The sequence below is a fragment of the Bifidobacterium sp. ESL0764 genome, assembly GCF_029395515.1.
Lineage (GTDB): Bacteria > Actinomycetota > Actinomycetes > Actinomycetales > Bifidobacteriaceae > Bifidobacterium.
Genome location: NZ_CP113919.1, coordinates 2133843 through 2249185, shown reverse-complemented (window position 1 = coordinate 2249185; position 115343 = coordinate 2133843). Strand labels below are relative to the sequence as shown.

At 59.1% G+C, this 115343-nt stretch carries 64 protein-coding genes, 1 tRNA gene and 1 pseudogene (2 of these 66 cut by a window edge); 42 read left to right on the top strand and 24 right to left on the bottom strand.

What is annotated here, in order from left to right:
- The 11 genes and pseudogenes from pknB to OZX71_RS08570 all read right to left on the bottom strand — a co-directional run.
- Window positions 1–1548: the 5' portion of a Stk1 family PASTA domain-containing Ser/Thr kinase gene (gene pknB / locus OZX71_RS08620; protein WP_277160031.1), read on the bottom strand. It extends 498 nt beyond the left edge of the window; the window shows 1548 of its 2046 coding nt (coding positions 1–1548); it begins with the start codon at window positions 1546–1548; its stop codon lies off the left edge, out of view.
- Between the two features lie 398 nt (window positions 1549–1946).
- Window positions 1947–2846, bottom strand: a pseudogene (locus OZX71_RS08615) (serine/threonine-protein kinase); the annotation flags it as partial.
- Window positions 2843–4312: a penicillin-binding protein 2 gene (locus OZX71_RS08610; RefSeq protein WP_277160030.1), complete on the bottom strand. Its 1470-nt coding sequence runs from the start codon at window positions 4310–4312 to the stop codon at window positions 2843–2845. The pseudogene OZX71_RS08615 and the gene OZX71_RS08610, both read right to left, overlap by 4 nt.
- Entirely contained in the window at window positions 4309–5862 is a 1554-nt protein-coding gene (locus OZX71_RS08605; RefSeq protein ID WP_277160029.1) for an FtsW/RodA/SpoVE family cell cycle protein, read from the bottom strand. Before OZX71_RS08605 ends, OZX71_RS08610 begins: the two co-directional genes overlap by 4 nt.
- A complete protein-coding gene (locus OZX71_RS08600) occupies window positions 5859–7673 on the bottom strand; it encodes a PP2C family serine/threonine-protein phosphatase (RefSeq protein WP_277160698.1) in 1815 nt (604 codons plus the stop codon). The genes OZX71_RS08605 and OZX71_RS08600 overlap by 4 nt, the downstream gene beginning before the upstream one ends.
- Window positions 7674–7835: 162 nt before the next feature.
- Window positions 7836–8399, bottom strand: coding sequence for an FHA domain-containing protein (locus OZX71_RS08595; protein WP_277145992.1), 564 nt, complete (start codon window positions 8397–8399; stop codon window positions 7836–7838).
- 25 nt (window positions 8400–8424) lie between these two features.
- On the bottom strand, window positions 8425–9126 hold the full coding sequence (locus OZX71_RS08590) for a DUF3662 and FHA domain-containing protein (protein ID WP_277145993.1): 702 nt from the start codon (window positions 9124–9126) through the stop codon (window positions 8425–8427).
- A 787-nt stretch (window positions 9127–9913) separates the two neighbouring features.
- The gene (locus OZX71_RS08585) at window positions 9914–12418 is read right to left on the bottom strand and encodes a PASTA domain-containing protein (protein ID WP_277160028.1); all 2505 of its coding nucleotides are present in this window, start codon (window positions 12416–12418) and stop codon (window positions 9914–9916) included.
- Window positions 12419–12530: 112 nt separating this feature from the next.
- A complete protein-coding gene (locus OZX71_RS08580) occupies window positions 12531–15017 on the bottom strand; it encodes a PASTA domain-containing protein (protein ID WP_277160027.1) in 2487 nt (828 codons plus the stop codon).
- A gap of 114 nt (window positions 15018–15131) precedes the next feature.
- Window positions 15132–17627 (bottom strand): zinc-ribbon domain-containing protein, encoded by a 2496-nt coding sequence (locus OZX71_RS08575; protein ID WP_277160026.1) that lies wholly within the window; start codon window positions 17625–17627, stop codon window positions 15132–15134.
- A 121-nt stretch (window positions 17628–17748) separates the two neighbouring features.
- The gene (locus OZX71_RS08570) at window positions 17749–19539 is read right to left on the bottom strand and encodes a PASTA domain-containing protein (protein ID WP_277160025.1); all 1791 of its coding nucleotides are present in this window, start codon (window positions 19537–19539) and stop codon (window positions 17749–17751) included.
- Between the two features lie 107 nt (window positions 19540–19646).
- Between OZX71_RS08570 and OZX71_RS08565 the strand changes: the two genes are divergently transcribed.
- Window positions 19647–22247, top strand: coding sequence for an alpha/beta fold hydrolase (locus tag OZX71_RS08565; RefSeq protein ID WP_277160024.1), 2601 nt, complete (start codon window positions 19647–19649; stop codon window positions 22245–22247).
- 23 nt (window positions 22248–22270) lie between these two features.
- Here the strand turns inward: OZX71_RS08565 and OZX71_RS08560 are convergent, their stop codons facing one another.
- Window positions 22271–23434 carry an ATP-binding protein gene (locus OZX71_RS08560; RefSeq protein WP_277160023.1) on the bottom strand — a complete coding sequence of 388 codons (1164 nt, stop codon included), beginning with the start codon at window positions 23432–23434 and terminating at the stop codon, window positions 22271–22273.
- A 298-nt stretch (window positions 23435–23732) separates the two neighbouring features.
- Here OZX71_RS08560 and OZX71_RS08555 point away from each other — a divergent pair, with 298 nt between their 5' ends.
- From OZX71_RS08555 to OZX71_RS08540, 4 genes are all read left to right on the top strand, one after another.
- Window positions 23733–25076 carry an alpha/beta hydrolase gene (locus tag OZX71_RS08555; protein ID WP_277160022.1) on the top strand — a complete coding sequence of 448 codons (1344 nt, stop codon included), beginning with the start codon at window positions 23733–23735 and terminating at the stop codon, window positions 25074–25076.
- 583 nt (window positions 25077–25659) lie between these two features.
- A complete protein-coding gene (locus OZX71_RS08550) occupies window positions 25660–26451 on the top strand; it encodes a CTP synthase (RefSeq protein ID WP_277160021.1) in 792 nt (263 codons plus the stop codon).
- Window positions 26452–26904: 453 nt separating this feature from the next.
- On the top strand, window positions 26905–28116 hold the full coding sequence (locus OZX71_RS08545) for an aminotransferase class I/II-fold pyridoxal phosphate-dependent enzyme (protein ID WP_277160020.1): 1212 nt from the start codon (window positions 26905–26907) through the stop codon (window positions 28114–28116).
- A 189-nt stretch (window positions 28117–28305) separates the two neighbouring features.
- Window positions 28306–28749 (top strand): DUF3995 domain-containing protein, encoded by a 444-nt coding sequence (locus OZX71_RS08540; protein ID WP_277146003.1) that lies wholly within the window; start codon window positions 28306–28308, stop codon window positions 28747–28749.
- A gap of 201 nt (window positions 28750–28950) precedes the next feature.
- Here OZX71_RS08540 and OZX71_RS08535 read toward each other — a convergent pair whose 3' ends face one another.
- Window positions 28951–29964 (bottom strand): 2-dehydropantoate 2-reductase, encoded by a 1014-nt coding sequence (locus OZX71_RS08535; RefSeq protein ID WP_277160019.1) that lies wholly within the window; start codon window positions 29962–29964, stop codon window positions 28951–28953.
- A 493-nt stretch (window positions 29965–30457) separates the two neighbouring features.
- Between OZX71_RS08535 and OZX71_RS08530 the strand changes: the two genes are divergently transcribed.
- The 3 genes from OZX71_RS08530 (at window position 30458) to OZX71_RS08520 (ending at window position 31775) form a co-directional block, all read left to right on the top strand.
- Window positions 30458–31033 carry a TIGR00730 family Rossman fold protein gene (locus OZX71_RS08530; protein WP_277160018.1) on the top strand — a complete coding sequence of 192 codons (576 nt, stop codon included), beginning with the start codon at window positions 30458–30460 and terminating at the stop codon, window positions 31031–31033.
- 98 nt (window positions 31034–31131) lie between these two features.
- Entirely contained in the window at window positions 31132–31437 is a 306-nt protein-coding gene (locus OZX71_RS08525) for a type II toxin-antitoxin system Phd/YefM family antitoxin (RefSeq protein ID WP_277146006.1), read from the top strand.
- A gap of 2 nt (window positions 31438–31439) precedes the next feature.
- On the top strand, window positions 31440–31775 hold the full coding sequence (locus OZX71_RS08520; RefSeq protein ID WP_277146007.1) for a type II toxin-antitoxin system RelE/ParE family toxin: 336 nt from the start codon (window positions 31440–31442) through the stop codon (window positions 31773–31775).
- Between the two features lie 106 nt (window positions 31776–31881).
- Here OZX71_RS08520 and OZX71_RS08515 read toward each other — a convergent pair.
- From OZX71_RS08515 to tgt, 3 genes are all read right to left on the bottom strand, one after another.
- A tRNA-Leu gene (locus OZX71_RS08515) sits at window positions 31882–31967 on the bottom strand.
- A gap of 315 nt (window positions 31968–32282) precedes the next feature.
- A complete protein-coding gene (locus OZX71_RS08510) occupies window positions 32283–33350 on the bottom strand; it encodes a nitroreductase family protein (protein WP_277160017.1) in 1068 nt (355 codons plus the stop codon).
- A gap of 785 nt (window positions 33351–34135) precedes the next feature.
- Window positions 34136–35635 carry a tRNA guanosine(34) transglycosylase Tgt gene (tgt, locus tag OZX71_RS08505; RefSeq protein ID WP_277160015.1) on the bottom strand — a complete coding sequence of 500 codons (1500 nt, stop codon included), beginning with the start codon at window positions 35633–35635 and terminating at the stop codon, window positions 34136–34138.
- Window positions 35636–36246: 611 nt separating this feature from the next.
- Here tgt and OZX71_RS08500 point away from each other — a divergent pair.
- From OZX71_RS08500 to OZX71_RS08485, 4 genes are all read left to right on the top strand, one after another.
- Window positions 36247–38139, top strand: a complete 1893-nt coding sequence (locus tag OZX71_RS08500) for a SpaA isopeptide-forming pilin-related protein (protein ID WP_277160014.1) — start codon at window positions 36247–36249, stop codon at window positions 38137–38139.
- Window positions 38140–38264: 125 nt separating this feature from the next.
- Window positions 38265–39308, top strand: coding sequence for a class C sortase (locus tag OZX71_RS08495; RefSeq protein ID WP_277160013.1), 1044 nt, complete (start codon window positions 38265–38267; stop codon window positions 39306–39308).
- 42 nt (window positions 39309–39350) lie between these two features.
- A complete protein-coding gene (locus OZX71_RS08490; RefSeq protein WP_277160012.1) occupies window positions 39351–43382 on the top strand; it encodes a hypothetical protein in 4032 nt (1343 codons plus the stop codon).
- Window positions 43383–43746: 364 nt separating this feature from the next.
- A complete protein-coding gene (locus tag OZX71_RS08485; RefSeq protein ID WP_277160011.1) occupies window positions 43747–43920 on the top strand; it encodes a hypothetical protein in 174 nt (57 codons plus the stop codon).
- 47 nt (window positions 43921–43967) lie between these two features.
- Here the strand turns inward: OZX71_RS08485 and OZX71_RS08480 are convergent, their stop codons facing one another.
- Window positions 43968–46736, bottom strand: a complete 2769-nt coding sequence (locus tag OZX71_RS08480) for an InlB B-repeat-containing protein (RefSeq protein WP_277160010.1) — start codon at window positions 46734–46736, stop codon at window positions 43968–43970.
- Window positions 46737–47261: 525 nt separating this feature from the next.
- Here OZX71_RS08480 and OZX71_RS08475 point away from each other — a divergent pair.
- Window positions 47262–49274: a trypsin-like peptidase domain-containing protein gene (locus OZX71_RS08475; protein WP_277160009.1), complete on the top strand. Its 2013-nt coding sequence runs from the start codon at window positions 47262–47264 to the stop codon at window positions 49272–49274.
- A 215-nt stretch (window positions 49275–49489) separates the two neighbouring features.
- Here the strand turns inward: OZX71_RS08475 and OZX71_RS08470 are convergent, their stop codons facing one another.
- Window positions 49490–52297 (bottom strand): hypothetical protein, encoded by a 2808-nt coding sequence (locus OZX71_RS08470; protein WP_277160008.1) that lies wholly within the window; start codon window positions 52295–52297, stop codon window positions 49490–49492.
- 715 nt (window positions 52298–53012) lie between these two features.
- Here OZX71_RS08470 and OZX71_RS08465 point away from each other — a divergent pair.
- Together OZX71_RS08465 and OZX71_RS08460 are read left to right on the top strand one after the other, a co-directional pair.
- Window positions 53013–54992, top strand: a complete 1980-nt coding sequence (locus tag OZX71_RS08465; RefSeq protein WP_277160007.1) for a hypothetical protein — start codon at window positions 53013–53015, stop codon at window positions 54990–54992.
- A gap of 14 nt (window positions 54993–55006) precedes the next feature.
- Window positions 55007–56236 carry a class C sortase gene (locus OZX71_RS08460; protein WP_277160006.1) on the top strand — a complete coding sequence of 410 codons (1230 nt, stop codon included), beginning with the start codon at window positions 55007–55009 and terminating at the stop codon, window positions 56234–56236.
- A 91-nt stretch (window positions 56237–56327) separates the two neighbouring features.
- Here the strand turns inward: OZX71_RS08460 and OZX71_RS08455 are convergent, their stop codons facing one another.
- Window positions 56328–56480, bottom strand: coding sequence for a hypothetical protein (locus tag OZX71_RS08455; protein WP_277146019.1), 153 nt, complete (start codon window positions 56478–56480; stop codon window positions 56328–56330).
- 1579 nt (window positions 56481–58059) lie between these two features.
- On the opposite strand from OZX71_RS08455, the gene OZX71_RS08450 reads away from it, so the two are divergent.
- The 4 genes from OZX71_RS08450 (at window position 58060) to OZX71_RS08435 (ending at window position 65440) form a co-directional block, all read left to right on the top strand.
- Entirely contained in the window at window positions 58060–60231 is a 2172-nt protein-coding gene (locus OZX71_RS08450; protein WP_348519539.1) for an HAD-IC family P-type ATPase, read from the top strand.
- A 357-nt stretch (window positions 60232–60588) separates the two neighbouring features.
- Window positions 60589–61890 (top strand): adenylosuccinate synthase, encoded by a 1302-nt coding sequence (locus tag OZX71_RS08445; protein ID WP_277146021.1) that lies wholly within the window; start codon window positions 60589–60591, stop codon window positions 61888–61890.
- A 209-nt stretch (window positions 61891–62099) separates the two neighbouring features.
- Window positions 62100–63629, top strand: coding sequence for a ClC family H(+)/Cl(-) exchange transporter (locus OZX71_RS08440; protein ID WP_277160004.1), 1530 nt, complete (start codon window positions 62100–62102; stop codon window positions 63627–63629).
- A gap of 137 nt (window positions 63630–63766) precedes the next feature.
- Window positions 63767–65440, top strand: a complete 1674-nt coding sequence (locus OZX71_RS08435; protein ID WP_277160003.1) for a hypothetical protein — start codon at window positions 63767–63769, stop codon at window positions 65438–65440.
- Window positions 65441–65645: 205 nt separating this feature from the next.
- On the opposite strand, the gene OZX71_RS08430 is transcribed toward OZX71_RS08435, so the two are convergent.
- Complete coding sequence (locus tag OZX71_RS08430; protein WP_277160002.1) at window positions 65646–67157, bottom strand: DASS family sodium-coupled anion symporter; 1512 nt, start codon at window positions 67155–67157, stop codon at window positions 65646–65648.
- Window positions 67158–67262: 105 nt separating this feature from the next.
- Entirely contained in the window at window positions 67263–67628 is a 366-nt protein-coding gene (locus tag OZX71_RS08425) for a PaaI family thioesterase (protein WP_277160001.1), read from the bottom strand.
- Between the two features lie 199 nt (window positions 67629–67827).
- On the opposite strand from OZX71_RS08425, the gene menB reads away from it, so the two are divergent.
- The 7 genes from menB (at window position 67828) to OZX71_RS08390 (ending at window position 78954) form a co-directional block, all read left to right on the top strand.
- The gene (gene menB / locus OZX71_RS08420; protein WP_277160000.1) at window positions 67828–68652 is read left to right on the top strand and encodes a 1,4-dihydroxy-2-naphthoyl-CoA synthase; all 825 of its coding nucleotides are present in this window, start codon (window positions 67828–67830) and stop codon (window positions 68650–68652) included.
- Between the two features lie 184 nt (window positions 68653–68836).
- Window positions 68837–70912: an AMP-binding protein gene (locus OZX71_RS08415; RefSeq protein WP_277159999.1), complete on the top strand. Its 2076-nt coding sequence runs from the start codon at window positions 68837–68839 to the stop codon at window positions 70910–70912.
- A gap of 44 nt (window positions 70913–70956) precedes the next feature.
- The gene (locus tag OZX71_RS08410) at window positions 70957–71307 is read left to right on the top strand and encodes a hypothetical protein (RefSeq protein ID WP_277159998.1); all 351 of its coding nucleotides are present in this window, start codon (window positions 70957–70959) and stop codon (window positions 71305–71307) included.
- Window positions 71308–72113: 806 nt separating this feature from the next.
- Complete coding sequence (locus OZX71_RS08405) at window positions 72114–73412, top strand: MFS transporter (protein ID WP_277147507.1); 1299 nt, start codon at window positions 72114–72116, stop codon at window positions 73410–73412.
- 281 nt (window positions 73413–73693) lie between these two features.
- Window positions 73694–74749 carry a ketol-acid reductoisomerase gene (gene ilvC / locus OZX71_RS08400; protein ID WP_277146029.1) on the top strand — a complete coding sequence of 352 codons (1056 nt, stop codon included), beginning with the start codon at window positions 73694–73696 and terminating at the stop codon, window positions 74747–74749.
- Window positions 74750–75536: 787 nt separating this feature from the next.
- A complete protein-coding gene (locus tag OZX71_RS08395) occupies window positions 75537–75911 on the top strand; it encodes a hypothetical protein (RefSeq protein ID WP_277146030.1) in 375 nt (124 codons plus the stop codon).
- A 499-nt stretch (window positions 75912–76410) separates the two neighbouring features.
- Window positions 76411–78954, top strand: a complete 2544-nt coding sequence (locus OZX71_RS08390) for a BspA family leucine-rich repeat surface protein (protein ID WP_277159997.1) — start codon at window positions 76411–76413, stop codon at window positions 78952–78954.
- Window positions 78955–79085: 131 nt separating this feature from the next.
- On the opposite strand, the gene OZX71_RS08385 is transcribed toward OZX71_RS08390, so the two are convergent.
- Together OZX71_RS08385 and OZX71_RS08380 are read right to left on the bottom strand one after the other, a co-directional pair.
- Window positions 79086–80276, bottom strand: coding sequence for an ATP-binding protein (locus tag OZX71_RS08385; protein ID WP_277159996.1), 1191 nt, complete (start codon window positions 80274–80276; stop codon window positions 79086–79088).
- 224 nt (window positions 80277–80500) lie between these two features.
- On the bottom strand, window positions 80501–82177 hold the full coding sequence (locus tag OZX71_RS08380; protein WP_277159995.1) for an amino acid permease: 1677 nt from the start codon (window positions 82175–82177) through the stop codon (window positions 80501–80503).
- A gap of 578 nt (window positions 82178–82755) precedes the next feature.
- Here OZX71_RS08380 and OZX71_RS08375 point away from each other — a divergent pair.
- From OZX71_RS08375 to OZX71_RS08350, 6 genes are all read left to right on the top strand, one after another.
- Window positions 82756–84333: an amino acid permease gene (locus tag OZX71_RS08375; RefSeq protein WP_277160697.1), complete on the top strand. Its 1578-nt coding sequence runs from the start codon at window positions 82756–82758 to the stop codon at window positions 84331–84333.
- A 388-nt stretch (window positions 84334–84721) separates the two neighbouring features.
- The gene (locus OZX71_RS08370) at window positions 84722–84925 is read left to right on the top strand and encodes a hypothetical protein (protein ID WP_277146035.1); all 204 of its coding nucleotides are present in this window, start codon (window positions 84722–84724) and stop codon (window positions 84923–84925) included.
- A gap of 927 nt (window positions 84926–85852) precedes the next feature.
- Window positions 85853–86413: a MarR family transcriptional regulator gene (locus OZX71_RS08365; RefSeq protein WP_277147511.1), complete on the top strand. Its 561-nt coding sequence runs from the start codon at window positions 85853–85855 to the stop codon at window positions 86411–86413.
- 325 nt (window positions 86414–86738) lie between these two features.
- Window positions 86739–88598, top strand: a complete 1860-nt coding sequence (locus OZX71_RS08360) for an ABC transporter ATP-binding protein (RefSeq protein ID WP_277159994.1) — start codon at window positions 86739–86741, stop codon at window positions 88596–88598.
- A 237-nt stretch (window positions 88599–88835) separates the two neighbouring features.
- Window positions 88836–90671, top strand: a complete 1836-nt coding sequence (locus tag OZX71_RS08355; protein WP_277159993.1) for an ABC transporter ATP-binding protein — start codon at window positions 88836–88838, stop codon at window positions 90669–90671.
- Between the two features lie 158 nt (window positions 90672–90829).
- Window positions 90830–91018 (top strand): hypothetical protein, encoded by a 189-nt coding sequence (locus OZX71_RS08350; RefSeq protein ID WP_277159992.1) that lies wholly within the window; start codon window positions 90830–90832, stop codon window positions 91016–91018.
- A 48-nt stretch (window positions 91019–91066) separates the two neighbouring features.
- On the opposite strand, the gene OZX71_RS08345 is transcribed toward OZX71_RS08350, so the two are convergent.
- On the bottom strand, window positions 91067–92338 hold the full coding sequence (locus OZX71_RS08345; protein WP_277159991.1) for a DUF4143 domain-containing protein: 1272 nt from the start codon (window positions 92336–92338) through the stop codon (window positions 91067–91069).
- Between the two features lie 358 nt (window positions 92339–92696).
- Here OZX71_RS08345 and OZX71_RS08340 point away from each other — a divergent pair, with 358 nt between their 5' ends.
- The 10 genes from OZX71_RS08340 to OZX71_RS08295 form a co-directional block, all read left to right on the top strand.
- Window positions 92697–92834, top strand: a complete 138-nt coding sequence (locus tag OZX71_RS08340; protein ID WP_277159990.1) for a hypothetical protein — start codon at window positions 92697–92699, stop codon at window positions 92832–92834.
- A 784-nt stretch (window positions 92835–93618) separates the two neighbouring features.
- Window positions 93619–96891 carry a hypothetical protein gene (locus tag OZX71_RS08335; RefSeq protein ID WP_277159989.1) on the top strand — a complete coding sequence of 1091 codons (3273 nt, stop codon included), beginning with the start codon at window positions 93619–93621 and terminating at the stop codon, window positions 96889–96891.
- Between the two features lie 145 nt (window positions 96892–97036).
- A complete protein-coding gene (locus OZX71_RS08330; protein ID WP_277159988.1) occupies window positions 97037–99094 on the top strand; it encodes an isopeptide-forming domain-containing fimbrial protein in 2058 nt (685 codons plus the stop codon).
- A gap of 145 nt (window positions 99095–99239) precedes the next feature.
- Entirely contained in the window at window positions 99240–100310 is a 1071-nt protein-coding gene (locus OZX71_RS08325; protein WP_277146042.1) for a class C sortase, read from the top strand.
- 511 nt (window positions 100311–100821) lie between these two features.
- Complete coding sequence (locus OZX71_RS08320) at window positions 100822–103833, top strand: hypothetical protein (protein ID WP_277159987.1); 3012 nt, start codon at window positions 100822–100824, stop codon at window positions 103831–103833.
- A 635-nt stretch (window positions 103834–104468) separates the two neighbouring features.
- Entirely contained in the window at window positions 104469–107582 is a 3114-nt protein-coding gene (locus OZX71_RS08315; protein WP_277159986.1) for a hypothetical protein, read from the top strand.
- Between the two features lie 153 nt (window positions 107583–107735).
- Window positions 107736–109766 (top strand): isopeptide-forming domain-containing fimbrial protein, encoded by a 2031-nt coding sequence (locus OZX71_RS08310; protein ID WP_277159985.1) that lies wholly within the window; start codon window positions 107736–107738, stop codon window positions 109764–109766.
- 368 nt (window positions 109767–110134) lie between these two features.
- A complete protein-coding gene (locus OZX71_RS08305; protein WP_277159984.1) occupies window positions 110135–111139 on the top strand; it encodes a class C sortase in 1005 nt (334 codons plus the stop codon).
- A 358-nt stretch (window positions 111140–111497) separates the two neighbouring features.
- Window positions 111498–114614, top strand: a complete 3117-nt coding sequence (locus tag OZX71_RS08300; RefSeq protein ID WP_277159983.1) for a hypothetical protein — start codon at window positions 111498–111500, stop codon at window positions 114612–114614.
- Between the two features lie 141 nt (window positions 114615–114755).
- A protein-coding gene (locus OZX71_RS08295) for an isopeptide-forming domain-containing fimbrial protein (RefSeq protein ID WP_277159982.1) crosses the window boundary here: on the top strand, window positions 114756–115343 show its 5' end (the start). It continues 1332 nt past the right edge of the window; only the first 588 of its 1920 coding nucleotides appear in the window; it begins with the start codon at window positions 114756–114758; the stop codon falls past the right edge of the window.

Sequence of the window (115343 nt, the reverse complement as noted above, 5' to 3'; positions counted from 1 at the left end):
CGGGTCGGTGCGGGTGACCATACCCTGCGCCACGTCCGCGCTGTCTTCGGTCTGGGTGGCCGGAGACACCTTGAAACCGGCCTTCGTAAGTATGGACTTGGCGGCATTCACCGATTTGCCCTTGACGTCAGGCACCTGGCCCGACTGCGGTCCGGCCGAGAACCAGACCTTGACGGTCGACCCTTTGGGGGCCTTGGCCTTGCCCGCAGGATTCTGCTTGGTGAATGTGCCCTTGGGCTCGTTCGAATCGGTATCCTGCTCGACCTTCATCTTCAGCCCCACTTCGTCGAGCTGTTCTTCGGCCCGGGCCTGGGTGGTGGTGGAATTGAAGGCGGGGACGGTGACCATTTCCGCCTTCTTCATGTGGGTGACGCCGTAGACGATGCCCACGATGGCGAGAATGGCGACGACGGCGCCGATCACCGAGCCGATGATGATTTTCTTCTTCTTTTTCGCCTTGGCCTCGGCGGCCTTTTCGGCACGCGACTTGAGCGCGGTGCCGGTGCCCGGAGCCAACTGCGTGGCCGCGGGGGCACCGTACGTGCCGGTCAACGGGTCAAAGGCCTGCGTCGCCGTGGTTTCGACCGGGTTCATCGCCTCGGTGGCCGCGGTCTGCTCGGCCTGCTTGCGCTCCTTCATATTGGCGAGGTCGGTGAGCGGGTTGAACGCCGCCGCCACCGGGATGCCGCCGTTCATATAGGTGAGGATATCGTTGCGGAACTCGGCGGCCGTCGCGTAACGGTTCTGCCGGTCCTTGGCCATCGCCTTGGCGCAGATCTGGTCCCACATCTTGGGCAGTCCGGGCACGATGGCGCTGGGCGGGGTGGCGACCTCCGAGACGTGCTGGTAGGCGATGGCCACCGCCGAATCGCCGGTGAAGGGCGCGCGGCCGGTGAGCATTTCGTAGAGCACGCAGCCGGCGGAATAGAGGTCGGAGCGCATATCGACGGTCTCGCCGCGGGCCTGCTCGGGGGAGAGGTACTGCGCGGTGCCGACCACGCCTTGCGACTGGGTCATCGTGGCCACGGAGTCGTCGAGCGCGCGGGCGATACCGAAGTCCATGACTTTGACCATGCCCTGCTCGCTGATCATGATGTTGCCGGGCTTGATGTCGCGGTGGATGATGCCCATCCGGTGCGAATAGTCGAGCGCGTTGAGCACCCCCAGCATCACCTGTTCGGCGTCGCGCTGGCTCAGCGGCCCGTTCGCCTTGATGATGTCGCGCAGGGTCTGGCCTTTGACGTACTCCATGACGATGTAGGGCACGCGCTCGGTGTTGCCGTCTTCGGTGGTGATGGCCTCTTCGCCGGAATCGTAGATGTTGACGATGTTGACGTTGTTCATCTGCGCGACGGAGTGCGCCTCGCGGGCGAAACGACGTAGGAAGATATCGTCGTTGGCAAGGTCGGAGCGCATGATTTTCACTGCGACGACGCGCCCCAGACGGGTGTCTTGGGCAATGTGGACCTCGGCCATGCCGCCGCGTCCGATTAATTGTCCCAGCTGATAACGGCCATTTGCCAGTGACGTTGGCATATTGGTGCTCATTGCTGCTCCTTCCGGTTTTCGGTGTTTGCTGCCTCGCCGGCATCTTCAGGTTTCAAGGTATCCGGTATTTTGAAGTCCTGTATGGCGTGGACGGTTGCTGTCATGGTATTCAATTCCTCTTGCACCGAGGGGGAGAAACGTGAGTCGACGTTGCCGTTGCCTTCGTCCTCGACGTTGCCGTTGTTGTCGACGTTGCCTTCGTCCTCGACGTTGCCCTCGTTCTCGGATTCATCCGGTATAGGCCCGATTTCGGCGGCTTTGGCGGCGACGACACGGGATTCGCCGGTATCGTCGGACCGCTCTTCGGCCTTTCCGACGTCGGGGCCCGCTTTCGCGACTGTCACATTGCGGCTCGGCGCTACGGCAGGGCTGCCTGCCACCGTTCCGTCGGGAGAATACGGGGCGCTGACCACGCGCCGCGCGATGCGCCCGTCGCGGGAGACCATCGTGGTCTCGCTGAACGACGCCTCCTGATCGAAAAGCCGGCGTTCGATATGCGAAAGCGTGCGGGAGACCACCAGCGCATCCTTCGGCCGGTCGAGCGGGTCCTTGGCAAGCATCGACATCACGAATTGAGCGAGTTGCAGGTCGACAGTGTCGGGCAGTGGCGGAACGGCGTCGTTGACGTGTGCGGCGGCGATATCGACCGGAGTGGCGCCGGTGAACGGGCGTTGCCCGCATAGGCCTTCGTACGCCACGACTCCCAGCGAATAGATGTCGGACTGCGGGGTGGCCTTCTTGCCCTGCGCCTGCTCCGGCGAAATGTATTGCGCTGTGCCGACGACCATGCCGTCCTGCGTGATCTGCGCCTGATTGGTGGAATAGGAGACGCCGAAATCGGTGATCTTGACCTGATCGTCCTTGGAGACCATGATATTGGCGGGTTTCACATCGCGATGGATGACACCGTGGGAATGCGCGACGTAGAGCCCGCGGGCGACCTGCACCAGAATCGGCAGCAATTCCAGCGGATCCATCGCGCCCTTTTCGTGGTACAGATCGGCCAGGGACTCGCTGTCGACGTACTCCATGATCAGGAAGCCGATGCCGTCATGCTCATAGTAATCGAACAACGCGGCGATATTCGGGTGGGCCAGATCGGCGGAATTGTGCGCTTCGATGCGCAGCCTGCGCCTTTTGGCCTCCACGTCGGTCAGGTCTCCGCGCAACGCCTTGATGGCGACCACGCGTCCGAGCTGGATGTCGTAACCCTTCCAGACCTCGCCCATCCCGCCTTGCGCGAGCCGGCGGTCAAGGCGGTACCGGTTGTGAATCAGTTGACCTTCAACGAGCTTCATTTGCCCAGTGCCTCCCTCATTAACGCCTTCATGATCGGTCCGGCCGCGTCGCCGCCTGCCATATCTGTATTATGAACGACCACGGCGACCGCGATCTTGGGATCGTCCGCCGGCGCGAAGCCGATGATCCAGCCGTCGTTGCTCTGGTTGCCGACGCCGATCTGGGCGGTGCCTGTTTTCGCGGCGACCGAGACCCCGGGGATCGCCAGATTCGGGTCCTCCTTGGTGATGACGGCCTTCATCATTTCAGTGAGCTTGCCCGCCGTATCCTTGCTCATCGGCTGGCTCATCACGCTGGGGCTGGTCCGCGAGATCACGCTGAGGTCGCTGGAACGCACGCGGTCGACCAGGGTCGGGCGCATCAGCGTTCCACCGTTGGCGACGGCCGAGGCGATCAACGCGTTCTGCAACGGCGTCTCCTGGGTGTCTCCCTGCCCGATCGATGCCAGCGCGAGACGATCCGGGGCCGGGTTGTCCGGGAATTTCGAGGCGATGGCCTGCATGGGGTCACCAGTGGAATTCGAACCGTCGATCGGAATCGAAGAGCCGAAGCCGAACTTCTTGGCCGTGTCCTGGATGGCCTGCGCACCCAACGCATTGCCGAGCTGGGCGAACGCGGTGTTCGAGGAATAGGCGAAGGCGTCTTCCATTGACAGCTTGCCTTCTGCGCCGCCGTTGCCCGAAATCGTGGCGTTGGTCAGCTGGGTGTTGGTGTCGGGCAGCGTATAGCTGGCACCGGCCGGAATCGAGGTGTCCGGCTGGTATTTGCCACTTTCCAGCGCTGCCGTGGCCACGATGGTCTTGAAGCTGGATCCGGGCGGGTAAAGTTCGGAAATCGCGCGGTTGAGCATCGGGTTCGTCTGGTCTCCGGTGAGGCGCGAATAATCCTCATTGACCTTTGTGGTGTCGTGGCTGGCCAGCACGTTCGGGTCGTAACTTGGTGTCGAGACCATGGCCAGAATGCGGCCGGTCTTCGGGTCGAGGGCCACCACGGAGCCGCTCTGCCCGCCCATTTGATCGTAGGCCAGGGTCTGCAGTTTCGGGTCGATGGAGGTTTCGATGGAAGCGCCCTTGTTGGCCGAGCCGGTGAACAGCGACTTGAACTGCTGCCAGAAGAGCTGGTTGGATTCGCCGGTCAACAGTTTGTTGCGGGAATCTTCGAGGCCGCGGTCGGCACGCTGGCTGATGGAGAAGTAGCCGGTCACCGGCGCGTAGAGCGGGCCGTTGGAGTATGAGCGCTGGTAGGCGAACGGATCGTTGACCGGGTCGGACTTGGCCATCACCGTGCCGTCGGAAGCGAGTATCGAGCCGCGTGGGGCGTTGAACTCGTGGTAGAGCCCACGCTGGTTACGTGGGTCGTTGTTGAGCTTGTTGGCATTGACAGCCGTGATCATGGTGCTCGAAAGCCCCAAAACCGCGAAAAGGACGACGACGGCGGTGAACAGCTGGCGGAGGTATTTGTTCATAGCTGGCCTCCTGCCTGCGGGTCCGAGGCCGCGGAGCGGGGTACGGGGGACGACGGCGATGACACAGCCACGGGGAAACTCGAGGTGGCGGGTTCGGCGTCGTCCGAGCCCGAGTCCGAACGGGAACGCGGGTCCGAACGAGTGCGCGAGCGGGAGTGGGAATGCCTGGCTTCACGGCTCTTTTTCTGCGCGTTGCGCTCGTTGAGCACTTCCATCGCTTCGTATTGCATGGTGTTGGAAAGCTCGCCTTCGGGCTCCGGCTTGTTGGCTTCGTTGGATATGACGATCAGCAGCGCCGCAAGGATATAGTTCGCCACCAGCGACGAACCGCCGGCGGCCATATAGGGCATGGTCAGGCCGGTCATCGGTATGACCAGGGTGAGGCCGCCGACCACGGTGAACACCTGGAAGGCCATCGTGAACACGAGGCCGGAAGCGAGCAGCTTGCCGAAACCGTCCTTGATTTTCATGGCCGTGAGCAGGCCGGAGGTGATGATGATCAGATAGAGCATCAGAATCGCCATCAGGCCGGTCAGGCCGAGTTCCTCGCCGAGGGAAGAATAGATGAAATCGGAATTGCCGAGCGGGGTCAGGCCCGGGTGGCCCTGCCCGATGCCGGTGCCGAGCAGGCCTCCGGAGGCGAGGCCGAAGATGCCGGTGACCAGCTGGTAGGAGCTGCCGTATTTGCGGTTGTAGACCGCGGCATCGAAGGGATGCAGCCAGCCGTCGACGCGATAGCCGACGTGTGCGAAGAACTTGACCGAGAACACCGCCGCGACCACGAACGCGATGCCGCCGATGATCAGCCAGCTGCCGCGGCCGGTCGCGACGTAAAGCATCGAAACGAACATGGCGAAGAACATCAGCGAGGTGCCGAGGTCGTGCTGCACAACGAGCACGCCGATGGAGGCGAACCAGATGAGGATGAGCGGGCCCATGTCGCGCACGCGGGGAAGCTGCAGGCCTGCCACTTTCCTGCCGCCGACGGCCAGCTGGTCGCGGTGGTTGAACAGGTAGGCCGCGAAGAAGAAGGCGAGGAACAGCTTGGCGAACTCGCCGGGCTGCAGGGTGTGCGAGCCGAAGCCGATCCAGATTCGGGCACCGCCGATTTCCTTGCCGAGGCCCGGAATCATGGGGGAGAGCAGGAGCACCAGGCCGACGACCATGCTTACATAGGAAAAGCGGCGTAATACGCGGTAATCTCGCAGCGCGATGATGAAAATGCACGTCAGCACCAGCGCGACACACGCCCAAATCAGCTGGCGGTAGGCTACGGACGTGTTCTTGGCGTAATCGATGCGCGCGATCATCATCGTGCCGATCGCCGTCAGCAACATCACGCAGGGCAGGATCTGCTGGCTCGCGTAAGGCTGGAATTTCAGCAGCAGCGCCCACAGCACAATGAACAGTGCCGCCACCGCCACAAGGGCCGTGACGAGGTTGGCGGGGAAACCGTTGTAAACGCGCGCGAAAAGCTGGAAAAAGGCGATGCCGCTGATCGCGATGGCGAACAGCAGCAGGGCGATCTGACGCAAACGGGTGGCGATCATGCGCTCGCCGCCTCTGCGCTGGCGGTTGTGGGTGTCGTCGTTAGCGAGACGCCGTCTACAGTAGGGGAGACGTCCGCCGGTTGCGCGGCGTCGGCTTCGGCGTCATCCGGTTTGTCGCTGTTGGGATGAGTCATAACCGGGGCTACGGGTTCCCACGGCAACGGCGGATTCTTCTTCTTCGAGGTCTGGAGGGTTTTGGCCTCTTTCCTGATCATGGTGACGTGGCTTCTCGCCTCGGCGAGCGTGTCGACGGCGATGCCCTCATCCAACGCGTCGTTCCAGGATTGAGGCAGGTTGTTCAGTTTGATGTCAGTGGATTCGACTTTGTGCGAAAGGGGCAGACTGAACAGATTGGTGTTGACGCCTTGGTAAATGGCAACGGTGCCGTCACTCGTCCCCACGTAATACTTGGTTTGGCTCCAGCGGTATGCGCCGAATCCCACGCCGAGCAAAGCGCCCAGCGCGATGACGAAAGCGAGGATAACCGCTATACGGCCTCTGTTGTGCTTTTTCCTCTCTTCCCTGCGTTCGCGCAGGTGTTCGCGGCGGATGGCGCGGGCGACCTCCGGATCGTTGGGGTCGGCGGAAACACGGCCGTCCTTCTTCTTGACCACCGGAATCTCGCCGGTATCCATGTTGGCCTTGTTGTCGTTCTCGTCACGCACGGACGAGGGCTGGGCGACGTGGACGATATTCGCGTTGTCGTTGTTATCGTCGCTGTTGCTATCGTCGTCGGCATCATCCGACATGTCGGCCGGAACGGGAGGTTGGGAGTCAGGGGGGTATTGGCCGGGATTGGCGTCATCATCGCTATCGCTGTTGTTATTGTCGCTGTACCCGCCATGGGTCAAGGCTGCGGCCCGCTGAGCCGGGGACTGCTTGCCCAGCCGCAGGACCGGTGAAGAGCAGACCGGCTCCTTGATGATGTCGGCGATGGCTTCGAGGTTGGAGCCCGCGGCGCCGCCGACGACCGGGGTCTGGTGGGGAAGGTCGAAGGAATCGGCGTCGAGCGCGAGGGTCGCGTCGGCGATGACGGCCGTGACGTTGTCGGTGCTTCCGGCCTTCAGCGCCATCGCGACCAGCTGCTGGGCGCATTCCTCTTCGTCGGAAACCGTCGCGAGCATTTGCTCGAGGGTGTCGTCTTCCAGCACGCCGGAAAGGCCGTCGGAGCACAGCAGCCAGCGGTCGGTCGGTTTTGCGGTCAAAATCGCGATGTCGGGGTGCGGATCGATGTCGAAATCGCCCAGCACGCGCATGACCACATTGCGCTGCGGGTGGTTGCGTGCTTCGGCTTCGCTGATGCGGCCGGTGTCGATCAAGTGCTGGACGTAGCTGTGGTCCTGCGTCATGCGGCGGATCTTGCCGTCACGGAGCAGGTAGGCGCGTGAATCGCCGATATGGGTGATGACCCAATGGCCCGAGACGAGGGCAACGGCTGTCACCGTGGTGCCCATGCCCGCCAACGTGCGCTCGCGCTTGGCCTTGCCCACGATGGCGTCGTGGGCCGCCATCACGCTGGTTTCCATCATCGAGGCGATGGAGGCCACGTTGCTTTTGGCGTCGCTTTGCTCGATGTGCGCCAAGGATCGGATGGCGATGGTGGAAGCGGTGTCGCCGCCTGCGTGCCCGCCCATACCGTCGCAGATGGCGATGAGGTGCTCACCGGCGAACGACGAATCCTGGTTGTTGCTACGTACGGTGCCGACGTCGGAAACCGTTGTGGAATAGAGGAAAAGCTGCTCGCTGTCGGAAGTGCCGGGACGGTTGGATGGGCCGGGATGGCTTGTGGCCGAGGGCGTCACTTGGGGCATCTTGCCCGTTTTCCCATCCTGATCGATGGCGATGCGTTGGGTGTTCGGCGTGCCTTCGCCGTTACTTTCGTAGGTTTTCGCCCCGGTTTCGGTTACCGGGATCGAAGGCGGCATGGTGGAATCGGAAGGATTGGAAAGATTCGAGGTATCTGACATTGGCGATCACCTCAACTCGAACGTTGTGGCGCCGATGCGTACGGGCACGCGCGCGGGCAGGACCACGGGCGAGGTGATGCGGCGGTGGTTGACGATGGTGCCGTTCGTGCTGCCGAGGTCTTCGATGGCCCAGGAACCGGAAGCCGGGTCCGCGTAGACCCGCGCATGTTGGGAGGAGACGAATTCGTCGTCCAGAACCACGGTGTTGGAGCTGGAACGGCCGAGGGTGATGGTGCCCTTGCTCAACGGAACGGACGAGCCGGCGAGCGGTCCGTCGATAATGGTCAGAAGCGTTGGTCTGGCATTGACGCCGGAACCGCCGGCCATACCCATCTGCATGCCGGGGTTGCCGCGGTGCGACGTGGCTACGGGGGCGTTGGCCATGGCCGGCATCGGGTTGGATTCGGCGGCCTTGCGCGCGCGGCGAGCGCTTTTGCGGTGCGACCACGATTTGTGCGGACTCAGCGTCTCAACGTCGCGTTTCAGCGAGCGCACGGCAAGCCATACGAATACCCAGAGCAGGGCGAGGAAGCCATACTTGAGAATCGCAAAGGTAAGTTCGGTAATCATAGAGGATATGCCTAGCGTCTGGCCGTTATTCCTGATCCTGCTGTGAAGCCCAATAGAGGATGCGGGTGTGGCCGATGGTGATGGTGTTGCCGTCGAGCAGGGTTGCCGCCGGCACCTGATGCCCTTCCACGTAGGTTCCGTTGGTGGAACCCAAATCGCGGGCGATGGTGCCGTTCGGGGTGATGTCGATTTCGAGGTGGTTGCGCGAGATTCCCGGATCGTCGATGACGATGTCGCAGCCGGAACCGCGGCCGACGATGGTCTTCTCTTTGGTCAGGAGGTATTGGTTGCCGTTGATCTCGAGCATCGGGCTGTCTTGCGACTGGTTCTCGGTGGTCACCGGAACGGCGTTGCCTTGCACGGACTCGCTGGTGAGCTTGAAGTTGCCCTTGCTCAGATCGAGGTCTTCTTCGAAGATGACCACGACAGGGCCGACGAAAGCGTAGTGCTGGCTTTTGGCGTACTGCGTGAGATTGTCTGCAAGCTCGTTGGCGAGCGTCTCGCTGCCCCACTGTTCGATGCGGTCGAAATCGGGTGTGCTCAGCTTGAAGCGGTATTCGTTCGGGGCGACGGTGCGGTCGCGCCCGACCGGCATGGCCTCGGCGTCGATCTCGCGTTCGAGAGCGCTGGAGAGGTCGACCGGCTGAAGGTCTTTCGAGCCGAATTTCGAGAAGACACCGTTCACGGCTCCCTCAACGCTTTTCTCAAAACGATCAAAAACGCTCATCGTAGCCCCTTTCTTATCAGCCACTATCTTACGCGAGGCCGCAAACGAGTTGCAATTTTCGGCCTAATCCGTGCAATTTCTTCATTGTGGGGGAAAGTAATTTGCTGGGATAGCCACGCACCAAACGTAAAGCGGGAGTCGGATTTCGCCGGCTCCCGCTTGAATCATCGAGCTACTCGAAGCTTTTGTCTTGAAGCCAGACACTTACCGATATTGTCAAGTTCCAAATCGGTATGAAGAAAATCATGCCGAAACCGCCACCGACACCTCTTGTGTCCGGCCCTGAGATATCAAGACAATGTCATTATCTATCAGCAACGGGAGGTTTGTCAAACCTGTTTCGCTGTCTTGTCGTTGAAAACACAGGAGCAAGAAAGTCGATTCTTGATTCTCGCAAAGACCGTTTTCGTCTTGCTCGAATGCGACAACTGATATGATTTTAACTGTACATTGGCGTACCTGAGAATTCGTCGATGCGCATGAATCATTGGCTATTCGAAGGGAGGTGAGCAATGCTTGCCCCTGGTGATCCTCGCGGTCACCACGGTTTCTGGTCACAGCTGTTCAACGTGCTGCTCTGTCTTGCGCAGAGAATGCCGATAAACAGGGTGTTTGCCGCATTCGTGATCATGATAACCGTAGTCGGCATCGGCTTCGCGACGATGTTACTGCTGACGTTGAGGGTTCTTTAGGATTCTTGTCAGTTGTGGACGTGAGCTAGATTGCCCGTCTTGCGTTTTGTTCGGCATAAATGAGATGCAAGACGGGCTTGACCCAAGAGGCGGCCCTATTCCTGCAGGTGGTAGACGGCATCGTCGGCGGGGGCAGAGTTCATGTGGTAGCCGATGAAATCGAGATAGGGACGGTCGGTTTTGGCCGCGGTCGCCGGGCCGTCGCCGTGGTCGAAACCGGGACTTGGCGACGGATCGTCTTTCGTGTACCAGAACGAGGTGTCTGCGTTTTTGAAGACGTAGATTACGTAGACCGGTTTTTGGATTTCGGCTTCGGATGCACCGCTGTCATAACAAAGCTGCATGCCCGTCCCGGCAGGGCATTTGTAGTCGCTGTCTGGGCCGTTGAACGTCAGATATGGCGAATTGCTCCAGTTCTGACGCGAGTCCTCGCCCCAGGCCTCCTTGGCCCCTGCCAGATGAATTTTGGTATCGTGATAATTTTTCATTCCGGTGAGGTTGCCGTCCTTGTCCAGCTGGAGGCACTCATTGGCATTGTTGCAGTATTTGCCTGCGATAAGCGATAGGTCGCCGTTCACCACGTCTTTGGTGATCTGGTCCGGGGTCGCGTTTTTGGCGTTGGGCTTCGGATCAGCCTTGTTGCCGCCCTTCGAAATCGTGAATTCGGGCAGCGAACTCCAGTCCGGCTGCGTTTCGTCGACGAGGTAGTAAGCGGTTTCGTCGCTGGGCGCGGGTTTGGTCGGCACCATCTTGCCGGGTTTGTCGGGCACGAACGGGTTAGTGGTTTTCAGGTTCGGCACATTGACCTTGGTGGTCTTGTAAAGGCTCTTGTCGCGGCGGATGAAGAACGGACGCGAGGTGTCGACGGGCTTCTGTTTCTTGGCTTTGGCGACGTAGGCCTTGTCGAAGTAACCGGAATCGACCACGCCCTTGACGTCCGAGCCGACGGGGAAGAAGACGTAATGGAGCTTCATTTCGTAGCTGGCTCCGGACATCGGCGAATCGAGGCTGCCGTAGTCCGGACCGGTTGACTGCCCGTTGACGCAGATACCCATAGGATCCCAACGGGCGATGCTGCCTGTTCCGCAGGTGATTTGGTCGATACTCTGGTCCATCAGTTCGAAGGCACCCTTGTTCTTGTAGAAGAGGTCGGCCTGTTTCGAAGGGTCGCCGGTGCTTCTCGACGCGCAACCCGGATCGCCGCCGTGCATGCAGAAATTGAGAGCGGTGCCGTATTTCCCGGGCAGCTCGGAGCTGGAAACGCTGGTATTGAGCAACGGAGTTCCTCCATCGCCCGGATTTTCGAGTGTGACTGTCTGGTCGAGATTGATGCAGGAACCGGCTTTGGTGCAATAGGTGCCGCCTACGGGCGCGTAGAACGCGTTGGCCACGTCGTCGTTGATGCTGCCTGGCCCGAAACGCACCGCGTCGTCCATGCCGCTGGCGTCGATGCCGTAGAAGAGGAAGAGATCGCCGCCGTTCGTCGCGCTGCCTGGTTTGGGCTGGGAATCGACGATCTTGCCAATCATCTTCTTGCTGGAGAAACGGGGAACGAGCGTGACATTGAAGCCTTTGCCGGCGTACTGCTGCTTGGCCTGGTCCTTGTTTTGGCCCACGACGCTGTAATCGACGCCGTCGCCTGAAGTCGCGACGCCGACGTTGATGCCGGTTTTGGCGTCGGTGACCGCCTGGCCGTCTGAAGGATAAGTGGTGAGAACGGTGCCCTCCTTGGTCTTGCTCGTGTCGGTTATCACTTTGTAATAATGTACCGGAACGCCCATTGATCCGAGGTTGTTGGTCACGTTTTGCACAGGTTGGCCGCTGGTGCCTTTGGGCACGCCGGGGCCGCCGGAAGCCAGGATGGTGATGGGCTGGCTGCTGGTGCTGTAACGTTTGTGTGCATCGATGCCGCGGTATTTGAGGAAGCTGCCCTTTGGCTTTGCCGAGAACGTTTTCTCTTTGACGGTTTTGAACCCGCGTTTGTGCAGCGATTTTTCGACGTCGGCGGCGGTGAATTCGTGGGTTTTCTTGGATTTGACTACTCCGAGCTCGGCGGGTGAGGGTACGGTTTTGCCGCCCCACATCTGCGCCTTGTAAGTGCCGAAGCCGACGATGGTGGCCACGAGCGCCACGACGACGATGGCTGCGATGGCGATGATCAGGGTCTTTTTGGTGTGCTTGCGGACCGCGGTTGCTGTGCCTGGGTCCGCGAAACCGGATGCTGGCTGGGTTTGTTGTGTTGGCTGCGCTGGCTGGGCTGGTTGTGCTGACGGCTGTGTTGGCTGAGCCGGAGCCGGAGTCGTGGCCATTGCAGGTGCTGGGCGTTGCGTCGTCTGCCGGTTGTCGGCGGGCATGCTGGCGTTCCTGTCGTTGGTAGGGGCGCTCGCGTTCGCGTTGCCGGGCAGTGGGATGGAAGGCATGGTGTTGTCGGCTGCCGGCTGGCTGATTTTGTTGGCGTAGTTGCCAGATGTGGTGTTGACTGCGGTCCCGTTGCTGCCGTTACCTGTCGTTCCGTGCGTCGCAGGCTGTGCGGTGCCACATGCCGTGCAGAACTGTGCGTTATCGTCGAGCTTATTGCCGCAATTCGTGCAGAATCTCATGATTGTTCTTCCTTGTTCGTCTTCTCTACTGCGGGGCTGCCGGTGGCAACGCGAAAATGAGTTGCCGGGAAACGTTCCCGTGTCACTGATTGGTCAGCTGGGCTGTTTCGCCTTATTTTGTCAGGTAGTAGACATCGTGATCTCGTGGTGAATCATTCATGTGATAGCTCAAGAATGAGAGGTAGGGCTTGTCTTTGGCCGGAGGCTGGTCCGGGTCGTCCCCAACTGCGAATCCGGGACTGGGATACGAGTTGTTGCCGTTATACCAGAATGAGGTATCCACGTTCTTGAATACATACATCATATAAATCGGCTTTTGGATATCGGCTTCGATCGCGCCGCTGTTGTAGCAGAGTTCCTCCCCGGTTCCCGCGGGGCATTTGTAGTCGCTGTCGGGGCCGATGAGGCTCAGATACGGTGAATTGGGAACGGAGTTGCGCGCGTCATCACCCCACTCCTCCTTTGGGCCGGCTAGGTGCAGTTGGCTGCTTGATTGGTCTTTCCAGTCCGACGGGATTCCTGTTACCGTCCCCTTCTTGTCCAGTTGCAGGCAACTGCCATCAGTCTTGCAATACTTTCCGGCTATCGGTGAGAAATCGCCCTTGCCTACGGCCGCGGTGATCTCATCGGGGGTGGCGTCCTTCGCCGGTTTGGTTTTCGTCTTTTGATTGGGCTTATGACCGGATTTTTTGTCGCTTTTGCTCGCCTTGGTGATGGTGAATTCCGGCAGCTTGCTCCAGTCGAGCTGGGGCTGGTCGACGAGGTAGTAGGCCGTCTCGTCGCTGGGTGCCGGCTTCACCGGTTCGAGCGCCGCCTTGTCGGGGTCGCGCGGGAAGAAGGACGGGGTGAAGGGATTGGGGTCGTTCAAGCTGGAGATGCTCACGCTGGTCTTTTTGTACAGCGATTTGTCGCGGCGGATGAAGAACGGCCGCGAAGTATCCACGGACTTCTGCTTCTTGGCCTTGGCGACCGATCCCTTGTCGAAGTAGCCGGAACCGACCACCTTCTTTACGTCGGAACCCACGGGGAAGTAGGTGTAGAGCAGTCCCATCTCGTAGCTTGCGCCGGTCATGTCCGGGAGGTTGTCGGTATCGACCGAGGCGTTCGGATTGCCGTTGACACAGACCGCGGGGCCGGAACCGGTGTTGGTTTCGTCGGTGTCTCCGCATTTGTAGCCGTAGGCCTCGTTGTACGGCAGCAGCTGGAACGCACCGGCCCCGTTGCCGTAGAGGATGCCTTTTTTGGGCTGGCAGTTGGGCTGTTGCATGGCTGCGCAGAAGAGGAGTGTGTTGTTGTTTTTGATGGAGACGGCCGAGGTGTCTTTGGGGTCTTCGGAGCTGGAGACGGTGGGCACGCCATTGGGCATATCGCTGTTATCCTCGTCGAGGTTGATACACTTGCCGTCTTTGGTGCAATAGGTGCCGGCCACCGGCGCGGCCGAGCCGACGGCTTCCTCCCTGACTGAGGGAGATGCGTGCTGCACCCAGTCCGAATCCGGGCCATAGACGCTGGTCATGCTCACGGCGTCCTTCATGCCGCTGGCGTCGATGCCGTAGTAGAGGGTCAGGTCGCCGCCGCTCGCGACGGAGCCTGGCTTGGGGTTGGAATCCACGATTTTGCCGAGCATCTTCTTGCTGGAGAACCGGGCTTTGAGCGTGACGTTGAAGCCGGCGCTCGCATACTGGCTCTTGGCTTTGTCCTTGGTCATGCCGAGGACGTCGTAGCCGATGCCGCCATCGCGTTTGGCCACGCCGACCTCGATGCCGGTTTTGGTATCGCGCACCGGCTGTCCGTCGGCGGGGTAGGAGGCGATGACCGTGCCCTCCTTCGGGCCGTGCTCGGAGACGACGATGCTGTAATAGTGCACCGAGACGCCCATCGATTCGAGGTTTTCGGTCACGTTCTGCACGGGTTGGCCGCTGGTGCCTTTGGGCACGCCGGGGCCATTGGAGGCGAGGATGGTGACGGGATTGTTGCCGGTGCTGTAGCGCTTGCCGGATTGGATGCCGCGGTAGTTGATGAAGCTGCCTTTGGGCTTGGCCGAGAACGTTTCGGTGACGGTGGTCTTGAAGCCTTTGGCGTGCAGGGATTTCTCGACGTCGGCGGCGGTGAACTCGTGGGTTTTCTTGGACTTGGCGATGCCGAGATCGGCCGGCGCCGGCACGGTTTTGCCGCCCCAGAGTTCGGCCTTGTAGGTGCCGAAGCCGGCGCCCGTGACGACGAGGATGGCCGCCACGATGGCAGCGATGATGATAATCAGGCGCTTTTTGGTGTGTTGGCGGACCGTGGTTGTTGTCGCGCTCGCCGCTCCTGCGATGGCAGTGCCTGCTGGAGCAGAAGTAGGGGTTGGCACAGGAGCTGTGGCCGGTGCCGGAACGGGAGCCGATGGCGTGCCGTTCACGCCGCTGCCGGGCAAAGGAATGGCCGGTGTGATGCCGCTGGCTGACGGGGTTCTGCCGGCAAAAGTGCCGCTGTTGTTTGCGAGCTCGTTGCCGCCGTTGTTTGCCGTGTCGTGCGTTGCGGGCTGGGCGGTGCCGCACGCCGTGCAGAATTGTGCGTTGTCATCGAGCTTGTTGCCGCAGTTGGTACAGAACCTCATTACCATCTTTCCCTCATGTCGATATTCTCTAAAAATATGATACGACCGACTTGCACCACGAAACCCGGCGGCGGGAAAGTTCGCGGCGCAAGTGGGTCTCGGCTTCGTCTGCCGTCATTGCTGCAGGTAGTAGACGGTGTCCTTCCTAGGCGGGTCCAACATGGAGGAGCTGTGGCTGTTCATGAAGAAGATGTATGGCATGGTGGTGGGTGCAGGCTTGCTTTTGTCGCCCTCGGCGTCCAGGAAGCCCGGGTTGTTCTCGCCGCTGTTGCCGTGTTGATACCAGCTTGAGGTGTCCGCGCCCTTGAAGACGTAGATCAGGTCGGTGGGCGTCGAGGTCATTTCGGGAATCGTGACGTCCGCGCACTGGTCGAGGCCCTTGCCGCCCTGGCAGCCGTATTCGCTGTCCGGGCCGCGCAGGTTGAGGTACGGCGTGCTGGATTTGGGCTTGTACGGGGTCCTCGTGCTGGCGACGTTTTCGGCGAGGGCGAGATGGCTGCCGTTGTGGACGGACAGCTCGTCCGCGCCGCTGATGCCGGTCAGGATTCCGGTGCGGCTGATGTGCACGCATTCCTTGGCGGTGTTGCAGTAATCGCCCGCGATTGGTCCGAAGTCGTTGTTTTCCAGCGCTTCGATGATCTGGTCCGGAGTGGAGTCCTTGGTGAGCAGACGGGGCTTATAGCCCTTGTTCGGCTTCTTGGCGGAGGAACCGGACTTGCCGGCAGCTTGCTTCTTGGGCGCCTTCGTGATGTCGAAATCGGGCAACGCGTCCCAATCCAGCGGGTCGTCGATCAGATAGTAGGCGGTCTCGTCGCTCGGGGCGGGCTTCATCGGCACGAGGGTGCCGTTGTCCTTTTTGTACATTTCGGGGATGAAGGGGTTTGGCGTGCGCATGTCGGGCACGTTGACGCTGGTGGTCTTGTAAAGGCTTTTGTCACGGCTGATCAGGAACGGCCGCGAGGTGTCCACTGCCTTCTGCTTCTTGGCCTTGGCCGTGGCGTCCTTGTCGAAGTAGCCGGAATCGACCACGCTCTTGACTTTCGAGCCGACCGGGAAGTAGACGTAGAGAGGGCCCATCTCGTAGGTGGCACCGCTCATCGAGGAGTCCGAGCCGTCGTACGGCACGACCTGGCCGGCCACGCAGCGCGAGCTTCTGGAGGTGCGGCCTACGTCATCGTGGTCGCCGCATTTGATCTGGTTCATGGCTGTTGCGCTCATCAGTTCGAAGGCGCCCAGGTGGCGGTAGTAGAGCTCGCCGTGCTCGCCGTATTCATTGCCCAGCGAACAGGCCGGGTCGCCGCCGGCGTGGCAGAAGGCGAGGTGGTCGTAAGGGTTTGCGATTTCAGAACTGGATACGGTGACGTATGGTTGATAGAGATCGCTGCCAACTGTGGTTTTGAGAGTGAGGCACTTGCCGGCGTTGGTGCAGTATTTGCCGCCGACGGGCGCGTTCAAGGACCAGAGGTCGATGACCTTGCCGTCGATCTTGCCGTATTCGTCCTTGACCGCATCGTCCAGTCCGCTGGCGTCGATGCCGTAGAAGAGGAGGAGGCCGCCGCCTTCCGAGGCCGTGCCCGGCTTGGGATAGGTGTCGACGATCTTGCCGACCATCTTCTTGCTGGAGAACCTGGGCATCAGCGTGACCAGCCAGGTCGGGGCCGTGTATTCCTTCTGTGCCTTGTCCTTGTCCATGCCGAGGACGTCGTAGCTGATGCCGTGGCCGATGGTGGCGACGCCGACGTCGATGCCATGGCTGACGTCGGTCACGGGTTTGCCGTCGGCCGGGTATGTGGCCACGACCGTGCCTTCCTTGTGCCGGCTCGCCCGAGCTATCACTTTATGATAATGGACCGGAACGCCCATGGATTTGAGGCTGTCGGCGACGTCCTGCACCGGTTTGCCTTTGGTGCCTTTGGGCACGCCCGGGCCGGCGGATACGGTGAGGATGACCGGGTTGCGTTTCACGTTGTAGCGCTTGCCCACTGTGACGTTGCGGTATTTGAGGAAAGTGCCCTTGGGCTTGGGCGAGAAGACCTGTTCGGTGACGGTTTTGAAGCCGCGCTCGTGCAGCGAGTATTCCACGTCGGCGGCGGTGAATTCGTGGGTTTTCGCGGATTTCTTCACGCCCAGATCGGCTATGCCGGGAATGGTCTTGCCGCCCCAGATTTCGGCTTTGTAGGTGCCGAAGCCGACGCCCGTGACCACCAGCACGACGGCGACGATGGCCGCGATGATGATGGTCAGCTTCTTTTTGGCCTGCGCCTTGGCGGCCGTCGTCACGGCGGCCGTTGCTGTTGCTGTTGCGGCGGGTGAGGCGGTGCCTGAGGCGACAGTCGAGGTAGACGGCGAAGTGTGCGGCAGCGGCACCTGGCCTCCGGCGGGTGCAGTGGGTGCAGGAACCGGTTGTGTGGAACCGGGGAGGGGCGGGATTGCGTTGTCTGCGGCCGCAGTGCTACCTGCAGTGCCCTTGCCGCTCGTGTTGGTATTACCGGCGGCGTTGCTCGTGGAACCAGCGCCTGCGGATTGCGCGGTGGGCGCCGGGGTGCCGCACTGCCCGCAGAACTCCTCGTCGTCGGCGAGCCGTTGCCCGCAATTGGTGCAGAATCTCATGTCCTGTCTCTCTTCGTGTTCGCCATTGCTCTCGTAATGGCTCTTTTGGCTTTTCTCTGTGGTTTATCGTCTATGCCATTGCGTCATACCGTGTCATATCGCCGTCCGACTCGCGTCTCCGCTACTTGCCGAGGTCGGGCAGCGAATCCCAGTCGAGCTGCGGCTGTTCGACGAGGTAGTAGGCCGTCTCGTCGCTGGGCGCGGGTTTGACCGGTTCGAGGGAGCTCTCCGCTCCTCCGTACGTAGGCAGGAAGGGATTGGGGGTGTCTATTTTACTGATGCTCACGCTGGTCTTTTTGTACAGTGACCTGTCGCGCCGGATGAAGAACGGGCGCGAGGTGTCTGGGGTCTTCTGCTTTTTGGCCTTGGCTACATAAGCCTTGTCGAAATAGCCGGAATCCATCACTTTGGACACGTCGGAACCCACCGGGAAATAGATATATAGCGGGCCCATCTGATGGGTGGCGCCGGTCGGATGATCCGCATATTCCTGGTTGTATTCCTCGGGTATCTGCCCGTTGTGGCAGGAGCTGCCCGCATCGCCCTCGACGAAGGTGCTGCCGCAGAAGAAGCCCGTCGAGTAGTTATAGGGCGCCAGCTCGAAGGCGCCCGAACCCTGCTTGTAGAGCGGCTTCTTGGTTTCGTTCATGTCGTAGCAGAAAGGTTGTTGGATGGCCCCGCAGAACAGCAGGCCGTGGCCGTAGTCATTCGTGTCCTTGAGGGGGTATTCGGAGCTGACGGTCGCAGGCATCGACGTATGGTCGCTTATGTCCGTGAAGTCGATGCACTCGCCGCCGTTGGTGCAGTAGCGGCCCTGAACCGGCGCCGCCGCACCTACGGGGTCGTCCTGCGAGCCATACAGGTCGTCGGACATGACGTTCTTGCCCTTTACCGCTTCGTCGAAGCCGCTGGCGTCAATACCGTAATACAATATGAGATTGCCGCCGTTCGCCTCGCTGCCGGGCCTGGGGTAAGAGTCGACGATTTTGCCGAGCATCTTCTTGCTGGAGAACCGGGCCCTCAAGGTGACGTTGAAACCGGCGCCTGCGTACTGCTGCTGGGCCTGGTCCTTGCCCATACCCACGACGTCGTAGCCCACCCCTTTGCCGGTTGTGGCGACACCGACCTCGATGCCGGTCTTGCCGTCGGTGACCGGCTGGCCGGGCGCGGGGTAGGAGGCGACGACGGTGCCTGGCTTGGTGCCTTGGCCGCCGACGATCACCTTGTGGTAATGGACGGGGACCTTCATCGAGTCGAGGGATTTCCGGACCTGTTGCACCGGTTTGCCCTGGGTGCCGCCGGGCACGCCCGGGCCGCCGGAAGCGACGAGGGTGATCGTGTCTTTGTGGGTGCTGTAGCGCTTGCCCGCCTCGACGTGGCGATAGCTGATGAAGCTGCCTTTGGGTTTGCCGGAGAATGCGTGCTTGGTGACCGTTTTGAAGCCGCGCTGGTGCAGCGAATATTCCACGTCGGCGGCCGAGAATTCGTGGGTGCCGGAGGCTTTCTGAAGGCCGAGGTCAGCCGGCGACGGCACAGTTTTGCCGCCCCAGAGCTGGGCCTTGTAAGTGCCGAAGCCCGCGCCGGCGATGACCAGCGCTGCGGCCACGATGGCGGCGATGAGGATGGTGAGGCGCTTCTTGCTGTTTGCCCCGGCCGCTGTGGTGATTGTTGAGGTTGCGGCTGTGGCTGCGGTTGCAGCAGTAGTTTGTCCGGTTCCCGAAGCCGCGTTGCTTTGCGGTTGTGGCGTATTGTGCGGCATCGGCGGTAGGGATGCCGCGGCAGAGGGTTGAGGCGCATTGCCATGCGGGGGTACAGCGCTGTTTGCGCTTGCCGAAGGAGCTGGGGCTCCGCAGTGCGTGCAGAATTTTTTGTCGTCGTCGAGCCGATGCCCGCATTGGTTGCAAAACTTCATCGTTCTCTCTTTTCTCTGCTTCTTGCGTCACTGCTCTTATATATATGGTACGACACAACGGGCCAAAATGTCGCCCTCGGTCAGCGCGGGTTCCCTATACTGGAACCATGACTTTACATACGGCTGAAAATAGTGACGATTTGAACACGCAAGCGAAGGCGATTGCACAGTTTCCGGGGCGCAGGGCGCGTTCGCTGCGGTTTACGGGCGGGGCTCCTCGGGCCGCGTCGGTGATCGGTGACGGGTCGCGGGCGCTGTTTCTGCGCTCGGATGGGGCGGAGGATCTGGTCACCTCGCTTTGGATGAGCGTGATTGACGCTGACGGCTCGCATCGCGAGGTGCTGCTGGCCGATCCGCGCGAACTGCTGGCCGACGCCGACAACGAGGACGTGCCGGCCGAGGAGAAAGCGCGGCGCGAGCGTGCGCGCGAAGGCGGGCAGGGCATTGTTTCGTATTCCGTGGATAGCGCGGGGCGGCGCGCGGCCTTCACCATCAACGGGCAGCTGTTCGTCAGCGAGATCGACGAGGATGGCGACGGCGCTCGCACGCGGCAGATCGCGATTGGCGGCGGGGATGCCGATGATGGCGTCGATGATGGTGTGGATTCTGAAAATGACGATAGCTCAACTGCTGCCGAGAATCAGGAAACCGCATCGCCGGACAGCAAGTGGCTGCCGGTGCTGAACCCGCGGATTTCGCCGGACGGAAGGCATATCGCCTACACGACTGGTTCGCGTCTGGTGATGGTGGATATCGCCGATTGGGACGATGCCGGGCTCGACGGCGCCGATAGTGCTGATGGCAACGGGAATGGCGCTATACATCATGCTCATACTTCGCATCCGCGCACTTGCGCGGCCGAGGCGCAGGAAGCCCGTACGGCTGGCGATGTCAACGAAACCAACGCTTCCGGCGACCGGTTCAGCACGGTGTGGAGCGTCGGCAACGACCCGAGCGGAACGCTGAAAATCGGGCTGGCCGAATTCGTGGCCGGCGAGGAGATGGACCGTTACGACGGCTTCTGGTGGGCGCCGGATTCGCGCGGCTTGCTCTTCGAAATGTATGACAGCTCGCCCGAGCCGATGTGGTATATCAGCGATCCGGCCCATCCCGACAAGCCTGCGGCCGGCCGGCGTTACGCGCGTGCGCTCACCCTGAACGCCATCACGCGGCTGATGCTGGCTCATCTCGAGTTCGACGACGAGCGTGGCGGACGTTACGCGGGCAGCGACGTGCAGAACGTTTCGTGGAGCCGCGAGGATTACGAATATGTGGCAGCGGTGAGCTGGAAGGCCGGCCGCGAGCCGCTCGTGCTGGTGCAGAACCGTCGGCAGACGCGTGACCAAGTGCTGGAGGTCCAGCCCGACGGGCGTACTCGCGTTCTAGAAGAACATGCCAACGACCAGTGGATCGACCTCGTGCTCGGCACCCCGGCCTTCACGCCGGACGGGCGCTTGGTCTGCGCATTGAACGATATGGACACCGACACGAACCGGCTTACGGTCGATGGCAAGCCGTTCACGCCTGTCGACTGGCAGGTGCGTGAGGTGCTGGATGTCGGCGACCAGAACGTGCTCGCTGTGGTGCAGCGCACGCCGCGCGAAAGTGATGTTTTGCTGCCGGAAGTTCCTTCGGCTTGGCAGAGCGATGCGGCACTGCATGACGCGCGCAGTTACGATGTGGTCACCATCGATTTCGACGGGCATATTGTGCCGGTCACCGCTGCGCCGGGTGTGTGGAGCGCAAGTCGTTGCGGCAATGGCGTCGTCGTCTCCGGCCATGATATGGCGCATCCCGGGGCGGTGATGGTGCACGGTCTGATTAATCAATCCAGTAATAAATGTACTGCCAACGTACTGACAAGCGACTCTGGTTATGCAACGGAAGTTTCTATTGCCAGCCACGCTGAAACCCCCGGTTTCACGCCGAATACCGAGTTCGCACGAATCGGCGAGCACCGCATGTTCACCGCCATCACCCGTCCGAGTGCTTCCAGCAAATTTGCCGGCGCGACCAAGCTGCCGGTGCTCATGAAGCCATACGGCGGCCCCGGAGTCCAGCAGGTCACCTTCTCGCAGGCCAACTATTGGGAGTCCCAGTGGTGGGCCGACCAGGGTTTCATCGTGGTCACCGCCGACAACCGCGGCACCACCGGGCGCGGCCCGAAATGGGATCGCGAGATGTTCGAGGACATGAAATACGTCTCGCTCGACGACCAGGTGGAGGCCGTGCATGCGTTGCCGGAAGTCGCGCCCGAAGCCGATCTCGACCGCGTGGTGATAATCGGTTGGTCCTTCGGCGGCTTCCTTTCGGCACTCGCCGTGCTCGATGCCCCCGACGTCTTCCGCGCGGCCTGCGCCGGTGCGCCGCCGACGGAGTGGACGCTCTACGATACGCATTACACCGAGCGCTACCTCGGCCTCGACTCGGCGGTCTACGAGCGCAACTCGATCGTCGCCGACGCCCCCAAGCTGCGCCGCCCGCTGATGCTTATCCACGGGTTCGCCGACGACAACGTCAGCATCGCCAACTCGCTGCGGCTTTCGAAGGCGTTGATGGAGGCCGGCCGCCCCCACACCTACCTGCCGCTCACCGGCATCACCCACATGACCAACGACCCAAAGGTCGCCGAAAACCTCCTGACCCTCCAGCGTGATTTCCTCTACGATGCGCTGGGAATCAAGCAGGAACTTGGAATCGGGGAATAGCCGGTAGGGGAGGCGGCCGGTTACTACTCCGAAAACGTGAGGTAAGCGCTGCCGTTGAGCACCCTGAACTGCTTGGTGCTGATGCCGCCTTCCCCTCGGTAGATAACCGCGCGTTTTTCGGCGGGGACATTGAGCGCCTCGCCGATTTCGGTGAGGGTGGTGCCGTACTTGCCGTGGTAGGTCTGTGAGGACTTGATTTCCGCCATGAACGGGAGTTCTGAGTCGGTGAGGTCGAGCAAGTCAACCTCACGCTTGTGCGTGTCGCGGTAGAAATAGAGTTCTGGTTCGACACCGTTGTTGAAATGGTGCTTTGCGGTTTCGGCTACGATAAGATTCTCGAAAATCGCGCCGAGCATGGGATGGGTGAGCAGTTGTGGCAGTGTTTTGATACCGAGTAGATGGCAAAGCAGGCCGGTGTCGTAAAAATACAGCTTTGGCGTTTTTGTCAGCCGTTTTCCTGCACTTTTGAAATAAGGCAGGAGCGGAAACGTGATATAGCTCGATTCGAGGATGGAGAGCCAACCTTTCACCGTGCGGAACGAGGTGCCGAGGTCGGAAGCCATGTGTGTGTAGTTGAGAAGGTTTCCGGCGTTCTGCGCGCAAAGGCGGAGGAAGGTGCGGAAAGTGGAAACGTCGCGTACGCCGAGGTAATCGGCCACGTCGCGTTCCAGATAGCTGCTGATATAGCTGGAAAAGTAGGCCGAGAGATCCATGCCGGTGTCGTAAGGGCGTGGGTAGCCGCCTCGGAGCATGAATTCATCTATCGTCGGCTTTTGCTCAGATTTCTGGGCTTCGGAAAATGAGAGCGGCAGGAGTTTGAGGATACCGACGCGACCGGCGAGGGATTGTTTGATGTTTTTGAGCAGCAGAAAATTCTGTGAGCCGGAAAGGATGTATTGGCCGGTTTCGTTGCGTTCGTCGGAAGCGACCTGAATCATCGAAAACAGGTCCGGTGCGTATTGTGCCTCGTCAAGGATGAGCCGGGAGGGGCGGTTTTGGATGAAACCTACCGGATCTTCGTTCGCGGTACTGCGGATGTCCGGGTTTTCGAGGTTGATGTATTCGTAATCGGGGAAGGTAGAGCGGATTAGGGTTGATTTGCCACTTTGCCGCGGGCCGGTGACCGAGACCACGGGAAACCAGCCCGCAAGCTTGTTTGCTTGATTGGTGAGAAGACGTGGAATCATGCTGTTCTGCCCCTTCCGGTTCGTATCCAGTGCTGCCGAGATTTTCGTAGGAGGTGTTTGTGCCGGGAACGGTTCTCTTTCGCCTCTTAGTTGGTTTTAGCCGGTACGTGAACAAATCATGACGTAGGGCTTGTGAAAATCCTGATGTAGATTCATTGTAAATCATGACTTAGGAATTTGTAAAATCATGACTTAGAGGTTGCGTAAATTATGACTTAGTGTTTGAGAAAATCATGACTTAGGACTCGGAGTGAAATAGCTGTGGCCTGTGCCAGCGGGTGCGGATAGACTTGGCCGTATGCAGATGCCGCTGATTGACGAGAACCGTTATGCCGACGCGATGCGCGAGACCGTGCTGCCGGCGCTCGCGCAGTGCCGCGAGGAAGGGTGGATGTCGCCTGCCGGCGTATCTGACATCGATTCGGCTAACTTCACGGCGCAAAGTGGTGCGTCTCAAAGCATTTCGGGCGATATCGGTAATCCCGATGCTGCTGATAGTGGTAACGATGCCGATGCCAATTCTCAAACTCTAAATTCGGCTTCCTCCGATATTGCAAACGACGCTAACGGCACCACCCACATTGGCATGGGGGACGCGGGAATCGGCATCAGCGGTGGTGGCATCGACACCGGCTCGGACGAAGCGGACGAGCAGCGGATTATGCACAGCAAGTTTTTCGGTATCTCGTCGCTGGCTGCGCCGCCGATGCCCGGCAAATTGCATTACGTTTGTTTTGATGCGCACAAGTTCGACGCGCTGGGTGTGCCCGGTGCCAGCGCCAAGTTCCGCGGTTCGATCGTCTTTTCGTTCGGCTTCACCGAGTTCGCCGCGAAACATGCCGAGATGACTTGGTACTTCCTGCTCGCGGGTTATTCCGTCTGCATCTTGGAGCACCGCGGCCACGGCTATTCGGTGCGCGACGTTGGCAATCCTTCGCTGGTTTGGATCGACGATTGGCGGCGGTATGTCGCCGATCTTGCCAAGTTCGCGCAGACCGTCGGGCGGCAGTACGCGGGCGATCAGCCGATGCACCTGTATTCGCACTCGATGGGTGGCGGCATCGCGGCGGCGACGCTCGAAAGCTTCCCGATGCTCTTCGACCGGGCCGTGCTTTCCTCGCCGATGATCGAGCCGATTACGGGCATGCCCAACTCCATCGCCGGCCCTGCCACCGCGCTTGCCAGCGCCGTCGGACTTTCGCGCCGTCGCGCACCCGGGCAGACCGAGTTCTCGCCGACCATGAAACTCAAGGGCTACGAGGGTGCCGCTCAAGCGCGCGTGCAATGGTATTTCAGCCTCCGCAGGCAAGACGAGCACTACCAGACCAACGCCGCCACGTTCGGCTGGGTCAACCAGGCGCTCAGAATGTCGCATGCGATTTTGCGACGCGAGGCCTGCGCGCGTATCGAAACCCCGATTCTGCTCTTCCAGGCCGGCCGCGATACGTGGGTGCATAATGGGGCCCAAAACCGCTTCGTCGAGCGCGTCCGCGTCGAAAGCGGAGACGTGGTCTTGGAACGCGTTGAGCCCGCGGTCCACGAGATTTTCAGCATGCCCAACGCCGTCCTCGGCCCTTACGTCGATCGCATCATCGACTTCTACGCCGAATCCGTAGACGAAATGGTTGCCGAAGAGGAATAGCGGGAGTATGCCAAGTCGATACTACTGTGGGGCCGTGGCTGTTTGTTTCCCTGTGCGTAGCGGCACCGCAGGGTGTCGATGAATCCTCCTCAATGGATCATAAATGGGTTGTTTCCAGCACTAAGTGGGGTATAGGTGCAGGAAACGACTCATTTGGCGTTTCTGTTTGCGACGTTTCCAGCATAAATGTGTGTGGACTGCAGGAGACAACGCATTTCTGCAAGGGTTCCAGCTGCTGGTGCTGGAAATAACGCATTCTCCAGCATCAAGTTATCTCCACAATCCGATGCAGACAAACCTGAGTTATCCACAACACGCCGAGACCTTGGACGTTCGACCACATAACCCGTTTCGGCTGGACTTTTGACGAAAAGCCGTTTTGACTGGATGTATGGGAACTTACCGAGATGTCGCCGAAGTGCTTGACCGGGCCGAAACCGTGGGGTGTTGCGCAGTGCCGAATAGTCGGGCGCAGCGAGATGCCATGCGCCGGCGAAGGAACGCCGGTGAATTGGTGAGACCATATTATCGTACGTATGCGAGGGCGGAGTATTGGCACGGGCTCAACCCGGAGCAACAATCGATGCATGTAATCAAAGCGCTGGCTCATATCAAGCCTAATTGGACTTTCGCTGGTGTAAGTGCGGCGGTGGTTTGGGGCCTTGATCACCCGTGGAGATTGCATTGCGATGGATTGGTCTGGATCGCGACTTCAGGGTCTGTCGATCTTGCCGGTGATTCGCATTTGCGGAGGATATTCGTAGCCTCCTTGAAGGCGTATACCGTGCAAGGTGTGAAGGTGACTAGCGTCGCAAGAACGTTGGTCGATTGCGCCCTCCGATACTCATTCGATGAAGTGCTGCCAATGTTTGACGCAGCGTTGCGCAAATGTTGCGTCAACGAGGATTCTGTGCTGGAAGCCTGCGATACGGTGCGCGCCGATGTCGGTCCGGTGCTCAAACTTCTGCATTATGCCGATGCCGCCAGCGAGAACGGCGGTGAGTCGCTTTGCAGGGCTGTGATAATCGAGCAGGGTTTTGCGATTCCGCAATTGCAGCGGGTTTTTATTGATCCGGCAAATCCTCGGAATGAATACCGAGCCGATTTTACTTGGCGCTTTGCCGACGGGCGTATGGTCGTCCTTGAATTTGATGGCAACGAAAAGTATGTCAATCCTGCTATGACGCGGATGAGGAGTACCGAACAAGTTGTGTACGAGGAACGGTTGCGAGAATCGGCTTTGCGCCGGGCCGGTGTCACGGATTTGATTCGTACGAACTATCGTGAAGTGCTTGGGAAAGCCGCTTTGGCGCATAAGCTTCTGGCCGCGGGCATACCGTTTGCAGATAGCAGGTCGCGTTTGCTTGAATCATGATTGCATCAATATGGATAGCAACTGAATCGTGAGTTCAGAGCCATGCCTGGCGTACCGCATTGTTGTTTATGCCTGAAGTTTGCTGGTATCGGAGCCCTTGCGCTCCTCTGTCCCAATTTCTGATGTGTGCCTTCCAACCGTCACGAAGGTCATTTCGCCGAAAGCCGGAAATGCGCCTTTTCTTGCAGTAAGTGGGGTTGATGTGCTGGTAACAACTCATTTAGCAAGTTCAAATGCGTTCTTTCCTGCACACATACCCTATTTACTGCTAGTAACAACTCATTCTGCGTACTCGCTAGATAAGAATGTTGACTGAGGTCTCATAAATACATGGCTTTGGCATTTCATCGTGATCAGCGGTTGTAAAGTGACGTCTTATGGATGCAACGGCTGATGGTATATGACGGGCTGACGCGATACCACGATAGGATGTTGCACAGAAGGAGAAGGATTATGAAGTACGATTTCACGTCGATTATGGACCGGCACGGCAAGGATGCCATCGCGGTGGACGGGCTGGGTTTACGGCCCGGGTTCACGCCTGAGGCGCCGAAGGACGGCTTCGACGTCATTCCGATGTGGATCGCCGACATGAATTTCGCCACGGCTCCTACGATCACCGACGCCATCATCGAGCGCGCGAAGCACCCGGCGTTCGGCTATTTCAACCCCACCGATGAGTATTACAATTCGATCATCGATTGGCAGAAGACGCGCAACGGCGTGACCGGCCTCAAACCCGAGGACATCGGCTACGAAAACGGCGTGCTCGGCGGCCTGGTCTCCACGCTGCATTCCTTTGCGACCCCCGGCGACTCGGTGCTCGTGCACCAGCCGACTTACGTAGGTTTTACCAACGCCATCGAATCCAACGGCTACCATATCGTCCACTCGGCGCTCAAGCGCGATGACAAGGGCGTGTGGCGCATGGACTTCGACGACATGGACAAGAAAATCAAGGAAAACAACATCCACGTTGCCGTCTTCTGCAGCCCGCACAACCCTTGCGGCCGCGTCTGGGAGCGTTGGGAGATCGAGAAGGCGATGGAGGTCTACCGCGCCAACGATTGCGTGGTCATCTCCGACGAGATCTGGTCCGACATCATCCTCGAGGGTCACAAGCACATCCCGACCCAGTCGGTGAGCGAGGACGCGCGCAACCGCACCGTCGCGCTCTACGCACCCAGCAAGACCTTCAACCTCGCCGGCCTGATCGGCTCGTACCACATCATCTACAACAAGTACCTGCGCGACCGCGTGACGGCCTACAGCTCGAAGGCCGTCTACAACGAGATGAACGTCCTGTCGATGCACGCGCTGATCGGTGCCTATAAGCCCGAAGGTCACGAGTGGCTGGACGAGCTGCGGCACGTACTCACCGGCAACGTCGACTACGTTTGCGACTACTTTGCCGAGCACTTCCCGGGCGTCACCTTCGCGCACCCCGAGGGCACCTACATGCTCTTCCTCGACTGCACCGGCTGGTGCGAGGCGCACGACGTCACGCTCGACGAGGTGCTCAAGCGCGCGTGGAACGTCGGCGTCGCCGTGCAGGACGGCCGCCAGTTCAAGGCCCCGTGCGCCATCCGCATGAACGTCGCTCTGCCGCTTTCCCGCGTGCAGGAAGCGATGCAGCGGTTGAGCAAATACGTTTTCGTCGACTGAGGTTCTACGGTAATAGCCCGTTTACGCCGACGGCATTGTCTGTTATGCGTGAGCGAGGTGCCGTAATGGATGCTTTGATCGGCAGAAATAGCGGCACCTCGTAAAGCGGCTAGCATTCAAAGCGATACCTCTATACGCAATGGTGATGGAAGCGGATATGAACTGTCCGAACGCGATACCATGGAACGCATGGAATTGCTGAAACATATCCTCATCGTGCTCGACATCGTGATGAGCGTGGCCATCCTTTCGGTGCACGCCTACTGGGCTTGCGGCGGCACGAAGCTGACCGAATACGTGCTGCCTGCCTACAAACACGACTACAAGCCGCATCTGATGCACGTCAAGGCAGGGGATCAGCCGCCGGCTTGGGCCGCCTGGTGTGTGGTTTTCTGTTTCGTTGTGCAGATTGCGCTGCTCGTGATGGACTGGGTGAGCCCGAACATCGTCGTGCGCGTGCTGCTCGGCGTTGCGACGCTCGTGTTCTTTGTACGTTTCATCGGCGAAACCAACGTGGTCGGCCTCTTCAAGCGCGAACGCGACACGGTTTTTGCATACTGGGATACACGGCTATACACCCCGGTTTGCTTCGTTTTCGCGCTGAGCCTTGGCGCTTTGGTTTGGATAGGGTAGTGCCGCGGTTTGCTTATGTAATACAGAGCAAGGCGTTGTATAAGCTCGATATTTTTATACAAAAGTTTTTATATAAAAGCAATAGAAAGCGCATCAAAAAAGACGTTTTGAGAATTTCAATCGTCCCTTTTAACGCGCTGACGGATTACCGACCTTTAAGCGAGCCGGCTATCGTCTGCCGCCTAACCGAAACCGGCCGCGTTACTTGGCTGTTGCAGCGGCCTCCGCGGCTTCCTTCTTGTGGATCTGGAAGGCGAGCTCGGCGACGTGCAGGCAGTGGCGCAGGAACTCCTGCGTGCGGCATGGGCTGTCGACCCTGCGCCCGACCTCGGCGATGTAACCGTTGATGTAGTCCACCTCGGTCTTGCGGCCGTTGTGCATGTCCTGGTACATCGACGGGTAGTGCAGCGGGTTGGCGACGCGGCTGACGTAATCGACTTCCTGCACGGCGGCCTCGCGGTCCTGGATCGGCTTGAAACCGTCGCGTTCGAGCGCGTCGTAGGCCTCGTTGATCAGCTGGCGGGCCATGTCCATCGCGCCGGGGTAGGAGATGAACTGCCCCATCGTGATCTCGTACATCGTGCACAGCGAGTTGATCACGGAGTTGAAGATGACCTTCGCCAGGCAGGTGCCGCGGAAGTTCTGCGTGACCTGCGGGTTGAAGCCGGTCTTGTCGAGGTCGGCGACCATCTTCTTCTCGATGTCGGTGATCTCCTCGGTCATCGCGCAGATGTGCATGGTGCCGGCGCCGGGCTTGCCGATGAAGTCGACGTCACCGGGGCCGTTGAAGACGGACGCGACCATCGCGGTGCCGCCGTAGATGCGCTCTTTCGGGAAATAATTGAGGATTTTGTCGAAGTGGCCCCAGCCGTTCATCGCGGAGAAGACGACCTGATGGTCTTTGAAGATGCCAGCGTCGGCGCAGCGCTTGAGCGCGTCGGCGAGCTGCATCTGCTTGAGCATGATGATCCATACGTCGGGGTCGCCGCCTTCGCGCTTGAGTTTCTCGCCATAGTCCTCGGGGGAGTAGATATCGGCCTTCACCAGATGGCGGTTCTCGTGGTCGCGCGAGACGTAGGCGCCGCCCTGCTCGCGAATCTTGTCGACGTTGGGCTGCCACGGCTCGACGTACTCCACGTCCTTGCCGGCCTTCTCCTGCAGCAGCACGCCATATCGCAGGCCCATGGCCCCGGCGCCGATGATTCCGTACTTCATTTCGTTACTCCTCTTCTACTCTCACCTCCGGTTGCGGTGTTGTGGCCGCTACGGTTCGGCGACGATGTACGGCGCGATTGCGCGGATACGCTGTATAGCCCCGTCATCGGTATTCGTAGTATGCGCGATGTTGGCCAGCTCGGAGCGGCCAATTCCATATCGTGGACGAATAAAATGGGTATTTTATACATTTTTGTCTAGCGCCGGGCTGCCTGGTAACGCGTTGTATGACGTTGTGTAATGCCGTGTTGTGTTGTCGCATGATGTCGGCTGGGGGTGGGGTCGTATCTCCCTATCTTTCTGTCTGGCGTCGTTTCGTGCCATGTGGGTATTCGTGTTCCTTGCGATATGCCGGATTGCGCTGGGCTACGGTGAAACATTGGCTATGAGCGCGTGGAACGGTGACTGTGCCGGCGATCGCGGACGGCTTATAATTGGGTGAAATTGGCCGACCTGGTAATGGAATCGGCGACGAGTAAAGGGGAGAATGACAATGAAGATCACGGTGTATTGCGGCGCGGCCAGCGGGAATGACCCGAAGTATACGGCTGCGGCTGCGCAGCTTGGCAAGTGGATCGCCGGGCTTGACGACGGCGAGCTGGTCTACGGCGGTGGCGGTGTCGGGCTGATGGGCACGGTCGCGCAGGCGGTGCTCGACGGCGGCGGCAAGGTTCACGGCATCATGCCGCAGATGCTCATCGACCGCAACGCCGGTGCCACGGGCCTGACGACGATGGAAGTCGTCGACGACATGGACGTGCGCAAGCGCCGCATGATGGAGCTGGGCGATGTGCTCATCGCTTTCCCGGGCGGCCCCGGCACGCTTGAGGAGATCGCGGAGGCGTTTTCGTCATCGCGCATCGGGCTCAACGACAAGCCTTGCGTGCTCTTCGACCTCGACGGCTACTGGCAGCCGCTCGCGCAGATGTTCGACGGCATGGTTGCGGCCGGCTTCCTCACCGCCGCCGACCGCGCGAAGCTGCTGGTCACCGATTCGGTCGACGAAATCACCCGTTTCGCCGCCACCTACCAGCCCCCGCAAATCCGTACCTTCCCCGAGCGGAAGTAACCGGCTAACAACACGCTCGGGGAACTTGGATTGGAGCAATGGGCATGGACATCAATTTTAGCATAATTATGCTAAAATTATAGATCAGGAGGTGCTTTATGGTAGTACAGCAGATTCGTCCGGTTTCAGACCTGCGCAATCATTTCGCAGATATTTCTCGCAGTGTCCACGAGAGCGAAGAGCCCGTGTTTCTGACCAAAAACGGATTCGGGGACATGGTGGTCATGAGTATGGAGGCGTATGAGAACCGGCAATACGACAGCCAGGTCTATTCGGCACTGCTGGAAGCCGAGCGTGAAGAGGGGATGACCGATCAACGTTTTTCGCCGAAGGAGGCGTTGCGAGCCATGCGATCTGCGATTGGCCGCGCGTCTGAAGGTAATGAGACCGCTGCGAAGGCTTGATAATGAAGGCTAAGAATCAGAGTGGATCCTATAAAGTCGCAATTCTGCCGATAGCGTTACGAGATGTCGAGCAGGTTGTCGCTTATATTGCCGAGAGTCTTGAGAATCGGTCCGCTGCGTTGCGTTACGCCGATAATTTTTACGCTGCTTTTGAGAGTTTGGCGCAGTTGCCATATTCGAGGCCGTTATATGAAGCCCCAGGAACATTGACACACGAATATCGGCGTGAGTCTGTCGGTAATTATGAGATTTTCTACTGGATTGAGGAAGCTCGCAGACAAGTGACAGTTGCACGAGTTATTTATGCACGCAGGGACTTATCAAAGCAGCTGAAGTGAAGGGTGTATAAACTCCGGTGGGCAATGTACAGGCAAAACTGCTTGATGCTGAAAATCAAAAACTCCCGGAAACTTGGTGATCCAATGTTTCCGGGAGTTTGAAATCTGGTGCGAGTAGGGGGAGTTGAACCCCCACGAGCATACGCTCACTGCCACCTGAAGACAGCGCGTCTACCATTCCGCCATACTCGCAGACAAACAATAAGGTTACTGCTCAGTGCCGACGAGCGCAAGGGGACGGCTGCGCTGCGTGTTGTGAACGTGGCTGGGGGGGCAGACTAATTGCCGCCGTCGTCGTGTTCGGCTCGGTGCCTCCATCGTTGTAGATGCGAGGAAAATCAAGAAAATGGCGTAAAAAGGCTGATTTTCATCGCATGTTCGATTGAGCATGCGAGCAAACTCAGTAAATTCGGCTCATTAGGCTGATTTTCATCGCAGCGGCTGAAGGGTGTGGTGTACAGGTGACGTGAGCGACTGCGTTCAAAAGCAGCTCTGGACGAGTCAGTTTCAGGCCCATGCGAAATTGCTGGTACCGGCGCCGATTTCGAAGTTGCGTTTGGCGCAGCCCAAGCCGACGTGGGCGAAGAGGCCGGGGGTGACGCATGCGCTGACGGTGGGTAGCGACTCGCCTTCTGTGGTTTCAAAATCGTTTGGCGCAGTCAAGGTTGTGCGGCTGATATCGGTGTGGTGGGTGGCGTCTGGGGTAACGCTGATTTGGCAGCCCTCGGCGGCGGATCGTGTCGGCTGTCGGCTGGCCGGGTCGGGGACTGTCGCTGGATTGGTCCATGTGTCTTCAAGCGTGAAATGGAAGGGCTGCTGGCTCAGTGAGGTCGGCGCGAGTGAGGCTGCCGCGATGCCGCGCTGGAACCATGCGGGCGCATCGGCGAGCGTCGGTGCCTCGCCGTTTTTGCCAAGGCTAGTGGGTAACGAGCAGAATGAATCCAACGGTTTGCTGTGGTGCTTGGCACCGGGGCGTGCCGCGTGGCCGAACGCGATGATCCACACCATGCGCTCGCCAGGTTCCAGCTTCCACCAGCCGGTTGAAGCGTCGTCGAGCACGGCCCATGAGCAATCGAGCCCAAGCCCAACCAACGTGAGTGCCAATTGTTCTCCGTAATAGCCGACCTTTTCCTCGGTCGCGGCCTCTTGGGAGGGAACCGGGTCGCTAGGTTGCGTGGCTGAGTTTTGAGCGCGGCTCGACTGCGGTACCGAGTCTTTCGCTCGCACGCCTTTGGTCGTGGCAGAGGCCAATTCGGTGACGTTTGTGGTGAGATTTTCCTGTGCCGCCGAGGCTTTCTTCTTCGGATGCAAATCGTAGGGAACGTCGATTTTTGCGACCAGAGCGATGGCGTTGTGAACTCCGGCGAACCGTCCGTAATGGGTTTTGTAACCGCAGAACGCGTCGTCGAGCCCGGCGGCCATCTGAAAATGCAGGCCGGAAGCGGCGTTGCAGCGCTTGACTTCGACGGCGATATCGTTGAGCAGATTTTGGCTGACCGGTTCGTCGCTGTACATGCGCACGGAATGTCGTCGTTCCATCGCCTCGTTCAGATCCATCGTGCTCCCGCCCGTCATTGGTGATCGGTTCCATCATACTGAACCGTGACATGCGTCACGCCGTTCGTGCGCGTCTACTCGCGCTAAATGTGACGAATTGTACACAATGCAGCAGGTGTGGATTGCGGGCCGCGTGGTGGTGGCCGTTGCAGCATGGCTGCGGATGCAGAGAGGCTAGCTCAACGTGGCTGTGGATAGGGTGGCCGATTTTGTCACTGTTTCTCTAGTTTCCAGTGAAGAAACGGGATGTGCCGGGCCGTCAGATCCCGTTTCTTGACAGTATTCGTGTGATCAGTGAGGAAACAGGATGTGGCAAGCTGTTAGGTACGGTTTCTTCACCGGGAGAGGTGAGCTGGTGCGAAAACGGGATGTGAGGGGTGGCTGGGTTTGGTTTATTTACTGAAATTGTTGATTTCGGTGAACAAACGGTATTTTGCGGATGCCAGGGTGCGGTTTCTTCACTTGAAGACACAATTCGGTGAGGAAACGGGATGTGCCGGGCCGTCAGATCCCGTTTCTTGACAGTATTCGTGTGATCGGTGAGAAAACGGGATGTGGCAAGCTGTTAGGTGCGGTTTCTTCACTGAGAGATGGGACTCTGCGTGGGAACCCTCGGGTCGCGTCATGTGCCAAGTCAGGCAATGCGACGAAAAGCACGAAAATCAGCCAGGAAACGTGCTTTTGGTCGCAATGAATTGGCGGATGCGACGAAAAGCACGAAAAACGGGCGATAAACGTGCTTTTGGTCGCGTTAAGGCTTCGGATGGAGGTGGAGGGTTCGGCGCGACGATGCCCGCGCTGCCTCACCCCTTGGAACCGTGGGCGTAGTAGCGGGCGAGGGTCTCGTTGCGGAACTCGTCGAAGTAGCCGCCGTCGATGGAGGCGCGGATGTCGTCGAGCAGGCGGATGAAGAAGCGCTCGTTGTGGATGGTGGCCAGCGTCGCGCCGTTGATCTCGTGGGCGCGCAGCAGGTGGTCGACGTAGGCGCGCGAGTAGTGCGTGCACGTATAGCAGTCACAGCCCTCCTCGAGCGGTCCGAAGTCGCGCTTGTTGGCGGCGCGCTTGATGTTGTAGCGGCCGTCGCGCGTGTAGATGGCACCGTTGCGGGCGCAGCGGGCGGGGGCCACGCAGTCGAAGGTGTCGCCGCCGTTCTCCACGCACGCGAAGATGTCGTCCACCGCGGCGATGCCCAGCACGTGCCGGGGCCGCGATTCCGGCATCTCGTCGCAGATCCACGCGCAGGTGTTGCCGATGACGCGCTTCTCGATCGCGCCGCCGATGCCCACGCCGTCGAAGTCGAGCGAGGCGATCTCGGAGGCCGCGCGCCGTCGCAGATCCTCATAGTTCGCGCCCTGCACGACTCCGTAAAGCGCTTGGTACGGCTTGCCGACCCGCGCCTGCGTAAGCCGTTGGTGTTCGGCCACGCAACGCTTCGCCCAGCGGAACGTGCGCTCGATGGAGCGTTCCTGATAGCTGCGCGTGTTCATCAGCGTCGTGAGCTCGTCGAAGGCGAACATGATGTCGGCGCCGATCTTGTGCTGGATGCCCATCGAGATCTCGGCGCTGAACCGATGGCGAGACCCGTTGAGCGGCGACTTGAAGGTCACCCCGTCCTCGTCGACGAAGGCCTTGCGCTCGCGGCCGGGGGCGATCACGTCGTCGGACTTCATGCCGGTGACGTCCATCGCCAGCGTCTTCTTGAACCCGGCGCCCAGCGAGAGTACTTGGAAGCCGCCGGAATCGGTGAAGGTCGGCCCGTCCCAGTTCTCGAAGCGCGCCAACCCGCCAGCCTCGTCAAGCACATCCTCGCCGGGGCGCTCGAAAAGGTGGAAGGCGTTGGAAAGCAGGCATTGCGCACCGAGCGATTTCATGGTCTCCGGCAGCACGCCTTTCATCGCGGCCTGCGTGGCCACCGGCACGAAAGCGGGGGTGCGAATATCCCCGTGCGGGGTGTGGATCACACCGGTGCGGCCATAGCGCGCCCCGCCGCGCCCCAGTCCGTCAGCTGAATCCGAAAGCCGGGTCTTTTGCTCGAAGTAGAACTTGCTGCGGTCGCCGGGTTTGCCGGGCGTCGCTCCCAAAGGTCGTTCCAGAAGTCCGGAAGCGCTCGCGGCCAGCTGCGAAACCTCGGCGTGCGAACGGACCTGTGCGTATGAGGTGGCAACGGATGCAGGGTTGGGGTTAAAACCGTTTGCCGCCTCATGGGATTTTCCGGAAGATGAGGTCGTTTGCGCAGGTTGGGTCTCTTTGGTCTGGTCGCCGAGAGTTTCCACCCGTTCAGAAGATTCATTGAGATTGGTCATAGCACAATCTTATGTTCAACCATGGCACGAACGCATTTTGGAGAAATGTCCACTGTAAAAAATATAGACAATCAAAAGAGAATGGTCGAATATCACAAAGTTCGAAAATGTGCTCATTTTCCTCCTTGTATTTAGCTGTAAGATTAAAAAATAGGCTTTTCGTGCGCTTTTTGGCAAATGTTCTCGCGTTCTGAATGACGGAATAATCGCAGCAAACGATGTTACGAAACGTTCGAATTGTCTGACAAATGGCGGTTTCCGGGATGTCGATTCATTGACGAAGGACGATAAAATCCGTTGAAATTCGGTAGTTTGAAGGAATAGTTTGCCTTACAACATGTTAATTTCGGGTAGAATATAAGTAGTGTGATTTAGGACACACAAAAGGTTATTAACTGTCTATTTTCTGCAGCCAAAGCCATCGATGCACCTTGCAAAAGGTGCATGTGCCGTGCGGTGTCGTGTTTGTAATACGTACGACGAAGGTGGGAGGTTGTAAAAATGGCCGTTACGTTGGCGCAGTTGGTTGCTGCCAGCTTGAGACGTTCTCGGTTGGAAGACACGTTGCCTGTCGGACCGCCTGGCCCGATAGGTGGAAGGAGAAAGTACATATGAAAGTTGGGACTTCATTACGCAAGACACTGGGGGTGGCGATATCCGCTGCCACCTTGCTTGCCTTGATTCCGCTTGGGGCCGTAAGCGCGAATGCAGCCGACGACGATGTGCCGGATGCCGCGCATATGGCGCTTTCGGCGGGGAACGACGCTACGTTGACGGTGAACGCGCCGAAGGCGAGTTACGTTGCCGGACGTTCCTTCTCCGCTCTGCGTATCGGCACCTACGATATGGCCGCCAAAGCTACTGATACCGCCCATAGCGGTCAGCTTGCCGGCCTGAGCGTCGGTACTGTGAACGATTCGGATATCAACAGCGCCGCGACTGCCGCGTATACGAAAGTTACGACGAAGGACTTGGCTAAGGAATATGCGGGCAATCCTGTCGGTCAGATCGCCGCCACCATGCTCGGCTATTCGGCCACCGATACCCTCATTACCAATGGTGACACCACCTCGGCCGCCGCCCCGTACACCGGCAAGCTGCGCGACGTTGCCCAAGAGCTCGCAGGCAATAGCGGCTCGTTGAAGGCCAAGTTCGCGAGCAGCCCGTACACGGGAACCGTGACCGACAAAAAGGTGACGTTCAGCGGCCTTCCGCAAGGCTTGTACATCATCAGGGACATGTCCACTTCGATCCCGGCAAACTCTCAGGTTTCGGCTCCGATGATTGTCGGCACCGCTGTCTTTGAAAACGGCAACACGTCTGGGTATACCAAGTTCGCCAACGGCGACGGCACGGAGCTGGGTGTGGTCAATGTCAAGGACGATGAGGTGACCATCGGCAAGACGGCCGACCAGACCTCGATCCCCAATGGTTCTTGGGGCAAGTTCCATGTGACCACCACCGTGCCGGTGACCGGCGGGTTCAAGCATTACGTCTTCAAGGTCACTGATACCCCGAGCAAGGGCTTCACGCTTCCGAATCCCGATACGTCTGATGAGGCGGATAAGGCGAACTACGATGCGCACAAGCTCAAGGTGTATGTCAAGGAGAAGGCCGATGACCCGCTCTCCGACACCAACCTGCTGAACAACGGCACGAACGACAATACGTATTACACTGCTACGCTCACGCAGGGGGCTCCTGGCAGCTCCAGCAGCATCGTCGTCAACTTCGGCGACAATCTGCTCAACCACCCCGATGTGTACAAGCCCGGTTACACGATTGAGATCACGTATTCGCTCAAGAAGAACACCGATGCGAACAACCCGACCAACAGTGTCGGTCTGAACCACTCCACCGTAGACACCTGCTCGACGGCCGATGCCGGCGACTGCACGACTGCGGATGTGGACGGTCCTACCATCACCACGCACACCTATGGCTTCAAGCTCAAGAACGTGCTTCGTGACAAGACCACCGCGCTGAAGGGTGCCGTCTTCACCATCGCTCCGAAGGACACCCCCGATCAGCCGATCGAGTTCTTCGATGCGGGCAATGGCAAGTACACCACCGAGGCCGTTGCGGGCCAAACCGCTAAGAGTGGAATCACCGTGACCAGCGATGACGGAACCTTGGCTGTCGATGGCTTGGCCGAAGGCACCTACGACGTCAAGCAGACCAGCGCCGCCTCCAGCCCGCAGAAGCTCCGCGATGTCATGCTGCCGCACTTCCGGGTAACGTTGACCCCGACTACGACCGACACGTCGAAGAACACGGTCACGATCAGCGTCACGCAGGATATTTGGCATCTGGTGGAGAAGTCCGTCGACAAGAGCAGCGATGTCGTGGTCACCAACGTGCCGTCGGTCATCAACCTGCCGCTTACCGGTGGCGCGGGCATTGTGCTCGCGGTGATTGTCGTCGCGGTGCTCGCTCTGCTCTTCGTGGGTTCTGAAGTGCTCAAGCGCCGTCACGATCAGACTACCGCTCGCAGGAAGGCCTGAACGCTATAGGTCTTATCGCCGGGAGAGATTGGGTTTGGTCTCTTCCGGCGGTGAGGCCTCCTCGAATTTTCGGTGCGGGTTACGTGCCGACAATCCCCAATAATTGAAACGCGCAGGAGTTGGATATGGCGAAAAGGACTGCGGTGACTACGAATGTAGTCGACGTGGACGTGGATTTCGATTCCCTTTTCGCCAACCACCACACGGTTGCCAAGCGCGATTGGTCCGGCATTGCCATACATGTCATGCACAATCTGCTGGCGCTGCTGCTTGCGGTGGCGGTGCTGTGGATCCCCGTCATGCAGGCTTACAACGCGCAACGGGAGCAGGCGGCGGTGGACGGCATCAGCGGCACGGTCAACAACTGGCCGCCGGAGAGGATTCGCAGCGAGACTTTGGCTGCGCGTCAATACAACGTGGCCATCGCGCAATCGGGGCAATCGGATATGGGCGAGTTCCAAGATCCGTTCTCCGGCGACGGTGACAACGATGAGGACCAGAGCAAGGACGACGGAATCGAAGACGAATTGGTTCCGCCGATTCTGCGTAACGGAACCTATCGGCGTTTGTTGAACGTACAGGATGGGGCCATGGGCGTTGTGGAGATACCGAGGATTTCGGTGAAGTTGCCTATCTTCCATGGCACGTCGGACGAGGTGCTGGCCAAAGGAGTCGGCCATCTTCGCGGTACGAGCCTTCCGGTCGGCGGCAAGTCCACGAATGCCGTGCTGAGCGGGCACAGGGGGCTTCCTACCGCGTTGCTGTTCACCAGGCTGGACCGGTTGCGCAAGGGAAACGTCTTCTTCGTCAGCGTCCTGCAGCAGCGGATGGCGTACAAAATCGTCGCGATCCACATCATCGACCCGAGCGACACCCATCTCTACAAGGTGGTGCCTGGCAAGGACTTGGTGACGTTGATGACGTGCACGCCGTATGGCATCAACACCAGCCGTCTGATTCTCACGGGTCAGCGGACAACGCTTTCCGACGCGAAATCGGACCAGCGTGACGGGTTGCTCCAGGCGGTGCTGACCATGGTGGCGGTGCTGCTGGCCGGAGTGGCGGTGCTGAGAGTGAAGTATTACCACCATCGCATTTTCCCGTGGCCTTGGCACGCGAACGGAATATTCCGGGGTCGCAGCGCAGGCGCCGGGAAGCATACGAATTGAAATCTTTGATGTTTGACTAGGAAACGATTGAGGATGAGTCACATGAACAAGTCGAATCAGGCACAACGGTCGCCGCGTAGTCGTCGCCGCCTGTTTGAGGCGATAGGCATTGTGCTTACCATGGCGTTGATGGTCGCCCCATTCATGGCGCAGGCGGATAATTCGTCTTCGAACTCGGACGCCGATACCGCCGCGCAGTCGCAGCAGTCTACGCAACTGAACAATGGCTCCTCCAATCCTCAACTCTCGAACGGGCAGGCTTCCGGCCCTGCCGTGGGTAATCTCAAAACCGATAAATCGACGCCGGACACTTCTTCGGCCGGTCAGCCCGCTCCCGACGCTTCCACGGCAACCGCTCCGAAGCAGAACGCTCAGGGCGCTCAGGGCACTCAGGGCGACCAAGGCGACGCGTCCTCCCAAGGCAATGCCGACGGCGCCAAGCAAAACGACGATTCTCAGAACAAAGCGGATACGCAGAGTGCCGATCCGTCGGCAAAGCCGGCGTTGGCCGCCATTCTTGCCGACAACAGCCGCGTCTCGCCTTCGTACGTGAAGGGTAAAAGCGATAAGTATTATCAGTTGCGGATGGATCTCGTGCTTCAGGTCAAGCACGGCGCGGTCGATCCCAACAAGGTGCCTCTGGCTACCGCCGACGGAAAGGCCGGCAGGGACGGCGAAGGCGCCTGCGGCTTGCAGCTGTTCCATTCGACAGGCGATAAGGGAGACCAGTACAAGCGTTTCTCCTATATGAACACGTTGGGTTCGGGCAGCGACTCGAGCACGGCCAAGCAGGTGGCGGCCACCGAGTGGGCCAAGAACACCGCTTCCTTCTTCACCATTCACAGCGTCAAGACCTCGGACGACGGGAAATTCGATCTGTTGAGCATCTCCATACAGGGCGATGTGACGTATCCCGACAATCCCGCAGGTTCGTCGCAGCTCGGCGGCCTCAAGTATGACCGCCGGCTTTACGCGGTCGTGGGTTCCGGCAAAATCGATGTCGATGGCATCGGCAGCACCTGCAAATCCGCCGACGGAACATGCATCGTTCCCGCCGACAAAGCCAAGACGATATTCGCCGAAAGCGACACGATGACCAATATCGCCGCCGGCCATCCGGTGCAGCTGTACAGCGATGCAAATTGCGCCGGCTCGGGGGCCTGCCCCGGACCCGCTGCCTATACCGGGCAGGGCAGCGCCGAAGGGCTGTGGAGCAACGGCCATGCCAACTGGGGCATGCACGCCGACAACGGCTTCGTCGATCCGAAGGACTCGAACAAGGTGATGACCAATCAGGGCGTCGCCCCGGCGAACTCCTTCTTCGCGACTTGGCAGAACGCTCAGTACAACGCGAATAATTCGAGCAATTGCGGCAAGACGACCGCGTTCTATTACCAGTGGTTCGGCCTGAAGGACGGCAATTGGCTGCCCGTCACCGCGCTTACCGACAAGGCGCTGGCCTCCGACGGGCAGGCGGCGTCGGCTCCGGTTTCGGCCACCAACGGCGGCCAGCAGATTCCGGTTTCCGACAGTATTTCCTATAACGGCAAGAAAAACAAGGCTTCAGGCCAGACCATTCGCGGCAAGGACCTGACGAGCAAGAACAAGAGCGCCCAGGCCGACGACGGTTCCATCGATTTCGCCGCAGCCAAGCAGCAGCAAGGGCTCGACGGCTACTTCAAGTTGGTGGCGTGGCCCACCACCACGGATGCCTCCGGCAATCTTGACGGTTGCGTTTCAACTGATCCCGAAGGGCCGAACAAGGTCAGCAAACACGACGTTTACAACCCTCTTTACGGCGGCTACGAAAGCGGCGTCTCCGAGGATATGGCCCAGAAGCATCAGGATCAGGCCCAATACCTGATGAATCTCGGCTGGACGGTCGACACGGCGTTCGACGGCTACGACTACCACAAACTGGCTGACGTGACGCCTATGGCTCCCGGCAAGATTGCGGCGCAGGACGATGCGGATGATGTCGTTCCTGCAGGCGACCCGGCTCATACGCCTGAACTGGTGAAGATGTTGTCATACAACGATAAGGTCCAGGTCGGTGGCGATGAGATGCGTGCTGATTTCATCATGAAGGTGGCGCACGGTGACGTGAATCCCAATTGCGTGGCGACCGGCGCTGTGGACAGGGACAATAAATGCGGGTTGAAGGTGCACTATCCGTATGGTGGCGAAAGAGGCGACACGGCGGATTACGGCGTGCATTATATGAACACCCTGGATGGCCCCAACGCCGCCAGCAATAATGATCGAGCCAGGGCCTACGGCGCCGAGCAGTGGGCCAAAGACATTGGCGCGGGTGGGTTCTACTTCACCATCCGGGACGTCCAGACGAGCGGGCTCTGCGATTACCTGACTATTTCCCTGGAAGGCGACGCGAATTATTACCACGGCTACAGCAAGAAGGCGGGAGGCACCGAGGAGGCTCTGACCATCACAGCCCAAGTGAAGAACAAGGCCACGGGCCGGTGGGGTCCCGAGGTTAATTTGACGCCGGACTACAAGATCCATCTTTACAGCGACAACGGCTCGGGTTCCTTGACGAGTTCTGCGCAGGCCGATGGTCCTGTTGCGTTCGTCGGCTACGACGAGACGCATCCGAAGCTGTGGAGCGTCGGCGAGGCGAACTGGGGTCTCATTGTAGACAACGGCTTCCAGTCGCAAAACACGGCGAAAGAGGTCGCTCCTCCGAATTCGTTCATCCTGCGGTGGCTTGATCGAGATCTGGGCTCCGCTAGGAATGGGGTGTGCAGCAAGGTCGACAAGTATTATTACCAATGGTTCGGCTTGGTCAATGGTCGGTATTGGATGCCGGTGGATTCGTTGACGCCCAAAGCCGAAAAAGGTTCGGAAGGCGCGATTGACACGAACACGCCAACCGACATTATGGTGAATACGAAAGGGGATAATAAATCAAGGAATTCAGTGGGAGGCCTGATGCCCAAACAGGCGGATTCCAGGGTCCAGAATGCTGACGGTTCTGTCGATTTCGCCAAAGTCAGGGAGTTGAATCCCGCCTTCGACGGTTATTTCAAGATGGTGACATGGCCGATTTCCACGGATTCAAATGGGAATATGAATTCCTGCTCGACCGGTTATCTAAAGGATATCTATAATCCGCTTACCGGTCACGAAGATGGCATTACCGACGAGCTGGTAGAGGACGACTTCCAAATGTCCCAGGACCTGATCGACAAAGGCTGGACCATCAACACCGTTTACGACAGGTTCAGCTACAAAACCGCTTTCGAAAAGTCTTCCGCAACCATCGACAGCGCCGACAAGCCTCATACGGTCAAGCAGACTGGCGAGCTTCCCGCCAATTCCACGGTGAAGTTGAAGGGCACCGCGAACAAACTCAATATCGGCGTGCCCATGAACGTGGATCTGTATATGGCGTTCAACGGCGACGGACAGGCGTCGAGTCCCGAAGCCATCGCCGCGAATCCGGCCAATAAAATCGGTTCGGTTCCGGTAACGAAGCTCAACAGCAATGAGTGGAGCCTGAACGTTCCGGTGAGCAGATTCTCGGGGGATCCCGCCAAAGGCGACACCTACCGGATCGTGGCGGTTCCCCATAACGGGGAAGACGGGGGCCTGGCGTACAAAGACCTTGAGGTCGATTTGACGCCTGACGTGATTGGGAAAGCCAGCAAGGTGAGCTATCGCGAGGTCTCCGGCAAGCTGGATCCGCAGGATACGCACAAGGATTTCGCGAACACCAAGGTCATCGTTACCTGGGCGAATGGCAAGTCAACTGTCGGAACCGTTGACGCCGAAAAGGGCATTTGGTCGGTGAATCCCGGCAAGCTTGCGACGGGTGGCGAATTCAAGGTCGACGTCACCGATCAGGCTCAAAACGAGTCGTTGACGCTCACCGGGCAGATGCCGAAGCCGATCAGGCATTTGCCGCTTACCGGGTCGCAGCTTATCTGGCTGGTGCTGGCGGCCGTGCTGATTTTGACCGCGGACATTGCGTACCGAAAGTATCGGAGCTGTGCCAAAGACAAGCTGGCCGTTGCGCGACGGGCGGCGAAGGGCCCCAGACACAAGTCCCGATAGATAGTCGCTGACGTTGTTGTCGGTAGCGTGGTGGGGAGAGCGTTTCAGGCGTTCTCCCCACCACGCTTTTTGATGTGGCCGGAGCATGATCGCGAACGGGATGCGCGCGCTTATGTCGGCTTCTGCATGCGGTTATTGGCATGAGCTGATCGAGGCATGGCTGGCGATGAGACGTTCTGGCTTCAGACTAGCTAGGGCGTGCGTGCGTTGGGCGCCGATGCGAATCCGAGTGCGTGGCGCGGCAGGTATCTGGGTTGATTGTTGTGATGGTTTGTTTTCGCATCGTTATTGGGCCGTCGGCTCTTCGCAAGGGAAACGCTCCGGTTGAGAGCGGGTTTGCGTGGGTGCAAGGAGTTGCTGCTTCATGACTTATTATGACTTATTAGTACTTATCGATACTTATTCATTGGTCAGTGAACCGCGCCCTGGCGAGCGGTTTGTTGCTGAAGCCGAAACCGAAACCGAAGCGGGCTGCTACCAAGCGGACTACATGCAAAAGCTAGATAAAACAAACCCCGCCGGTCGAATCCTTATGTAAGGTCGGATTCGGGCCGGCGGGGCCTGCGGCGGAAAGGCCTCAGCTGCCTATGCGTAGATTTCAGGCGACTTGTGCTGCCCGATGTCCGGCATGCGGTTGTTGTCGCGGATCAGCGGGATGAGCAACAGCAGGAGCAGCAGCAACAGCCAGAGCCAGTTGAGATTGTGGTGTGCGCTCGCCTGGCTGACGGTGGCCACGGGCTCATTGGCGCACTGCGGGTCGTAGCTGGCGATGCTGTTGACACTGCCGAGCCTGCCGTCCAGCATATTGTCGCTCGGCGATCCCGTGGCTCCGGCGGTATTCGTCCTGCAGACCTTGCGCTGTTCCTTCTTCTTTTGCTCGGGCTGGGATTGCTGCTGCTGAGGATTGGCGCCCAAAGCCCTTGGCAGCACCCCGAGCCTGGTGGCGGCAATCGTGGTCGGAGGGGCCGCGACGCCGGCATTGCCCCGCCCCTGTGGGCCTTGCGGACCCTGTGGTCCTTGCGGGCCGATCAGCGGCGGTATGGTTTGCGGTGCGTTATCGGCTTTCCATTGCGCGTACACGATCGTGTCTTTGTTGATGGGCGTAGTGCTGAAGGCAAACGGTTTGCCGCCTTCAGACGAATCGAACCAACCGGTGAACGTATAGTCGTTTCTGGAGGGCGCCTTGTCGGGCTGGGTGGCGAAATCGCCCATTTTCACGTGCTGGGTCGTGGCGGGCTCGCCGTTCTGCGTCTCGACGAACACCGTGAAGTACACCGGGTCCGGAACGGCTTCCCAATGGGCGTGCAGGGTGATGTCTTGGGTGACTTTGGCGTTGAAATTGTAAGGCTTGTCGCCATTCGGGGTAGTGATGAACCATCCCTTGAAATCGTGCTTGTCGTAACTCGGGTCGGCAGGCTTCTCGAGCTTGTCCCCGTCATCGACCTTGACCGTCCAGACCGCATCGTCCGTTTTGTTTTCGGCATTGAATATCACGGTATGGGCATCGTCGCTCTTCCAGTGCGCGTAGAGCGTGGTGTCGTCGGTTATCGCCTGCTTGTCGATGTGGAAAGTAGTGGCGTTCGCAAAGCTGCAGGTGCTGGCGTCGGGATTCGTGGTTCCGGTGACGCAGGCCTTCCAGCCCAGGAACGTGTCGTCCTTGGTATGGTTTTCGTCGATCTGGATGGTCCTTGAAGGCTTGCCCGGGTTGCCCATCATTTGGCCGGAAACAACCTGCCGTACTCCAAGGTTGGTCTCGCCGTTGATGTTGCCGCCACGGAGGTCGATGAGCACCTGCGGTGCGCGTACATACGGATTGAGCTCGCCTTCGAACGTGCCGATTTGCTGGCCCGAGACCGGGTTTTTGATACCGGCGGAGAACGGAATGCTGATCAGGCCGTTGCGCACCTGTCCGGCGACCAGGTCGTTTTTCATGTTGTCGGGCATGTCGCTTTTCCACTCCACATGCGGATCCGTGAGCGTGATCGAGTCCGGCCCGACCTGGACGCTTTGTGCTGCAAGATCGGCTTGAGCCATATATTGGCCGGCGGTACTGATGTAGCGGTAAAACGCTTTGCTGCTGAAGCTGGCCTTGTCGGAAGCCGTGGTGTTGGTCAATTCGGTGTTGTGCAGAGTGACGTTTGGATTGGCGACGCTTTCATTGCCCCGTATCAACTGGTTGCTCGCGTCCAGCTCCTGAAGCTGCGTGAGATTCGAGAGCGGGCTGATGTTCTGGAGCGCGTTGCTGCTGATGTCGAGTTTGGTCAGGTTCGTCAGATTGCCGAGCAAAGACACGTCTTCAAGCAGGTCGTCACTCATGATGAGGGTGCGCAGTGAGGTCATGTGCGAGAAGGCTTCCGGCATCTTGCCGTCGATGCCGTAGCCGATGCCGCTGGCGTTCAATTCGGTCAGCGCGGGCATGCGTGTGAGCGGGCTGAAATCGGTGTCTTCGTGCAATGCCTCGCAGGCGTTGACGTCGAGGGCTTTGAGGTTCGGGAATGCCGTGTCGAAATCGCTGAAGACCGCGCGGTTGTCGGTGTCGTCGGATGCGCCTTTGCCGAAGTCGCTATACGAAAAGTCAAGGTCGGTAAGCCCCGAAAGTCCCTTGAGCTGCGAGACGTCCCAGAATGGCGTGTAGGAAAAATCGAGGGTGCGCAGGTTCGGCATGCCCTCCGAGGTCCAGGATTGCAGGTTGGCCTGGTTGATGCCTTTGTTGGTGACTCCGCTGAAATTGACCGTCATCAGACTTGCCAGATGTGCCATGGGGGAGTAGTCGGCGACCGGGGAGAAGCCGGAGCCGACCGTGAAACGTTTGAGGCCGGAGAGGATCTGGATGCCTTGGATATTGCCGACGGTCTTGCCGCCCATCGCAAACGGCCCGAAGCCGTCGCCGTCGATGGTGTCGACGCTGCCGGCCCAAGCCGTCGTGACCACGGTATTGTCGAACTTGGTGGCCGGGTCGCCGCCTTGCACGGAGGTGTCAAGCGGGTATTTCTTGGCCAGATACTCGCGGAAGACGGGGTCGGGGAAGCATTGCGCGAGCGTGCTCTCGTCCAGATCACATCCGCTGCCCCCGGCCTCGGTGCGTGGTTGCGCACCTGTCTTCGGCGTTTGCTCCGGTTTGGCAGACTGCTGTGTCTTGGTCTTGTCGCCTTCGCCGTTATTGGCCGTCTCATCGGTGCTGTCGACCCGTTTATTGTCGTTATCGGGCGTCTGCTGTGTCGTCTGCGGCGCGTTTGGTGCTGAGGAATCCGCAGTGCTGGCCATTGCCATCCCCGGTGCCAATGCCAAAGAAATTGCTGTTGCGGCAGCGGTGAGATGCAGCAGAAGTCGCTTGGAATTGTTCCGAATTCGCATTGCTCTTGCTCTCTTACGATTATCCAAATATAACGTAAACTTGTATGATATATATCATATCACGTGTAGTACAAATTATCGGTATACAACTACGGGCCTTTTGTTGAGTAGATGATTGTCCTTTTTGGGGAAACGCGTTCGTTCGAACTGTAATGCTTGAAATCGTTGGGTTGAAACACAAATTATCGAGCTCGGCAAAGGATTTATTGTTGCGAAAATCGGCGAGAATAGTTGAGAAATATGGCGATTCGCCTATTTGTTCTTCTGTCAGCTTAATCGTGTGACGGCCGAATCTTTCTCCGCTTGTTGGTAATGAATGGATGATGAGGCATTGAGTATCATTGCTATGTATAGGGACTTGCGAGAGCGAAAAGACGAGTTGGGAACCGTTGGGATTAATCTTTCAATGAACGTTCAGGAAACGTTCAGACCGCTTGTCTTTACTCATTATTAGCGGTTCACGAGTGGTGGTACGACAGGACTTGCTCAACGCCGCGGCCATCCGGGAAAATGTAAGGAGCAGCAATGGCTGAAGACAATAAAGATGAGTGGGGCAGCGGTCAGCCTGCACATCCGGATAATGATGCGAACGCTTCGTCAAGCTTTACTACCAATAGTGGTTACGTCGGCAATGACGGAAATACGGAAAGCGGCAACGTCGGTTACTCTGGTTCGCAAGCCGCCAACACGGCCGATTCCGAGCCGGGCGATACGCAATCCGCTGCGACGCAGGAGACCCGAAATATCAACACCACTCCGACGGAAGTGTTCACCACGGGCTACCGTCCAGACGGCCCGAATGCTACGGGTGCTTCTTCGGACAATCCCTATCAGACTTCCGCTTCCGATGATTCCGGCAACGGCTCCGTCGGCGGCTCGGGCCCATACCGTCCGGCTCCGGAATATGGGGCCTATGGCCCGTTGCCCGATCACATCGGCAACAACGGCGATGCCGCCAGCAACTACGGCAATGCCAATGCGCCGTTCGGTTCCGGCAATGCCCCGCAGCCGAACACACCGGGCAACAACGGTGCGGCCAACACCCCAAGCATGCCGTGGAACGGTATCTTCGGCAACGCCGGCCGGAACCCGAACGCCGGACAGAACGGCAACGCGGGCGGCGAGAACAATAACGGTTTTGGCAATTCCTACAATTCCTACAACCCCGGTCCCGGCCAGGAAGAAGGGCCGAACGGCGGCAATTTCGGCGGCCCGAATACGCCTAACGGCGGTTACGGCTACGGCAACGGCTACGCGAAGCCCAAATCCAGCAGCAACGTCGTCACGGCCATCGTCGCGGCCGTGGTCACCGCGGCACTGTGCTTGGGGCTCGGTTTTCTTGGCATTTCCAAAGGTTGGGTGACAGTCCCGACTTCCAGCTCGATGTCTGGCATCACGTCCAACAAATCCGGTTCCGGCACCGCTAACGTCAAAGGCGGGCAGGCTCCGGACTGGGCCGGCGTCTCCTCGCAGGTGTCCAATTCCGTGGTCTCGATCACCACGCAGGTCAGCCAGGGCATCGCCAAGGGCTCCGGCGCGATTCTCGACACCAAGGGCCATGTCGTCACCAACAACCACGTGGTGAGCGGCGGGCAGAACATCCAGGTCACGCTTTCCAACGGCCAGATGTACAAGGCGACCATCGTCGGTGCCGACAACACCACCGATCTCGCGGTACTGCAGCTGCAGAACGCGCCGAGCGACCTCAAGCCGGTCGAGTTCGCGGATTCCAGCAAGCTCGCGGTCGGCGAGAACGTCATGGCCGTCGGCAACCCCTTGGGCTACGACGACACCGCCACCACCGGCATCGTTTCCGCGCTCAACCGCCCGGTTTCGGTGATGGACGACAACAATTCCGAAATCGTGACCAACGCGGTGCAGATCGACGCGGCCATCAACCCGGGCAACTCGGGCGGCCCCACCTTCAACGCTGCCGGCCAGGTCATCGGCATCAATTCCTCGATCGCCTCCGCTTCCTCGTCTTCCGGCCAGTCCGGCTCGATCGGCATCGGCTTCGCGATTCCCTCGAACCTCGTCAAGCGCGTGGCCGATGAAATCGTCTCCAAGGGTTCCGTCCAGCACGCGATGCTCGGCGTGACCATCAAGTCCGCAAACGTCGAATCCGACGGCGTCACCCGCGGCGGCGCTCAGATCACCACGCCTTCCACCGGCGGCTCGGCGGTCGTCAAGGGCAGCCCGGCGGACAAGGCCGGCCTCAAGGCCGACGATACCGTGGTGGCCTTCAACGGCCAGGCGGTTGGCTCGAGCTCCGCGTTGCTCGGCTACGTCCGCGCCTCGGCGCTCGGCGACAAGGTGAAGCTCACCATCGTCCGCGGCGGCAAGACCATGGATGTCGAAGTCACCCTTGATCAGAAGGAAAGCGACGTCAAGGGCAGCAACCGTTCCGAAACCCAGAAGCAGGGCACCAACGGCCAGAACGGCAATGGCCAAGGTCAGAATGGCCAGGGCCAGCAGAACGGCAACGGCAACAGCGACGGAGACGGCGGCGGTCTCTTCGACCCGTTCGGTCTCTGGTAAAGCGGTCTGTGCCATGTAGGGACGTCGCTTTGTGAACGCGCCTCTATAGGTTCGTGTGGGCTGTCGGCTTCGGCTGGCGGCCCACACGCGTTTATGGGGGTGGATTTGCGTGCGGTGTCGTGTATGAGGTGCGCGATTGGGGTATGTACTTGCGGGGTCACGAATGGGATCGGTGATTGGGTATACGCACTCGAGGTTGGCGATTGCGATTTGCGTCAGTCTGTGCGTTGGGCGGCAGCGGCTTCGGCTGCGACTCGACGCCTGTATACATAACGTGCGACCGCCGTCGCTATAGCCGCGCCCAACGCCGCCAGCCATACCCAGACCGACGCGCTGCCGGCTTTGGGCAGGGGCGAGACCGGTGGGAGCAGTGGCAGGCCGAGGGTCTGGTCGGCGCCCTCATTGTGCTGGTCGTCCGTGACGGAAACGGTGTAATGTCCTTTGGCGTTCGGCGAGGCGAACGATTCCGGGACCGTGATCTGCCAATGACCATCGCGGTCGGTGGTCGTAATGGAACGTTTGCCGCCGGGCCAGCGAATTGCGACGGTGTCGCCGGCTTCTGGTCGGCCGGTGTCGTCCTTGGTATTTCCGGTGATGGCAGAGGTGTCGGCGCTGTCGATTTGTAATACAGGGGCGACCATATCCAGCACTTCATTGAGTTGTGCGGCCTTCGAGGATGCGCCTCGCGCGTTGCGCAGCGTGGCGGAGAAGACGGCGTGGTTCGTGCCTTTCGGCATCGCCGGCGGAAGCAGCCGGAGAGCGGGTATGGCCACCGACCAAGCCGTCTGGCCAGGCTCGACGGTGACGTCGGTGCAGACGGCCGCGCTGCCGGAGAGCGGATGGTAATCGGCGTCGGCGGGTTGCACGCAGAGACTCAGGGTGGTCGCTGCCTCGCCGATTGGCCAGACGTCGGTGCCGGAGACCTTGACTGCCGCCCCCGCGGCCAGTTTGCCGCCGGCCGAGGCTAAGGTGTGCGGAATGCTGACGGCGCTGATGACGGGCGTCTTGGCTGGCGCGGGCACGAAGGTCACCGTGTAGACATTCGAGTAGCCGGACAGGTCGAGCGGATCGACGGAGTTGCCGGGAGCCGATGTCGCCGGAGCCGTTGTTGTCACGGTTGTTGCCGTGATCGGTGTTCCCGGAGCCGATGTCGCGCTTTTGGTCCCCGAATCCGGTGGCGGATATTGCCAGGCGCGGTAGGAGCGAATTCGGGCGTAGGGATTGGACTCGTCGACGCTGTCCGGCAGCTTCCAGCGCCCGTCCGCGCCCACGGTGGCCGTGCCGACATACGATTCCACCCGTTTGGTGGTCGTAGCGGCCACTTCGCCGCTGGTGGGGTCCGGCGTGGAGACGAACAGGTCGACGTCCATTCCCGGCGTTCCGGTGCCGCCGACGTTTTGCGTGGAGGCGTAGAGCAGGCCGCTGGGCCCGACTTTCGGCGCGTCGATGGTGGGAGGTGTGGGCTTGGCAAGCGCGAAACCGTCGAAGACGGAGGCGTTCGACCATCCGAGGTCGGCGATCCGCTGTGCTTCGGCCGCGCCCATGCCTGCCGTAACGCCCTTGCCGCCGTTGCTGGTGCCGCTTGCCACGGAGGTGAGTGGGTTGAAAACGTCTTGGTCCTGCGCGGTGACGTATCGGTCGTCGCTGCCCGCGGAGCTGCGGGTGATCGGCCAGACCACCAGTTTGAAATAGCCGCTCGGCCTGCCGCCGGTCTTCTGCTCGGCCATCGCCCGCGCGAAATCGATGGAACCGTCCGGCCGTTGCGCGTCGCCTGAGGCCAGCATGGCGGTGTTGTTGCCCGAAGCCGGGGCGTTGAGCGCGGAGTAGTTGTTCCATTTGTTGAAATTGGCCGTGTTGCCGGGCTTTTGCGTGCCGATCTGCGCGGTCGGGGTCAGCGCGTCCGCCGGCACCCATTGCCCGGCCGCGCTTAAGGCCAGCCATTGGAAATAGAACGAGCTCACCACGGAGTAGGGGTGCGGGTTGGCCAGCCCCTCGCCGTCGGAAGTGCCGTTGTCGCGCGAGGCGAGGTCGTAGTCGTTGAAGTAGGTGAAGAACGAGTGCGCCGGCGCGATGCCCGGGCCGGTGCCTGCCTGCGAAAAGCCGTGCGCCACGTTGAGCCCCCAGCCGGTGCCGGCCTCGCTGTTGAACATCTGCGGGGTGGAGTCGTAGCCGATGCCCAGAATCGGCCCGTTGCCGGTGCAGGTGATTTTGCCGTTCGCCGGTGCCGGGCTGGTGCAGCGGTCGGTCGCGTAGGTGTGCAACGGCAGCGCCTTGCCGGTGGCGGGGTCGACGGCCATATTGGTGGCAATCGACGGCATGCTCTCCATCTGCGGCACCGAAAGCGCACCCACGTTGCCGAGCACCGCGTAGACATACAGCGGCACCTGCGTACCGCCGATGATGTTCGGGTCGGGGCTATTGGGGTAGTCGAAATCGCCGCGTATCGAAATCGCGAGATAGTCGTAATCGCCGACCGTCTGGCTCGATTGGATCACGAAGATATCGCCCTCGTTGTTCGTCCAGTTTCTGATCTTGTCGGCGTCGCTCTGCGCTCCAAAATAGGTGGCCGTGCGCGTGTTGGTGGTCGTGCCGTCGTAGGAGTAGACGATGCTCAGCCCGGGGCTGCTGTTCTGCGGGTTGACGTCGCCGTGCGCCACCCGCAGCACGAAGTCCATGCGCAGCTCGTCCATATTTGCGTCGATGCGTGAGTTGTAATTGAGCATCCGGTAGAGGCGGGGTTTGTGGTCGACGCCGAAATCGGCGGTGGCGGTGCCGGTTTTCTGGGTGACGGCAGCGCTCGCATCCTGCGTGCCGATAGTGTCGGCTGCCTGCGTGACGGCGCGGGAAGGAGAAGGCTGGGGCGTCGGCATCGTGTTGGCTTTGGCGCTGCCGATTGTGCTCTGTGCGGTGGCGTAGGGCTGGATGGCGCCCAGAGTCGCGAGCAGCGTAAGGATGGCCAGCGAGAAGGCAAGCAGCCCGCGGGCGCATGCGCTCCAGCGCGGTTTTCCGCAAAATATCCGCACGTTGCTGCCTCCTTACCTGCTGTGGCTTGTGTCTTGTGACTCTTGAATCTCCGAATCGCTTGTTTGTTATCCCGCTGCGGCCGTGATGGGTCTGGTGGCAGTTTGTGTGTGCCATCGTGGGCGCGACGCGTCAGGCAACGGCAGGCAACGGCTGTCGCATGCCGGTTTGACGCGTTATATTGTGGCAGCCGGAATGCGGTGACGTACAGAGGGTACACCGCCGCGCTGGGCTTCGGGCGAAATCAACGGTTCGCTGTGTGCGATGGATTTGCGTGGTTGCGGATTATGTGATAACCACCGGATCGGGTTTGAGGCGATAAATCTCGTCGTTCTGCTTTGTCGCGTTGTTTCCGTCGACGTTGGTGCCGGGCAAGGAATGTTCTGTATGTTCTGAGCGCCCGTTCCTCATGGCTATTTAGACAATAATAAAATAAATAACTAAAAACTTAGACTCATCAGTAGTTTTTGTGAAATATCTCATATCTGCTATCGGCGAGTGCACCGTCGTCTGCCCAGATGGTTCCGCTATATTCTCATAGGCACAGTTGGTCAGGGCGTCGGTTTTCCGCAGCCACTGCCGCAACAGCAAGCATGATCCGCGATGTAAGGCGCTGTATACCGGGTTTGAGGCTCACGCTTGTACCTGTTTTGTCGTCCACCACGCCGCCTGACGGCTGTCGATGACAACGATTTCCAAACGAGGGGAAGTACTCCATTGAGCAGATTATTGCAAAGCCGATTGAAGGGAAAACGTTTCGTAGCGCTGTTGCTGGCGTTGACGACGCTGCTGGCCTTGACGGGTCCCGTCGCCCGCGCCGAAGCCGCAGACGGCCCTACGTCCGCGTCGAAACTGCCGACGTACGGTGATAAAGACGATTTCGTCGCCGGTGCCATCGACCCGAACAAGACGCCGACATTGACGGTGACCTCGTATCTTTCCAGCGACGAAGGTTTCGCCTCCACCGGTTCCGCCAACGACCAGAACGAGGCAGCCGAAGGGCGCCAGGCCAATTCCGGAGCCGATTTCGAGCTCAGCGAAGTGCAGCCTGCCGCGGGATTGCAGTGGTCGCAGGTCTCGGTGAGCGACGTGAACACGTTCGTGAAGGTGGGCGAAGGACATATCTATTACGGCTCGACCGGTGCCGACGGATCCATTAACCCGGATCAGTGGTTCATGGATAACGACCACAAGACCCCGAGCGCCGGTTTCCCCAAGGGCGAGCACCACTATCTGCTCCACCAGACCGGCAGCCGCTACAGCAGCCGCGCCTTCGTCGAGGATTCCATTTTCGGCCTGCCGTACCGCACCACGCAGACCGACACGAACGGCGTGACCAGCGTCGGCTATATCTATAACCTCCATCTGTTCCCCAAGAACCAGACCACGAACCAGCTTTCCAAGGTCATGACCCACACCTCCGGCTCCGCCATCGCGCAGGTCGGCGACAAGCAGGATTACGAGATCACCCAGGTCATTGCCAACGACAGCAATCCGCAGACCAGCAAGGACAGCAGCCTCCTGCAGCTTTCCAATATCGCAGACACGAACATCGCCGAAGACGGAACCGGCGTGCAGCTGCGCGTCGTCGACCGCCTGCCTGCTTCGCTGAAGACCGTCGCCGACCCAACGGTGAGCGTGACGTTCACCGGCGACAACGGTCGGCAGGTCACTCATGACGTGCCGGCGGCAGTGTATTCGTATTCCACGGGCCACAGCGCTCCCAAGCGCATCAATCCGACGTATGCGGGTCAATCGATGACCACCCAGGATGGCCGTGAGGTCGGCACCGACGACGCGAACACCACCTACCTGACCTTCGACTTCTTCAAGGATGTCGCCACGTTCAAGACGCTGATCGCGGGCGCTCAGAAGGACCACCGCATCCTGCTGCGCATCGATCTGAAAACCCAGGTGACCGCGAACGGCGACTCCATCAGCGTCGATGCCGGGCATATGGGCAACATCGCCTTCGCGGATCATGGCTACACCCCGAAGCCGCTGGCTGGCGCCTCCCACACCCCGACCGCAGGCTTCCAGTTCGTCAAAACCGACATCGACGGCAACGGGCTTCCTGGCGCGGTCTTCCGCCTTTCGGATCCGGACAGCGACGCGCGTTTCCTGGCCAGCGACGGCAAGTTCTATGCCGACGGCGACCAGCGGCCCAGCGGTGTCGATTTCATCCAGGCGGCTTCCAACAACGCCGGTATCGTCAGCTTCGTCGACCTGCCGGTGATGCAGAAAACCAATCCCGCCGATCCGACGACCTGGAAGGGCGTGGGCCTCAAGGTCAATATCGAGGAATACTCGGCACCGGTGGGTTACGCGCGTGCGCGTGAGGTCTTCAAACAGCTCGACTTCAGCGCGATTGAGGGCAAGAGCGAGGAGGACATCGTCACCTCGAACCCCGAAGGCATCTTCCCTGCCGGCTATGAGCCGTCCAACACCAAGCCGAGCACCTTGTTCGGCGCGTACGGGGTCACGCCGAAGGACGCCAAGGACGTCTTCGGCAAGCCCATCACCGTCGGCATGAAGAACTGGAAGGCCACTGACATTCTCGGCCGGCCCATGGGACTGCCGCTCACTGGTGGCATGGGCATCGTGATCTTCCTGGTGCTCGGCGCGCTGGTGATGGCGCTCGCCGCGTGGCGTCGCCATCGTGCGGCTTTGAAAGCGGAACAGACGACCGCACGGTGAGGCCGGCGAAGTCGATGGGGCGAGCTGCGGGTGACGTGGCTGACGCGGCTGACGTCGCTGGCGCGAGCAACGTGAGCGGCGTGGCCGTCGAATCGGACGGAACCGTCGGGTCCGCGGAACCTTCCGCCTCTGTTGCGGACGGTTCGGCCGCTCGCCATGCCAAGGCGCGCAAGCCCCGCAGCCTCATCGACGTGGCCATTTTCGTGGTCGGGCTGGCGATTTTCCTCTATCCGCTGGTGGCGGACTATGTGAACTATCGCCAGCCGCAGGCCGCCATCGACGCCTACGACGCTATCGTTTCCAAGCTCTCGCCGTCTGCCCAGTGGAAGATGTGGAACGATGCCAAGTCCTACAACGCCGAAATCGGGCGTCTGCCGGTGCGCGATCCGTTCCGCAGCGGCGATATCAAAGCGCCGTTCAATAGGTATTACAAAACGCTCAACGTGGACGGCAAGGGCATGATGGGCTATGTCGATATCCCCAAGATCCATGTGAAGCTGCCCGTCGAGCACGGCACTTCCGACAAGGCGCTGGCGAATGCCACCGGCCATCTCGCCACGACTCCGCTGCCGACCGACGACACCGGCATCCAGCCCGTCGTCACCGGCCACACCGGTCTCGTCGGCCATATTCTTTTCGACAACCTCACGCAATTGAAGCGCGGCGACGTGTTCCAGATTCGCGTGCTGAACCATCGGCTGAGCTACCGGGTCGACCGGATTTCCGTGGTGCTGCCCGACGACGTGAGCCGGCTGCAGCCCATCGCCGGCGGCAACTACGTCACGCTGCTCACCTGCACGCCCTACGGCGTCAATGACCACCGCCTGCTTGTGCGCGGCCATTTTGTGGGGGAGGGGGTGCCCGCAACCCAGCCGAGCGGCGCGCCTCTGTGGACGATGTGGCTGTTTCTGGTGCTGGTCATGCTGGCCGCGGTGGGTATGGCGCTCGCCCGTCGCCGCCGCGCGCGGCTGAGTCGTATCCTCGCCGACGCCCTTGACCGCTTCGAAGCGCAAGACGAGGAATTCTCGGACGCCAGCCGTCTCGGTCGCCGCCACCGTTCGGCCGGCCGGCTGCGAGCGAAAATCACACTGCTCACGGCGTTGATCTGGTTGCTGGCTTTCCTCGCCTTGATCTGCGCGTGGGCTTCGTTCGGACTGATGATGCGCACCGGTTTCCTGCCCGTCTTCAACCTCGGCTACGCGTGGTTCGACGCCCACGTAGCATATTTCTTCGGCCTCGTATAGCGGCTGCCGCTCGATGCATCCGCGGTGGCTTGTCGGATTGCCAGCCGTGCCGCTCGTGACCGATATTGCCGCGGGCGGCACGGTGCTGGCGCTATTCGATCCTGCGGATCGCGTAGAGGACGCAGACCGCTAGGATTGCCGCGGCCAGAGGCGGGCTTACCTTTGGCGCGATCGCGAGCAGTACGACGCCCGCGAGCCAGCAGAGCCCGGCGTTCCCGGGCTTTTTGTTATGATGGGATGCCATTTCTGGCCTCCTTCTGATACATGTCGGCCGGCCTTATGACCCTGCCGGTCGCGCGCACGTTTCGCAATCGGTTCAAGGATTGCTGCCGCATGCACGCGGCAAGACCGACGCTACAACACAGACGTATGAAAGTGCGAATGAAAACCTTGATTTTCAAGAAAATTCAAGGTTTCTTGATATGGGTTGCGGTTGTGGCGCCTGAAGTGCTATGTTCGTGGTGTCGGTTTGGAGCGGTTCACTTCGGGGCGTTTTCGGGTTTCTGGAGCTTTTGCCTCGTCGGTCTCCGCCGGTAGGGCGTTCTTTTTTGTTATCCGTCCTCTGATATATGGGTATTCGTGCGGGTCGTCGGCTTGGGCTGGCGGCCCGCACGAGTTTTCCGGCACGTTGTCAACGTGGTGCCGTTATACTTAATTCATAATCTTTACGCCGTGTATCGGTGGCCTCGCGCCGCCGGTGGGTTAACAAGGCGTGACCAACTTGCTTGGCCGCGTGCTTGTGTGACTCGTGGCAAAGCAGCACACGCGCAAGGAGAATCATGCGGGTCATTCGCAAAGTTGCCGACATCTGCCGGCAGGTACCAATGCTTCCCACCACCATCGTGGCTGCGGTTTTCGTGGCGCTGTTCTGGAATTATCGGCCGTGGCTGGGCGGCGTCGATGCGCTGGGAATCGGCAATTTCGTGGCTGCTCCGCCGAACGCGGGGGCATGGCATATCGGTCCGTTCGCGTTCAACCCTTCCGTCGGTCAGTTCATCGTGGTCTTGCTCGTTGCCTATTCCGTTTTCGATTCCGTGCGCGGCATGGTCGCCTCGCTGAAGGCCGGGCACGTGGGCATCGACGTGCTCGCGATTCTCGCGTTGCTTTCGACGCTCGGCGTGCAGGAATACTGGGCGGCTTGGGCCGTGGTGCTGATGATCTGGTCGGGCGAGGCCATCGAATCATTTGCGCAGACCAAAGCCGAAAGTAACCTGAGCGCGCTGGTCGCCGCCGCCCCGCAGATGGCGCATGTCTCCGATTTACCGGGTGTTGGTGTGGATGAGAAGGCAGGTGGCGGTCTTTCTGCTGATGCGGCCGGGCCGAGGAACGTTCGGAATACTGCGGATGTCGAAAATATAAGTAATACAAATATAATTGATGGTATCGGTATCCATGGAAGTGTCGATACTCCGAAAAGGGTCGGAAATGCCGGGGGTGCGCAAAAATCCGTAAGTTCGGATAAAGCCGCTCGCTGGCATTTTCAGGTGGGTGAAGCCGACGAACGCGCCGCCACTGCCAACGCTGCGGGACGGGATGAGCGCGACGAAAAAGACCGTCTTGACGCGCTCTTTTCCAACAGTGACAAGCGTTTGGCCGACGGATTCCGGGCGACGCTGGCTGCTGCGTTGCCGCGAGGGAATGCACGCGAACGGGAAAATAACCTGTGTGTGATTGATACCGATGATTGCAACTGCGAGCTTTCTTCTGTGGCGAAGGATAACGCTGCAAGCTCCCGGAACGGTTCGCGCGGTTCGCGAGGTTCGCAAGGCAGGCGTGCGCAGCCGGCAGGTTCTCTGGCGCGTCATACATTTATCGGCGGGTCGTTGGCGCGAGCCTCGCAAGCCTCGAAAACGTTGGAATCCCAAGCCTCGCAGGATGCTCATTTCCATACGGTTCCTGTCGATCAGGTGAAGCTGGGCGACGTGCTAGTGGTCCTGCCCGGCGAAACGATTCCGGTGGATGGCAAGCTGTTGAGCGGCACGGCGACGCTTGACCTGAGCGCGATTAACGGCGAACCTCTGCCGCGCACCGTATTCGCGGGCGCTCGCGTAATGAGCGGAGCCATCAACGGTTCGACGATGATTGTCATCCGTGCCACGCAGCTGGCTAAAGATTCGCAGTACCAGCAGACCATGCAGCTGGTCGATTCCGCGCGGTCCTCGCGCGCGCCCGTGGTCAAAACCGCCGACGTGCTCGCAGTGCCGTTTACCATTATTTCGCTGGTTATCGGCATCGCTGCATGGATTGCTTCCGGCACCCCGGAACGCTTCGCGCAGGTGCTCGTGCTGGCCACGCCCTGCCCGCTGCTCATCGCCGCGCCGGTGGCGTATATGGCCGGAACCGGACGGCTTGCGAAGGCCGGGATTCTGACGAAAACGCAGGAAGTCCTGGAAAATCTCGGCAAGGTCTCGCATATTTTCTTCGATAAAACCGGCACGCTTACGGTCACCAGGCCGCAGGTCGTGCGGGTCGACGTGCCGGACGAGGCGCGCAGGCGGTTGCCGGATTTGCTGGGACTTGATGGGGCTGAAGCCGGAGTCGGACTTAAACCGGAATCGGAAGTTGAACTTGAATCGGAAGTTGAACCGGAAGCCGAACCGAAATCCGCGAGTAAACCCAGATCGGATTCAGGGCTCTCACACCCGGACTCGCGCTCGCAACGGGACCTATATAATAAGGACACCTATATAAAGGACATCATCGTGGAACTCGCCGCAGTGGTGGAGACGTATTCGGTGCACATCCTCGCGCAGGGCATCGTCGCTGCAGGGGCCGCCGCGTCCAAAAAGCTGCACAACGGCCGCACTGCTTTCCCGGTGGTCAAAGGCGTGCACGAGGATGCCGGCAATGGCGTTGAGGGCACGGTCGAGGGCCATACGGTTCGCGTCGGGCGGCTCGGTTTCGTGACGGGGGCGAGTCGGAACAGCGAAGGTTCGTTTGCCAAGTCGACGTTGCCTAATCGTGCTGACGATACGGCAAGTACTGCCGGCAGAGTCAACGTTGCTGCCAAAACCTCCGGTACAGATAATCCCGAACAGGTAGACCATGCTGGTATCGGTTCGCGAGGCAGTCGAGATAATAGAAAGGACACCGAAAACGCGTTGGCCGATAACGGAAGTTCTTTTATCTCGCGAACGGCCGGTGCCCGTGATTTCGTTTCGGGCGACCAAGCCGGAAACGATCCTTGCGGCCATAGGGGCGGGAATGAAGCCATTTCAGCGGATAGCCGAGATAAGAAAGATTCAACGTCTGATGTGAGCGGGAGTCCGTGTAAGGAACCGTATAGAGGTCAGGAGTTTCCAGCCTCGCAATTCAAAGCGCGCGCGGCCGATGAAATGGCGGCGTACGTTTCGATTGACGGAATCCTCGCCGCATGTATCGTGCTGCGTGACGTGCCGCGCAGTAATGCCCGTGAATCGTTGCAGCGTCTGCGCTCCTTGGGTGTGGATGCGGTGACCATGCTGACCGGGGATTCCCGTGCGTCCGCCGATGTGATCGCTGCGGAAGTGGGCATTGACGACGTTCGCGCCGACCTGTTGCCGCAGGATAAGGTCTCGGCGGTCAAGGCTGTTTCACATGAAGCGTTGCGGTACCCTTCGACAATCGAGGCGTTCCTCGACCGGCTTTCCGGGCAGCCCAAGCCTCGCCCGATTTCGGTGATGGTCGGCGACGGCGTCAACGACGCCCCGGTGTTGGCCGCGGCCGATATCGGCATTGCCATGACGGACGGCACCTCTACTGCCGCCTCGCAAACCGCGCAAGTGGTCATCATGAACGACGACATCGCCGACGTGCCGCGCGCCGTCGCCATCGCCCGCCAGACCAAGCGCACCATGCTGCAGGCCGTGGTCACCGGCCTCGGGCTGGCGCTGGTCTGCATGGTCGCCGCCGCGTTCAACCTTATTCCCGTCGTCGTCGGTGCATTCACCCAGGAGGCCATCGACGTGGTCTCGATCCTTTGGGCCCTGACTGCCCTGCGTGAACGGGATGTATAAGAAGAACACCTGCTTTTGCGTGTTGATATGTTCGTGTGCTTGAACTGAAGGCGCTAAATATATGCCGTTAAAATGTGAAAGACCTGCAAAATCCACATTTTATTGGCATCTTGGTGCACCAAGTTCCCATATTTTCGTAGTTTGGCTGCGGAATTGCCATAAAAACGGCATCTTGGTGCACCAAGAATAGGTGTTTTCGTAACTTTGATGGGGGAATTACCGTAAAAACGGCATCTTGGTGCACCAAGATGGCTCAATAACGCAAAATTCACAATTTGATTAGGGGACAGCGGCTGCTGGTATAGGCGTGACGGTAGGCTGGTAACGGCGAAATAACGCGAATCTCGGGAGGTTAGTATGCCTGGAATTGTTCTGATTGGTGCTCAATGGGGAGATGAAGGCAAAGGCAAGGCGACCGACCTCATCGGCACGAAAGTCGACTATGTCGCGCGTTTCAACGGCGGCAACAACGCGGGCCACACCGTCGTCGTCGGCGACGAGACCTATGCGCTGCACCTGCTGCCCAGCGGTGTGGTGAACCCACACGTCACGCCGGTCATCGGCAACGGCGTCGTGGTTGACCCAGAGGTGCTCTTCGAGGAGATCGACGGCCTTGAAGCCCGCGGCGTGGACTGCTCCAAGCTGCGCGTCAGCGAATCCGCGCAGGTCATCGCGCCGTATCACCGAGTCATCGACAAGGTGACCGAGCGCTTCCTCGGCAAGCACAAGATCGGTACCACCGGCCGCGGCATCGGCCCGGCCTACGCCGACAAGATCAACCGTGTGGGTATCCGCGTGCACGACCTCTTCGACGCCGACCGTCTGCGCGACAAGGTGGAGGCGAGCCTGCACCAGAAGAACCAGATGCTCGTCAAGCTTTACAACCGCCGTCCGATTGACGTCGACGAGACCACCGACGAGCTGCTGAAGCTCGGCGAACGCCTGAAGCCCTACGCCACCAACACCTCGCTGCTGCTGAACAAGGCGATTGCCGACGGCAAGACCGTGCTCTTCGAGGGCGGGCAGGCCACGATGCTCGACGTTGACCACGGCACGTATCCGTTTGTCACCTCTTCCAACCCGACCGCCGGCGGCGCCTGCACCGGCACGGGCGTCGGCCCCACCAAGATCGACCGCGTCATCGGCGTGGCCAAGGCGTACGTCACCCGCGTGGGCGAGGGCCCGTTCCCCACGGAGCTGCTGGACGATTCCGGCGAATGGCTGCGCGCGCAGGGCCATGAGTTCGGCGTGACCACCGGCCGTCCGCGTCGTTGCGGCTGGTTCGATGCCGTCGTCACCCGCTACGCCACGCAGGTCAACGGCCTGACCGACATTGTGCTCACCAAGCTCGACGTGCTCACCGGCCTCAACGAGATTCCGATCTGCGTCGCCTACGATGTCGACAACGGCGATGGCACCCATACTCGTTACGACGATATGCCTATCGACCAGGAGGCGTTCGCCAACGCCAAGCCCGTCTACGAGACCATGCCCGGTTGGACTGAGGACATCTCGAAGGTGCACAAGTTCGAGGACCTGCCGGCCAACACCCAGGCCTACGTCAAGCGCCTCGAGGAGATTTCCAACTGCCGCATCTCCGCTATCGGCACCGGTCCACAGCGCGACCACATCATCGAGGTGCGCTCGCTCGTCGACTGAGGCAGTGACGCTGACGAAAAAAGTGCATTTTAGGATTGCTAAAGTGCACTTTTTACGTTGTGGTGTGCGAAAAGTGCGTTTTGGGCATGCTAATTCGCACTTTTTACGTTGTGGTGTGCGAAAAGTGCGTTTTGGGTTTGCTAATTCGCACTTTTTGCACTGAGACTGGAATGAGTGGCTCTGTTTGCTCGGGAGAGGATTGGCAACAAATGGCAACGGTGGGCATATCGCGGCGCAGCCAGTGGATTGTGGCGGCGCGCGCGGTGGTCTGCGGCCTGATTGCCGGGGTGCTCGTCACCTGCTACCGCCAGGGCATCGAATGGGGCACGCAGTTCGCGCGCTGGATGTACCCGCAAATCCGCAGTAATCCGTGGTTTATCGCGCCGTGGGCGCTCGCGGCCGTGCTCGTCGGTCTCTTCGTCGCCTGGCTGGTCCGGCTCGAGCCGATGGCGTCCGGCAGCGGCATCCCACAGGTCGAGGGCGTGGTGCGGCTGGGGCTGAAAATGCGAGCGGGCATCGTACTGATTGTCCGGTTCGCCGGCGGTCTGCTCTGCGGCATGTTCGGCCTCTCGCTCGGCCGCGAAGGCCCCTCGATTCAGATCGGTGCCGCCGCGAGCCAAGGCACGACGCAAATAATGAGAAGGTTCTGGTATAAAGGCGGAGCCGTCGCGGATTCAGCTGATGCAGACGGTTTGGATTCCGTGAATATGGACGTGCGCAATAAAACGAGCGTCAATAATAGTGGTATTCATGTCGATAGTGCCGGTCGTCAACCATCCGATAGCGATTTTTCGCTGAAACCCCGCCGTCGCGCAAACGGCCATGACGGCGCGGGCGGCTCCAAAACCGCTGAAACGAACATTCTCATCACCGCCGGTGCCGCCGCCGGCCTTTCCTCAGCGTTCAACGCCCCGCTTTCCGGCATGATGTTCGCGCTGGAAGAGGTCCATCACAACTTCTCGCCGGCCATCCTGCTTTCGGCCGCGGCCGCCTCGCTTTCCGCCGATTTCGTCTCGAAATACTGGTTCGGCCTGAAGCCGGTGCTCGACTTCGCGCGCCTGACGCAGCTGAGCCTGCCGCAGTATTGGTGGATGCTGCCGCTCGGCCTTGTTGCCGGCCTCGTCGGCGTAGCGATGAACAAGCTGCTGCTCGGCTTCCAGACGCTATATAACAAACTGCCGTGGTGGTCGCGTCCGATGATTTCGCTGGCCGTCGCGTTGCCGGTCGGCATCTTCCTGCCGCAGGTTCTGGGCGGCGGCGAAAGCCTGATCGGCTTCGCCGAGCGTGCGACCGACGGCATCGCGTTCCTAGCAATTCTGTTGGCCGTCAAAATGCTCTTCACCTCCACCAGCTTCGGTAGCGGTGTGCCCGGCGGAATCTTCATGCCGATTCTCGCGGTCGGCACGCTCACCGGTTCCATTTGCGGCGTCGCGCTTCACGCCATCGAAATCAACGGCAGTCCGCTGGTGCCCGCCAGCGTCATCCCGCTGTTCGCCGTCTGCGCGATGGCCGGTGCGCTCACGGCGTCCGTCAAGGCGCCGATGACCTCGATCCTGCTGACCGTCGAGATGAGCGGTACCCTAATGCACATGCTCCCGGTCGCCGCGTGCAGCTTCATCGCCCTGCTGGTCTCAGACCTGGCCGGCACCAAACCGATCTACGACGCCCTCCTCGGCCGCTATATAGCCGGCCATACGGAGCAACTGCCCAAAAACGTCATTTCGACGATTCTAGACTGAACGCGGCTACTTGAGTCTGTCATATTATTATTTAGTCATTTATCAAATATTTGTATGAATATATCGGCAGACAGGTGTAATCTGTATCACGTAATCTATCCCAATCCAGTGAGTCTGGATGAGAAGAAGGGAACAATATGGCAAAGAAGAGATATGCCATTGTCGCATCGTTCGCGGCGGCGTGCATGATGATGGCCGGTATCGGCGTCGGCTCGGCAAGCGCGGCTGAGACGCCGACGGCCAAGGATGCACCTGCTGCCACGCAGCAGACGCAGTCCGTCAGCAAAGACGCGGCGCAGAGCAGCGATGCCAAAGTCGATGCGAACGCGACGACTGCCGATTCGTCCAATAAGAGCGATGCCACGGCGCAGGCCAAGCCGCAAACGCAGGCTCAGCCCAAGGCTCAGGCCCAGTCCGAGCAGAAGCCGTCCGCACAGCCCCAGCCGGCCGTGCAGCCGCGCGAGACCCCGTCCAGCAGCAGCGATGGCGTGGGTGTCAGCGGCATCAAGATCACCGATGTGAAGGTCACCGACGTCGGTGCCCACACCGCGAACCTCAGCTTTGATTATCAGATTACGTGGCCTAATGGCCATCCCGCCAATCATCCGATTGACGGCGAGACCGATCGTATCGCTCCGATCATTTCCTTCACCAACGTCACCAGCATGACCGCGCGTTCGGCCAAGGGCGGGTGCACGCAATACAAGGATCCGACGACGCATCAGACCACTACGAACTGCCGTGCTTTCAGCGGATACAATCCGGGCAAACTGGATATCGATCACAATGATGCGCACATTGACGATAATATGACCGCTCAGACGTATGCGCAGGACTACGGTTCGCACTATGTGGGCGACTATTCCAACGCTGACTCGGTTTTCGACGGACAGGGGCAGCAGTTCACCCGTTACGGTTTCTCCAATGCCGATTACAAGTTCGGCTATCCTTACGACGCCTCCAAGAAGACCGGTCATTTCGACATGTCGTTGATCGGCCTTGAGCCGGGCACTCACTATGAGAATCAGAACGTGAACGCCAACGGCCAGGACCTCACCTATGCCGATCCTTACGTCATGCTCGATGAGCACGCCAAGGAGCTCGTGGCCCAGGGCAAGAAGGATCAGACCGTCAACACCCACATCATGCAGCTGCTTGTCGGCGTCGAGTATATGGACTTCTACGATCAAGGCAACGGCGTGTCGTACACGGAAGGCGTTCCGTCCGGCAATTTCGTCCAGATTCCCGCCTTCACCACCAAGGCTGCGCCGACAGCGCCTGCGTCCGGCGACCTCAACGATGGCAACAAAGGCGATGTGTCCGCGCCGAGCAACCCCGTGGCCGGTTCGCCGTCGCGTATCTATATCCACAACCTTTCCGAGGCGTGCAAGGCCGGTGCCGACGATACCGCCGATTCCAAGCCTTCCTGCTTCTGGGCTGGTTACATCTATTCCGACCCGACCCAGCTGACCGATCCGTCCGGCGCTCCGTACCTTACCGTGAAGAGCGACGACAAGGGCTACTACGTCGAGCCGCTGCTGCCGAGCGACAAGACCGGCGTGCACAAGATCGCGTTGCTCGACGAGAACGGTGCGCTCGCTGGCTGGACGACGGTGAACATTGCCACGCCGCCCACCCCTCCGTCCGGCAGCAATCCGACTGATCCGGCCGCAGGCAAGACCGGCAACAAGGCCGATAACGGCAAGAAGCTCGCGAATACGGGTGCTTCGGTGGACTACGTTGCGCTCGCTGCCGCCGCGTCGTTGACGCTGGCCGCCGGTGTCTCGCTGGCTCGCCGCCGTCGCGCATGATTGCGTGACTGTATGAGGCGATAGCCGCCGGCCGTTGATATTGCGGTCGGCGATTGATACATACAGAATTCCCGGGAATCGATGTCCATCTGATCGGTCCCGGGAATTTTGTATGCGTTATGGCCCGATGGGTTTTACGGATGGTTGAAACCGATCCGTCACAACCCGTCGGCCGGTTTGCACTATACGGCCGTTTCTGCAATCTTTACCACAAACCGAGCAGTTTCCACCAAAGGGTGCCGACGCCGGCGTAGATGACGAGGTTGACGAGGCTGACGATGAAGCCGGTCTTCCACCATTCCTTCTGGCTGACGTAGCCGGTCGAGAAGTAGATCGACGCGGTGCCGGTGCCGTAATGGGTCGTGCCGGGGGAGACGCAGGTCAACAGGCCGAGCAGCATGGTCGCCACGATCGGCGGCACCCCAAGCGAGACCAGGATGAGCGCGAACGGAATGAAGAACGTCTGTACGTGGACGAGCACGCTGGTGAGCAGGTAGTGCACGTAAAGGTAGAGCAGCACGATGACCACGATGGCCAACCATGCCGGGATTCCCGCCACGCTTGCGGTGAGCACTTTCTTGATCCAGCCGACCACGCCGGTCTCGTTGAGGTAGTCGGTGACGCCGATGAGCGGCGCGAGCCACAGCAGGATGTTCCAGCCCTGCTTTTCGGCGAAGACGTCGTCAAGGTCGATGACGCGCAGGATGAGCAGGACGGTCAGGCCGAACAGGGCGATGAGCGTGTTGTCGAGCTTGGTGACCGACGAGGTGCCCCAGAGGATGACGACCAAAACGAACGCGGTGATCATCAGGTACTCGTTGATGGCCATTTTCGGCATCTTTTTCAGCGCGTCCTGGGCGGTTTTGTGAACGACGGAGAGGTCGGCGCTCTGGCTTTCCGGGTGATGAATGGCGAGGATGACAATCGGCACCACCACGGCCGCGAGCAGCGTGGGCACACTGGCGTAGGCGAACCATTGGAACCATGAGATCGTGATATGGAAGGTGCTGGCGGCCATACTTGCCACCAGCGGATTCGTGGCCATCGAGGTGAGGAAGAGCCCGCCGATGATGAGGTTCAGGTGGAAGGTGGCCAGCGTAAGGAACGAACTGACTGAGCGCTTGCCCGGGTCTTTCGGCTCGTCAAGCGCTTCGACCAGCGACTGGTTGATGGGGAAGAGGATGCCGGCGCCGCGCGCGTTGGTGTTGGGGATGACCGGCGCCAGAATGAGGTCGCAGATGGCCATGACGTAGGCCAGCGCCAGCGGACTGCGGCCGAAATGCGCGATGAGCCAGTAGGCCATGCGTGCGCCGAGATTGGTTTTGCGGAAGCCGATGGCCATGAAGAACGCGAAAAGCACGAGCCAGACCGGCCCGGACCCGAAGAACGAGATGAGCGTACCAGCGGGCATGGTGAAGGTCAGGCCCAACAACGACATCATCGTCAGCGACAGGATCGACAGCGGCGCGACGTTGAGGACGCACCCGGCCAGGAAGAAGAGCACGATGGCGAAGCTATGCCAGCCGGCGGTCTGCACATGCGCCGGAGCGGGCGTGAACCACATCGCCACCAGCCCTACGCAGCAGAGCAGAAATACGATAAGGGGGATTTTCTTTTTGGTCGAAGCTGAGGCCATGACGGAAACCACAATCCTTTCAGGGGAAGCCATATCCTGCGTGTAGCCGATTTCGCGCACGGCTTCGCAGGGCGAGGTCACTATCGAATAGCAACTAACACCATACGGCAATTAGCGTGTTATGGCCAGAGCTCAAAGGTAATACGTTAAAGGTTTGTAGTAAGGAGTCGGCGTCGGGAGCGCGGTTTAGCGGCGCTCGCGCACGGCCAGCGTCACCATCGAAACGCTGGTGAGCTTGCTGCCCATCCGCACCTCCACGCGCCAGGTCTGCGTGGTCCGGCCGACGAAATCCGGGGTGGCGGTGGCCGTGAGCGTACCCGAGGAAACAGGGCGGAAATGGTGGGTCGAGATGTCGACGCCGACGGGCACATGAGCCTTGTCGAGACGCGCCAAAGCGCCTAAACTCGCGGCTTCTTCGGCGAGCACGGCGTTCACCCCGCCGTGCAGCGCGCCGAACGGCTGGAGCAGGTTTTCGGTGACCGGCAGGGTCAGAATGACCTTCGAGCCGGAAATTTCCTGTTGGCGTATTCCCAGATAATTGGCAAGTGACATCAGACTGGACCTCGTTTCTGCGCGGCAAGGAAACCGTGCGTGGCGTATGAACCGTGCGTGGCTTGGTTGGGCGGAAAGCGAAACCGGCAGTCCAACGATTGACCAAAACGGAACCGAAACCGTAAGGTGAAGCGCAGCACATTCATAGCATACAGCGGCTTGGATGCGGTAGGGTGAAATGAACCATGAAGGAGAGGCAATGACAAGCGACCAAACCTTTGAGACCGTCAAGGAGTATGACGAAATACTCTTCGAACGGCTCAATCATATAGCCAAAATCACCATCAACCGGCCGGAGAAGCGCAACGCGTTCACGCCGAAGACCATCGAGGAGCTGATCGACGCCTTCACCATCTGCCGCGACGACGCGACGGTCGGTGTCATCATCTTCACCGGCGCGGGCGACCTCGCGTTCTCGTCGGGCGGCGACCAGGGCGTGCGCGGCAACGGCGGTTACGTCGGTTCCGACCACGTCGCGCGCTTGAACGTGCTCGACCTGCAGCACCTCATCCGTATCATCCCCAAGCCCGTCATCGCGATGGTGCGCGGCTGGTCCGTGGGCGGCGGCAATGTGCTGCAACTGGTCTGCGACCTGACAATTGCGGCCGACAACGCCAAATTCGGCCAGACCGGACCCAAGGTCGGCAGCTTCGACGCGGGCTACGGCTCCGGCCTGCTCGCCGACGTCATCGGCCAGAAGCGCGCGAAGGAAGTCTGGTTCCTCGGCCACTTCTACACCGCCGAGGAGGCGCTGCAGATGGGCTGGATCAACAAGGTCGTGCCGCTGGCCGACATTGAGGACGAGACCATCAAGTGGTGCCGCGAGCTGCTGACCAAGTCGCCCATGGCCCTTCGCTTCATCAAGGCCTCCATGAACGCCGCGACCGACGGGCTCGCCGGCCTGCAGCAGTTCGGCGGCGACGCGACCATGCTCTTCTACACCACCGACGAGGCCAAGGAGGGCCGCGACGCCTTCAACGAGAAGCGCACGCCGAATTTCGACCAGTTCCCGAAGTTCCCGTGATCGAGGGCGGGCTGCGGCTTGTGATTGTAGACGCTCTGCGGCCCATGTCGTGTGCAAAAAGTGCGTTTTAGCACTGCTAATTCGCACTTTTTGACCTGTCAGGTGTAAAAAGTGCGTTTTAGCGATGTCAGTTCGCACTTTTCGCACTTTGATGTGAAAAAAGTGATAGTTGCGAGGGCTGCTGATGGATAACTGGGTGCTGAAACGGGCAGAGTTGACACCGGACCGGCTGGCGGTGGATGACGGCGAGACGCGCTGCACCTTCCGGGAGGTGTTCGAACGGGCCAGGGCCCTGGGCGCGGTGCTTGATCGGTTCGGGGCGTTCAAGACGCGGAATGTCGCGCTGGTTTCCGACAACGACCTCCGTGGTTACCTGATGGCCGTCACCCTACTGCTGTATGGCAAGACGGTGGTCTGGCTCAACAAGCGTCTGACCAATGACGAGCTTGCCCGGCAAATGAGCGACGCCGAAGTCGCCTGCTGTCTTAAGGATGACAGTTTGCCTGTTGACCTGTTGAGTGACAAGGCATCTGGCGAGACCGGCGTCCGTGTGCTGAGTTTTGATCAGGTGTTCGCCGAAGCCGGCAGATTGAAGGCCGATGGCCTCCATTCCAGCTCAGTTGGTGCCGATGCAACGTTCAATTTTGAGGCTGGCGCCGGTGGCGTGGTACCCGGTGACCCTTATGGGGGCGTGGCCGAAGCCGGAATCGTGGACAATAATGGCGTGGATGTTCACGGCGCGACCGGCGTTGTTGATGTTGCCAGCGTTGTCGGGGTGGGCATCGGCGAATCTGATGTCGAAGGTTTGGATGCTGCGGCTGCGGCGATTCCGAGGGAATTCGCCGACGACCAGGTGGTCAGCGTCATGTTCACCTCCGGGTCGACAGGCGCTCCGAAAGGCATTCAGCAGACCGTGCGCAACCACTTCACCTCGGCGACGAGCGTGGCGCTCAACCTCGGTACCAGCCCGTGTGACGAGTGGCTGTGCGCCGTGCCGATTTTCCATATCAGCGGTTATTCCATCATCCTGCGCGGCCTGATTTTTGGCGTCACGGTGCGGTTGATGAATCATTTTGACGCTGGTGAGATGGAGCGGATCCTGACCGACGAGCCGGTGACATGGGTCTCGGTGGTGCCCACGATGCTCAAGCAGCTGGTGCCCGTCCATGAGCGGCGCATGTCGGTCGACGATGGCTTTAGCAGCGTGCCAGGTGCGGTGTCGGTCGCGACGCCGGATTCGACATCGGTTGGGGTGGCGGGCATGGAGTCAAGCTCGGTTGCGGAAACTATATCTGGCGGGGTGACGGACACGGTTTCCGGCTTATCGTCAGATATGATGTCGGGCGCGACGCGGAATGCCATGTCAGATACGGCATCTGCGCCGATGGCGAAAAAACAGGCAGCGGGCGCATTGAAAGAGATGGCTCCAACAAGGTTGTTGCCAGCCGATTTCGGCTATTCGCCGGCATTCAAGGGCTTCATTCTGGGCGGTGAAAAATCCGACCTCGCGCTGCTGAAGCGATGCCACAAGCTGGGCATGGTGGTCGTGCGTTCGTACGGCATGACCGAAACCTGTTCGCAAATCGTTGGCACCGGCACGGCCGACGGCGCGCGCAAGCTGCTTTCCAGCGGCAAACCGTACTTCACCACCTCGCTGAAACTGGCCGAACGGACCGATGAAATCCTCATCAAAACCGACGCGCTGACCCCGGGCTACCTCAACCGGCCGGGGGCACTGGAGGCCAAGAAGACCGCGGACGGCTGGTACAAGACCGGCGACGTCGGCCATTTCGACGCCGACGGTTACCTCTACGTCGACGGCAGGCTCGACAACATGATGATTTCCGGCGGTGAGCATGTTTTCCCCGAGGAGGTCGAGCGGGTTTACGCGGATTGCCCCGGCATAAGCGAGATTGCCGTCACCTCTGAGCCCGACGAAACGTGGGGCGAAGTGCCGGTGGCGTACGTGGTGTGCAAAAGCGGCAAACGACAGGACGGGTCTGTGCCGAAAGAAGCCGGTGCTGTCGATGCCGCCGCGGTGGAGTCGGAGTCTGCGTTTGGGGCCGAGTCCGATAAAGCCATTGCGCGTACGGTTTTACCGGCCTCCGCCGCCGAGGCCTTCCGCGAGTTCGGCCGCGCGCGTCTGGCGCATTACAAAGTTCCGAAGCGCTTCTATCGCGTCGATTCCCTGCCCAAGACAAGCACCGGCAAAGTGCGCCGCTTCCTATTGGGGAAGGGCAACGCAGCCGACGAAAGCTAACCGGCGTTGCTGCTAGTGTGGAACCAGTGAGCGAGGAGGTTTCTATGAGTGGTGAGTATGTTTTGGGGTCGACGGGTGCAGCCATCGCGGGCGTTGTCGTGCTGATAATCGTTCTGCTCGCGGTCGGCGGCGTGATTGTCTATCTGCGTCATCGCTCGATGTCGGTGAACGGCGGGGCTGACACGGCAGATACCGCTGAGCCGGCTGCGGGTGGTTCCGGTCTGGCTGCATCTCCGGAAGACGGCGGAACCGGAACCGGTGTCTCGGATTCGTCTGCCGATGCCGTTGATGCCGTCGAAACCGCTGGCGTTGCTGATAGTACTGGCACTGTTGCCGCTGATTCCGCTGCCGATGACGGCGATGACAATGCCGATAATGACGTGGCAGAAGTCTAGGCTGATAAGCGAATCCGCGTCGCGATGGCAGAGCCGCAGTGGCAGTGTCGTAATAGGCGCTTTTACGTGTGGTGACTAGATAACGTGTCCGAATAATGGACAGCCCGGTGACGGATTCGCGTTGCCGGGTCTATGGTAACTGACTAAACGGGTCACGAACCCGAAAGAACTCGGTAAATGCGAGAGGAGGACGCCATGAGGAACGGAATGATGAACGTAGCTGCACAATCGGCACGAATTATTAGCCCGTCTTCGTTGGCGGCCTGATTTTCCACATTCAGCTTGAGCCCCGCCAATGAAGGCAGGGCAAGCAAGCGAATCGTTCGGTCGAACGAATAGCGATATCAACAATATCGAAACGTATAGCTTTCTGAGCCCTGCAATCAAGCGCAGGGTTCTTTTGTTATCGCGCCCCAAAAGGTCACCGCGGTAGTGCCGCAAGAACGTATACGAACAAATACAACAAATACAACGAATACAACTCAATACTCGATAACTCAAACCAAGCAACGCTCAAAACCGGTTACGCGACCAGAATCCAGCCAGTTTTAACGGCAAAGATTCCAGATCGTCCGCCCGCGAGGCGCCGAACGCAACGCTGAGAGAACGCAGGCCGTGGGCGGGAGAGCGGCGGAAGAGCGACGAGAGAACGAATGAAGCAGTTATCGGTGCAGGAAGCACCAGAGGAGAGCATTATGACAACAGTCGACACAGCGGCTGGGAACGGCAGTACAAGCGCCACCGGTGGCAACGGCAACGGCGGGTCCAGCACCGCGGCGGCCGAACGCAAGGCGAAACTTCAGGCGATGGCGCACGATTCGGTGGGCACCGTCATCGCCGCCTCGATGGTCGGCACGGCCATTGAATTCTACGATTTCTACGCGTACGGCACCGCTTCGGCGAACTATTTCCCGAAGATCTTCTTCTCCGACAAGACCAACCCGACCGTGGCGCTTCTGGTCAGCCTCCTGACCTTCGGCATCGCCTTCGTCGCCCGCCCGCTCGGCTCGCTGATCTTCGGCCACTTCGGCGACCGTATGGGCCGCAAGACCACGCTGGTGGTCAGCCTGATGACCATGGGCATCGCCACGTTCCTCATCGGCTGCCTGCCGACATACAGCCAATGGGGCCTGCTCGCGGTCTTCGTGCTCTGCCTCTGCCGCTTCATCCAGGGCATCGGCCTCGGGGGCGAATGGTCGGGCGCGGCGCTAGTCGCCACCGAAAACGCCCCGGCCAACAAGCGCGCGCTTTACGGCTCGTTCCCCGAGCTCGGCGCGCCGATCGGCTTCTTCCTCTCCAACGGCACCTACTTCCTGCTCGAATCGTTCTGCAACGAGCAGCAGATGCTCGCCTGGGGCTGGCGCGTGCCGTTCCTGCTCTCCATCGTGCTCGTCGTAATCGGCCTGGTCGTCCGCGTTCACATGGAGGAGACCCCGATCTTCCGCCTCGCGCAGGAACAGAAGAAGACCGTCAAGTCCCCGCTCAAGGAGGTCTTCCGCACCAGCTGGCGTCAGGTGTTGCAGGCCACATTCATCGTCGCGGTCACCTACACGCTCTTCTATACGCTGGCCACCTGGTCGCTGGCGTGGGGCACCAAGACCAAGGCGGAGGGCGGCGGCGGCCTCGGCTTCACCAACCGCGAGTACCTGCTGATGCTCATGGTCGCCATCTGCGTGTTCGCCGCGTTCATCGTGCTCTCGTGCGTCTACGCCGACAAGCTGGGCCGTCGCCGCGTGCTGATGTTCTCCGCGGTCGCGCTGGTCGTCTTCTCGTTCGTCTTCCCCTACCTGCTGATGGGCCACCGCAACTTCGCCGAGATCATGGTCTTCCTGTGCGTCGGCTTCGCTCTGATGGGCATCGCGTTCGGCCCGGTCGGCGCGATCCTGCCCGAGCTGTTCAGCGCCAACGTCCGCTACTCCGGCTCCGGCCTGGGCTATAACCTCGCCGCCATCGTCGGCGCCGCCTTCGTCCCGACCGTCGCCACCTGGCTTTCCTCGCACTGGGGCGTGCGTTCCGTCGGCCTTTACATGGCCGTGATGGCGCTGTGCTGCCTGGTCGCCCTGCTCACCTGCAAGGAGACCAAGGACACCGACTTCACCGCGTGACCGTGGTGAACGCTCAACATTATTCATAACCGAATACCGATAACTGAATAGCAAGAACAATAACAATATAAGGATGTGAAGCCGGCTCAAGATCCGGGATAATTGTTGCAAATAACTGTTCGATAATTGGACGGCGGCGTGGTTAGCACTGTGACCGGCGTTACAATGAACAGTTAACGGGACAAAATCCCTTTTTGATCAAGAGCCAGTTTCTAGGCCTCGGCAGGCAAAGTGCCTGATTTCGGGGCAAATAATAATAAATTATGCAAGGAGTGCATATTATGGCAGCACAAATCTGGTACGAAGACGACGCTGATCTTTCCGTTCTCGATGGCAAGAAGGTCGGCATCATCGGTTACGGCTCGCAAGGTCACGCTCACGCGCTGAACCTGCGCGACTCCGGTGTGGACGTCGTCGTCGGTCTGCGGCCTACCTCCAAGTCCGTTGAGTACGCCAAGGAGCAGGGACTCGAGGTCATGTCCGTTGCTGATATGGCGAAGGTTGCGGACATCATTATGTTCCTGGCTCCTGATCAGTATCAGGGCACGATCTATAAGGAAGAGGTCGAGCCCAACATGAAGCCCGATGCGGCGCTCGCGTTCGCGCACGGCTTCAACATCCGTTACGGTTACATCAAGCCGGGCAAGGGCCACATGACCTTCATGGTCGCTCCGAAGGGCCCGGGCCACATCGTCCGCCGTGAGTACGTTGCCGGCCGCGGCGTGCCGGTGGTCGTCGCCTGCGAGAACGACGACAAGGGCGACGGCTGGGCCATCACCCTCGCTTATGCCAAGGCTCTGGGCGCCCTGCGCGCCGGCGCCATCAAGACCACCTTCAAGGAAGAGACCGAGACCGACCTCTTCGGCGAGCAGGACGTGCTCATGGGCGGCGTCAACCACTTGGTCGAAACCGGCTTCGAGGTGCTGACCGACGCCGGCTACCAGCCGGAGATCGCCTACTTCGAGGTCTGCCACGAGCTGAAGATGCTCGTCGACCTGATGAACGAGGGTGGCCTGAACAAGGCCCGTTGGTCCTGCTCCGACACCGCTCAGTACGGCGACTTCACCTCGACCGTCATCGACGAGCATACCCGCCACAACATGGAGCATCAGCTCCAGCGCATTCAGGACGGCTCGTTCGCGAAGGAATTCATGGACGACCAGGCCGCCGGCGCCCCGCGCTTCAAGGAGCTGCAGCAGAAGTACAGCCACGAACGCATCGAGACCGTTGGCCCGAAGCTTCGTTCGATGTTCTCCTGGCTCAAGGGCAAGGCCGCGGACGCCGACGAGAACGAGTCCTTCAACGGCGACATCGCCCGTACGCAGGTACAGGAGTAATTCGGCTAGTTGATATAGACGGTCTTGCACCGTCCGTCGGGTCCGCCGGCGAGAGATAGAGGGTAAAGGTTGCCATCGGGTTTCGGTCCGGTGGCAATTTTGTTGTTCCTTAGGTTGTTGTCGCGTAATAGCTGCCAAATGCATAATCTCGTGAATAATCGCAGAAAAATGCATAATATTCTTCGTCAAAGATGATAGATGCCGTTCGAAACTGAAGTAGATGGATGCGGCGAGTCCGTTTCGGGGTTCGTTTTGTGCAATGCGGCATGAAACGAAAGCGGCTTCAAGCCGGTTTTCTGGATCGCGACGGATTGCGGCTTGTAATGCGCAATACGACACATCATTACGCGCAGTGAACACCGTCTTAGGCACTGGAATCATGGGGATATGGACAGGTCGCTCGCTCATTTCACGCATGGGGCATTTCGTGATTTGGCGTCTATTTCGCTAGGTGAATCTTTCGTTTCGTTGTATGGCGTTTTTGAATTGTGACGGAGGCGACATTTCAATATTTGCTCTTAACCGGGGTTATATGGTTTTAAGTGCCTGAAAACTGAATAAAATCAACGGTTTTTGCATAATTAGACAAAATTATGTCAAACGATGGTCGCGCAACAAAGTATCACGAAACGCAAATTCTGGTCTTTGGTACACCGTGAGAAGCGGTACTCTTTTTACACATTCAGCAATCACTTGTTGAATATCTATCAATCACTTCTTACGCAAGCGGCCTGCGCGACGGGCCACCCAGGCAAGGGGCAACCAAATAAAGAGAAGGATGACAATCATGAGAAGAAGCAACCGATTCGTAGCGAGGCCGGCCCACAAGAAGTCCCGTGCCATGATTGTCGTCTCCCGTATCAAGGGCATCGTTTACAAGGTTGCCATCTTTGTGCTTGTCGCCGTGGCCGTGTTCGCGATCCTCAAGGACATGCACACCTATACGGTCGTCGAGGCGCCGCATCCGGTTTCCGCGATTTACATGCAGACCGGCTCCGAGGCTCAGGAAGGCCCGGACGCCACCATCCACGTCAACCCCGCCACCAAGCCCGAACAGGGCAATAAGGCCGGCGACACCGCCGACTCCAAGGTTCAATCCGCCGCTTATGCGGCAAGCGTTGCCGAAGCCGAGACGGTGACGACGACATATCTCGTTGCCTGACGCTGCGGTTACCCGGCCGCCTGCATGGTTGCGCTTGGCGCCGGGTCTATAACGTCGGTAACAACAGTGATTTGATTTTTAGTTGATTGTTAAGTTGCCTCCCGATTCGTGAACTAACGGATCGGGAGGCAACTTTTTTATAGGCGACGGGGCGAGGGAGCGATGAGGCAACGAAGCGACGGACAATAGGGCGTCAATAAGGTAGCGGTTCGTTGGCCGTTTGGGCGATGCGGCAAGAAGGTCAATGGATTTTTGCAGTGCCAGTCGCGTCGCTTTTGCGGTTTTCTTTTCCGTGCATCGGTCATAAGCAAGCGTCGTGCGTGGTGTGTCGAAGGTGACGCCACCAGTAATCCTTTGTTTTCAAAAGGTTTGCGCATTCATTGTGGGTTGTTGTGTATTGCACGGAAAGTCCAAACAAAAACGTAATATAAGTCACAATGCGTACAGAATGTGGCATTATGTGTCGTTTATTGTGTCATAAAGGCGGATTGGGGAAAGAATGAAACGATTTTTGTATCGCGCTATCGGGTTGCTGGCTTGCGCGGCGACGTTGCTCGGAGTCTCGGTAGCCGCCGACGCCGCCGGGACCGCGGAAACGGCGGAAACGCAAACCGGCAGCAGCGAGACAAGCGCCTCCGCGCCGCAGCAGAAGAGTGAGCCTGCGAGCAACGCTGTGAATGCCAAGAGCGAAAACGGCAATGATCTGGATGTCAGGAAGTTGGAGATCAAGAAGGTGGATTCCTGCCCTGCTTCCTCCAATCCTGCGACGGATCCCGCATCGATCTACATGGATGCCAAGGACCCGTTGGTCGCGCATGTGTGCCCGGGCATTATCACCGATGAATCGTATGAAATCAATGATATCTATCATTCGCTCTACAATTCCTTGTCCGACGTTCTTGACGACGAAAGGGCGCAGGATCACAGTCATAGTTACTACCCAAGCGATGATGCGAACAGTTTGTCCCATAAAGTGACGCGCGTCGTGTTCGATGACCCCGCCCATACCGCTTTGGTCGGCGATGTCAGCAATGAGTTCGAGGACTTGACGAGCGTCGTATCTTTTGACGGCATCAATGATATCGACACGAGCCGTGCGACCAATATGGACGCTCTGTTCCACGACGATATCTCACTGACTTCTCTTGATATCCACTCATGGAAGACCGGCAACGTGAGGGGCAACACCTGCGCCGGTATGCAATATATGTTCGAAGGCACCCCCTCTTTGACTTCGCTGGATTTGCATACGGGGCCGAACGGTGAGTGGGATGTTTCCGGCGTGACGAGCATGATGGAGATGTTTGATGGACTCTACGACACTTGGAGGCATCCTGATAAGCATGAACGTCTGAAGACCATCGACATTACCGGATGGGACACCAGCAACGTCGAAGACATGGAGATGATGTTTGCTTACAGGCCTCTCCTCACTGAAATCAAGGGCGTGGGCCAGTTGAAGGTAACCAAGGTCCGGAGGTTCAGGTTTATGTTCGGTCAAGACCATTCGTTGACCGACATCGATATCTCCGGTTGGGAGCCGACCCATAATTATCCATGGGACGATGGCCCCGACTCCGATCACATCTTCGAAGGCACGAAAATCACTTCGCTGGATCTGAGCGGCTTCCGCGGCGGCCCCTTCTGGGGCGGTATGGAGGGGCAGTTCCCCATGGGCGTGAAGCGGTTCACCGTCGGTCCCGACACCGTGCTGTGCAGGAATGGTGACTGGGATAAGGACAAAGACGCCAACGGCATGACCGTATGCAACTATGGTTTCAATTTTCATGTCCGTCCTGGCAGAAAATACAGCATATATGAGAGCGACGATAATCTCGACTATAACGACGAAGGCCTCGATCCTGATTACACCGGGCGTTGGGCGCAATTCCCATTGGACGACGACGGCACCGGTCTGCCACTATGGATCGGGAAGAAGGACGGTGACACCAACTACGGTCAAGATGCGGAAGACGAACTCAGCCAGCGCGTCACTAACTCCAATGTCGACCCGGCCAGCGGCATCGGCGCGGGCGTGTATGAGTGGCAGGAAAGCAGGGTGATTGTCAATTACGCGCCGAACGGCCCTCAAGGCACCACGGTTTCGTTCGACGGGACGCCCGGCAAGCTCATGCCTCAGCAGATTCAGCCTGTAGGGGACGCGGATACCAGCCTGAAGCCGAATGTCACCGTCAACCCGAAGGGCGCCTATACCGCCGATGGCTGGCGTGTGACCAGCTGGAACACGAAGGCTGACGGCACCGGCAAGTCGGTGGCGGCAGATGGCACCGGCAAGATTCATTTCCATTCCGGGCAATCCACGTTGTACGCCCAGTGGGAGAAAGTGGCGCCGCAGCCTAATCCGGGAACTAATCCCGGTACAAACCCGGGCGCGGGTACAAATCCTGGGACCAATCCGGGTACGAATCCCGGTAGTGGAACCGACACGAAGCCGGGAACTGGTTCTGACACGAAGCCGGGCAATGGTTCCGGGTCTGACTCGGGCACGAAGCCGGGCAAGAATCCGGGAACGAAACCAGGCAAGAAGCCAGGTGCCAATCCGGTAGTAAAGCCTGACCAGTCGAAGAAGCCGGGCGCGGATAAAGGCAAGTCCGATAAGGATAAGCCGGGCACGAGCGTGCCATCCGACACTTCCAATGGCTCCAAGCCTTCCGCGCCGTCTGCTCGTGCGGCAGGTACCACGCCGGTGACGGCTCTGCCATCGGTTTCGAATGTTCTGCGCCGTGCGCCTGTGGCCGCGGCTCCTGCGCCTTTGGCTGGAGGGTCTGACGCTGTTCCTGACCTGCTGAACAAGGCTCCAAGGCGCTACAAAGCGTGCCAGGTGGCGTGGGTGGCGTCCGGGGCGCCATGCCCGTCCGAGAACACCACCGCCGTCGTGTCGCCCACGCATATGCGTTCGCCGATAGGAGCATTGCTGGCCGTTCTGCTGCCGTTCCTGTTTATCCTCCTGGCGATGGCGCTCAGGCGCAAACAGGACCTGCTGCCGGTGCGTCATGCGGCCGAGTGGTCCTTCCCCCGGTGAGCGGCGCTTTCCGGTAGCGGAGGTAGTCCAGTTGCCGATAACAAGCAGGCGGCGGCATCGTTGGTGGTCTTATCGTGTGATCAGTCCACTACCGTTGCCGCCGCCTGCTCATGATTGTTGCATCGATTGCTTTATTCGTCGAGCAGCCAGTCGAGGAGGTTGAGCTGCTTGATGCCGTCGTGGTCGCCGATGCCGATACGGTCCAGCGTCAGCAGGGTCTTGGGGTGGTTGTCGTCGACGGCCTGCAGCGGCGCGAGCTCGCGGGCGAGGGTCGAAGGATCGAGCACGGTCTGCGAGACCTGGAAGTAATGGATGCCGGACTCGTCGGTGGCGCAGAAGTCAATCTCCTTGTTGCCGGTTTTACCGATCGATACGTTGCGATAACGGCGTAAAAGCTCGAGGTAGACGACGTTTTCGATGCGGTGGCCGGTGTCGCCGCCGGACTTGCCAAGGAACCAGAACCTGAATCCCGGGTCTCCGAGATAGTACTTTTCGGTCGTACGCAAATAGAACTTGCCCTTAAGGTCATATCGATCGGCGCGAAACAGCAGGTAGTTCTCGCACATCGCCACGATGTATTCCTGGACGGTGTTGCGCGAAACCGCGGTATGCTCCTGTTTCATCGTATTGGCGATGCCGTTGACGGAGGTCAGGTTGCCGACGTTGTCCGCCAGAAATGCGGCGACCGCGTTGAACGCCGGCATGTCGAGCTTGGGCCGGCGTACGGCGATATCCTTCACAAGGATGGTGTTGAAGACTCCGCCGAGGTAGTCGGCGATGCTCTGTTCGTCGTCGAGGTAGGCGGTGTAAGGCAGGCCGCCGTAGGTGAGGTAGCGTTCGAACGACTGATCGTCGGTCTCGGACTCTGGGCGCGTGCTGCGGTATTCCGCGAACGAAAGCGGGAACATATTGAGCTCGACATATCGGCCGGTGAGCAGCGTCGCCAGTTCGCTGGAAAGCAGCTTTGCGTTCGAACCGGTGATATAGAGGTCGGTGTCTTTGCGGATGTATAGCGCGTCGACGGCCTTCTCGAAGTGCTCGACGTGCTGGATTTCGTCGAAGAAGACATAGTTGAGCCCCGGCTGCAGACGCTTGACGATGTAGTCGTAGAGCGGCTTGGCCTGCGTGGGGTAGTCCTCGTCCAGACTCTCGAAGTTGATGGCGATGATGTTCTTGGGGCTGACGCCGGACTGAACGAGGTTGTTGCGGAAGATCTCGAGTATCTTGGATTTGCCGCTGCGGCGCATTCCCGTCACCACTTTGATGGGATCTTTCGCGCGCCAGCGCTCCAACCAGCTGAGATAATAAGGACGGTCTATCATCTTCATGCTCCAAACTTGTCAGTCTGTTGATACTTTTGACGAATAAACAATAAAGGTGTCAGTCTGCTGACAATTCTAGCATAAAAAATGAAAAGGTGTCAGTCTGGTGACAACTTTTGTTGGTTGGGTATGAAAGCGTCAGTCTGCTGACAACGTTTACGATATCTGATGAAAAGTGTCAACAGACTGACAGAATTATTGAGTCTTATTGGCGCGACCGGCGTTTAGCGCTCCGTGTCAGCCGCCGCCTTCTGCTCGACCGATGCAGCCTTTTCAGCAGCCTCGGCCTGCGTCTTCAGCACCTCGGGGCGGGCAGAGCTCACGTCCATATCCTTCAAACGCACGATGTGGGTGTGGTGCGTGAACTTGAAGCCGAAGTAGAGGATGGCGACGAGAATGACGCTGAAGTAGGTGGCCAGCAGCTCGCCCCAGTTGCCGGAGGCGAAGCCCGGCAGGTCCTGTCCGCAGATCACCAGCAAGCAGAGCACGATGGCCAGAATTGGCCCGAACGGGAAGAGTTTGGCGCGGTACTTGAGCTCGGAGAGTTGGTGGCCCTGCAGCTTGAACGCGCGACGGAAGCGGAAGTGGCTTAAGGCGATGCCGATCCAGGAGATGAAGCCGGTCAGGCCGGTCGCGGTGACCAGCCACATATAGAATTTCGGGCCAAAAATACTGCTCGAGAACGCCAGCGCCTCGATGCAGAGCGTGGTGATCAGCGCCGCCAGCGGCACGCCGCGTTTGGTGGTGGTCCCTAGGAACTTGGGTGCGTAGCCGTCCTTGGCCATGCCGTAAAGCATGCGGCTGGAGGCGTAGGCACCGGTATTGACGGCGGACAGGATGGAAGTCAAAACCACGGCGTTCATAATGCTCGCAGCGCCCGCCAAACCTGCCTTTTCGAAGACGATGGTGAACGGCGACATCGCGATATTGCTGTCGGAGGCGCCGAGCAGGTTCGGGTCGGTGTAGGGGATGATGGCCGCGATCACGAAGATCGAGAGCAGATAGAAGAGAATGATGCGCCAGAAAACGTTGTTGATGGCCTTCGGCACCGCCTGCGTCGGGTTCTCGGATTCGCCCGCGGTCACGCCCACGACCTCGGTGCCTTGGAACGAGTAGCCGGCGATGAGGAAGACGCCCATGATTGCGGGCAGGCCGCCGATGAACGGCCCTCCTTTATAGGTGAAGTTCTTGAAGCCGACGGCCGGCTGGAACATGATGCCGCAGATCATTAAGAGCCCCACGACGATGAAGATGATAATGGTGACGACCTTGATCAGCGCCAGCCAGAACTCCGTCTCGCCGAACGCGGAGACCACGAAGGCGTTGAGGCAGAAGATGATGACGAGCATCGTCAGGCTCCATACCCAGCCCGGCGATTTGGGGAACCAGTACTGCATCAAGAGTGCGGCGGTGGAGATGTCGGTGGCGCCGGCGATGGCCCAGTTGAGCCAGTAGTCCCAGCCCATCGCGAAGCCCAGCGCGGGGTCGACGTATTTGGAGCTGTAGACGGCGAACGAGCCGGAGACCGGCATGTTGGTGGCGAGTTCGCCGAGGCTGGTCATCAAAAAGTAGATCATCACGCCCATGGCCGCGTAGGCCACAAGTCCGCCGCCAGGCCCGGCTTCGGCGATGGTGCCGCCGGAGGTCATGAAGAGGCCGGTGCCGATGCACCCGCCGAGGGCGATCATCGAGATCTGTCGGGTCTTGAGCTTGCGCAACACGTGGTTGCCGCCTTGTTTTTTGGGTTTTGCGGATTTTCCGTTTCCGGTGCCGTTTCCGAAATTGCCGGTATCGCTGCCGCCGCCAGATAGGTTGCCGGCTGCTGTGCCGCCGTTCGCACGGCTTGCGCCGTTCCCGCTGCTTGTGTTGTTGTCTGTTATTGTGCCCGACTGACCAGTCATGTGGCGCTCCTCTTTCACGGGATTCCCTGCTCGTGTATTACGTATCGCGTATTTGGACGCGAAAGTTTCGGCGGAAATAAAACACGCGGGTCGTGCGCCGTGATTGGCGGCTGGAATTTGCGGCTCGTCTGAAAACTTCCCCAACATTTCGAAAGTCTAAGGCTGTGAGGCGATATTTGCGTCGATGGGTTCATGATTCGGCAAGGGCTTCGCGTGTTTCGGGGGTAAAGGTGTCCGAATGTGTGCCTTTGGGCTTGCTCGGCCCGTCCGGTTCAAGCGGATTTCGGCTGATTTGCGAGGCCGGCTTCCGTTTGCCTTGTGGAATAGTCCACTTTATGAGACATTGCCCGAAACTTTTGCATTTGGGCTGAAGGCTTGCGATAAACGCTGAAATGTCTTGTTGTGCGCAGGGAAATATCCAATAATTATTGTCATTTTTCATCGCATATTGTCATTTTACCGACAATAATCCTACTCAAATCGCCCACGGAAACCCCGATGTCATCTCTTGCGGCGTACTCTATTCACTATTGCGCGCTTGAAGCAGCAAAAAGCGAAGGGAAGTTTAGATGACACCAATGGAAAGCGGGAATACTGCGACCAATGCCGAAACCAACGCCAAAGCTGCAAACGATTCGTCGGCAAAGAGCACTGCGGCAAAGAGCGCTACGGCGAACGCTTCCCGGCCCGGCAGCGGCAGTGGCAACGGCAGCGCGGGCGAGGAGAGCAACCAGCTCGAGCGCGGCCTGAGCAACCGTCACGTCCAGTTCATCGCCATCGGCGGCACCATCGGCACCGGCCTGTTCCTGGGCTCCGGCAAGTCGATCGCCTTCACCGGCCCCAGCATCATTCTGGTCTACATCCTCGTCGGCTTGGTCATGTTCCTGTTGATGCGGGCCATCGGTGAGCTGATGTATCACGACCCGGACCAGCACACGTTCATCAATTTCATCGGCCGCTACCTCGGCTCCGGCTGGGGCCATTTTGCGGGCTGGACCTACTGGATCGTCCTTATCCTTATGGGCCTGAGCGAAATCACCGCGGTCGGCACGTATTTCGTCACTTTCTTCGACACGTTCGGCTTCAATCTGCGCGCCTGGCAGCCGCTGATCGAGGTCTGCTTCCTCGCGGCGCTGGCGGTGATCAACCTGATCGCTGTGAAGGCGTTCGGCGAGACGGAATTCTGGTTCTCGATGATCAAGATCACGCTGATCGTCGGCCTGATCGTCACCGCCGTGGTCATGGTCGTCGTCAACTTCCACTATCCGGCCGTCCAGGTCCACGGCGTCGACCACATCAGCCCGGCAGGCCACGCCGGTCTTGACAACATCTTCAACGGCCTGACCATGGCGCCGAACGGCTGGCTCGCCTTCCTGATGAGCTTCCAGATGGTCTTCTTCTCCTACGAGATGATCGAGTTCGTGGGCGTCACCGTCTCTGAGACGAAGAACCCGCGCAAGGTGCTGCCGAAGGCGATCAACGAGATCATCATGCGCATCCTCATCTTCTATGTCGGCGCGTTGATCGCCATCATGCTCATCGTGCCGTGGCAGTCGTTCAAGCCCAACAAGGACGGCTCCTTCGCCTCCCCGTTCATCATGGTCTTCCAGTACGCGGGCCTCAAGTGGGCCTCGGCGCTGGTCTTTTTCGTGGTCATCACCGCCGCGTCCTCGGCGCTCAATTCGCTGCTCTACTCCGCCGGCCGGCACCTCTTCCAGCTGGCCGAGGTCTCGAAGTCGCCCACGCTCAAGAAACTCGGCGTCGTGTCGAAAAACAAGGTGCCGGCGCGGGCCATCGTGGTCTCCGCCTGCTTCATCCTGCTTTCGCCGGTTATCAACGCGATTCCGCAGATTTCCAGCGCGTTCGTGCTCTTCGCCTCGGCCTCCAGCGCCGCGATCATCTTCATCTACATCCTGACGATGGTGGCGCACCAGTGCTACCGCCGTTCCTCCGATTTCGAGGCCGACGGCTTCGTGATGCCGGCCTACAGGCTCACGAATACGCTGACGATCCTCTTCTTCGTGTTCATCTACGCCACGTTGTTCTTGGCTCCCGACACCCGCGGTTCGGCCGTCGCCGGGCTGGTCTGGCTGGTGCTTTTCGGCGGTTACAGCCTGATTCGCTATCGCGGGAAAGAAGCCGAGCTCTTAAACTGAACGGAAACGGATGCCTCTGATACGTTTCTATTGGAACGTTTGATGTCGTCGATTTTGCTTGTTTTGACTGGATTATGCTATAAGCATGAAAAATATTTAAAAGGTTTTAACAGGCCTTTGGCGTCTCTAAAGTATTGCAAATATTGGGTTTTCGGTATTTATTATCAGAAACTAATTGTGAAAATCGCTAAGAAACGCGAAATTGGAATTGACAAACCCAAATTCTGTATTACCTTTAATAGTGTTGATGCTAAGGAAACTTACATCAATGTAGTTTGTGCAATGATAGCTGGTTCACAATTGGGCCAAAAGCTGTTCCGGTTACCCGGAAGGTGATACAATAAACTATCTGTAACACGGATATTCATGTATAAAACGGAGGTAGGAAATGGCTAAGGCAGTTAAGGCACAGCACGGTGTTCGTCAGCTTCAGGAACGCACTTGGTGCGTTCGCGCGACTTCGGAGCTCGCGGATTGGGTTCTCTCGGGAGCTGCGGATGAAGAGGTTCGTCCGTCTGTACTCATTCGTGAAGCGGTTGGCGAGTATCTCAAGCGTCATCACGCCGATCTCCGTCCGGTTGCAAAGGCCTGATCAGGTTCCAGCCGGAATTTAGAAATTTAGACTTTTAGTTTTTCGTCTTCCCGTCTCTTGGGCTCATCCTTTGAGGCGGGAAGACGTTTTTGTAGGTGATTTGGCCTATAACCCCAGATACACCTCGGCCCCGGTACTCGTTGTCAAGCATCGGGGCCAGCGGCATACATTGAGAGGGACATACATCCCAGCGTCGGTTGTGGCCTCAACGGATAAAAGCTTTATAGGCCGGCTAGATTCCGGTGAGTCACCTCCGCAACCAACATTATCAGTATACCATCCACCATGGGTAATACCTATTTCACGGTAGGACGGAACTGCCGCCGGGCCCCTCACCAAGGTTTGTGCGACCGTTCAGCCAGCCGGCTGTATCGACCTCGCCGCGTCCGTCGTGGCGCGGCATACATTGAAAGGACATTTCATTATGTCCCCAAACAGGAAGGGTTCTAACTGCCCTGAGATCATCCAGACCATCGTGGCGTTGACCGTCGTTCTGGCGGCCAACGCGGATAATGCGTGGTTGACGTGCTGCTCGCAATCGTTGTCGGTTGCGAGCTGGCCGTCGTCTGGAGGTGGAGCAGGCGTTAGCTAGGGCCGGCCCGGCGCGGGGCGACCCGCGTCGGGCACTTCCTCTCGAAAATCTCTACGCTATCCAAAATCTCTTATTTCGATATGTGACTTGTGACTTGTGGAGATAAAAAGGTAAATAAGGAGTTGCGACTCGGTTTTCGCCGACCGTGGCAGTATTGCGTAAGGTTATCTCGACTGTTTCAATTCTTTGTAGTAAGTGTGGTAAACATGTGCCAATGGGGCCAAAATACGAGGGTTGTTTTCTGTTAGATGTTTCTGTGTCCGCGAAAGCTTCTACCGCAAACTATTCATGGGTGTTAGTATTAAATCCATTGCAAATGAAGAACGGAGCGGATGATGGGTTTTGAGCAGGAGGCGTTGCGCGATCTCAACTGGAGCGCGGCAAATAGCAAGTCTGTGCTATGGAACGAGCTGGACCGCTCGAACCGCGGTGAGCCATTCGTGCTGCGCCAGTTGCTGCGGCATGGCACCGCCACGCCTACCCAGCTCGCCGTCGCGCTGCATGCCAGTTCGGGCCGTGTTTCCGCGCTGCTGAAGGCGTTGGAGGCGAAGGGACTCGTCTCGCGCGAGATCGACGAGAAGGACCGACGCAACATATTGGTCTCGCTGACCGATGCCGGACGAAAACAGGCCACGAACGATCAGGGGAAGATCGACTCGGCCGTCTGCTGGATTTTCTCGCAGATGGGGGAGCGGCGCACCCGCGAGTTTGTGAACCTGGCCGAGGAATTCATCGTCTACCTCACGGTGTGCAAGCCTGGTGAGGGCCGTCCCGATGCCGCCGAAGTCTCGCAGGCCTTTAAGGACTGGGAGCAACGGCACGAGGAGTGGCTCGAAGCGGGGCGCGAAGAGGTGCGCGGCCCCCATGCGGACGAGTCGGAGCAAGCCAAAGGGTAATGACCGTTTTCTTGCATCGTTGAGTATGGGTGCAAGAAATAGGTCGTTGGGCACTCACCAGTGGCTGTTTTCTTGCACGGAGATGAGTGGATGCTAGAAACTGGCCGTTTACGAGTAGCCTGTGTCCGTTTTCTTGCATAACGTAGCGTGGACGCTAGGAACCGGCCATTCGGTTTGCAGGCTCCTACGCGGTGGGTGAAAAGCGGACGCCGTTCAGCGTTGGCGAGTATCATAACTTTCGCCAATAAAATAGCTAACACTGTAAGTAATGTATGGGTAGTCGGTAATTATGCCGTCAATCCCAAGGAAGTATGAAAGGGGATCCATGCTTCGTATCAGCAAATACCTCTCCAAAACGGAGATCGGGCAGATGCTGCTGAGCCTGGCGTTCATCGCCGGACAGGTCTTTTTCGACCTGAAGCTGCCGGACTATATGTCCAAGGTGACGGCGCTGGTCGAGACGCCGGGCAGCCAAATGGCCGATATCTGGAAAGAGGGCGGCAAGATGCTGCTCGTCTCGCTGGGCTCCGTGGTCTGCGCCATCGCCGTCGGCTACTTCATGGCCCGCGTCGGCGCCTCGTTCAGCCAGCGTCTGCGCTCGCTCGAGTTCCGCAAGGTCGAATCCTTCGGGCCGGCCGAGATGAACAAGTTCTCCACGGCCTCGCTGATCACCCGCTCCACCAACGACATCACACAGATTCAGATGTTCATCACCATGGGCGTCCTGCTGGTCTTCCGCGCGCCGATCATGGCCGTCTGGGCCATTTTCAAGATCGCGGGCAAAGGCTTTGAATGGACGGTGGCCACGGCCGCTGCCACAGCGATCATGCTGGTTTTCGTCATCGCCATCATGACTATGGTCATGCCGAAGTTCCGCTCGATGCAGCGCCTGACCGATAATATCAACGCCGTCGCCCGCGAGAACCTGACCGGCCTGCGCGTCGTCCGCGCCTACAACGCCGAGGACTATCAGGAAGCCAAATTCGCGCGCGTCAACGACGACCTGACCGACACCCAACTCTTCACCACCCGCACGATGGCCGCGATGAACCCCGTCATGTCGAGCGTGATGAACGGCCTGGGCCTCGCCATCTACTGGATCGGCGCCTACCTCATCAAGGACGCGGCGCTGCCGGCCGATAAACTCACCGACTTCTCGAATATGGTCGTCTTCTCCAGCTACGCGATGCAGGTCATCATGGCCTTTCTGCTCCTGAGCATGGTCTTCGTGCTCTGGCCTCGTGCCGACGTCTCCGCACAGCGCGTCATGGAGGTGCTCGACACCGAGCCGTCCGTCAAGTCCGGCACGGCTCGCGAGGGCAAGCCGGGAGAGACCGGCACCGTCGAGTTCCGCAACGTTGGTTTCGCGTACCCCGACACCCGCGAGGAGATGCTGCGCGGCGTCAGCTTCACCGCCCGTCGCGGCCAGACCATCGCCTTCATCGGCTCCACCGGTTCCGGCAAATCGACGCTGGTCAACCTGGTCCCACGCTTCTACGACACCACCGAGGGCGAGGTTTTGGTCGACGGCGTCAACGTTCGCGACTACGACATCAAGGCGTTGCGCGACAAGATCGGTTACGTGCCGCAGCAATCGGTGATGTTCAAGGGCACTGTGGCGTCCAACGTCAGCTATGGCGACCGGCCTGGTGACGCCGAAACCGTCGAGGTGGCCGATACCTCTACCGCCAAGGGTCGCAAGCGTGAACTGGCGCTGATTGAGGGCGAAAGTGAGCGCGATGAGCTGAGCGCCGAGCAAAAAGCCGATGTCCGCGCCGCAAGCGAGGTGGCGCAGGCCAGCGAGTTCGTCGACCGTATGGACGGCGGCTACGAAGCGCCGATCGCACAGAGCGGCTCCAACGTCTCCGGCGGTCAGAAGCAGCGCCTTTCCATCGCGCGCGCCGTCTACCGTCACCCCGAGATCATGGTCTTCGACGACTCGTTCAGCGCGCTCGACTTCAAGACGGACCGCGCGGTGCGCGACGCCCTGAAGGAGCATGCCGCCGACGCCACCAAGCTCATCGTCGCCCAGCGCGTCGGCACCATCATGGACGCCGACCAGATCGTCGTGCTCGACGACGGCAAGGTGGTGGGCAAGGGCACGCACAAGGAGCTGCTCGCCAATTGCGAGGTCTACAAGGAAATCGCCGAGTCGCAACTGAGCCCCGACGAGCTCGCCGCGTGAACAAGGACATGCCATGAGAGGACGCCGGATTCCGCTCTATCTGTCACCTTTGACTTGCTTGCTGGAGTGGTCCATGCACAAAGTGACAAATAGAGGCCCTATCTGTCACCTTTTACGTAGAGATCGAAAGCAAGCGTGTAAAAAGTGACAGATGCCGGCAGCAATGCTGACGGAACGAGCGTTGACTCTCCACTCGTATGTCCATCCGAATATCAATCTTTTAAAAAAGGACAACAAATGCCAAGAATGAGGGGGCCGGTCGAGAAGCCGGCCGATTTCGGCGGAGTGATGCTCAAACTGGTGCGTTACTGCCGCAAATACCTGCCCGCCATCGTCGTCGCGCTCGTGTTGGGCGCGGCCGGCACCATCTGCCAGATCATCGGGCCGGACCAGCTGAAGAACATGACCAACGCCATCGCCAAAGGCCTGCCCGCCATGGTGCACGGCAAGCCGGTGATGGGCGCGGTCGACATGGGCGAGGTCACGCGCATCGCGTGGCTGCTCGTCGGCCTGTACGTCGGTTACGCGGTGCTGAACTATATCCAGCACTGGATGATGGCCACCGTCACCCAGCGCGTCGGCCAGAGCCTGCGCCGCTCGATTTCCGACAAAATCAACAAACTGCCGCTCAAGTATTTCGACAAGACCAGCTACGGCGACGTGCTCTCTCGTATTACAAACGACGTCGACGCCATCGGCCAGACGCTCGGCCAGTCGTTGGGCATGCTGATCACCTCGGTCACGCTGTTCTTCGGCTCGCTGATCATGATGTTCTACAACAACGTCATCATGACCCTGTGCGCCATCGTGGTCTCCCTGCTCGGCATCGTGGTGATGATGCTGATTATGAAGTACTCGCAGAAGTACTTCGCCCGCCAGCAGATCGCACTCGGCGATGTCAACGGCCACGTCGAGGAGATGTACGCCGGTCACACCGTCGTCAAGGCCTACAACGGCGAGGCCGACTCCATCCGCCGCTTCGAGAAGTACAACAACGACCTCTACGATTCCGCGTGGAAGAGCCAGTTCCTCTCCGGTCTGATGGGCCCGATGATGAACATGATCGGCAACCTGAGCTTCGTGGCCGTGTGCATCGTGGGCGGGGCGCTCGCCATCGACGGCAAGATCGAGTTCGGCGTCATCGTGGCGTTCATGATGTACGTGCGTCTCTTCACCCAGCCGCTTTCGCAGTTCGCGCAGGCCTTCCAGAACCTGCAGCGTTGCGCCGCCGCATCCGAGCGCGTCTTCGGCTTCCTCGAGGAGCCCGAGATGAGCGACGAGAGCAAGAAGCCCGCGCTGCTCGGCCGCGACCCGAAGACCGGCAAGCCCGCGCGTGTGCGTGGCGACGTCGAGTTCAAGGACGTCAACTTCGGCTACGAGCCCGGCAAGACGATCATCCACGACTTCTCCGCGAGCGTCAAGGCCGGCCAGAAGGTCGCCATTGTCGGCCCGACCGGTGCCGGCAAGTCCACCATGGTCAACCTGCTGATGCGTTTCTACGACATCGACGGCGGCAAGATGACCATCGATGGTATCGACACCTCGACCGTCCCACGCGCCAACGTGCACGAGCAGTTCTCGATGGTGCTGCAGGACACGTGGGTTTTCCGCGGCACGGTACGCGAGAACGTCGCCTACGCCAAGAAGGGCGTCACCGATAAGCAGATCGAGGACGCGTGCAAGGCCGTCGGGCTCGACCATTACGTGCGCTCGCTGCCGCAGGGTTACGACACCGTGCTCGACGATAATTCCTCGCTTTCGGCTGGCCAGCGCCAGTTGCTGACGATCGCCCGCGCGATGGTGCAGGATGCGCCGATCCTGATCCTGGACGAGGCCACCTCGTCGGTCGACACCCGCACCGAGGAGCTGATCCAGAAGGCGATGGACGCGCTGACGGTGGGCCGCACGAGCTTCGTGATCGCGCATCGCCTCTCGACGATCAAGGACGCGGACATGATTCTGGTGATGAACCACGGCGACATCGTCGAGCGCGGCACCCACGACGAGCTGCTGGCCGCCGGCGGCTTCTACGCCGACCTCTACAACAGTCAGTTCTCCGAGCTGGTCGACTGAGGGCTGGCTAGTGGCTGGCTAGGGTCTGGCTAAGGATCGGCTAGACGGTGTTCGACTAGGTAATAGATGGCCGCTGCCGTCAATATGGTCAAAAAGCGCATTCTAGCTCAGCTAGAGTGCACTTTTTTCACAGCAGTGTGCGGAAAGTGCGTTATGGCATGGGTAAAGTGCACTTTTTTCACGGTGGTGTGCGGAAAGTGCGTTATGGCATGGGTAAAGCGCACTTTTTTCACAGCAGTGTGCGAAAAGTGCGTTATGGCATGGGTAAAGTGCACTTTTTTCACGGTGGTGTGCGGAAAGTGCGTTATGGCACGGGTAAATCGCACTTCTTTGACGGTGATGCGTGAAAGATGCACCTTGAAGCAATCAAACCGCGCTTTCCGCGCACGGCGCATTCAGTCCTTGAGCGTGGCCAGCGGCACCACCATCACGCCGTCGGGACGTGTGTAGCTCAGTGCGCCGGTGCCGGTGAGTACCATCGTGAAGCTCGGTGCCGGCATGCGGGTCGTGTCGATTTTCTTGGCAAGCGCGAGCAGACTTTCCGCGCCCTCGCCCACGAGCCGGTCGCCGCCGAGCTTGACTTCTACGAGTCCGTAGCGTCCGTCGCGCAAGTGGACGACGGCGTCGCATTCCAGCCCGGACTTGTCGCGATAATGGAAGACCTCGCCGTCCAGCGCGTCGGCGTAGACGCGCAGGTCGCGCACGCACATGCTTTCGAACCACAGCCCGAAAGTCTCCAGATCCTTCAGCGCTCCTTCAGGCCCGACGCCCAGGGCCGCGGCGGCGATTGAAGGGTCGACGAAATGACGTGTGTCGGCGGTGCGAATCGCCGTTTTGCTGCGAAGGTTCGGGTTCCAGGCGGGCATGTCCTCGACCACGAAAATGCGTTGCAACGCGGTGATATACGACTGCACGGTTTTGTCGCTCGGCGTGGTTCCGTTGCCGCGGAGGTCGGCGGCGATATGCGCGGTGGGCGACTGCGAGGACTCCATACGCGCGTAAGAGCGCAGGAGTCGTCTGGCAAGGTGCGGATCGCGTTGAGTATTGTCGGCGCGTGAGATGTCGGAATCGGTGACGGCGTCCACATAATCGCGTGCCTGCCTCAGCGCGATGCGTTCCGGTTGTCCGACCGCCTTGGGCCAGCCGCCTCGGCAGAGCAGGAACGCCAGCCGTTCGAGGGTTGTTCCGCTTTTGGCGACGGGCAGTTTAGCGCCGTCGAATAGGTCGCCTAATGATACTGCTCCGCTGGAATCGCCCGATTCGTAGAGGCTCATGGGCCGCATGCGCAGCCTTGAGATGCGTCCGGTGCCGGTGTGGAACATCTCGCTGTTGTCGGGCGGCACGCTGGAGCCGGTAAGAATGAACTGGCCAAAGTCGTCGCGCTGGTCGACAGTGGAGCGCACCGCGTCCCACAGCTTCGGCGCTGTCTGCCATTCATCAATCAGGCGCGGTGTTTTGCCGTCAAGGAGAGCGCTTGGCTGTGCGTCGGCGAGGATGAGGTTCTGCTCGCGTGATTCGGGATCGGCCATGTAGAGCACGCTTTTGGCGGCTTGCGTGCATGTGGTGGTCTTACCGCACCATTTTGTACCTTCCACCAAGACCGCTCCGCTCGCTTCGAGACGTTCTTTGAGGAGCTTGTCGTAGATTCGTGGAAGATAACTGTGCATGGTTCCTGATTCCTTGTGGCAGTAAGTATTTATATCTGCTGTTTTCTCAGTTGGCCGTTTTTTATTTACCGAGTTGACGTAATTCTATTTACCGAGTTGGACGTTTTCCGTTTCCTGAGTTGGCCGTTTTTTATTTACCGAGTTGGCTTAATTCTGTTTACTGAGTTGGCCACTTTCTGTTTCCTGAGTTGGCCGTTTTGTCGAAGTGTGGTGGGGCGCCGGTCGTTGGGTTGGATGCTGACGGCAACAGGTAAACTGTTCTCGTCATAATGAGAAAAGTGCGAATTAAATCAGACTTTTCATAGTATATTTTATAACTTTTATCAAAAATTATATATCTTCTGTCAAAAACGATAGGATGGCCCCGTTGCGCGCGTTGGCGCGGCTTTCGGCCGAACAGGGGATTCGGCGCAGGGTCGTCACCTACGACACGGTCGGCCTGGGCCAAGTCGAGGGCATCGAGATCGTCAACGCCATGGATTGGCTGCTTGAGTAGCCTGTTCGGCCGTGCGATAGCCGCTAGAACATGCGGATTTTTATCGTTGACAGAGTGTCAAAATTGAAGTGATAGGGCTGGACAAATACAGCACGATTATTATACAAAAATCTAGCTTTTATCCAATTTACGCGAAAATGTATTGCAAAACCTGTTCACGTAGACAGCAAGGTAATACCTAGGTTCCTTTTCTGTAATACAGTTAAGTCGCACGATCGTTTATTTTGTAATGCAGACCATAATACAACGATGTTCGGAAATGGCTTAAAGTAGGCAATTTCACATGCGATGGGATGTTTTTGTGCAACTTCTCCAAGGTTGCCTAATTTTGCAATAATGCTGAGAGCGTAACTTCTTAGATGGATTGAAATTTAATGTGAAGATAATGCGAAGAATAAAGTGAATTTGAACACTGCATATTTTCGGCTTTTGCAACGTGGTAAATCAGCTGGTAAAAAATTAAAAACGTTTTTAAACCCCTTTGTGATGCGGAAATTGTCATGCCGGAAAAATATACAAAAAAGAATAGAAATATACATGGAATATACGTTTTTTGGTGAAATTAGCTGAATAACTAGACAAAAAAATTGGGTAATTGCATTTTTCTGTCATGCCTCTGAGCAAGATAAAACGTAGTGCAGATGTGATGAGAATCATAAGCGTAAAACGATTGGACGTTGCGTTTGATGATTCATTGGTGTTCATTCATGCAGAAGTAAGAAGTGAACTGATGTCTCGAGGGGTTGAGGCGTTACGGAGTTTGTTCTGTGAAGGACGTGATTTTTTGAGAAGTACTAAGCTCGCGACGAGGTTGGCGTGCGCTGTTGCTGTGTTGGCGATGATTTGCGCCGCGGCAATTCCTGCATCGGTGTCGGTGTTGTCCAAGGCCTCGCCGATTTCCGCAATTACGACTCAGGATGCCACTCGCAAGGATCTGAGCTGGCGTTATACCACTGAACATACGGTCAACGGCGCCGACCGCCAGCCGAAGCTCTACAAGGTACTTGGCCAGAACAACCGCGTCGACACCCAGATCGACGAGCTTCGCCTCGACTTCGTGCTGCGTGTGGCGCACAACGAGGTCGACCCCACGGTGCCCGGTGGCGGGAACCCCGGCCTACGCATCGTCTATGACTATGGCTTTGGAGGCGGCGCCACCCACGGTACGGGTCTTGCGGAAGGTGAAAAGGGCGACATGTACTTGGCGCCGCAGTACAAAGAGGCGCAATACCTCAACACCTACGGTGGCGGCACCACGCCCGCGGTGTGGGCCGCCGACGCGTGGGCGCAAAACGATATGGAGCGTTTCACCATCCACAGCCTCATGCACTCTGGCCCTTACGACTATCTGGTGATCTCGCTGACATGCGATTTGGACATCATCAACGACGACGGCGGCAACGATCCCAAGCAGCAATTCTGGAATCACGGCTCCGGCAAGTACAACGAAGAGACCACGGAAACCAAGGACTCCAAGGACGGTGCGAAGTGGTTCAGCCACATCTACGCGATCGTGGGACCCGACGCGAACAACGGCACGAAGTCTGACGGCAGCCAGAACGACCTTGACAGCAGCTGCATGGGCTCGAAGCCCAATTGGACCGGCGACGACAAGAGCGTCAAGGCCACCAACTGCATGGACAATTCCTATTTCGCTACAAATGTGGTGAAGGATTACCCTTGGACGGTGTTTCCCGGATCGTGCCAGGATAACAAAATCGAGCACGGCTGCGACATGCCTGTAGCGCAGATGCCCTATGACCAGCATCCGTATTATTGGTCCGGCGGTCAGGCCAACTGGGGCTTGGTGACCGATTATGGCCTCGGTGGTCATTGGGGTCGCTTATGGGGCAATGCGTTCAACAGTGGTAATACCGGCAATCAAGGCGGGCAGCTTTATGGTTCGGCTGGTGCGAGTGAGCACTATTGGTACGACAATCATTGGCGTGGGCTTGACAATACAACCGACCCGGGTACGGCCCCGCGCAACTCGTTCTCGGTCTTCTGGTACGATCCGGCTCGCAAGCGCGACCACAACAATCCATGCTACAACGTGACCTCGTTCAAGTATCAGTGGGTGGCCCTGCAGAACGGTAACAAATGGGTGCCGGTCGACGCGCTGACGCCTACGCCGCAGGTGGCCAAGCAGTTGGCGGCGACCGACGGCAACCCGCCTACGCCTCTTGACTATAATCCGAACGGCAGCGAAAAGTCGCGCGTGTACGACCACAATTCTGCCGCCAACGTATTCAACAGCACCAAGAGCGCTGCAGAAGAGCTGCTCTATGACAACACTTCGAGCCAGAACAAGGATCATTTTAGCGACAAGGATAAGGCAGCCGGCAGGATTGCCGGTCAGGAAATGATCGCCCGTAAAGATGACGGTACTCTTATGCCCGCGCAGAATGCCGACGGCAGCATCGACTTCAAACTGGCCAAGAAGTCTCAGTACAACCCCGAGGCAACCGGTACCGTTGGATCGGACAACTATCAAGGGCTTGATGGGTACTTCAAGCTGATCAGCTGGCCGGTGCTTGACAACTCCTGTACGGCCGATGCCGCTCATAATCCAAAGGATCCGGGTGTCACCGACAACATGAATGCCGAGCAGGCGCAGGCGATGGTCGACAGCGCCGCAACTGTGGGCACGGCCTTCTACAAGTTCGATGTCGCGCGTCCTCTAACCCCGACCATCGACAGCGTCTCTGATGACGACAATGACACCAAGGACAACACATTTGCCGACATCGCCTCTACAGACGATCAGTCGAGCCTCGCCGATACCAAGGCGAGTTCGTCGGCCAGCACGCTCACCATCAAGGGCAAGGGCACTAAAGGCTACAAGGTTGTGCTTTACGAGGACAATCCGAACAAGAAGAACGCAAACGGGGACTACACCGACCGGGTGATGGTGAAGAACGCGGCCGGCAGCTACGACAACGGCGATGACTTCGATTTGCGCGGTACGCCGGTGACCGATGAAACCGGTGTCAGCATTGTAGGTACCGCGGAAGTCGGACTGAATGGCACATGGACGATCAAGGACACCACGCATTCCATTGACGCCACGGATGCGCAGAACAGGGTTCGTCGATATCACGCCTATCAGTACAATCCGGCTGACGAGATGCAGGTCGGCTCCCACTTCTCGCCGATTGCGCTGGTCAACGTCCGCCAGCCGGCGGACGCGGCACCGTCGATTTCCTCGGTGGCTGCGCCGCATACGACGGAAGGTGCACTGGCCAGTGGCGACAATACGCCGGTCGAGATCAAGGGCAAGGTCAGCTCCACCGAGGGTGGTTCCACGCTCAAGGTCTACGCCACGCATGTTGACGTCGAGGTGTCGTCCCTGTCAGAGGGCAAATCGGCCAAGGCCAGGTCGGGCGGCAACACGGTGTCGACGCAAGACAACGGCTACACCGCTAACGATGAGATCACCGAATGCGGGAAGGACGTCAGCGAAGGCGCCAATCAGGATTGGACCTGCAAGCCGAAGGTGAGCTGGTTCAAGCAACACACCACTGAGGGCAAGAAGGGCTGTCAGTTCCACTTCACGGCCGTCACCACCAACGCGGACGGTGTGACCTCCGAGTTCGCCAAGACCTTCGATGTCAATTTCTATGCACCGAAGGTGACGATAACAGGCTCGGACAGCAGCTCCGTCTCCGGCAAGGTCGAGCCGACAGGGCCCGCCCTCGCGGCGGCGGTGAAGGGAGCCAAGGTCACCATCACATGGCCGACAGGCTCGGCTACCGCGTCTTCGGAAGCAACGGTGAAGGATGACGGCACGTGGACCATCGACTTGCCGACCGGCACGAAGAAGGGCTCCATCAGCGCGATGGCCACGGAGAGTGCAGCGAACAACTCGAACGAGTCCGCGAAAGTCACCCGCGAGATCAACCCGATTCCGCCTCTCAGTCATCTGCCGTTTACCGGCAACAAGCCGTGGCTCGCTATCGGGTTGTGCCTGGCGGTGCTTGCAGCGTTCATCCTGGGCTATTTCGGGTTCAAACGCTACAAAGCCGGTCTGAACAAGGTCGGGAGGCATGTGCGATGAACGGATTCAAAGTCGTGGCCCGCGAACGTGACAAACCGGACTGAAGGATCACGGGCTGTCGCAGGCCCAGCCCGCGGCAGCCAGAGCAACCTAAGAATTATTGATTTTTGTAAGATTTACAAATTAAACAAGAGGAGTTATTTCCATGAGTAGAAAGTTCAACGTCAGAGGCGTTGTTGGCCTCACGCTTGCTGCAGCCACGCTGTTGGCACTCGCGCCGCTCGGCACGGCCAACGCGGCCGATCCGGTGAGCATCGATATGTCCAAGGCTAAAAAGACGTCGATCACCATCAAGAGCACGAAGGCCTCGATGACGAACCACAAGTTCGCGGCTCTGAAAATTGGCCAATATGACCAGGCCACGCATGATGGTGATGACCTGAAGTCGGTCACCGTTTCCACAGTTGATGGCATCAAGGATGCTGCTAAAACGGCTTTGGATAATGTCAGGGGCTCGGCTACGGCGGATTCCGCTTATGCGGGCAACCCTGTCGGCGAAGTCGCTTCGAAGTGGCTCGGCTATGGCACTACGGGAGATGATACGACTTCAAACACCTCGGACGCTGTCGGCACCGACAAGCACGGCTACAACGGTAAGCTGCGTTCGTTCGTCACCCAGTTCGCCAAGCAGGATGGCATCCCCGCAAAGTTCACCGCTCCAAGCGCCCCGACTGCTAACTGCGGCCCGGGGACCTCTTATTGCGTCGTTGACGGTGACAATGAGACCGCCACGATCAAGAACCTCGAACCGGGTGTCTATGTGGTCGAGGACATCACCTCTGTCTTCACCGGCGAAGGAACCGGCCACAAGAACTCCATCCCCATGCTGGTCAGCACCGGCATCGAGATGAGCACCACGGAGAAGTACATGACGCTCAACGGTAACAAGCTCGGCCAGATCGACATGAAGAACGATACGCCCACCGTCACCAAGACGCTGAACAAGGACGCCACGGACTACGATCCTTCCATCGGTGGCACGCTGAGCTACCAGCTCAAGAGCCAGGTTCCGCTGACCACCGGCTTCGACCACTATGTCTATGCTATGACCGATCATCCTGGCACCGGCCTGACCTACAAGACTGACTCGGATCCCGTCGTGAAGGTCTGCCCGTCCGACAGCATCAATGATTCCGGCTGCGAGACGCTGACTGCCACCACCGATTACATGGTGACGCACAAGGAGTTCGCCGCTGGTGAGAATGGTAGCACTGGTCGCGTTGGCGACACCCACTATATCCTCTTCGATCTGACCAAGTCGATTCGCGATCAGAAGTACAAGGACTACATCTTCATCACCTACAAGATGACGGTCAACGAGAACGCAGTGAGCGAGCAGCCGTTGCGCAACGGCATCCGCCTTGAGTATTCCAACGATTCCAACAACCCGCCTTCGACTGACGTACCCACCCCCACCGATGATGGCACCATCAAGGATTGCCCCGCCGGTTCGGATACCAGCACTTGCAAGGACGGCTCGATCTACGATGACGGCAGCGGCGACGGCGAAGGCGCTGCAAACGCTGATACCTACTTCCGTCACTTCGACCTGATCAACCTCAAGAAGGTCGACGGCGCGGGCCTGGCTGGCGCCAAGTTCACCGTCACCGATTCCGACGGCAAGCTCGTCAACTTCAAGAAGGTCGACAACGGCTCCTACAAGAAGTCCACTGATCAGACCAACACGGATACGACCAAGGAACCGACCACTACTGTTGCCGGCGCTCAGCTCGAGGTCTACAAGACGGCGCCCTCTACTAACGCGAACAGCGATGACCCTTCTGATGACGGTCAGCTGCGCGTCGACGGCCTGAAGGACGGCACCTATACCGTCAAGGAAACCGTTGCGGCCCCTGGATTCTCTTCGACCTTCCTGCCCTCCACCGATGTGTATGTCGGCGCGCTCGGCACCGGTGACGACGCGAAGAAGTCCGCCTTCGCCAACACCGCCGATACCCTTGGCCTCATCGCCAAGCACGGCGATGCCAGCGTGGACCCCAAGGTGTTGAACGAAGTCAAGATGACCAAAGATAGTGCTGCAGGTGCCGACGATGCCGGTGCGGTGATCGTCGACAACGTCACCTCCGTCTCCCAGCTGCCGTTGACCGGTGGCGCGGGCGTGGTCCTGGGCCTGCTGGTCCTGGTCGCGTTCGGTGCGACTGCCGGCGTACTGATTGTCGTACGTCGTCGTCTCAACGCGTGAGACTCGCGATAGCAGTCTGATGTGATCCGGGGACATGCCCTTGAGTAATAGGGCATGTCCCCATCGTTGTGTCTTACGAACCTTGCCGGTAAATCCGCTAGGATTGAAGGATTGAACAATTATCAAGGAAGGAGCGCCGGTCGCCATGTCATTACGCAACCATGCTTCCGCCGCCGGCAAAGACGCCGACGTCAATGGTCGCGGTGTAGCGCCGAGCGACCCGCTCGCCCTTTCCTTTGCCCAGGCCCTTCGCGGTGGCTTCGAGCCCAAAAGCCGGGTCAAACGTATCGTCATCCGTGTCGTCGACGTGCTGATTGTGGTTTGCATCGTCGGTTTTCTCACCGCCCTGGCGTGGTTTCCGGTGCGTTGGGCCTACAGCATGTATCTGGAGAACGACGAGATCGAGGCATCGGTCGACCGCATCTCGCACTGGCCGCAGGGCAAGGTGGCCGAAGAATACCATCGTGCCCAGGCGTACAACCAGCGCGTCGCGGCTTCGGGCCAGCCGGCGCTCGGTGAGTTCGTCGATCCGTTCCAGGCCGGCAAGCCGGGCGCGAAAACGGAGTCGGAGAAGGACAGCGAGTACCAGTCCCTGCTCAACACGGGTGACGGGATCATGGGCACGATTCGCATCCCCAAGATTTCGGTGAAGCTGCCGATCCGGCATGGCACTTCCGACAAGGTGCTGGAGCACGGCGTGGGGCATTTGTACGGCACGAGCCTGCCGGTGGGCGGCGCCTCGACGAACGCGGTCTTAAGCGGGCACAACGGCCTGACGAGTGCGCTGCTGTTCACTCGTCTTGACGAGCTGGACAAGGGCGATATCTTCTATATCCAGACGCTGGGCCGTACGATGGGCTACCGTGTGGTCGGCATCCATGTGATCAAGCCGACCGACACGCATTTATATAAGGTCGTGCCCGGCAAGGACCTCGTGACGCTGATGACCTGCACGCCTTACGGCGTCAACACCGAGCGCTTGATTATTACCGGTACACGGCAGGCGATTCCCGACCCGATCCCGGATCCGGACGATGCGCGCGGCGACGGCCTGCTTTACGGCGTCTCGCTGGCTTTCCTGGGTCTTATTCTCGGTCTGCCGGCGGTGCGTCTGAGCCATCGCAAGCCATGGGAGATCCGCCACGCATCGGCTGCCGGCCCCCGCCCGCCACGTCGGTGGATATCTATACCAGCGGCTTGGTTCGTAAAGCGATAAACGAGTCTGTTTGATTACCTGTTTCAGGTAGGCACGGCCAGTCCGCGTAATGCTCTGAGCTGAAAGTACGCAGAAATGTACGGCTTGAATGCAAAGAAAGCGTGAAGAATAAATTGATTTTGGCCGTCACGAAAGTAGTGCATATTTCGGTGTCCGTTGTGTTGTAAACCGCTGACCAACAATTTTAAAATCGTTTTAAACGTTGTTGTAATGCGAATATCGCCATACTGTATAAATATACGTTGATGTTATAAATATACCTATTATTTTTGTATTTTCACAATAGTTTCTGAATAATTAGACAAAAAAGAACATATTTTATTTTTTCCTGTCAAGACCTTCCGACAATGTAGAAGGACGTGCAAATGTGATGAGAATCATAAAAGTAAATCGATTGTGATTGACGCTTGGTGGTTCATCGATAGCTCATTCTTGCAGAAGTCGGAAAGAGCGCAGACGCCTCGAGGGATGAGGCGACGACGTATGGAGTCCGCTCCGTGAAGGAAGTGATTTGGTGAGACAAAGTAGGCTTGCGGCAAAGTTGGCGTGCGCTTGTGCATCGGTGGCGATGATTTGCTCCGTTGTGGTGCCTGCGACGATGGCGTCGCCCGCCTATGAAGACGTGTCATCGGGCACGGGGGCATCCGCGCGGGGAGGCAGTGACCTGACGCTTGCCGACTATCCCGACAGGTGCACGCAGAAAGAGGGATCTTCGGTTCCAGAGGGCGAAAAAGTCGACTGCAAGCCCATGCTCTACCAGTTCCTCGGCGAAAACAACAAGATGCAGGGCTGGGATCATGCCGATGAGATCCGTATGGATTTCGTGGTGCGCATGCCCCACGGTATGGTCAACCCGAACTGTGTCGGGTTGGGCAGCAGCGGCAATTATCGCGGTATAGGCAGCGGCAATGTGGATTGCGGCATGCAGATCGCGTTCTCGCGCAACAATTCCGCGACCGAGAACCTGAAACCGGCGAATTACCTCAACACGTACGGCGGGGATGCCGACGAGGGCGAGGACACCTCAAATGGTTCGGATGCGGCCGAAAAGTGGGCGCATAATCAAGACCAGTTCTACACCATCCACAACGTGATGGTCTCCGGCGATTACGACTTCCTGACGATTTCGCTTGAGGGCAACATCGCCTACGGTAATGACAAAAACAAGGTCGATAAGAGCAACACCAGCGTCGGCGGCGCGAAATTCGAGCCGCAGTATGTCTATGTCGTCGCAAGCCCCGGTCGGACGCCCAAAAACGACAGCACTATCAAGTACTCGGATTTCTCTGACGACAAATACGTGACCAATATCGCCAACGAACGTCCGGCGTACATGTATACCAATGGGGTCGACGGTGCCGGCGACATCACCTCGGTGGCCGCCGCCATTGCCAACCTCCCCTTGCGCAACAACGGTCCGATCTCGTATATGGGCTGGAATTCTGGCGGCAAGCTGTGGAGCGGCAGGCAAGCGAACTGGGGCATGGTCACCGATTACGGGTTCAAGTCCCAAGGCACCGGCCAAATGGTCGCTCCGGCGAATTCGTTCTTCGTGCAGTGGTACAACAAGGCCGCCAACCAGACCTACACCTACAAGGACGCCAACGGCAAAAACGTCACCATGCCACGGCCGTGTTCCAACAACACCTCGTTCTATTACCAATGGTTCGGCTTGAAGAACGGTCATCAGTGGTTGCCTGTGACCACGCTCACGCCGGATGTGCAGAAGGTCTCCGGCATGACTCTGCTCAACGACTATAAGTCGGACGACAGTCTGGCCAAGAACGTCGCCGGTTCCGGGCCGAACCTGATGGTTCCCGGCGCGGGCACCTTGAGCTCGGTGGCGCAGAATGCCGACGGCAGCATCGACTTCGGCAAAGCCAAGAAGGCGCAGGGTTTCGACGGCTACTTCAAGCTCGTGACCTGGCCGATCACCACGACGCCGATTACCACGGATGTCAACGGAGCCCAGTCCTACGAAGGCTGCATTGCGACGGACGCGCCCACCGGCACCTCGTCGATGAGCGTCCGTGACGCCTACAACCCGCTTTACAACGAAGCGGATTCCAGCAAGCCGATCAGCATCACCGCCTCGTCCTCGCAGGACGAGATCAATGATGCCATCGCCAAAGGCTGGACCATTGACACGGCGTTTGCCAAGTTCAGCCTCAACCGCCCCGATAAGCCGGTCATCACCGATGTGGACAGCAAGACCGGCGGCGATTACGTCAGCCCCGACGAACGCACCATCACCGGCACGGCGACGCCGGGCAATACGGTGACGCTGTACCGCGAGGATCCGGACAATCCGATCATTTCGACGCACCCGGACGCTTCGAGCACCCGAGGCGTGAGGATAGGCAGCACGACCGCTGACGAAAACGGCAACTGGGAGATCACGGACACGAAGCAGTACAACCCGGCACGCACCAGGTATGTGCGCTACCATGCTTGGCAAACCGATCAAAGCCCCTACCATATCAGCTCTCTGTTCTCCAACATCGCCAAAGGCGACTTCGAGCTTTCGTATAACCACAACCCGAAAATCACCAAACTCACGGTGCCTCATACCGTACGCAACGAAGACGGCACGACCTCGTCGCTGCCGAGCGGCTCCAAGGTGAGAATCACCGGCGAATTCGACTCGGCCCGTGGCGACAACACCTTGAAGATCTATGCGGTGCCGCAGCCCGACGGCCCTTCTTCGGATACCAAGCGCGGTCTTGCGCGGGGGACTCGGGTGACGCAGAGCGACCGGACGACGTTGCGCGATGGCGAGGAAGTGAGCGAGCCGGATGCGAAATGGGTGGTCTGCGACAAAGGCCAGGTCGATGCCGACAAGCCGGCTCTGCATGTCACCGGTACGTGGACGTGTGATATCGACCCGTCGATGTTCGAAGATGCCGATCATACGGATAGCTCGGGGAATACGTATATATGGTATACGCTTTACGGCGTGCTGACCGACAGCAAGGCCACCGATCCCGGCAAGGCCAAGATCATCAGTCAGGTCACCGATCAGGTCATCGATATGTGGCCGCCAGACGTCACGATCGATTCGATCGACCGCACCGAGGGTGTCGCCAAGGGCAAGGTGACCAAGGCCAAGACCGGCGAGACGATGGCGGGCGTCCCCGTGAGCATCGAGTGGCCCGACGGCAGCACCTCATCCGCCAAGACCGACAGCAGCGGGCATTGGCAGGTCGACATACCGGCCGGCATGACTCCGGGCAATCTGACCGTCAACACCACCGACAGGGCTTGCATCAAAGAGCATGGCGTCAACATCGGCAACGAAGAGTCCGCGAGTGACGGCGGCAATGAGGGTGTCACGGCCACCGGTGAGCTCAAGGGCGGTCCGGCGACGGAGGCGCTGCCGTTCACGGGCAACCGGCCGTGGCGGACGATTGCCGGGCTGGTAGCTGGGCTGGTGACTTTCGCGGTGGTCTATCTGCTGGCTGTTCGCTGGCGTGCCGGCCTTGCCGGCAATAACCGGCCGCGCAAGGGGGCGCATGCGCTATGAGAATCGTGACGGATACGCGTATCCGGTTTTCTGCGGGCCTGCGCTAAATAAGCGGGCAACCAAACAACCAAGTAATCACAACGAATCATCGGAAAATCAAGAAGGAAAAAGAAAGCCGATGGGGGACTATGCGTCGGCTCGTTGCGGTTTGTTGCCAGCGTGGTTACCAATATCTCTCTTAAAAAATCACTCAGAGAGAAAAATAAGAAAACTGAAGAAAAAACAATATAGATAACGCGTTATTCAATGACGAATAAATGCCGTTTCCAATGAAACAAAGGTGTTAAGTTCTCTTCGGGAGCTACATTTCGTCAAACGTTCTCCTTGTTGAATTCTCTATTTTGCGGATATGCAAAGAATAATGTGAAGACCAATTATTGAATCGTAAATATAACAATAAAAGCTCACGAAATTATTCTTTTATAAGAATTTAATGATTTATTTATCACAATATACTGAGTAGTATTAATCTTGTGCAATAAAAATTAACGCTTTTGAAGTACGTTTTACGTTTGATGCGATGCAGTTGTGTAAGAAGTGCAAAAGGATAACCGTGCGCTCGCTTGCTGTGCATGATGACCGAGAAGAGATTTTCTACAGGGGTGATTGTTGTGAAGCAAAAAGGACTGACGGCAGTGGCGACGAGCATTATCGCCGCCATTGTTCTCGTTATTACCGCGGTGTTGCCCGTCACTGGTTCGGCGTCATATGAGCAGTCGTTGGAAAGGGCTTCAGACAATTCCTGGAGGGTGAATTCGACGGATTCGGTGCACAATAACGCCATCCGCAAGCCCGAGCTGTATCAGCTGCTCAGTTTCAACAACAAAATCGATACCTTGCGCGATGAGATGCGTTTGGACTTTGTGGTCCGTGTGGCGCATGGCGAGGTCGATCCCACCGTCAGCAACGGCGGCAACACCGGCTTGCGGATTGTCTATGACTACGGCGACGGCGGCGTCAGCGGCAACACCGTGAATCCGAATTATGGCCATACCGTGAGCTACAAGCGGACCATTTTCGGCTCCGATGTGGCTTCCGGTGCCGACACCTGGGCCCAAAACATCGATGAGTATTACACGATTGTCTCTATGCAGAATTCCGGTCCGTACGATTATGTGACGGTTTCCCTGCAGGGTGATATGAACATCCCCGATGAGAACAACGCCTATTGGTCCAGCGCCAGCGATAACGGCCAGACCTGGAAGCAGCATATCTGGGCGATGGTCGGGCCTTTGGCCAGGAGCAGCAGCAACTGGTTGGACGGCTACATCACTTCCAACGGAAACGCCGCCTGGAGCGGTGTCAACGCGCAAAGGGTCACCGATTATCTCAACAGCGCTCCTGCCTCCCAGTTCGCCACCAACTTGGCTGAGGGTAAGGACGAGACCTCGTATCCGGGCATCTGCCATCAGGCGTGGGGCAAGACCTATTCACATGGTTGCGATATCCCGCAGTCTTGGGTCGGTTTCGACCGTTGGCCCAGGTTGTGGAGCAACGATGGGGGCGATGGCACCGGTCAGACCAACTGGGGTTTGACGGTGGACGCCGGTTTCAACAACATCCGCGTCGCCCGCAACGGAAAGACGAATTCCGGGTCGAAGAGCTATCCGGCAGGCACCGCTCCGCCGAATTCGTTCTTCATCCGTTGGTACAACCCTGCCAACTCGAGCAAGGACGCGGCCAGAGGAGGAGGGCAAAGAACCCCCGATCCCTGCACAAGGGTCACGGGATTCAAATATCAGTGGCTTGGCCTTCAGAATCGTAAGAATTGGGTTCCGGTCACCTCGTTGACGCCCGAGCCTGTTGAAGTGAGCAATGTTCCCGTAACGGGATATGACTATACGGCCGGTACCGATTTCCCGATCTGGGCCGATAACGGGGATGGCAGTTTTTCCAAGCTTGACAACGAGGCGAAATTCACCGATTACACGGCATTCAACAGCGTGTCTAATTACGAAGGCAATACCAAGCCATACAACCTCATGGTCCAAGGCGCCGGCAGCGCGACGAGCGCGCAGAACGCCGACGGCAGCATCGATTTCGACAAGGCCAAGCGGCTTCAGCCTAACGATGACGCCGAAGGCACCGTGGGCAGCGCCGGATACAGCGGCCTTGACGGCTACTTCAAGCTGGTCACCTGGCCGGTGGTCGATTCCTCCTGCACGCTCAACGATCCGCTGCGTAATCCCGACAAGAATTCCGAAGGGATCACCCAGGAGATGGCGGAGAATGATCAGGCGAGCGTGCAGAAGCAGATCGATGCGGGCTGGACGGTCGGTACTGCCTTCGATCATTTCGACATCAATCGTCCCAAAGTCCCTACCATCACCGGTGTTTCGACGGATGACAGCGCTGCGACCACGAACGAGATGACCGCGATCACGAATTCCTCGGATCCCCAATATGCCCTCGCCGACAGCAAGGCCAAGTCCAACGCTACGAAGCCGGTCATCTCCGGCAACGCGACCATCGGGGATTGGGTGGTGCTCTATGAGGATGTCCCCAACCGTCGCAACAGTGCAGGCACGTCGTACGCCGACCGCGTCATTAAGAAGAATGCACCCGGGACTTACGACAATGGCGACGATTATGAAAGCGTCGGTACGGTGGTCAACAGTGAGAATCCGCCCGGCTCAGGGCCGAACACCAACGTTGTGGGGGCAGCCGCCGTCGGCAAGGACGGCACCTGGCACATCACGGACAATACCGCGGTCGACAGCACCCAGATCAACGAGAGGGTCCGGCGTTACCACGCCTACCAATATGATCCCACCGATGAGATGAAGGTCGGTTCCCATTTCTCGCCGATCGCGTTGGTCAACTTCAGTGCGCCGGCGGACAAGGCGCCGACGGTGGATCCGGACAAGATCGTCGTGCCGCATACCAAGCAGACGGCGTCGCTGGACGGCGCGCTTACCGACGGCAACAACACGACGGTGAGCATCGGCGGCACAATGAGTTCCACCGAGGGCGGGTCCACGATGAGGCTCTATGCCAAGCATGTGGCACCTCCGAGCGATCTGTCGAAAACGCTGGGTAAATCCGCTTCTTCGCCCGTGGCGGCTCGTGACGGCGACTCTGATCTCGGCAACGAGATTGTCGGGGTCGACAGCGCCAAATGCGAGCAGTCCATCGGTGTGGGCAGCGATAAGGACTGGAGCTGCAGCGTGCCGGTGCAATGGTTCATCGACAACACTCCATCGCCGGTGGCTGGTACCGGCTGCTACTTCAAGTTCGTGGCGGTGACCACCAACAAGGACGGTGTGACGGCTCAGTCCGAACCCGTCACCAAGAGCGTCGACTTCTACGCTCCGGTGGTTTCCATCACCAGTGCCGACAACAGCTATGTGAAAGGCAAGGTAACGGCCGACCCCGACACTCCGGTCATTGTGAACACGATACTGCCCGGTGCAACGGTCCATCTTTCCTGGCCGGACGGCACGCCTTCAGGCGCTCCGACTACCGCAACGGTGGATTCCGAGGGCAATTGGAAGGCCGAAGTGGTCTCCGGAGCCAAGCCGGGTGACATCAAGGCTTACGTCGTGGATAAAGAGACCAACGCGTCCAAGAAAACGGTGTATAAGGACTTCAATCCCACTCCGCCCGTTACGGCGTTGCCTTTCACGGGCCACTTCCCGTGGTTGGCGATCCTCATGGTGTTGACCGTCATCGTCATGGCGATTGTCGGCTACAAAGTCCTTCAGAAATACAAGGGCGGTTTGCTCAGCAAAGGGAGGCATGTGAAATGAGCGTTTTCATATACGTCTCGCTCAAACGGGCCAAGCCCGACTGAATGTGGGTGCGGCCGGCGAGGTGAGTTGCCGACGTAGCGTGCACAATATCCAAAATCCCAAATATCCGATTATCCAAAATCCCAACCAAAACAAAGAGGAGATACTCCCATGAGTAGAAAGTTCAGCGCCAAAAGCCTCACGGGCTTGGCGGTAGCAGCAGCCACATTGTTGGCGTTCGCCCCGTTCGCGGGCACGGCCAACGCTGCCGAAGAGAACATGGACGTCACGAAGTTCGCCAAGACGTCGATTACCATCAATGGCACCGCGGCCATGATGAAGAACCACAAGTTCGCGGCTCTGCGCATCGGCACCTACGAAAAGGCCACGCATGATGGCGAGACGTTGAAGTCGATCACTGTCGGCACCGTTGACGGCATCAAGTCCGCGGCCACGGGCGCTTTGGCCGCGGCCAAAGTCGCCGACGGCATTTCTCCGAGCACGCCCGGCTCCGCCTTCGTCGGCAACCCCGTCGGCGAGGTCGCCACGAACTGGCTCGGCTATGGTGCTTCGGGAGACGATACGACTTCGAACACCGCGACTGCCGTCAGCCCGAGCAAGCACGGCTATAACGGCCATCTGCGTACGTTCGTCACCGCGTTTGCCAAGGCCAACGGCATTCCCGACGCGGTGTCGGCCTCCGCTTCGACCGCCAACTGCGGCGGCTCCAGCACCGACTGCACCGTTGACGCAGCCAACGAGAGCGCCAAGATCTCGGGCCTCGATCCTGGCATCTATCTGGTTGAAGACACCACCTCCGACTTCGGCGGCGAAGGCACCGGCCACAAGAACTCCATCCCCATGCTGGTGAGCACCGGCATCGAGATGAACGACGGCACCAAGTACACGACCTTCGGTTCCCTGACGCTCGGTGAGGTCAATATGAAAAGCGATGCCCCCTCCGTCGCCAAGACGCTGGACAAGGACGCCGGCTTCGACCCCTCCGTCGGAGGAACGCTGCATTACCAGCTCAAGAGCCAGGTGCCGCTGACCACCGGCTTTGCCCACTACGTCTTCGCCATGACCGACCATCCCGGCACCGGTCTGACCTACACGGACGGTTCGCAGACCGTGAAGATCTGCCCCACCGATAGCATCAATGGCGCTGGTTGCACGACCCTGGCCGAAGGTACGGACTACACGGTCACCAAGCTCAACGACACCACGGAAGGCTCCGCGACCAAGGGTGACACCAAGTATGTCATCTTCGATCTGACCAAGTCGATTCGCAGCCAGACCTACGAGAACTACATCTTCGTCACCTATGCCATGTCGGTCAACAACAACGCCCAAAGCGAGCAGCCGCTGCGCAACGGCATCCGCCTCGCCTACTCCAACGATCCCGGCGTTCAGCCCGGAACCGATGACCCGGGTCACGACCCCGGCACCGGCAACATCGTCAACTGCCCCGCCGGCACCACCGATACGAACTGCAAGAACGGTTCGATCTTCGACGATGGCAGCGGCGACAACGGCGGCAGCCCCGACGCCGACGCCTACTTCCGCCACTTCGATCTGATCAACCTCAAGAAGGTCAGCAGCACCGGCCTGGCTGGCGCCAAGTTCACGGTGACCGACAATGCCACCAACAAGCTCGTCAACTTCTATAAGACCGGCAACGGTTCCTACAAGAAGGCCGTCGAGCAGACCAATACGGATGCCGCCAAGGAACCTGACGGAACGACCACTCCCGGCGCCCAGCTCGAGGTTTTCAAGACGGAACCGGCCGGTAGCGCCGACAGCGACGCTCCCACCACTGACGGCCAGCTGCGCGTGGACGGTTTGAAGGACGGCACCTATACCGTCAAGGAAACCGTTGCCGCTCCTGGGTTCTCTTCGAGCTTCCTGCCTTCCACCGAGGTGACCGTCGGTCCGCTGAGCGGTGAGGGCAACGCGAAGAAGTCCGCCTTCATGAACACCGCCGATACGCTTGGTCTCATCGAGGCCAAGGGCAGTGCGGGCAACCTGCTTGAGGTGAAGATGGACAACGATCATGCCGTGGTCGTCAACAATGTCACCTCCATCTCGCAGCTGCCGTTGACCGGTGGTGCGGGCGTGATCCTGGGCCTGCTGGTCCTGGTCGCGTTCGGCGCGGGTGCGGGCGTGCTGGTGTTCGTGCGCCGTCGCCTCAACAACGCGTAAGGCTTGTGACGTCAGTCTGATGGCCTGAGGCTTGCGATAGAAGCCTGACGGCCTGAGGTTTGCGATGTCGACCTCATGGTGGGGACATGCCCTTGTCTGTAATGGATAGGACATGTCCCCACCATTTTGTTTGTCTGGTTCATTGGCGGATTCGCCCTCGTGTTCGACTTGATAATGAACTTACCGACTAACTTGCCACTTAACATGCCAGATTGGTAAGTTAAGTGGCAAGTTCATTCGCGCCCGCCCCGGTTTCGGCGTCACTTAAGCAACGCCGAAGCGTTTCCGGTACCTGTGGTGGTATCTTCGTTGTCGTGCTGGCACCGTGTATGGTGTCTGACGACGGCTAGGAATTATGGAGAAACGGCGTGAAGTGTGATGCCCCTTCGTTCGAGACCATCATCAACGATCGCGGCGGGCGTATCAGCGCTCGCCGGCAGATGGCCATCCGTGTTGTCGACGTGCTCATCGCGGTTTTTCTGACGGCTTTCATCGTATCGGTCTGCTGGTTCCCCGCGCGCTGGACCATCGACATGTACCGCGAAAGCGCCGCCGTTGAGGACTCGGTCAACCGCGTTTCGCGCTGGCCGCAGGGCAAGATAGCCAGCGAATACCATCGCGCCCAGACCTATAACCGTCGTATCTTCGAATCCGGCCAGGAGCAGCTGGGGGAATATACCGATCCCTTCGACAAAGGCGGCCCCAAAGCGAAGACGCTCAGCGAGAAGGACACCGAATACCAGTCGCTCCTGAACGACGGCACCGGGGTGATGGGCACCATCCGCATCCCCAAGATATCGGTGAAGATGCCGATCTACCACGGCACTTCCGACGAGGTGCTGCTCCATGGCGCGGGCCATCTCTACGGCACCAGCCTGCCGGTGGGCGGCCCCTCGACCAACGCCGTGCTGAGCGGTCACACCGGCCTGTCGAGCGCGTTGCTTTTCACGCGCTTGGACGAGCTGAAGCGCGGCGACGTTTTCTATGTGCAGACCCTCAACCGCACGATGGGTTACCGCGTGGTCGGCATCCATGTGATCAAGCCGAGCGACACCCATCTCTACAAGGTGGTGCCGGGCCGCGACCTGGTGACGCTGATGACCTGCACGCCCTATGGGGTCAACACCGAGCGGCTGGTCATCACCGGCACCCGCCAGCCGATTCCCGAGCCGATTCCGGATCCGGACGACGCCAAGGGCGATGGCGTGCTCTATGGTGTTCTCGTCGCGTTGGCCGGCCTGCTGCTGGGGCTGCCCGCCGTGAGGTTCTCGCGCCGTAAGCCGTGGAAGATCCGTCATGCGGCCGCGGGTCCGCGTCCTCCGCACGTCAAACGCAGGATTTGCGACACGCTCCGCATGCAATTACGCGTATAGAAGAAAAAAGTTTTTCTTTCTCCATTTTGTCTTGCAGATTAAAACTTTTGATGTATTTTGTGGAAACGATTGCGATTATTGCGTTTTGTTGTGACTTGCATCACTTATAGACGAATTTGTGTCATCGGTGTGTCGCATTGAATCATTATTTGTCTAAGCATTTTCTGGATTTTGTCTAATTCCAAAAAAATGTTATATTCGTCACTCTGAGATTGTGCGCTGGCCTTTGGGCCGCGCGCGATTGGGAGTTTGTAGTTTACATCGTTTGATGTAAGGCGATGTGTGCGTGCCGTCTCACGCCTTTTGGCGGTTTGGCGCGTTGATGTGGAGTGTGGTTGTTTTGCGGAATCGTAGTGCCGTGAGGTTGGTGTTGGTGGTGATCGTTGCGGTTGCAGCGATCCTTGGCGCGGGGAGTGCCATTTCGTCGGCCACCGCCGCTGGCGGCCAGACGGACGTCACTGCCGAAACCGACACTGCCGATACCCGCGACGCCAATACCCGCGATCTTTCGTGGCGCAAAGGTACCAAACGTACGGCTCCCAACGGCGCCGATCGCAAGCCGGTCCTCTTCCAGATGCTTTCGTACAACGACAAAATCAACACCAATATCGACGAGATTCGCGTTGACGCCGTGATACGCGTGGCTCACGGCGAGGTGTCGACCAAAAGGGAAAACAACAACAGCGAGATTGCGTCGGGCTCATGGTCCGGTGATACGGGTCTGCGTTTTGTGTACAACTTTATCAGTGGCGGCACCAATGGCAACGGGCTGAATGAGGACTATGATGACGGGTCTCACATTGTCAAGTACGCGAACACCGCCGGTGGAAAGGCCGGCGCAAACCAGTGGGCCGCCAACCAGGATGAGGTCTATACGATCCACAAAATCATCCATTCGGGTCTTTACGACTATGTCACCATCTCATTTGTCGCAGATGTCGATTATCCCGACAGCGGTAAAGGCAGTTGGTGGCAGGGCACGACAAAGGACGGCCGCACGACTGATGCCGCCCAGATCTGGGTGCTGGTCGGGAGGGCCGCGCTTGATTCCGCCAACTATAAGATCAATGGTCGTGGAGACTTGGATTATTACCAGGACCAGTACGGCCTGGCGACCAACATCATGGCGGGCCGTCACGTACAGCTGTTCCCGAGCGATTGTACGGATACGACCAACGGTGCCAATAAAGCGGGCTGCAACCAACCGAATCTGTTCATGAACTTCGATGCCCACCCCCAGTGGCTGTGGACCGCCAATCAGGCGAATTGGGGCTTGGTGTCCGATTATGGGCTTGGCGGCACTTTCTATTCCGTGCTTCAGCACAGCAAGGGTAATCATAATACAAATATGAGCGGCGACGCAGGCACGTCGACCTACGCTCCTGCGGGTCATCTCAACGGGACCGACGAGGGGGTGGCGCCGCCGAACTCATTCCTCATCAACTGGTACGACAACAATACGAGTAGCGGTCAGGTTAAGAGCAATCCGTGCCATCAGTACAAGTCCTATTGGTACGAGTGGATGGAGCTCAAAAACAACTCCACGTGGGTGCCGGTCACCTCGTTGACCGGCGACGGCGCACGGCCGGTCACCGGCCAGCCGCCATCGTATGAGACGGCTAATGAGGGCAATGGCGTAGGGCTGGGCAACGATACGTTTGCCTACAACGAGAACAATACTTCCAAGTCCAACAACCTCTTCTACCGCCCGACCGAAGGCAAGAACCAGGCCGGCGGCCCCATGCAGCCGGCGCAGAACGCGGACGGCTCCATCGACTTCAAAAAGGCGAAGGCCGAAGACCCCGGCGACGGCTACTTCAAGCTGCTCACGTGGCCGAACGTCGAAGCCGACGGATGCGCGGCGAGTGCAACGGACGATGCCCATAATCCCGGCATCACCCTCGACATGGTCAAGAACCATCCTGACGTGGCGAAGGCCCGGTTTGACAAGGCCTGGGTCGACGACACCGCGTTCTACAAGTACGACGTCTCGCGTCCCACGGTGCCGGTGATCACCGGCGTCTCCGCCGATGACGCGGACAGTTCCGACATCGCCTTCGCCGACATGGCGAGCACCGACAGCCAGTTCGCCCTCGGCGACAACAAGGCCGTCTCCCTCTCCACGGCGAGCAAGCCCACCATCAAGGGCACCGGCACGCCTGGCCAGGAAGTCTCCCTGTATGAGGACGTTCCCAACGCGACCGACAACTATTCGGACGGCAGCAAGAAAAACGTCATCGTCAAGGGCACTGTCGACGACTATGAGAACATGGGTCACCTGGTCGGCAAGGCCACGGTCGGCGCCGACGGCAAGTGGTCGATACAGGCCGACGACGCGGACGACACAGTCGACTCCACGAAGGCGGCCGAGCGACTGCGGCGCTACCACGCCTATCAGACGGATCTCACCACCCAGATCAACGGCATGAAGATGGATCTGTCTTCCTACTTCTCGCCGGTCTCCGTGGTGCAGTTCAAGATGCCGCCGGATCCGGCGGCGAGCGTCGACAAGGTCGTGGTGCCGCATACGGTCAACGGCGCGCTTGAGGGCAGCGATCCGAAGGTCGCCATTTCCGGCACCGTCTATTCGGCCGTCGGCGGCTCGTCGATGAAGCTTTACGCCCAGCATGTCGATGCGAGGGCGACGAGAGCGGCCAAAGCCACGAAGAAAAGCAAGGCGAAGGCCTCGGGGTCAACGCGGTCTGCAGGCGGCGTCAAATCGAGCCGGTCGGGCCAACGCGGTGCACCGACTGCGGGCGATGAGCTGCAGGAGTGTGCGCAGACCAACGTGGCCAAAGACACGACGGATGCCGCCACCGGCAAGGTGACGGGCACCGAGTGGTCGTGTCAGGTTGCGACGTCGTGGTTCGCTTCGAAAGCCCCGGATGCGGGCAGCGGCTGTGACTTCAACTTCACTGCCGTCACCACCAACAGCGAAGGGGACGAAGTCAACGCCAGCAAGACCTTGCCGGTCGATTTCTATGCCCCGAAAGCCGGGCTCAAAACCGCCGACCACACCGGGCTTTCCGGCCGGGTCACACCGACCGGTCCGGCTCTGCAATCCGCCGCGGCAGGGGCGAAGATCACCATAACCTGGCCCGCAGGCACGCCGTCGGGCGCACCCACGTCGGCCACGGCCGGTGCCGACGGCAGCTGGCACGTTGCGCTGAAACCCGGCACGCCTAAGGGCACGGTGACCGTGCAGGCGCAGGAAGTGGACGCCGACGGCAAGCCGACCAACCAGTCGGCGGTGGAGCACATGACGTTGATTCCCGCCCCGCCGCTTGCGCAGCTGCCATTCACCGGCAACCGTCCTTGGGTCATATGGCTTCTGGCGTTGGTCGTGAGCGTGGTTGCGATCGGCGGGTACGAGCTGATGAAGCGCTATCGTGTCGGCTTGGCCGAAGGCCGACCCATGCACGCCGTCGCGCGAAGCTCGAAGGCCAGACACGGCACTCGGCACGAAGCGGAGTGATCCGTCTTCCGGAGGCGTTCGCCGTTCGTTAGGCGGCGAACGCGCGTCCGGGAAGCATGTCGAAATATCAAAAAATCGACATATCAACATATCAAAGATTTGCCATTATTCAGTAATACAGGAGAAGAGGGGGATACTCTCATGACAAAATTCAATATCCGTACGCTTGCGGGCGCAGCCGTATCAGCGGCTACGCTGCTGGCGCTGGCGCCGCTGGGCGTGGCCAACGCGGCCGGTCCGACCATCGACCTGAGCACGGCCCAGGGCGAGACCATCACCATCAATTCCGCAGAGGGCAACCTCAAGGGCCACAAGTTCGCCGCGGTGAAGATCGGCGATTACCAGAACGCGAAGGGCGACGCCTCGACCCACACGCTTTCCAGCGTGTCCGTCGGCACCGTGTCGACCCTGAAGACCGCCGCGAAGCAGGCTTTGGTCGACGCGAAGAACGTCGCCCATATCTCGGCCGCCGAGGATACGGCGTATGTGGACAACCCCGTGGGCGAAGTCGCTTCGAAGTGGCTCGGCTATGGAACGTCCGGTGCGGATATCACGTCGAACACCCCTACGGCGGTGAGCCCGAGCAAGCACGGCTACGACGGCAACCTGCGTACCTTCGTCACCAAGCTCAGCGGCAGCGCCGACTTCCAGAGCAAGATCGGTGCCTCCAACTCCACCGTCGCTTCGGATTCCAAGAGCGCCACGGTTCCCGTCGACGCCCCGGGCATG

Bases quoted from the DNA above. Each gene is read 5' to 3' on its own strand.
- OZX71_RS08360 (WP_277159994.1), top strand. From the start codon at position 86,739: ATGCTTCGTATCAGCAAATACCTCTCCAAAACGGAGATCGGGCAGATG.
- OZX71_RS08500 (WP_277160014.1), top strand. From the start codon at position 36,247: ATGAAAGTTGGGACTTCATTACGCAAGACACTGGGGGTGGCGATATCC.
- OZX71_RS08460 (WP_277160006.1), top strand. From the start codon at position 55,007: ATGGGGCGAGCTGCGGGTGACGTGGCTGACGCGGCTGACGTCGCTGGC.
- OZX71_RS08590 (WP_277145993.1), bottom strand. From the start codon at position 9,126: ATGAGCGTTTTTGATCGTTTTGAGAAAAGCGTTGAGGGAGCCGTGAAC.
- OZX71_RS08310 (WP_277159985.1), top strand. From the start codon at position 107,736: ATGAGTAGAAAGTTCAGCGCCAAAAGCCTCACGGGCTTGGCGGTAGCA.
- OZX71_RS08325 (WP_277146042.1), top strand. From the start codon at position 99,240: ATGTCATTACGCAACCATGCTTCCGCCGCCGGCAAAGACGCCGACGTC.
- OZX71_RS08405 (WP_277147507.1), top strand. From the start codon at position 72,114: ATGGCGCACGATTCGGTGGGCACCGTCATCGCCGCCTCGATGGTCGGC.
- OZX71_RS08365 (WP_277147511.1), top strand. From the start codon at position 85,853: ATGGGTTTTGAGCAGGAGGCGTTGCGCGATCTCAACTGGAGCGCGGCA.
- OZX71_RS08580 (WP_277160027.1), bottom strand. From the start codon at position 15,017: ATGAGGTTCTGTACCAACTGCGGCAACAAGCTCGATGACAACGCACAA.
- ilvC (WP_277146029.1), top strand. From the start codon at position 73,694: ATGGCAGCACAAATCTGGTACGAAGACGACGCTGATCTTTCCGTTCTC.
- OZX71_RS08605 (WP_277160029.1), bottom strand. From the start codon at position 5,862: ATGATCGCCACCCGTTTGCGTCAGATCGCCCTGCTGCTGTTCGCCATC.
- OZX71_RS08485 (WP_277160011.1), top strand. From the start codon at position 43,747: ATGACTTATTATGACTTATTAGTACTTATCGATACTTATTCATTGGTC.
- OZX71_RS08340 (WP_277159990.1), top strand. From the start codon at position 92,697: ATGGCCCCGTTGCGCGCGTTGGCGCGGCTTTCGGCCGAACAGGGGATT.
- OZX71_RS08370 (WP_277146035.1), top strand. From the start codon at position 84,722: ATGGCTAAGGCAGTTAAGGCACAGCACGGTGTTCGTCAGCTTCAGGAA.
- OZX71_RS08535 (WP_277160019.1), bottom strand. From the start codon at position 29,964: ATGAAGTACGGAATCATCGGCGCCGGGGCCATGGGCCTGCGATATGGC.
- tgt (WP_277160015.1), bottom strand. From the start codon at position 35,635: ATGACCAATCTCAATGAATCTTCTGAACGGGTGGAAACTCTCGGCGAC.
- OZX71_RS08435 (WP_277160003.1), top strand. From the start codon at position 63,767: ATGGCAAAGAAGAGATATGCCATTGTCGCATCGTTCGCGGCGGCGTGC.
- OZX71_RS08495 (WP_277160013.1), top strand. From the start codon at position 38,265: ATGGCGAAAAGGACTGCGGTGACTACGAATGTAGTCGACGTGGACGTG.
- OZX71_RS08480 (WP_277160010.1), bottom strand. From the start codon at position 46,736: ATGCGAATTCGGAACAATTCCAAGCGACTTCTGCTGCATCTCACCGCT.
- OZX71_RS08540 (WP_277146003.1), top strand. From the start codon at position 28,306: ATGGAATTGCTGAAACATATCCTCATCGTGCTCGACATCGTGATGAGC.
- OZX71_RS08425 (WP_277160001.1), bottom strand. From the start codon at position 67,628: ATGTCACTTGCCAATTATCTGGGAATACGCCAACAGGAAATTTCCGGC.
- OZX71_RS08445 (WP_277146021.1), top strand. From the start codon at position 60,589: ATGCCTGGAATTGTTCTGATTGGTGCTCAATGGGGAGATGAAGGCAAA.
- OZX71_RS08345 (WP_277159991.1), bottom strand. From the start codon at position 92,338: ATGCACAGTTATCTTCCACGAATCTACGACAAGCTCCTCAAAGAACGT.
- OZX71_RS08475 (WP_277160009.1), top strand. From the start codon at position 47,262: ATGGCTGAAGACAATAAAGATGAGTGGGGCAGCGGTCAGCCTGCACAT.
- OZX71_RS08595 (WP_277145992.1), bottom strand. From the start codon at position 8,399: ATGATTACCGAACTTACCTTTGCGATTCTCAAGTATGGCTTCCTCGCC.
- OZX71_RS08530 (WP_277160018.1), top strand. From the start codon at position 30,458: ATGAAGATCACGGTGTATTGCGGCGCGGCCAGCGGGAATGACCCGAAG.
- OZX71_RS08520 (WP_277146007.1), top strand. From the start codon at position 31,440: ATGAAGGCTAAGAATCAGAGTGGATCCTATAAAGTCGCAATTCTGCCG.
- OZX71_RS08330 (WP_277159988.1), top strand. From the start codon at position 97,037: ATGAGTAGAAAGTTCAACGTCAGAGGCGTTGTTGGCCTCACGCTTGCT.
- OZX71_RS08555 (WP_277160022.1), top strand. From the start codon at position 23,733: ATGCAGATGCCGCTGATTGACGAGAACCGTTATGCCGACGCGATGCGC.
- OZX71_RS08490 (WP_277160012.1), top strand. From the start codon at position 39,351: ATGAACAAGTCGAATCAGGCACAACGGTCGCCGCGTAGTCGTCGCCGC.
- OZX71_RS08440 (WP_277160004.1), top strand. From the start codon at position 62,100: ATGGCAACGGTGGGCATATCGCGGCGCAGCCAGTGGATTGTGGCGGCG.
- OZX71_RS08565 (WP_277160024.1), top strand. From the start codon at position 19,647: ATGACTTTACATACGGCTGAAAATAGTGACGATTTGAACACGCAAGCG.
- OZX71_RS08510 (WP_277160017.1), bottom strand. From the start codon at position 33,350: ATGACGGGCGGGAGCACGATGGATCTGAACGAGGCGATGGAACGACGA.
- OZX71_RS08575 (WP_277160026.1), bottom strand. From the start codon at position 17,627: ATGAGATTCTGCACCAATTGCGGGCAACGGCTCGCCGACGACGAGGAG.
- OZX71_RS08395 (WP_277146030.1), top strand. From the start codon at position 75,537: ATGAGAAGAAGCAACCGATTCGTAGCGAGGCCGGCCCACAAGAAGTCC.
- OZX71_RS08600 (WP_277160698.1), bottom strand. From the start codon at position 7,673: ATGCCCCAAGTGACGCCCTCGGCCACAAGCCATCCCGGCCCATCCAAC.
- OZX71_RS08415 (WP_277159999.1), top strand. From the start codon at position 68,837: ATGGATAACTGGGTGCTGAAACGGGCAGAGTTGACACCGGACCGGCTG.
- OZX71_RS08385 (WP_277159996.1), bottom strand. From the start codon at position 80,276: ATGATAGACCGTCCTTATTATCTCAGCTGGTTGGAGCGCTGGCGCGCG.
- OZX71_RS08545 (WP_277160020.1), top strand. From the start codon at position 26,905: ATGAAGTACGATTTCACGTCGATTATGGACCGGCACGGCAAGGATGCC.
- menB (WP_277160000.1), top strand. From the start codon at position 67,828: ATGACAAGCGACCAAACCTTTGAGACCGTCAAGGAGTATGACGAAATA.
- OZX71_RS08390 (WP_277159997.1), top strand. From the start codon at position 76,411: ATGAAACGATTTTTGTATCGCGCTATCGGGTTGCTGGCTTGCGCGGCG.
- OZX71_RS08560 (WP_277160023.1), bottom strand. From the start codon at position 23,434: ATGATTCCACGTCTTCTCACCAATCAAGCAAACAAGCTTGCGGGCTGG.
- OZX71_RS08355 (WP_277159993.1), top strand. From the start codon at position 88,836: ATGCCAAGAATGAGGGGGCCGGTCGAGAAGCCGGCCGATTTCGGCGGA.
- OZX71_RS08380 (WP_277159995.1), bottom strand. From the start codon at position 82,177: ATGACTGGTCAGTCGGGCACAATAACAGACAACAACACAAGCAGCGGG.
- OZX71_RS08375 (WP_277160697.1), top strand. From the start codon at position 82,756: ATGGAAAGCGGGAATACTGCGACCAATGCCGAAACCAACGCCAAAGCT.
- OZX71_RS08610 (WP_277160030.1), bottom strand. From the start codon at position 4,312: ATGAACAAATACCTCCGCCAGCTGTTCACCGCCGTCGTCGTCCTTTTC.
- OZX71_RS08585 (WP_277160028.1), bottom strand. From the start codon at position 12,418: ATGAGATTCTGCACGAATTGCGGCAATAAGCTCGACGATAACGCACAG.
- OZX71_RS08550 (WP_277160021.1), top strand. From the start codon at position 25,660: ATGCATGTAATCAAAGCGCTGGCTCATATCAAGCCTAATTGGACTTTC.
- OZX71_RS08525 (WP_277146006.1), top strand. From the start codon at position 31,132: ATGGTAGTACAGCAGATTCGTCCGGTTTCAGACCTGCGCAATCATTTC.
- OZX71_RS08570 (WP_277160025.1), bottom strand. From the start codon at position 19,539: ATGAAGTTTTGCAACCAATGCGGGCATCGGCTCGACGACGACAAAAAA.
- OZX71_RS08455 (WP_277146019.1), bottom strand. From the start codon at position 56,480: ATGGCATCCCATCATAACAAAAAGCCCGGGAACGCCGGGCTCTGCTGG.
- OZX71_RS08410 (WP_277159998.1), top strand. From the start codon at position 70,957: ATGAGTGGTGAGTATGTTTTGGGGTCGACGGGTGCAGCCATCGCGGGC.
- OZX71_RS08350 (WP_277159992.1), top strand. From the start codon at position 90,830: ATGGGTAAAGTGCACTTTTTTCACGGTGGTGTGCGGAAAGTGCGTTAT.